The organism is Methylobacterium sp. CB376 (assembly GCF_029714205.1).
GTDB lineage: Bacteria > Pseudomonadota > Alphaproteobacteria > Rhizobiales > Beijerinckiaceae > Methylobacterium.
On the sequence record NZ_CP121648.1, the window covers coordinates 7,301,778 to 7,413,706 of the forward strand.

The 111,929-nt window shown below is 70.5% G+C and carries 101 protein-coding genes, 1 tRNA gene, 5 pseudogenes and 1 other annotated feature (2 of these 108 cut by a window edge); of the genes and pseudogenes, 52 read left to right on the forward strand and 55 right to left on the reverse strand.

The genetic code is table 11. From position 1 onward, the window contains the following. On the reverse strand, positions 1 to 514 hold the start of the coding sequence (locus tag QA634_RS33625) for a carboxylate-amine ligase (protein ID WP_012336287.1). It extends 629 nt beyond the left edge of the window; the window shows 514 of its 1,143 coding nt (coding positions 1–514); the start codon lies at positions 512 to 514; its stop codon lies beyond the left edge, outside the window. A gap of 20 nt (positions 515 to 534) precedes the next feature. Then, entirely contained in the window at positions 535 to 963 is a 429-nt protein-coding gene (locus tag QA634_RS33630) for an RNA polymerase sigma factor region1.1 domain-containing protein (protein WP_012336288.1), read from the reverse strand. A gap of 332 nt (positions 964 to 1,295) precedes the next feature. On the opposite strand from QA634_RS33630, the gene QA634_RS33635 reads away from it, so the two are divergent. The 5 genes from QA634_RS33635 to QA634_RS33655 all read left to right on the forward strand — a co-directional run bounded on the left by QA634_RS33635 (position 1,296) and on the right by QA634_RS33655 (position 6,733). Next, positions 1,296 to 2,687, forward strand: coding sequence for a cytochrome P450 (locus tag QA634_RS33635; protein ID WP_012336289.1), 1,392 nt, complete (start codon positions 1,296 to 1,298; stop codon positions 2,685 to 2,687). Positions 2,688 to 2,823: 136 nt separating this feature from the next. Next, positions 2,824 to 3,690: a carbohydrate ABC transporter permease gene (locus QA634_RS33640; RefSeq protein WP_012336290.1), complete on the forward strand. Its 867-nt coding sequence runs from the start codon at positions 2,824 to 2,826 to the stop codon at positions 3,688 to 3,690. After that, a complete protein-coding gene (locus tag QA634_RS33645) occupies positions 3,687 to 4,511 on the forward strand; it encodes a carbohydrate ABC transporter permease (protein WP_012336291.1) in 825 nt (274 codons plus the stop codon). The genes QA634_RS33640 and QA634_RS33645 overlap by 4 nt, the downstream gene beginning before the upstream one ends. A 31-nt stretch (positions 4,512 to 4,542) precedes the next feature. Then, positions 4,543 to 5,901: an ABC transporter substrate-binding protein gene (locus tag QA634_RS33650; protein WP_012336292.1), complete on the forward strand. Its 1,359-nt coding sequence runs from the start codon at positions 4,543 to 4,545 to the stop codon at positions 5,899 to 5,901. 4 nt (positions 5,902 to 5,905) lie between these two features. Beyond that, on the forward strand, positions 5,906 to 6,733 hold the full coding sequence (locus QA634_RS33655; RefSeq protein ID WP_012336293.1) for a phosphodiesterase: 828 nt from the start codon (positions 5,906 to 5,908) through the stop codon (positions 6,731 to 6,733). 272 nt (positions 6,734 to 7,005) lie between these two features. On the opposite strand, the gene QA634_RS33660 is transcribed toward QA634_RS33655, so the two are convergent. Then, positions 7,006 to 9,525 (reverse strand): tetratricopeptide repeat protein, encoded by a 2,520-nt coding sequence (locus QA634_RS33660; protein WP_012336294.1) that lies wholly within the window; start codon positions 9,523 to 9,525, stop codon positions 7,006 to 7,008. 251 nt (positions 9,526 to 9,776) lie between these two features. Between QA634_RS33660 and QA634_RS33665 the strand changes: the two genes are divergently transcribed. Both QA634_RS33665 and QA634_RS33670 read left to right on the forward strand, forming a co-directional pair. Continuing rightward, the gene (locus tag QA634_RS33665) at positions 9,777 to 11,543 is read left to right on the forward strand and encodes an autotransporter outer membrane beta-barrel domain-containing protein (RefSeq protein WP_012336295.1); all 1,767 of its coding nucleotides are present in this window, start codon (positions 9,777 to 9,779) and stop codon (positions 11,541 to 11,543) included. Continuing rightward, entirely contained in the window at positions 11,537 to 12,559 is a 1,023-nt protein-coding gene (locus tag QA634_RS33670; protein WP_012336296.1) for a TraB/GumN family protein, read from the forward strand. The genes QA634_RS33665 and QA634_RS33670 overlap by 7 nt, the downstream gene beginning before the upstream one ends. A gap of 34 nt (positions 12,560 to 12,593) precedes the next feature. Here the strand turns inward: QA634_RS33670 and QA634_RS33675 are convergent, their stop codons facing one another. From QA634_RS33675 to QA634_RS33695, 5 genes and pseudogenes are all read right to left on the reverse strand, one after another. Beyond that, a complete protein-coding gene (locus tag QA634_RS33675; protein WP_012336297.1) occupies positions 12,594 to 13,994 on the reverse strand; it encodes an HlyD family type I secretion periplasmic adaptor subunit in 1,401 nt (466 codons plus the stop codon). Continuing rightward, positions 13,987 to 15,654: a type I secretion system permease/ATPase gene (locus QA634_RS33680; protein WP_265576481.1), complete on the reverse strand. Its 1,668-nt coding sequence runs from the start codon at positions 15,652 to 15,654 to the stop codon at positions 13,987 to 13,989. Before QA634_RS33680 ends, QA634_RS33675 begins: the two co-directional genes overlap by 8 nt. A 224-nt stretch (positions 15,655 to 15,878) precedes the next feature. Then, positions 15,879 to 16,265: pseudogene (locus tag QA634_RS33685) on the reverse strand (cysteine peptidase family C39 domain-containing protein); the annotation flags it as partial. Between the two features lie 99 nt (positions 16,266 to 16,364). After that, complete coding sequence (locus QA634_RS33690) at positions 16,365 to 18,731, reverse strand: beta strand repeat-containing protein (protein ID WP_043701877.1); 2,367 nt, start codon at positions 18,729 to 18,731, stop codon at positions 16,365 to 16,367. Positions 18,732 to 19,201: 470 nt separating this feature from the next. Next, entirely contained in the window at positions 19,202 to 19,699 is a 498-nt protein-coding gene (locus QA634_RS33695) for a hypothetical protein (protein WP_150108778.1), read from the reverse strand. 657 nt (positions 19,700 to 20,356) lie between these two features. On the opposite strand from QA634_RS33695, the gene rnr reads away from it, so the two are divergent. The 6 genes from rnr (at position 20,357) to rpmG (ending at position 27,568) form a co-directional block, all read left to right on the forward strand. Further along, positions 20,357 to 22,645 carry a ribonuclease R gene (gene rnr, locus QA634_RS33700; RefSeq protein ID WP_012336299.1) on the forward strand — a complete coding sequence of 763 codons (2,289 nt, stop codon included), beginning with the start codon at positions 20,357 to 20,359 and terminating at the stop codon, positions 22,643 to 22,645. Next, positions 22,642 to 23,154: a DUF983 domain-containing protein gene (locus tag QA634_RS33705; RefSeq protein ID WP_012336300.1), complete on the forward strand. Its 513-nt coding sequence runs from the start codon at positions 22,642 to 22,644 to the stop codon at positions 23,152 to 23,154. The genes rnr and QA634_RS33705 overlap by 4 nt, the downstream gene beginning before the upstream one ends. Next, complete coding sequence (locus QA634_RS33710) at positions 23,090 to 23,845, forward strand: NUDIX hydrolase (RefSeq protein WP_012336301.1); 756 nt, start codon at positions 23,090 to 23,092, stop codon at positions 23,843 to 23,845. Before QA634_RS33705 ends, QA634_RS33710 begins: the two co-directional genes overlap by 65 nt. A gap of 451 nt (positions 23,846 to 24,296) precedes the next feature. Further along, positions 24,297 to 25,982, forward strand: coding sequence for a methyl-accepting chemotaxis protein (locus QA634_RS33715; protein ID WP_012336302.1), 1,686 nt, complete (start codon positions 24,297 to 24,299; stop codon positions 25,980 to 25,982). A 105-nt stretch (positions 25,983 to 26,087) separates the two neighbouring features. After that, on the forward strand, positions 26,088 to 27,254 hold the full coding sequence (locus QA634_RS33720) for an MFS transporter (RefSeq protein WP_012336303.1): 1,167 nt from the start codon (positions 26,088 to 26,090) through the stop codon (positions 27,252 to 27,254). Positions 27,255 to 27,400: 146 nt separating this feature from the next. Then, positions 27,401 to 27,568, forward strand: a complete 168-nt coding sequence (rpmG, locus tag QA634_RS33725) for a 50S ribosomal protein L33 (RefSeq protein ID WP_012336304.1) — start codon at positions 27,401 to 27,403, stop codon at positions 27,566 to 27,568. Positions 27,569 to 27,668: 100 nt separating this feature from the next. Here the strand turns inward: rpmG and QA634_RS33730 are convergent, their stop codons facing one another. From QA634_RS33730 to QA634_RS33740, 3 genes are all read right to left on the reverse strand, one after another. Further along, entirely contained in the window at positions 27,669 to 28,133 is a 465-nt protein-coding gene (locus QA634_RS33730; protein WP_012336305.1) for a hypothetical protein, read from the reverse strand. Between the two features lie 252 nt (positions 28,134 to 28,385). Beyond that, positions 28,386 to 29,759, reverse strand: coding sequence for a PleD family two-component system response regulator (locus QA634_RS33735; protein WP_012336306.1), 1,374 nt, complete (start codon positions 29,757 to 29,759; stop codon positions 28,386 to 28,388). A gap of 12 nt (positions 29,760 to 29,771) precedes the next feature. Continuing rightward, a complete protein-coding gene (locus QA634_RS33740; RefSeq protein ID WP_012336307.1) occupies positions 29,772 to 30,152 on the reverse strand; it encodes a response regulator in 381 nt (126 codons plus the stop codon). Positions 30,153 to 30,232: 80 nt separating this feature from the next. On the opposite strand from QA634_RS33740, the gene QA634_RS33745 reads away from it, so the two are divergent. Together QA634_RS33745 and QA634_RS33750 are read left to right on the forward strand one after the other, a co-directional pair. Further along, a complete protein-coding gene (locus QA634_RS33745) occupies positions 30,233 to 30,613 on the forward strand; it encodes a DUF3572 domain-containing protein (protein ID WP_012336308.1) in 381 nt (126 codons plus the stop codon). Next, positions 30,610 to 31,917, forward strand: coding sequence for a DNA polymerase IV (locus tag QA634_RS33750; protein WP_012336309.1), 1,308 nt, complete (start codon positions 30,610 to 30,612; stop codon positions 31,915 to 31,917). Before QA634_RS33745 ends, QA634_RS33750 begins: the two co-directional genes overlap by 4 nt. Positions 31,918 to 32,070: 153 nt before the next feature. On the opposite strand, the gene QA634_RS33755 is transcribed toward QA634_RS33750, so the two are convergent. Further along, entirely contained in the window at positions 32,071 to 32,928 is an 858-nt protein-coding gene (locus QA634_RS33755; protein ID WP_012336310.1) for a cell envelope integrity EipB family protein, read from the reverse strand. 517 nt (positions 32,929 to 33,445) lie between these two features. Between QA634_RS33755 and QA634_RS33760 the strand changes: the two genes are divergently transcribed. After that, positions 33,446 to 33,973 carry a GcrA family cell cycle regulator gene (locus tag QA634_RS33760; RefSeq protein WP_012336311.1) on the forward strand — a complete coding sequence of 176 codons (528 nt, stop codon included), beginning with the start codon at positions 33,446 to 33,448 and terminating at the stop codon, positions 33,971 to 33,973. Positions 33,974 to 34,186: 213 nt separating this feature from the next. Here the strand turns inward: QA634_RS33760 and phoB are convergent, their stop codons facing one another. The 6 genes from phoB to pstS form a co-directional block, all read right to left on the reverse strand. After that, positions 34,187 to 34,891 carry a phosphate regulon transcriptional regulator PhoB gene (gene phoB / locus QA634_RS33765; protein WP_012336312.1) on the reverse strand — a complete coding sequence of 235 codons (705 nt, stop codon included), beginning with the start codon at positions 34,889 to 34,891 and terminating at the stop codon, positions 34,187 to 34,189. Positions 34,892 to 34,915: 24 nt separating this feature from the next. Next, positions 34,916 to 35,638, reverse strand: coding sequence for a phosphate signaling complex protein PhoU (phoU, locus tag QA634_RS33770; protein ID WP_012336313.1), 723 nt, complete (start codon positions 35,636 to 35,638; stop codon positions 34,916 to 34,918). A gap of 29 nt (positions 35,639 to 35,667) precedes the next feature. Continuing rightward, complete coding sequence (pstB, locus tag QA634_RS33775) at positions 35,668 to 36,480, reverse strand: phosphate ABC transporter ATP-binding protein PstB (protein WP_012336314.1); 813 nt, start codon at positions 36,478 to 36,480, stop codon at positions 35,668 to 35,670. Between the two features lie 41 nt (positions 36,481 to 36,521). Continuing rightward, positions 36,522 to 37,436 carry a phosphate ABC transporter permease PstA gene (pstA, locus tag QA634_RS33780; RefSeq protein WP_012336315.1) on the reverse strand — a complete coding sequence of 305 codons (915 nt, stop codon included), beginning with the start codon at positions 37,434 to 37,436 and terminating at the stop codon, positions 36,522 to 36,524. Between the two features lie 25 nt (positions 37,437 to 37,461). Beyond that, a complete protein-coding gene (gene pstC / locus QA634_RS33785) occupies positions 37,462 to 38,436 on the reverse strand; it encodes a phosphate ABC transporter permease subunit PstC (protein ID WP_012336316.1) in 975 nt (324 codons plus the stop codon). Between the two features lie 109 nt (positions 38,437 to 38,545). Beyond that, positions 38,546 to 39,586 carry a phosphate ABC transporter substrate-binding protein PstS gene (gene pstS, locus QA634_RS33790; protein ID WP_012336317.1) on the reverse strand — a complete coding sequence of 347 codons (1,041 nt, stop codon included), beginning with the start codon at positions 39,584 to 39,586 and terminating at the stop codon, positions 38,546 to 38,548. Between the two features lie 236 nt (positions 39,587 to 39,822). Here pstS and QA634_RS33795 point away from each other — a divergent pair, with 236 nt between their 5' ends. Continuing rightward, entirely contained in the window at positions 39,823 to 40,080 is a 258-nt protein-coding gene (locus tag QA634_RS33795; protein WP_012336318.1) for a hypothetical protein, read from the forward strand. Between the two features lie 307 nt (positions 40,081 to 40,387). Next, entirely contained in the window at positions 40,388 to 41,110 is a 723-nt protein-coding gene (locus tag QA634_RS33800) for a sigma-70 family RNA polymerase sigma factor (protein WP_012336319.1), read from the forward strand. Between the two features lie 234 nt (positions 41,111 to 41,344). On the opposite strand, the gene QA634_RS33805 is transcribed toward QA634_RS33800, so the two are convergent. The 9 genes from QA634_RS33805 to QA634_RS33845 form a co-directional block, all read right to left on the reverse strand. Then, positions 41,345 to 41,545, reverse strand: coding sequence for a hypothetical protein (locus QA634_RS33805; protein WP_012336320.1), 201 nt, complete (start codon positions 41,543 to 41,545; stop codon positions 41,345 to 41,347). 201 nt (positions 41,546 to 41,746) lie between these two features. After that, positions 41,747 to 43,420 carry a DNA repair protein RecN gene (recN, locus tag QA634_RS33810; protein WP_012336321.1) on the reverse strand — a complete coding sequence of 558 codons (1,674 nt, stop codon included), beginning with the start codon at positions 43,418 to 43,420 and terminating at the stop codon, positions 41,747 to 41,749. A gap of 181 nt (positions 43,421 to 43,601) precedes the next feature. Beyond that, on the reverse strand, positions 43,602 to 44,498 hold the full coding sequence (locus tag QA634_RS33815; RefSeq protein WP_012336322.1) for an outer membrane protein assembly factor BamD: 897 nt from the start codon (positions 44,496 to 44,498) through the stop codon (positions 43,602 to 43,604). Between the two features lie 247 nt (positions 44,499 to 44,745). Beyond that, the gene (gene lpxC, locus QA634_RS33820) at positions 44,746 to 45,693 is read right to left on the reverse strand and encodes a UDP-3-O-acyl-N-acetylglucosamine deacetylase (RefSeq protein WP_012336323.1); all 948 of its coding nucleotides are present in this window, start codon (positions 45,691 to 45,693) and stop codon (positions 44,746 to 44,748) included. 404 nt (positions 45,694 to 46,097) lie between these two features. Next, on the reverse strand, positions 46,098 to 47,948 hold the full coding sequence (gene ftsZ / locus QA634_RS33825) for a cell division protein FtsZ (protein WP_012336324.1): 1,851 nt from the start codon (positions 47,946 to 47,948) through the stop codon (positions 46,098 to 46,100). A 101-nt stretch (positions 47,949 to 48,049) separates the two neighbouring features. Beyond that, positions 48,050 to 49,375, reverse strand: a complete 1,326-nt coding sequence (gene ftsA, locus QA634_RS33830) for a cell division protein FtsA (protein ID WP_012336325.1) — start codon at positions 49,373 to 49,375, stop codon at positions 48,050 to 48,052. A 52-nt stretch (positions 49,376 to 49,427) separates the two neighbouring features. Beyond that, the gene (locus tag QA634_RS33835) at positions 49,428 to 50,402 is read right to left on the reverse strand and encodes a cell division protein FtsQ/DivIB (protein WP_012336326.1); all 975 of its coding nucleotides are present in this window, start codon (positions 50,400 to 50,402) and stop codon (positions 49,428 to 49,430) included. A 303-nt stretch (positions 50,403 to 50,705) separates the two neighbouring features. Next, positions 50,706 to 51,620: a UDP-N-acetylmuramate dehydrogenase gene (murB, locus tag QA634_RS33840; protein ID WP_012336327.1), complete on the reverse strand. Its 915-nt coding sequence runs from the start codon at positions 51,618 to 51,620 to the stop codon at positions 50,706 to 50,708. Positions 51,621 to 51,657: 37 nt separating this feature from the next. Beyond that, a complete protein-coding gene (locus tag QA634_RS33845; protein ID WP_043701887.1) occupies positions 51,658 to 51,948 on the reverse strand; it encodes a hypothetical protein in 291 nt (96 codons plus the stop codon). Here QA634_RS33845 and QA634_RS33850 point away from each other — a divergent pair. Next, complete coding sequence (locus QA634_RS33850; protein WP_012336328.1) at positions 51,947 to 52,213, forward strand: hypothetical protein; 267 nt, start codon at positions 51,947 to 51,949, stop codon at positions 52,211 to 52,213. The genes QA634_RS33845 and QA634_RS33850 overlap by 2 nt on opposite strands. 70 nt (positions 52,214 to 52,283) lie before the next feature. On the opposite strand, the gene murC is transcribed toward QA634_RS33850, so the two are convergent. The 3 genes and pseudogenes from murC to QA634_RS33865 all read right to left on the reverse strand — a co-directional run bounded on the left by murC (position 52,284) and on the right by QA634_RS33865 (position 56,086). Then, the gene (gene murC, locus QA634_RS33855; protein ID WP_012336329.1) at positions 52,284 to 53,699 is read right to left on the reverse strand and encodes a UDP-N-acetylmuramate--L-alanine ligase; all 1,416 of its coding nucleotides are present in this window, start codon (positions 53,697 to 53,699) and stop codon (positions 52,284 to 52,286) included. Positions 53,700 to 53,723: 24 nt separating this feature from the next. Next, the gene (gene murG, locus QA634_RS33860; protein ID WP_012336330.1) at positions 53,724 to 54,842 is read right to left on the reverse strand and encodes an undecaprenyldiphospho-muramoylpentapeptide beta-N-acetylglucosaminyltransferase; all 1,119 of its coding nucleotides are present in this window, start codon (positions 54,840 to 54,842) and stop codon (positions 53,724 to 53,726) included. A gap of 105 nt (positions 54,843 to 54,947) precedes the next feature. After that, positions 54,948 to 56,086, reverse strand: a pseudogene (locus QA634_RS33865) (FtsW/RodA/SpoVE family cell cycle protein). A 253-nt stretch (positions 56,087 to 56,339) separates the two neighbouring features. Between QA634_RS33865 and QA634_RS33870 the strand changes: the two are divergent. The 9 genes from QA634_RS33870 (at position 56,340) to ccoS (ending at position 67,577) form a co-directional block, all read left to right on the forward strand. Then, on the forward strand, positions 56,340 to 59,162 hold the full coding sequence (locus tag QA634_RS33870; protein WP_012336332.1) for a bifunctional transaldolase/phosoglucose isomerase: 2,823 nt from the start codon (positions 56,340 to 56,342) through the stop codon (positions 59,160 to 59,162). A 53-nt stretch (positions 59,163 to 59,215) separates the two neighbouring features. Beyond that, positions 59,216 to 60,190, forward strand: coding sequence for a phosphogluconate dehydrogenase (NAD(+)-dependent, decarboxylating) (gene gnd / locus QA634_RS33875; protein ID WP_012336333.1), 975 nt, complete (start codon positions 59,216 to 59,218; stop codon positions 60,188 to 60,190). A 127-nt stretch (positions 60,191 to 60,317) separates the two neighbouring features. After that, complete coding sequence (gene zwf, locus QA634_RS33880) at positions 60,318 to 61,841, forward strand: glucose-6-phosphate dehydrogenase (protein WP_012336334.1); 1,524 nt, start codon at positions 60,318 to 60,320, stop codon at positions 61,839 to 61,841. A gap of 1 nt (position 61,842) precedes the next feature. Further along, positions 61,843 to 62,562, forward strand: coding sequence for a 6-phosphogluconolactonase (pgl, locus tag QA634_RS33885; protein WP_012336335.1), 720 nt, complete (start codon positions 61,843 to 61,845; stop codon positions 62,560 to 62,562). 114 nt (positions 62,563 to 62,676) lie between these two features. Then, positions 62,677 to 62,859, forward strand: a complete 183-nt coding sequence (locus QA634_RS33890) for a hypothetical protein (RefSeq protein ID WP_018263161.1) — start codon at positions 62,677 to 62,679, stop codon at positions 62,857 to 62,859. A 299-nt stretch (positions 62,860 to 63,158) separates the two neighbouring features. After that, on the forward strand, positions 63,159 to 64,649 hold the full coding sequence (gene ccoG / locus QA634_RS33895) for a cytochrome c oxidase accessory protein CcoG (protein ID WP_012336337.1): 1,491 nt from the start codon (positions 63,159 to 63,161) through the stop codon (positions 64,647 to 64,649). Between the two features lie 14 nt (positions 64,650 to 64,663). Then, on the forward strand, positions 64,664 to 65,152 hold the full coding sequence (locus tag QA634_RS33900) for a FixH family protein (RefSeq protein ID WP_265576483.1): 489 nt from the start codon (positions 64,664 to 64,666) through the stop codon (positions 65,150 to 65,152). 14 nt (positions 65,153 to 65,166) lie between these two features. Continuing rightward, entirely contained in the window at positions 65,167 to 67,443 is a 2,277-nt protein-coding gene (locus QA634_RS33905) for a heavy metal translocating P-type ATPase (RefSeq protein WP_012336339.1), read from the forward strand. After that, positions 67,440 to 67,577: a cbb3-type cytochrome oxidase assembly protein CcoS gene (ccoS, locus tag QA634_RS33910; protein ID WP_012336340.1), complete on the forward strand. Its 138-nt coding sequence runs from the start codon at positions 67,440 to 67,442 to the stop codon at positions 67,575 to 67,577. The genes QA634_RS33905 and ccoS overlap by 4 nt, the downstream gene beginning before the upstream one ends. 33 nt (positions 67,578 to 67,610) lie before the next feature. Here the strand turns inward: ccoS and QA634_RS33915 are convergent, their stop codons facing one another. The 5 genes from QA634_RS33915 to QA634_RS33935 form a co-directional block, all read right to left on the reverse strand. Next, positions 67,611 to 68,687 (reverse strand): HD-GYP domain-containing protein, encoded by a 1,077-nt coding sequence (locus QA634_RS33915; protein WP_012336341.1) that lies wholly within the window; start codon positions 68,685 to 68,687, stop codon positions 67,611 to 67,613. Between the two features lie 462 nt (positions 68,688 to 69,149). Then, the gene (gene lexA / locus QA634_RS33920) at positions 69,150 to 69,869 is read right to left on the reverse strand and encodes a transcriptional repressor LexA (RefSeq protein ID WP_012336342.1); all 720 of its coding nucleotides are present in this window, start codon (positions 69,867 to 69,869) and stop codon (positions 69,150 to 69,152) included. Positions 69,870 to 69,996: 127 nt separating this feature from the next. After that, positions 69,997 to 70,314 carry a hypothetical protein gene (locus QA634_RS33925; protein WP_012336343.1) on the reverse strand — a complete coding sequence of 106 codons (318 nt, stop codon included), beginning with the start codon at positions 70,312 to 70,314 and terminating at the stop codon, positions 69,997 to 69,999. Positions 70,315 to 70,393: 79 nt separating this feature from the next. Beyond that, positions 70,394 to 70,909 (reverse strand): hypothetical protein, encoded by a 516-nt coding sequence (locus tag QA634_RS33930; protein ID WP_012336344.1) that lies wholly within the window; start codon positions 70,907 to 70,909, stop codon positions 70,394 to 70,396. Between the two features lie 201 nt (positions 70,910 to 71,110). Continuing rightward, entirely contained in the window at positions 71,111 to 71,332 is a 222-nt protein-coding gene (locus QA634_RS33935) for a hypothetical protein (protein WP_012336345.1), read from the reverse strand. Positions 71,333 to 71,572: 240 nt separating this feature from the next. Between QA634_RS33935 and QA634_RS33940 the strand changes: the two genes are divergently transcribed. From QA634_RS33940 to QA634_RS33980, 9 genes are all read left to right on the forward strand, one after another. After that, complete coding sequence (locus tag QA634_RS33940) at positions 71,573 to 71,872, forward strand: hypothetical protein (protein ID WP_012336346.1); 300 nt, start codon at positions 71,573 to 71,575, stop codon at positions 71,870 to 71,872. A 517-nt stretch (positions 71,873 to 72,389) separates the two neighbouring features. Beyond that, positions 72,390 to 73,310, forward strand: coding sequence for an ABC transporter substrate-binding protein (locus QA634_RS33945; RefSeq protein ID WP_150108779.1), 921 nt, complete (start codon positions 72,390 to 72,392; stop codon positions 73,308 to 73,310). Between the two features lie 294 nt (positions 73,311 to 73,604). Beyond that, positions 73,605 to 74,858 carry a tyrosine-type recombinase/integrase gene (locus QA634_RS33950; RefSeq protein ID WP_043701891.1) on the forward strand — a complete coding sequence of 418 codons (1,254 nt, stop codon included), beginning with the start codon at positions 73,605 to 73,607 and terminating at the stop codon, positions 74,856 to 74,858. Then, the gene (locus QA634_RS33955) at positions 74,855 to 75,418 is read left to right on the forward strand and encodes a hypothetical protein (protein WP_150108781.1); all 564 of its coding nucleotides are present in this window, start codon (positions 74,855 to 74,857) and stop codon (positions 75,416 to 75,418) included. Before QA634_RS33950 ends, QA634_RS33955 begins: the two co-directional genes overlap by 4 nt. A 106-nt stretch (positions 75,419 to 75,524) precedes the next feature. Beyond that, a complete protein-coding gene (locus tag QA634_RS33960; RefSeq protein WP_012336349.1) occupies positions 75,525 to 75,740 on the forward strand; it encodes a helix-turn-helix transcriptional regulator in 216 nt (71 codons plus the stop codon). 3 nt (positions 75,741 to 75,743) lie between these two features. Next, positions 75,744 to 76,196: a hypothetical protein gene (locus tag QA634_RS33965; RefSeq protein ID WP_012336350.1), complete on the forward strand. Its 453-nt coding sequence runs from the start codon at positions 75,744 to 75,746 to the stop codon at positions 76,194 to 76,196. A 175-nt stretch (positions 76,197 to 76,371) separates the two neighbouring features. Beyond that, positions 76,372 to 78,651, forward strand: a complete 2,280-nt coding sequence (locus QA634_RS33970; protein WP_012336351.1) for an AAA family ATPase — start codon at positions 76,372 to 76,374, stop codon at positions 78,649 to 78,651. Between the two features lie 525 nt (positions 78,652 to 79,176). Next, a complete protein-coding gene (locus tag QA634_RS33975) occupies positions 79,177 to 79,512 on the forward strand; it encodes a hypothetical protein (RefSeq protein WP_012336353.1) in 336 nt (111 codons plus the stop codon). 107 nt (positions 79,513 to 79,619) lie between these two features. Next, a complete protein-coding gene (locus QA634_RS33980; RefSeq protein WP_012336354.1) occupies positions 79,620 to 80,054 on the forward strand; it encodes a DUF5681 domain-containing protein in 435 nt (144 codons plus the stop codon). Between the two features lie 55 nt (positions 80,055 to 80,109). Here QA634_RS33980 and QA634_RS33985 read toward each other — a convergent pair whose 3' ends face one another. The 6 genes and pseudogenes from QA634_RS33985 to QA634_RS36030 all read right to left on the reverse strand — a co-directional run bounded on the left by QA634_RS33985 (position 80,110) and on the right by QA634_RS36030 (position 84,937). After that, positions 80,110 to 80,937 carry a hypothetical protein gene (locus QA634_RS33985; protein ID WP_012336355.1) on the reverse strand — a complete coding sequence of 276 codons (828 nt, stop codon included), beginning with the start codon at positions 80,935 to 80,937 and terminating at the stop codon, positions 80,110 to 80,112. A gap of 1 nt (position 80,938) precedes the next feature. Next, positions 80,939 to 81,202, reverse strand: coding sequence for a hypothetical protein (locus QA634_RS33990; protein WP_012336356.1), 264 nt, complete (start codon positions 81,200 to 81,202; stop codon positions 80,939 to 80,941). Positions 81,203 to 81,533: 331 nt separating this feature from the next. Continuing rightward, positions 81,534 to 81,833: pseudogene (locus QA634_RS33995) on the reverse strand (integrase core domain-containing protein); the annotation flags it as partial. A 7-nt stretch (positions 81,834 to 81,840) separates the two neighbouring features. Then, on the reverse strand, positions 81,841 to 83,241 hold the full coding sequence (locus QA634_RS34000; protein WP_012330561.1) for an IS30-like element ISMtsp4 family transposase: 1,401 nt from the start codon (positions 83,239 to 83,241) through the stop codon (positions 81,841 to 81,843). Between the two features lie 43 nt (positions 83,242 to 83,284). Beyond that, positions 83,285 to 83,934 (reverse strand): annotated as a pseudogene (locus QA634_RS34005) (IS3 family transposase); the annotation flags it as partial. After that, positions 83,537 to 83,653, reverse strand: a sequence feature (AL1L pseudoknot). (Overlaps the previous pseudogene by 117 nt.) After that, positions 83,903 to 84,937: an ISL3 family transposase gene (locus QA634_RS36030; RefSeq protein ID WP_012336358.1), complete on the reverse strand. Its 1,035-nt coding sequence runs from the start codon at positions 84,935 to 84,937 to the stop codon at positions 83,903 to 83,905. The pseudogene QA634_RS34005 and the gene QA634_RS36030, both read right to left, overlap by 32 nt. A gap of 442 nt (positions 84,938 to 85,379) precedes the next feature. Between QA634_RS36030 and QA634_RS34015 the strand changes: the two genes are divergently transcribed. Then, on the forward strand, positions 85,380 to 85,952 hold the full coding sequence (locus QA634_RS34015) for a class I SAM-dependent methyltransferase (protein WP_012336359.1): 573 nt from the start codon (positions 85,380 to 85,382) through the stop codon (positions 85,950 to 85,952). Positions 85,953 to 86,224: 272 nt separating this feature from the next. Then, complete coding sequence (locus QA634_RS34020; RefSeq protein WP_012336360.1) at positions 86,225 to 86,977, forward strand: IS6 family transposase; 753 nt, start codon at positions 86,225 to 86,227, stop codon at positions 86,975 to 86,977. 118 nt (positions 86,978 to 87,095) lie between these two features. Here QA634_RS34020 and QA634_RS34025 read toward each other — a convergent pair whose 3' ends face one another. The 5 genes from QA634_RS34025 to QA634_RS34045 form a co-directional block, all read right to left on the reverse strand. Continuing rightward, positions 87,096 to 87,539 (reverse strand): CHRD domain-containing protein, encoded by a 444-nt coding sequence (locus tag QA634_RS34025; RefSeq protein WP_012336361.1) that lies wholly within the window; start codon positions 87,537 to 87,539, stop codon positions 87,096 to 87,098. A gap of 51 nt (positions 87,540 to 87,590) precedes the next feature. Then, positions 87,591 to 88,007 carry a hypothetical protein gene (locus tag QA634_RS34030; protein ID WP_012336362.1) on the reverse strand — a complete coding sequence of 139 codons (417 nt, stop codon included), beginning with the start codon at positions 88,005 to 88,007 and terminating at the stop codon, positions 87,591 to 87,593. Positions 88,008 to 88,272: 265 nt separating this feature from the next. Next, the gene (locus QA634_RS34035) at positions 88,273 to 88,767 is read right to left on the reverse strand and encodes a MucR family transcriptional regulator (RefSeq protein WP_012336363.1); all 495 of its coding nucleotides are present in this window, start codon (positions 88,765 to 88,767) and stop codon (positions 88,273 to 88,275) included. 1,422 nt (positions 88,768 to 90,189) lie between these two features. Continuing rightward, positions 90,190 to 90,621 carry a MucR family transcriptional regulator gene (locus QA634_RS34040; RefSeq protein ID WP_012336366.1) on the reverse strand — a complete coding sequence of 144 codons (432 nt, stop codon included), beginning with the start codon at positions 90,619 to 90,621 and terminating at the stop codon, positions 90,190 to 90,192. A 240-nt stretch (positions 90,622 to 90,861) separates the two neighbouring features. Next, positions 90,862 to 91,332, reverse strand: coding sequence for a MucR family transcriptional regulator (locus QA634_RS34045; RefSeq protein WP_012336367.1), 471 nt, complete (start codon positions 91,330 to 91,332; stop codon positions 90,862 to 90,864). Between the two features lie 162 nt (positions 91,333 to 91,494). On the opposite strand from QA634_RS34045, the gene QA634_RS34050 reads away from it, so the two are divergent. Next, positions 91,495 to 91,812, forward strand: a complete 318-nt coding sequence (locus QA634_RS34050) for a hypothetical protein (RefSeq protein WP_168169122.1) — start codon at positions 91,495 to 91,497, stop codon at positions 91,810 to 91,812. Positions 91,813 to 91,947: 135 nt separating this feature from the next. Here the strand turns inward: QA634_RS34050 and QA634_RS34055 are convergent, their stop codons facing one another. The 4 genes from QA634_RS34055 to QA634_RS34070 all read right to left on the reverse strand — a co-directional run bounded on the left by QA634_RS34055 (position 91,948) and on the right by QA634_RS34070 (position 93,980). After that, complete coding sequence (locus tag QA634_RS34055; protein WP_168169183.1) at positions 91,948 to 92,466, reverse strand: TSUP family transporter; 519 nt, start codon at positions 92,464 to 92,466, stop codon at positions 91,948 to 91,950. Further along, positions 92,414 to 92,743, reverse strand: a complete 330-nt coding sequence (locus QA634_RS34060) for a hypothetical protein (RefSeq protein WP_043701906.1) — start codon at positions 92,741 to 92,743, stop codon at positions 92,414 to 92,416. The genes QA634_RS34055 and QA634_RS34060 overlap by 53 nt, the downstream gene beginning before the upstream one ends. A 320-nt stretch (positions 92,744 to 93,063) precedes the next feature. Next, positions 93,064 to 93,549 carry a hypothetical protein gene (locus tag QA634_RS34065; RefSeq protein ID WP_150108782.1) on the reverse strand — a complete coding sequence of 162 codons (486 nt, stop codon included), beginning with the start codon at positions 93,547 to 93,549 and terminating at the stop codon, positions 93,064 to 93,066. Between the two features lie 80 nt (positions 93,550 to 93,629). After that, positions 93,630 to 93,980 (reverse strand): hypothetical protein, encoded by a 351-nt coding sequence (locus QA634_RS34070; protein WP_012336368.1) that lies wholly within the window; start codon positions 93,978 to 93,980, stop codon positions 93,630 to 93,632. A gap of 149 nt (positions 93,981 to 94,129) precedes the next feature. On the opposite strand from QA634_RS34070, the gene QA634_RS34075 reads away from it, so the two are divergent. The 6 genes from QA634_RS34075 (at position 94,130) to QA634_RS34100 (ending at position 100,832) form a co-directional block, all read left to right on the forward strand. Then, complete coding sequence (locus QA634_RS34075) at positions 94,130 to 95,074, forward strand: ABC transporter substrate-binding protein (protein WP_265576485.1); 945 nt, start codon at positions 94,130 to 94,132, stop codon at positions 95,072 to 95,074. Between the two features lie 186 nt (positions 95,075 to 95,260). After that, entirely contained in the window at positions 95,261 to 95,866 is a 606-nt protein-coding gene (locus QA634_RS34080) for a recombinase family protein (protein WP_012336370.1), read from the forward strand. Between the two features lie 485 nt (positions 95,867 to 96,351). Next, complete coding sequence (locus tag QA634_RS34085) at positions 96,352 to 96,639, forward strand: hypothetical protein (protein ID WP_012336371.1); 288 nt, start codon at positions 96,352 to 96,354, stop codon at positions 96,637 to 96,639. 199 nt (positions 96,640 to 96,838) lie between these two features. After that, complete coding sequence (locus QA634_RS34090; RefSeq protein WP_012336372.1) at positions 96,839 to 97,762, forward strand: formylglycine-generating enzyme family protein; 924 nt, start codon at positions 96,839 to 96,841, stop codon at positions 97,760 to 97,762. Next, the gene (locus QA634_RS34095; protein WP_012336373.1) at positions 97,759 to 99,468 is read left to right on the forward strand and encodes an arylsulfatase; all 1,710 of its coding nucleotides are present in this window, start codon (positions 97,759 to 97,761) and stop codon (positions 99,466 to 99,468) included. The genes QA634_RS34090 and QA634_RS34095 overlap by 4 nt, the downstream gene beginning before the upstream one ends. 482 nt (positions 99,469 to 99,950) lie before the next feature. Continuing rightward, positions 99,951 to 100,832 carry a SphA family protein gene (locus QA634_RS34100; RefSeq protein ID WP_265576486.1) on the forward strand — a complete coding sequence of 294 codons (882 nt, stop codon included), beginning with the start codon at positions 99,951 to 99,953 and terminating at the stop codon, positions 100,830 to 100,832. 38 nt (positions 100,833 to 100,870) lie between these two features. Here QA634_RS34100 and QA634_RS34105 read toward each other — a convergent pair whose 3' ends face one another. After that, a complete protein-coding gene (locus QA634_RS34105) occupies positions 100,871 to 102,319 on the reverse strand; it encodes a DUF1254 domain-containing protein (protein WP_012336375.1) in 1,449 nt (482 codons plus the stop codon). Between the two features lie 2,185 nt (positions 102,320 to 104,504). Between QA634_RS34105 and QA634_RS34115 the strand changes: the two genes are divergently transcribed. Continuing rightward, a complete protein-coding gene (locus QA634_RS34115; RefSeq protein WP_012330183.1) occupies positions 104,505 to 105,704 on the forward strand; it encodes an IS256-like element ISMtsp13 family transposase in 1,200 nt (399 codons plus the stop codon). Between the two features lie 389 nt (positions 105,705 to 106,093). Here QA634_RS34115 and QA634_RS36035 read toward each other — a convergent pair. From QA634_RS36035 to QA634_RS34135, 4 genes and pseudogenes are all read right to left on the reverse strand, one after another. After that, a pseudogene (locus QA634_RS36035) lies at positions 106,094 to 106,318 on the reverse strand (IS66 family transposase); the annotation flags it as partial. Beyond that, positions 106,289 to 106,375: transfer RNA gene (locus QA634_RS34125), tRNA-Leu, on the reverse strand. The gene QA634_RS34125 and the pseudogene QA634_RS36035, both read right to left, overlap by 30 nt. Before the next feature lie 34 nt (positions 106,376 to 106,409). Beyond that, positions 106,410 to 107,630, reverse strand: coding sequence for an FAD-dependent oxidoreductase (locus QA634_RS34130; protein ID WP_012336377.1), 1,221 nt, complete (start codon positions 107,628 to 107,630; stop codon positions 106,410 to 106,412). Then, positions 107,617 to 107,874 (reverse strand): zinc-finger domain-containing protein, encoded by a 258-nt coding sequence (locus tag QA634_RS34135; RefSeq protein ID WP_012336378.1) that lies wholly within the window; start codon positions 107,872 to 107,874, stop codon positions 107,617 to 107,619. Before QA634_RS34135 ends, QA634_RS34130 begins: the two co-directional genes overlap by 14 nt. Before the next feature lie 152 nt (positions 107,875 to 108,026). On the opposite strand from QA634_RS34135, the gene QA634_RS34140 reads away from it, so the two are divergent. From QA634_RS34140 to QA634_RS34160, 5 genes are all read left to right on the forward strand, one after another. Next, positions 108,027 to 108,326 carry a hypothetical protein gene (locus QA634_RS34140; protein ID WP_012336379.1) on the forward strand — a complete coding sequence of 100 codons (300 nt, stop codon included), beginning with the start codon at positions 108,027 to 108,029 and terminating at the stop codon, positions 108,324 to 108,326. Between the two features lie 143 nt (positions 108,327 to 108,469). Then, the gene (map, locus tag QA634_RS34145; RefSeq protein WP_012336380.1) at positions 108,470 to 109,294 is read left to right on the forward strand and encodes a type I methionyl aminopeptidase; all 825 of its coding nucleotides are present in this window, start codon (positions 108,470 to 108,472) and stop codon (positions 109,292 to 109,294) included. A gap of 8 nt (positions 109,295 to 109,302) precedes the next feature. Then, positions 109,303 to 110,046: a RadC family protein gene (radC, locus tag QA634_RS34150; RefSeq protein ID WP_012336381.1), complete on the forward strand. Its 744-nt coding sequence runs from the start codon at positions 109,303 to 109,305 to the stop codon at positions 110,044 to 110,046. Positions 110,047 to 110,289: 243 nt separating this feature from the next. Next, positions 110,290 to 111,729: a circularly permuted type 2 ATP-grasp protein gene (locus tag QA634_RS34155; RefSeq protein ID WP_012336382.1), complete on the forward strand. Its 1,440-nt coding sequence runs from the start codon at positions 110,290 to 110,292 to the stop codon at positions 111,727 to 111,729. A 50-nt stretch (positions 111,730 to 111,779) separates the two neighbouring features. Further along, positions 111,780 to 111,929, forward strand: the 5' portion of a protein-coding gene (locus QA634_RS34160; RefSeq protein ID WP_012336383.1) for an alpha-E domain-containing protein. Its footprint extends 795 nt past the window's final position; 150 of the gene's 945 nt are visible here — the first part of the coding sequence; its start codon is at positions 111,780 to 111,782; the stop codon falls past the right edge of the window.

Consider the following 111,929-nt stretch of genomic DNA (forward strand, 5'->3'; position numbering starts at 1 on the left):
CGAGGCCGGTCGGACGGCCCTGCCAGAAGGGCGAGGAGACCGAGAGCCCGAGGAGCAGGGGCAGGAAGGGCGTCAGCCGGGTCAGCAGGTCGATGCGGGCCGCCGGATCCGCCACCTCCACGTGGACGTGCAGCCCGCTCACCACGCTGCGCCGCCCGACCATCCGCACCGCGTCGAGGATCGTCCGGTAGCGGGCGCCGTCCGTCGGCCGCTGCCGCTCCCAGGCGGCGGTCGGGTGGGTGCCGGCGGCGAGGACCAGGAGCCCGTGCACCCGCCCGATCTCGGCGAGGCCCCGGCGCAGGCCGGCGAGGGAGGCGCGGGCCGCCGCGGCCTCGGTCGCGGGCGGCGAGGCGATCTCGACCTGGCTCTCCAGCAACTCGCGCTCGGCGGCGGGCAGGAGCGCGCGGGCGGCGGCGTGGAAGCCCGCCACGCCCTCGCCGGGCGTGCCGCGGGTCGCCGCGTCGGCGAGGAAGAACTCCTCCTCGATGCCGAACGGGTAGGCGTGGTCGCGCATCGCAGCCTCGTGTCGAGCCGTCAATGGGAGAGCGCGGCGGCGATGAGCAGCCCGAGGACGATCGCGCCGAACCCGGCGAGCGCGATCGCCCGATCCTCCCGGGCGGCGGGCCGGGCCGGCCCCGGCCGGGGTGCGGCGGCGGGGGGGGAGGCCGCGCCGGCGTGCGCCGCCGGGCCGGGCGGGGCCGCCCGCGGCACCTCGCGCCCCGCCGGCAGCTCGGCGGCCGGCGGCGGCGCGGCGGAGAATCCCCGCCCCGGCGCGAGCAGGTCCTCCTCCAGCTCGACCGGCACGCCGGCCTCCTCGAGTTCGATCAGCACCAGGGCGATCGCGTCCGGGCTCATCCCCGAGATCGGAAGCGCGGCGCGCAGGTCCGCGCTGGTGAGTTCGCCCCGCTCCCTGCCTCGGGCGATCAGCCGGTCGAGGGTCGCGCGGTCGATGGCGGGCTGCATGGAATCCTCCTCGCGGCGACGGTCCGTCCCGGGCAGGGTCTCCCGTCCCGGGCGGTCCTGAGTGAACCGCGGGCGGGCGCCTCCCCGCGCGCCCGGCCGCCGCGGCGCGGAGCATCAACGTGGCGCGCGCCCGGGCGTTGCGTCCGCGCGGCCACGCTGCCGCCCAGGTCTGCCCGCAAGGACGGGGCTCGGTCGCCCGGGGCCTTGATGCCGGCCCACCGGGTGACGAGGTTCAGGAGCGCGCCGCGACCCGGGGCGCGGGGCGCCCTCGCGGGCGCCGGAGCGCCGCTGGGCGCGCAGGCGCCGCTTCGGGCGCGGAGGACGGCCGAGCCATGACCGCGCAACCGACGCTCCCGCTGGACTGGCCGACGACGGCCCGCCTCGACCCGCCCGAGGCCCCGCTCGCGCCCCTGCGCTACATCCGCACCGTGGTGCGCAACCCGGTCGAGACCTGGCCGCGCGCGGTCTACCGCGACCGCGTCTACCAATCGACCTTCCTGGGCCGCGCGACCCTGTTCGTGATGGATCCGGGCCTCGTGCGGACGGTGCTGGTCGATCGGGCCGAGTCCTTCGAGAAGTCGGAGGTGCTGCGCCGCTCCCTCTCGCCGGCCCTCGGCGACGCGATCCTGACCGCGGACGGGGCGCGCTGGCGCTGGCAGCGGCGGGCGGCGGCGCCGATCTTCCGCAACGAGCGCATCCTGGGCTTCCTGCCGGCCATGATCGCCGCCGCCGAGCGCACCCGCGAGGCGCTAAAGGGCCTGCCGCCCGGCACCGAGGCCGACCTCGCCCAGGTGATGATGCGCACCACCTTCGACATCATCGCCGCCACCATGCTCTCCAGCCACGGCCGCATCGACGTGGCGCGGGTCGAGCGCGGCATCACCGACTACCTCGAATCGACCAGCTGGATCTTCGCCCTGACCCTGCTGCGGGCGCCGGCCTGGATGCCCTTCCCGGGCCGGCGGCGCTCCGAGGCGGCGCGGACCTACCTGCGGGACGAGCTCCTGCGCCTCGTGGCCGAGGGCCGGGCCGGCGGCGTCGAGGGCCGGGACGACCTGCTCAGCCTGCTCGTCGCCGCCCGCGATCCGGAATCCGGCCGGGCGATGGACGACCGCGACGTCGCCGACAACCTGCTCACCTTCGTCACCGCCGGGCACGAGACCACGGCGCTCGCCCTCGCCTGGACCCTCTACCTCCTGGCCCTGCATCCCGCGATCGAGGCGCGGGTCGTGGCGGAGGTCGAGGCGGTGACGGGCGGCGGGCCCCTGGCGCCGCACCACGTCGAGGCGCTCGGCTTCACGCGCCAGGCCATCCAGGAGGCGATGCGCCTCTACCCCCCCGCCCCCGTCCTGGTGCGGGCGGCGCTGGAGGAGGTCGATGTCGGCGGCCACCGGATCGGCCCCGGCACCCCGGTGACCGTGCCGATCTACGCCATCCACCGCCACGCCCTGCTCTGGGACGAGCCCGACCGCTTCGACCCGGACCGCTTCGCCCCCGAGGCCGCCAAGGCCCGCGACCGCTACGCCTACCTGCCCTTCGGGGCGGGGCCGCGCATCTGCATCGGCATGAGCTTCGCGCTCATGGAGGCGGTGGCGATCCTGGCGGTGCTGATCCGCGACCTGCGCTTCGCCCTGCGCCCGGGCTTCGTGCCGACGCTCAAGCAGCGCATCACCCTGCGGCCGGCCGAGGGCATGCCGATGCGGGTGGCGCCGCGGGCGGGGTGACGCCTCGGGCGCGGCGCCTTCATTCCCCTGTCATCGAAGCCCCCGATGACGGCGCCGTCGACGGTTTCGGCGGATCCCGGTGTCGCAGGCGCTCGAACAGACGCGGACCAGTGCTCCGGCGGCTCCCCCGCCGCGGATGCGGCCGTCGCTCCGCCCGCTCCTGCCCTACGGGCTCCTGCTCCCCTCGCTGATCTTCCTCGCCCTCTTCACCTACTGGCCGGTCGCCGAGGTGCTGTGGGACGCCACCCACGCGGTCTCGCGCCGGACCACCCGCTTCGTCGGGCTCGACAATTTCGCGGCGCTGTTCGCCGATCCCTCGTTCCGGACCTCGCTCCTCCAGACCGGGCTCTACGCCCTCCTGACAGTGGTCCCGAGCCTCGTCCTGGCGGTCGCCCTCGCCCTCGCCCTCGACGGCGGCGGGCGCCTGCGGGCGCTCCTGCGCGCCGCGTTCTTCCTGCCGGTGATGATCCCGCTCGTCGGCGCGGCGGCCCTGTTCCTGTTCCTGCCCGGCACCGGGCTGATCGACTACCATCTCGCCAAGCTCGGCCTCTCGGGCGCCAACTGGCTCGGCGACCCGGACCTCGCGCTCCTGTCGATCGCCGCCCTGACGGTGTGGAAGAACGCCGGCTACTACATGCTCTTCGTCCTGGCGGGCCTGCAGGCGATCCCGGCGGAGCTGCGCGAGGCCGCGCTCCTCGACGGGGCGGGGCCCTGGCAGCGCCTGCGCTTCGTCATCCTGCCCGCCCTGCGGCCGACGCTCGCCTTCGTCCTCGTCATCGCCCTCCTCAACGTGGTGACGCAGGTCGACCACGTCTTCGTGCTCACCAGGGGCGGGCCCTCGGACGCCACCAAGCTCTTCCTGTTGTACATCTACGAGCAGGCCGTGGAGCGCTACGACGGCGGCCGGGCCGCCGCCGCGACCGTTGTGATGCTGGCGATCCTGATCGCGCTCACCGCCGCCTCCCTGCGCCGGGTCGAGCGCCGGTCGGAGGAGGCGCCGTGACCCGGGAGCGCCTCCCCGCCCTCGGGCGCGCCGCGACGGGGCTCCTCGCCCTCGTCTGGGTGATCCCCTTCCTGTGGATGGGGGTCGCGACCCTGCGCCCGCCCGGGGCCGCGGGCGCCGCGGCCTCCCTGGTGCCGGGTGGGGCGCCCAGCCTCGCCAACCTCGCGGAGGCCTGGGCCTCGGCGCCCTTCCCGCTCTACGCCCTCAACACGCTGCTGATGTGCGCCGGCATCTTGGCGCTGCAGCTCGTCACCGCCTCGCTCGCCGCCTACGCGTTCGCGCGCCTCGACTTTCCCGGCCGCACGGCCCTGTTCTACGCCTTCCTGGTCCAGCTGATGCTGGTTCCGGTGGTGCTGATCGTCCCCAACCTGAAGACGGTGGCGATGCTCGGCCTCTACGACACGCTGCTGGGCGTGATGGCGCCCTACTGCGCCACCGCCTTCGGGACCTTCCTGCTGCGCCAGAGCTTCCGCGAGGTGCCGCGCGAACTCGAGGACGCCGCCCGCATCGACGGGGCCGGCCTCCTCCAGCGCATCCGCCACGTCTACCTGCCGCTGACCAAGCCGACCCTGATCGCCTTCTCGATCGTCTCGGTGACGACCCACTGGAACGAGTTCGTCTGGCCGCTGATGGTCGTCACCTCCCCCGACCGGCGGCCGCTCACCCTCGGCCTCGCCACCTTCACGCTCAGCGCCGAGGGCACCCAGGCCTGGGGCGTGATCGCGGCCGGGACGCTCCTCGTCAGCACGCCGCTCCTCGTCGCCTTCCTGCTGTTCCAGCGCCGCTTCGTGAACAGCTTCCTCGCCTCCGGCCTCAAGTGATGAGGAGGGCAAGTCATGAAGAGGAAAAGTCATGAAGAGGGCAAATGATCGCGCGCAAGCGCGTGCCGCGACCTCCTGGTGGAGGGCCGCGCGCCTCGCGGCCGCACTCCTCCTCGGCGGCGCGGCCGGCGCGGCGGCGGCGGACCTCGACCTGTTCTTCCCGGTGCCGGTCGACGGGGCCCTGGCCAGGACCATGACGGGGCTGGTCAAGGAGTTCAACGAGGCCCATCCCGGCACCCGGGTGACGCCCGTCTTCACGGGCTCCTACGACGACACGCTGCTGAAGACCCGGGCGGCGATCAAGGCCGGCAAGCCGCCGGGCGCCGTCATCATGTCGGCGAACTTCCTCACCGACCTCGCCATCGAGCGCGAGATCGCGCCCTTCGACGACCTGATCGCGGCCGAGGGCGGGACCCCGGACGCCTTCATGGACCAGTTCTTCCCGGCGCTGAAGGGCAACGCCGTCGTCGAGCGCAAGGTCTACGGGGTGCCGTTCCACAACTCGACCCCCCTGCTCTACTACAATGTCGAGCAGTTCCGCGAGGCCGGCCTCGACCCCGACGCGCCGCCGCGGACCTGGGACGCGCTCGCCGCCGCCGCCCGCAAGCTCACGCGGCGCGAGGGCGGCCGGGTCACCCGCTGGGGGATCATGATGCCGTCCAACTACGATTACGGCGGCTGGATCCTGCAGGCGCTCACCCTGTCGAATGGCGGGCGCTGGTACAACGAGGAGTATGGCGGCGAGGTCTACTACGACACGCCGACGGTGCTGGGCGCCCTGAGCTTCTGGGCCGACCTCGTGCACAGGGCCAAGGTGCATCCGGCCGGCGAGATCAAGGGCCCGGCGGTCACGGCCGCGTTCCTGTCGGGCCAGGCCGCGATGATGATCATCTCGACCGGTTCCCTCACCTTCATCCGCGACAGCGCCAAGTTCCCGTTCCGGGTCGCCTTCGTGCCGATGAACGTGCGCCCGGCGGTGCCGATCGGCGGCGCCTCCCTGGTCCAGCCGACCGGCCTCGACCCCGAGACCCGCAAGGCCGGCTGGACCCTGATCCGATGGCTGACCTCGCCGGCGATCTCGGGCCGCTGGAGCCGGGCGACCGGCTACTTCGCGCCGAACCGGGCCGCCTACGACCTGCCCGAGATGCGGGCCTTCCTCGCCGGGAACCCGGACGCGAAGATCGCCGTCGACCAGCTCGCCAACGCCAAGCCCTGGTTTGCCACCTACCGCACGGTGCCGGTGCGCAAGGCGATCGAGGACGAGCTGCAGGCGGTGCTCGCCGGCAAGCGCCAGCCGAAGGAGGCCCTCGCCGCCGCCCAGACGAGCGCCGACGCGATCCTGCGCCCCTACGTCGAGGACACGGCGCTGCGGCTGCCGGGCGCGGAGTGAGCCGATGCTGATCGCCCAGATCACCGACCTGCACCTGCGCCCCCGCGGGCGCCCGGCCTACCGGGTGGCCGAGACCAACATGCTGGTCGAGCGCGCGGTCGACGCGCTCGCCAGCCTCCAGCCCCGCCCGGACGTGGTCCTGGTCACCGGCGACCTCACCGATTGCGGGCTGCCGGAGGAGTACGCGCTGCTGCGCGGCCTGCTCGGGCGGCTGCCGCTCCCGGTCTTCGTGGTGCCGGGCAACCACGACCGCCGCGAGGCGCTGCGCGCCGCGCTCCCGGCGGCCTGGCTGCCCGGCGCGATGGAGGAGTTCGTCCAGTACGTCGTGGACGACTGGCCGGTGCGTCTGATCGGCCTCGACACGCTGGTCGCGGGGGCGAGCCACGGGGCGCTCTGCGCGCGCCGCCTCGCCTTCCTGGAGGAGGCGCTGGCGGCGGGCGGCGACCGGCCGACGCTCGTGTTCCTGCACCACCCGCCCTTCGCGTGCGGGATGGAGGGCATGGACCGCATCCGCCTCCTCGACGGGGAGCCGCGCTTGCGCGCCCTGATCGAGGCGCATCCCAACGTCGAGCGGATCCTCTGCGGCCACCATCACCGGCCGATCCAGGTGCGCTACGCCGGGACCATCGCGCAGGTGGCGCCGGGCGTGGCGCATCAGGTCGCCCTCGACCTGAATCCGGGCCGGGAGAGCGGCCTCGTGCTGGAGCCGCCGGCCTTCCAGCTCCACCGCTACGCGCCCGAGACCGGGATCGTCTCCCACATGGTCTACGTGGAGCGCTATCCGGGGCCGTTCCCCTTCGTGCTGGACCCGGACTATCCGGGCCAGGCCTGATCCGGGATCCGGGTGATCGCAGCGGATCCCGGATCACGAGCCCGCGCGGCGCCTGAGCGAGGCCGACATGCCAAGCCCGCGCGGCGCTTGAGCGAGGCCGACATGCCAAGCCCGCGCGGCGCTTGAGCGAGGCCGAGATCCGCATGGCCGAAATCGGAGATGGCGAAGCCATCAACCGGATGCCGGATGACGGGCGGGAGCGCCGCGCTCGTCCGCGGCGCGCGCCCGTCGGCCTCGGCTCGCCCCGCGGGGCCGGCGGGGTCACCGCCGGCTCAGCGCGGACGGAAGTAGAAGGCCTCGCCGGGGAGCGACCCGTAGGTGAAGGGCTCCTGCGCGCGGTTGGTGGCGGCGTAGACCTCGTCGCGCACGCGGCGGAACAGCATGTTGATCTCCAGCCCCGGCTCCATGACGTTCTTGACGAACGAGGCCGCGAAGGGGCTGTTGCTGCCGGTGCCGTCCTGCGCCACCTGCCCGTCGCGGGCCGCGAAGGCGACCAGGGTGCCGCCCTCCGGCTCGATCTTGGCGAGACCCCGCCCGATCGCGCGCGTCGCCACTTGGCGGCGCATCCGCGAGATGAAGGGGTTGTCCCGGCAGGCATCGAGCACGATCAGCCGCAATTTGCGCGCCCGCTCGGTGGCGGTGAGGATGCGCTCCACCGTCACGGCCTCGTCCTGCACGTCGCGGTCGGCCTTGAGGGAGGCGTCGACCGGGATGACGTAGTTCATGCCCCCGACCTCGAGCCCGTGGCCGGCGTAGTAGATCACCGCCCAGTCGGCGGTCTCCACCTCGTCCTCGAAGGCGCGCAGGGCCTTGATGAAGCCGGCCCGGTCGAGGTCGCTGTGGGCCATCACGGTCTGGAAGCCGAGGCGCCGGAACGCCTCGGCGACCGCCTGGGAATCCCGCCGCGGGTTGATGAGGGGCGAGAAATCCCGGTAGGCGGCGTTGCCGACCACCAGCGCCACCCGCCGGCCCGGATCCGCGGGAGCGGGCGGCGGCGGCGCCTCGGCCAGCTTGCTCTTGAGCTTCTGGAGCACCTTGCGGGCCTCCGCCTCGGCCGCGCGGGCGCGGTTCTCGGCGGCGTCGGCGCTGCGGCGGGCGGCCTCCTCGGCGAGCCGGGCGCGCTCGGCCTCCGCGCGGGCGCCGGCGAGCGCGGTGTTCGAGGCCGCGATCTGCGCCAGCAGGTCGGCCCGGGCCGCGGCCTCGCGCTCGGCCTTGCGCCTCACCTCCTCCTCGGCGGCGATGCGCGCCCGCGTGGCGGCCTGCACCGCCTCGGCGGCGGCGGCCCGGGCCTGCGCCGCCTCGGCGAGCGCCGTCTTGCGGTCCTGGTCGGCCGACCGGATCCGGGCCAGGGCCTCGGCCCGCGCCTCGGCCTTCGCCCTGGCCTCGAACTCGGCCCGGGCCCGGCTCTCCGCCTCGCTGCGGGCCTGCGCCTCGGCCTCCGCGCGCAGGCGGGCGTCGCGGGCATCCTCGGCCGCCTGCGTGGCGGAGGCGCGCTTGGCCGATTCCTCGGCGATCCGCGACTCGGCGGCCCGCGTGGCGCCGCGCGCCCGCTCGGCCTGGAGGCTCGCCAGCGCGGCGATGCGCTCGTGGGCCAGCGCCTGGGCGGGCCGCGCCAGGGCGGCGTCGCGGTCCGGCGAGAGGCCCATCGCCCGCTCGAAATCCGCGCGGGCGAGGGAGGCCTCGCCGCGCTGCTCGCGGGCGAGGCCGCGCCCCGCAAAGGCCGCCACGAAGTCCGGCACGGCCCGCAGCGCCTCGTCGTAATCGGCGATGGCCCGGTCGGGCTGGCCCGCCTGCCGGTAGGCGTCGCCGCGGAAGGTCAGGGCGACGGGCGATTTCGGGTTGAGGGCGATCGCCCGGGTCAGGTCGTCGATCGCCCGGCCGACCTCGCCGCGCAGGCGCAGGATCTCGCCCCGGTTGGCCAGCGCCAGCGCGAAGCGCGGATTGTGCAGCAGCGCCTCGTCGCAATCGGCCAGCGCCCTGTCGAGCTGCCCCGTCTGTTTGAGCACCAGCGCGCGGTTGGTGTAGGCCTCCGGGGTCCGGCCGAGCTCCACCGCCCGGTCGTGGTCCGCCAGCGCCCGCTGCACCTCGCCCTTGAGCCGCCACGCCTCGCCCCGCTGGCTATAGGCCTGCCAGTTGCGCGGGCGCAGGCGGATCGCCGTGTTGTAATCGGCGATCGCCCCGTCGAACTCGCCCCGGTCGATCAGCAGGGCGGCGCGGTTCTCGTACCCGATCGGCTCGTTGGGCTGCAGCCTGATCAGGGCGTTGAAGTCGTCGAGGGCCCGGTCGAGCTGGCGCTTGGCGAGGTGCGCGAGGCCGCGATTGGCGAAGGCACGGAAGAAGCCGGGCTCGCGGGCGATGGCGGCCGTGAAGTCGGTGATGGCGCGGTCGTACTCCTCCTTGCTGAGGAGGGCGGCGCCGCGGGCGTTGAGCGTCGCGGCCGAGCGCGGGTCGAGCCGCAGCGCCTGGGTGAGGTCCGCGACCGCCCGGTCGTAATCCCCCAGCATCTGCCACGCGATGCCGCGGTTGCGCAGGGCGTCGAGGAAGCCGGGCTTGCGGTCGAGGGCGCGGGTGAAGTCCTCCACCGCGCCGCGCTGGTCGCCCGCCTGCACCTTCGCGACGCCGCGGTTGTTGTAGAGCCCCGGAACGACCTCCGGATTGCGCTCCTGGTCCAGCAGCCGGGTGCAGGCCGGGATGCCGGCATTCGGGTCCGCCATCGACCGGTTGCAGCTCTCCCGGTCCCCCGCGGCCGCGGGGCCGGCGAGGCTCCCGGCCAGCCCCGCGAGGAGCAGCACCCAGCAAGTCAACCGGCGGTTAAGAGACATGCTCTACCCCTTCAGACTCGATTTACCATAGCACGGCGGCGCAGGCCGCGACCTTGCTTCGCACCGCGCGCCCTGCCCGGACGTGCCGTCCCGCACTTGTGCTGCGGGCCGGTCCGTGCCGCGCGCGGGCGTCCGGCCGCACGCCGTCGCCGCGAGTTGCCAAGCCGTCACAGCCAAGGTTCGGCGCAGCATCTACGGTCCTGGCTCGGTGGGGAAAACGCATGATTCGGCCAGCTCATCCACTTGTCGGCTCCGCGCTGCTCGGCGCGACGGCGCTTCTGCTGGTGCAGGCGGCGCCCGCGCAGGCCCAGCGGGCCTTCTGCCCGACCGTGGTGGCGGGCACGGCCGGCACGCCGGACCAGGCCGGCTTCGCCCTCGACAACGGCGCCTGCACCAACGGCACGATCGGCGCCTTCTCGGGCGCGGCGCTCGGCAGCCAGGCGCTCAGCAACCTGTCGCAGACCTCGACCCAGGAGACCTCCCGGGCCACCACGGACGCGATCGGCGCCCGGCGCAACGCCGAGGCGCAGCGCGACCGCTCGCCCGCCGCCCGCCAGGGCAGCCGCGAGCCGGATTCGTCGCAGCGCGCCGCGGAGCGCGGCCAGCGCGAGGGCGGCCGCGACCGGACCACCGCGGAGCGCGGCGAGCGCTCGCCCGCGACGCGCGGGCGCGAGCGGGACGCGGCGCGCAGCCCATCCTCCCGCCGCGGCGCGGCGGCCGGCCCGCGCGCCCGGGCCGACGGGAGCGCCGAGCCTCGCGCGCGCGGGCCGGCCGCCGCCGAGCGCGAGGAGGCGGCGCCGTCCCGCCGCGCCGAGCGGCGGCCGCCGCCCCGCCGGGCCGGCGCGCCGGCGCGCGCGGAGACCGATGCGCAGATCCTGGAGCGGCGCGGGGCGCCCCGCCGGCCCGCGCCGGAGCCGCGGCAGGAGCCCGTCTTCGCCGAGCCGGCTCCCCGCCCCGCCCGGGTCGTGAAGGGCTACGACGCGCCCCTGCCGGTCGAGGCCGTGCCCCTGCCGGAGGGACCGCGCTACGCGGCCTGGGCCCTCGGCTTCGGCGATTACGAGGAGCGGTCCGGCCGGGGCCAGAACAACATCAATTGCTGCACCAATGCGGCGCCCGGCGGCTTCCCGACCCCGCTCTTCATCTCGATCGAGAGCCGCACCACCAGCGCGGGCTTCGTCGGCGGCGTCGACGTGACGCTGCGCGACGTCGGGCGCTCCGGCGACGGCGTCATCCTCGGCCTCCTCACCGGCTACACCTCGGCCTCGGTCGACATCACCAGCCGCGCCCTCTCCTCCAATACCGGGCAGGTGCCGAACGGCGCGGGCTCCCTGCGGGCGAACCTCGCCGGCCCCTCGGTCGGCGCCTTCGCGACCTACTTCGACGGCCCCTTCTCGGCCGACCTGACCGTCAAGGCCGACCTCTACGCCCTCGACGAGCGCTTCCTCGACCAGCTCGGCTTCTCGGCCAACATCATCGGCGGCGTGCTGCGCCCGCCGAGCGTGGTGCCCTTCGCGGGCAGCGCCTCCACGGGCCTGACCAACACCTCGGTGATCGCCAACGCCAATTACCGCATCCCGGTCGGCGTCGACATCTGGCTCGAGCCGACCGTGGGCCTGCGCTACACGGCCTCGGTCTACGACCGGAACGCCCTGGCGCTCGGCCTCGACGACGGCCACCTGCTGCGCGTGCAGGGCGGCCTGCGCCTCGGCACCGACATCCTGTTCGGGCCGACCACCCGGCTCACGACCACGCTCACCGGGCTCGCCTACTCGGACGTGATCGTCACCGGCGGGTTCATCCCGGGCGCGGGCTTCGTGGCCGCCGACATCCTGGCGCGCTCCGACGAGGGCAAGCTGCGCGGCCAGGGCATCCTCGCGGCCGATCTCGACTTCGGCAACGGCGTCTCGACCTTCCTGCAGGGCGAGGTGCGCGGCGGCGAGAACCTGTTCGGCGTCGGCGGCAAGGGCGGCGTCCGCGTCCGGTGGTGAGGGCGGCGCGGGCCGCCGCCGCGATGGGGCGGGCGGCCCGCCTCGCCCTCGTGGCGCTCGCCCTGACGGGGGTGGGGGGCGCCGAGGCGGCCTGCGGCGGACGCGACCTCTTTCCCCGCATCCGCGCCGAGGCGCCCGGGCTCTGGGCGACGATCGAGGCCGGGCGCGGCCTGCCCCACGCGGGCGGCCTCCTGTTCCGGCTCAGCCGGCCCGGCCGGGCGCCCTCCTACCTGCTCGGAACCCTTCACCTCAACGATCCGCGGGCCGTCGCCGTCCCGCCGGCCCTCGCCGGGATCTGGCCGGGCCTGCGCCGGGTGGCGCTCGAACTCGCCGAGACGCCGGCCGCCCTGCGCGCGCGCCGCGCCGCCCGCGTCCCGGCGGCGTTCGCGGCGCCAGCCGGCCACCGGGCCGCCCGGCTCCTGCCGCGGGCCGACCTCGCCCGCCTGCGCCGCCTCGTGGCCGAGCGGGGCTTCCCGGTCGAGACCGCCCTGGCGCTGCGCCCGGCGGTGCTGGCCCTGATGCTCGACCTTCCCGCCTGCGCGCGGCCGGCCGCGGACGGGAGCGGCGCCTACGCGGAGCAGGTCCTGGCCGCGCAGGCCGGGCGGGCCGGGATCGCGGTGGTGGGGCTCGAGACCCTGGAGGAGCAGGTCGGCGCGGTCGCCCGGCTGCCCGTGCCGGTCGAGCGGGCCCTGCTGCGCGCCGTGCTGCGGCAAGCCCCCGCCGCCGAGGACATCGTGGAGACGACGCTCGCCCGCTACGCCGCGCGCGACACCGGGGCGCTGCTCGCCTGGATGCGCGCGCCCGCGCTCCTGCCGGGCGATCCCGCGACCCGGCTGCCGCCCGCCTTCCTCGACCGGCTCCTCGACGGGCGCAGCCGCCGCATGCACCGGCGGCTGCGGCCCCTCCTCGACCAGGGCGGGATCCTGGCGGCGGTCGGCGCCGCGCATCTGCCCGGGCCCGCGGGCCTGCTCCGGCTCCTGGAGCAGGACGGCACGCTGGTCGAGCGCATCGAGTGAGGCCGGCGGCGGGCGAGGGGCGCGGTCGCCCGCGTCAGCGCTCGTGCCCGAATTCCTTCCAGCCGGCCAGGACCGGATCGACGAGGAACGCGATCACCCGGCGACGGCCGGTCATGATGTCGGCCTGGACCGCCATGCCGGAGCGCAGGGCGACGGCACCGCCCTCCGTCGGGACGCTCGCCCGGTCGAGGCTGACGCGCACCCGATAGGCGCTCTCCTCACCCGCGCCGCTCCCCCGCGGCTCCTCCCCCGGGCGCGTCGGCATCGCCCCGCCCTGCGCGCTCGCCTCGCGGCCCACGAGGCGCACCGTGCCCCCCACCGTCCCGTAGCGGGTGAACGGGAAGGCTTCGAGCTTCACCTCCGCCCGCTGACCCTCCCGCACGAAGCCCATCTCGCGATGGGCCACCGATGCCTCCACCTCCAGCGGCATGTCGTCCGGGACGAGGGTCAACAGGGTCTCGGCGGCGCTCACGACTCCGCCCAGCGTGTGCACTTTCAGGTCCTGGATCGTGCCGGACACGGGTGCCGTCAGGTGCCGCTCCGCTTCGCGCTCGCGCTCCTTGCGCAGGGTCTGGTCGGCCACCGCCACCTTCCGCAACGCCGTCACCCGCTGCTCCGCCGCCTCCTTCAGGAAATCCGCCCGCGCCTGTGCCAGCTTCTGCTCCAGCCCGGCGATCTCCGCCTGCAGCTGGCGGGCCTGCTCCGGCAGCGCGCGCGCGTCCGCGCGCTTGTCGATCAGGTCGACCTCGGCCTGAAGAAGGGTCAGCTTCGACGTGTTGCCCCGCGCGAACAGATCCTTCTGGGTCGCGAAGCGGTCCTCGGCGAGCGGCACGAGCTCCGCGTTCCGGCTCTCCTCCACCCGCTTCGACGCCAGCGCCGCCTGCTTGTCGGCGATCTCGCTGCGCAGCGCGCCCATGGTCGCGCGGTGCGCCGCCACCTGCAGGCGGAGCTGGACCTGCGTCGCCCCCTGCAGCGCCTCGTCCACCTCGGGCAGGCGCGGGATCACCGGATCCTCCGCCTCGCTCAGGAGGAGCCGCGCCGCCTCCGCGTCGAGCAGGGCCTGCATGCGCTCGGTGCGCGTCGCTTCGAGATCGGCGGAGACTTCCGTCGGGTCGAGGTCGATCAGCCTCTGGCCGGCCGCCACGTGGTCCCCCTCCGCGACGTGGATGCCCCTGACCACGCTCGTCTCCAGGGGCTGTACCACCTTCACCTCGCCCACCGGGACGAGGCGGCCGGGCGCGGTCGCGACGATCTCGATCTCGCTCCCGCAGGCCCAGGCGACCGTTCCCGCCACCAGCGCGATCAGCGTCCAGGCCGTCGCCCGCAGGGTCGGCGAGGGCGGCGTCTCCAGCAATTCGAGCTCGGCCGGCAGGAAGGCCCGGTCCAGGCTCCTGCCCCGGGGCGCCGCCGGGGCGAGCGCGGTCACCTCAGCCATGGCCGTTCGCCCCCCGGACCAGCGCCGCGTAGAGCCCGTCGGGAAGACCCGCGAGGTCCTGGTGCCGGCCCTCCTCGGCGATGAGGCCGCGGTCCATCACCAGGATCCGGTCGGCGCCCCGCACCGTCGAGAGGCGGTGGGCCACGATCACGACCGTGCGGCCTCGGCAGATCGCCCGCATGTTGGCCTGGATCGCCCGCTCCGACTCGTAGTCGAGCGCGCTCGTCGCCTCGTCCAGGATGAGGATGCGCGGGTTCGTCGCGAGCGCGCGGGCCAGGGCGATGCGCTGGCGCTGCCCGCCCGACAGGTTGGCGCCCCGCTCCTCCAGCACGGTGTCGTAGCCCTGCGGCAGGTCGAGGATGAAATCGTGCGCGCCGGCGAGGCGCGCCACCGCGATCACCCGCTCCAGCGGCAGGGACGGGTCGGCGAGCGCGATGTTCTCGCGCACGGAGCGGGCGAAGAGCACGTTCTCCTGCAGCACCACGCCGACCTGCCGGCGCAGCCAGGCCGGTTCGATCAGGGCGAGGTCGATCCCGTCCACCAGCACCTTGCCGCGCTCCGGGACGTGGAGCCGCTGGATCAGGCGGGTCAGCGTCGACTTGCCGGAGCCCGAGCGCCCGACCACGCCCACCACCTCGCCGGGCCGGATCGCGAGATCGATGCCGCGCAGGATCTCGGGGCCGTCCGGCCGATAGCGGAAGCGGACGCCCTCGAATCGGATCGCGCCCGCGAGCGCCGGCAGGTCGAGGCGGGGTGCGGCGAGCGCCGTCTCGGCGGGGGTGTTCAGGATGTCGCCGAGCCGCTCGACCGAGAGGCGGAACTGCTGGAAATCCTGCCAGAGCTGGGCGAGCCGCAGCACCGGCTGGTTGACCTGGCCGGCCAGCATGGTGAAGGCGACCAGTGCCCCGATCGAGAGGCCGCCCTCCATGACCGTCCGCGCGCCGAACCAGAGCACGGCGGCGGCGGTGAGCTTGGCCACGAGCTGGATCGCCTGGCTGCCGGCGGCGGCGAGCGCGACCACCCGGAACGAGGCGGCGATGTAGCCGGCCAAGCCCTCGTCGAAGCGGCGGCGCGCCTGCGGCTCGACCGCCATGGCCTTGAGGGTCTCGATGCCCGCGAGGGTCTCGACGAGGAAGGATTGCTGCGCCGCGCCGTAGCGGAACTTCGCGTCGACCCGCGCGCGCAGCAGGGGCGTGAGCGTCAGGCTCAGGCCGACATAGAGCGGCAGCCCGAGCGCCACGATCAGCGTGAGGGACGGGCTGTAGGCGAGCATCGCCGCCAGGAACAGGCCCGAGAAGACGAGGTCGACCGTCAGCGTCATGGCCGAGCTGGTCAGGAATTGGCGGATCGTCTCCAGCTCGCGTAGGCGGGCGACGGTCTGGCCGGTCGGCCGCGCTCCGAAATAGGCGATCGGGAGCGCCAGCAAGTGCCGGAAGACCTGCGTGCCGAGGAGGGAATCGAGCCGGCTGGTCGTGTGCGCGAACAGGATCGTGCGCAGGTAACCGAGCAGCGCCTCGCACGTGGTGACGGCGACCAGGGCCAGCACGAGGACGTCGAGGGTGGTGAGGCCCCTGTGGACCAGCACCTTGTCGACGACGACCTGGAAGAACAGGGGCGTGACGAGACCGAGGACCTGGAGGACGACGGAGATGACCAGCACCTCGCCGAAGAGCCCCTTGAAGCGGGCCGCGCTGGGCAGGAACCACGCGGGACCTGGAGGACGACGGAGATGACCAGCACCTCGCCGAAGAGCCCCTTGAAGCGGGCCGCGCTGGGCAGGAACCACGCGAGGCCGAACCGGCGTCCCTCGGTCCCGGGCGCGGCGTCGCGCGGGGTCAGGAGGATGAGGTCGCCGGTCCAGGCATCGGCCAGTTCCGCCTCGCCCCACACGCCGGGCGCCTGACCGGGCCGCTGGATCAGCGTGCGGCCGGGCTGGTGCCGGGCGAGGACGAAGAAGCGTCCCTCGCGGTCGCGGCCGATGGCCGGCAGGGGCAGCCTGAGCAGGCGGGCGGGCCCGACGCGCACGGCGCGGGCGCGAAAGCCGGCGCGGCGCGCGGCGAGCACCAGTTCGTCGCGCGAGAGCGGCTCACCCGGGCGCCCGTTCTCGTGGGCGATGCGGGCCCCGTCCACGGCGCGCTGGCACAGGGCGGCGATCAGGACGAGGGAGGCGACCCCGGTATCCAGGGCCTGCGGGGGCTCGGTGCCGTCGCCGGCGGGGCCGTGCGGGGGAGTGGCGGAGGGGTGCAAGGCAGGCTCGCGCGGGAGTGGCATGGGCCGTCGCGCCGGCGCGGCCGGGTGGGGCCGTCGCCTCGCACGGGGTGGCGCGGCCGGCCCTGCCGGAAGGCGGGCCGGCCGGTCGCGAGGCGCGGCTCAGGCCGCGAGGCGCATCGGCGGGTGCAGGGTGGGATCCACGGCCAGGGAAGGCGCCGGCGGCGGGACCGAGGCGGCCGGGCTCGTCGCGCCCGCTGCGCCCGCCCCGAAGCCCGCCATCGCGGCGGCCAGCCGCGACACGTGGCCGGCGAGGGAGGACGGGGACGCGTCCGCGGTGCCCTGAGACGAGACCTCCGGGGCGATGCGCAGGGCGACCCCCGCGAGGCTGCCGGCTTTGCCGTCGCGCCAGTGGAACTGGCTGTCGTCCAGGATCAGGTTGCCCTGGTCGACCCGGCGGTTCGGGGTGGCGTTGACGTCCAGCGAGGCGATGCCGAGGTCGGAGAGCGAGACGAGTTGGCCCTGTCCGGGATCGGCGTGGCCGGTCGGGTCGATCCAGACCTTCAGCTCGGCATAGGCCGGGTCGTGCGCGTCGACGCGTCCGTCGCCGTTGGCGTCGAGGCGGCGCAGGGCCATGAAGCTGGGGACGAGGTCGGCGTCCTGGGTCACGGCCTGCTTGCCCGGGGCGAGGTGGACGAGGTAGCCCTCGCCGGGAGTCCCCCAGCCGAGCGCGACCTTGCGGCCGTCGTCGCGCGCGTCGAATCGGGCGCCGGCCTGCGCGGCGGCGACGGTGCGCACGGGTTGGCCGCTCAGGTTGAGCACGATGGGATCGTCCCAGCCGCCGCCCTCGTCCCAGCCGCCGTCGTCCCCTTCGCCGTCCCATTCGCCGTTGTCGCCGGAGCCGCCGATGTAGCGCCCGTCCTCGAAGACGGAATCGTCGTCGCCCCAGAAGCGGTCGCCGTAGGTCGGTCCGTCGATCTCGATGTCGCCGTTGCTGATGTTGATGGTCTCGTTGTGGCCGGCGAAGGTGATGACGTTCTGACCCTGGACTCCGGTGATGGTGTCGAAGGAGCCGCGAACGCTGCCCCTGTCGGCCTGGGCGAAGTTGATGGTGCCGTCGTCGCCCGCGACGGTCTCACCGGCCTGGCCGGGGAGCATGTCGGTGGTGAAGCCGCCATCGGTGAGGGTGAGAGTCTGGTTGCTGTCGCAGAGGCCGACATAGCCTCCGCCGGACACCGTGGCCGAGGTGCCGTTGCCGCCGAGGTTGACGGTGTCGTTTCCGGTGTCGCCGGTGACGGTCTGGTTCTGTCCGTAGACGCCGGCATAGTCGCCCGCGTTGGGGTTGAGGTGGATGGCGTCGCCGTTGCCGCGGATGTTGGCGCTGGCATTCGCCCCGTAGCCGATCGTGGAGTTGCTGGCGGTGACGCTCTCGCCGGTGACGTTCGCGGCGGTCTGGGCGGTGGAGCCCCAATCGGCGAGGGTGAGGGTCTGGCTGCTGCCGCAGAGGCCGACATAGCCTCCGCCGTAAACCGTGGCGGAGGTGCCGTCGCCGCCGAGGTTGATGGAGTTGTTGCCGCTGTCTCCGGTGACAGTCTGGTTCTGGCCGAAGACGCCGGCGTAGTCGCCCGCGTTGGGGTCGAGGTGGATGCCGTCGCCGGCGCCGCGGATGTTGGCAGTGGCGTTGGCACCGAAATTGACGGTGGAGTTCGTCGCCGTGACGTCCTCGTCCGTCACGCCCGCGGCGGTCTGGGCGGTGGAGCCCCAATCGGCGAGGGTGAGGATCTGATGGCTGCCGCAGAGGCCGACATAGCCTCCGCCGGACACCGTGGCGGAGGTGCCGTCGCCGCCGAGGTTGATGGAGTTGTTGCCGCTGTCTCCGGTGACAGTCTGGTTCTGGCCGAAGACGCCGGCGTAGTCGCCCGCGTTGGGGTCGAGGTGGATGCCGTCGCCGTTGCCGCGGATGTTGGCGCTGGCATTCGCGCCCAGAGTGAGATCGGCTCCGCCGGCGGAGATGGTCTCGCCTGTGAAGCCTTCATAGACAGTGACGCGGTTTCCGGTGTTCTCGAAGGTGAGATACTGGTTGGAGCCGTAGAGGCCGACGCTGACATCTCCGTTGACAGTGGCAGAGGAGCCATTTCCATTGATATTGACGAGATTTGAGGCGTCGTCGTTGCCGATAGCCTCCCCGGTGCCCTGAATGCCGACAAAACTCCCGGAACCGAGGAAACCAATCGAGTCGTTGGATCCAGCGACATTCAAGCGCCCGCCTGATCCGATACTGAAGACATCCCTGTTGCCACAAATTGAACCAGAATAATTGTCAGTAATAGCTATCTTTGAATCATTGTCGCTCAGATTTAGATTCTTTCCACTCGCGACGTCGGTATAAGAACCGTCGGCGTTTTCTTCGAATGAGAGGGCATGATACATAATGCCGTTTTTTTTCAGTTCTTCAAGGAGGTCCTGTGTGGAGCGGTAATCAGCAAGATAATTTGGGTCGAGTAGATCCTTATCAATGGCGGGTGCCAAATAGATATCATCCTTAGCAGCTTGAGGTATGGAAAATCCGTCCGCTTTCAATATTGTTCCAATTACCGAATTACTATTGCGCACAAACCGAGAATAGCTCAAGTGTTCGCTTTCGATTTGGTCAAGTCTCGCGTAATACTGTTGTAGTATGCTTTTAACGTCATCAATATTTCCGTTAAACAGTGTATAACCTCGGTCGTCTCCATCAAACACGTGCGGGTTATAATCTCTGGTGCCGTTTTTGTACTCACCATGATCCGTTACAATGTATCAAAATACTCCTGGACCTGTGGGCGGACCTGTCCTCGCCGCCTCCGGGCCGCCGCGCGAGTACCCAATAACATGTCCATCGTCGTCGCGGTATACGATATATGCATGACTAGCGAGACCGACACCGTTGCCGGCACCAGCGCTCGACGATGTTGCTGCTTTGAAGTGAAGCTCAATGCTTGCCATATTATCGTCTCCGCTTAGAGTCCTGATCCGTTTACAAGAGCTACACCGATTCGAGTCAGATTAGTCTTTTCTCTATTAGAATATTCGAAATAAAATACAAGCTTGTCCTCATAACCGAATTTATTGCTATAACATTTGAGCGCTAAACCACTAACAAACGCTGCGTGATTGTATACAACAGTTGTCATGTTATTTACGAGTGCGCCAGTTACTCTATTGTCTCGACCAATCATATATAGCCTGTCATTAATATATTTTTCAAAATCGGCGATGCTGCCAGGCAAGTATATCGGTGCAAAGTACTCGCTGAAATCAAGATCGTACGGATTATATTTGCTATTATAAGTTTCTGCAATAGACATTATTGCCTGATCGAACAGTTTATCTTTGTCCGGATACGTAGTTGCTTTGATTGTTGTTGCAGCAGTGTAGCAGGAGAGAGCCTTCAGTAGTATGGTGACCGAATATGCTACGGTAAGAAATAGCAGAGCGCCGGTTAGAAACCGCTTCATGATTTGTGGCCCTCTGATCCGGTGATGCACTATCTACATAGACATCCTGTCTCTAGTCTATCTGGCATAAATCGTCTTCTCGATACGTTAGCTCTGATCGCCACGTTGTTGGCGCGCACGTATCGGCGTTCGCAACGAGGAACATAGATTTTCATCGTAATATGACGAAAGAAGAGCAATATCTGCTCTTTCAAGTCTACTGACTCACTCGTGTTTTACTTGAATTCATCGGCACAACGTCGAGCCGGCAACGCTTTACCCAGTTCAATCTATGTATTCCATGAGAGGTAAATCCCAAAGATCTGCGCTCTCCTCAACATCGCTAGATGACGTTAGGTCATTCCGACACTTGCGGTCAAGTGAACGGACGAACCAAAAGTGTTTCCAGAGTGTCTCTCTGCCGTGTCTGAACAACCGCTGCTTGGTCCGGGACGGCCATGACGCGGCCACGTCGATCCCTCCGACCCGCGCGACGTGGAGCGGGCGGTCTGCCTCACCCCGCCTCCGCCCGCGCCCATCGCGCCGCCCGGCGCGGTTGCCCGCGCGCGGCCGCGATCCCATATCGGACGAGAGGGTGAGACCCGCGCGGGGCCGGAGGGTGTCGCCGAGCCGGTCGTCGCTCGCCCGTCCCGCCGCCCCATTCCCCGGGTCTCCCCCTTGGCCAAACGCTCCTCCCCGCCCTCCGACCACGCCGCCCTGCCCTCCCGCGAGGCGGTGCTGGCCTTCATCGCGGAGGCGACCACCAAGGTCGGCAAGCGCGAGATCGCCAAGGCCTTCGGCCTCAAGGGCGCCGACAAGGTCGAACTCAAGCGGATGCTCGCCGAGCTGAAGGACGAGGGCGCGGTCGAGAAGGACCGGGCGGGCCTGCGCAAGGCCGGCCGCCTGCCGCCGGTCCTCGTCGCCGAAATCGACGCCCGCGACCGCGACGGCGAGCTCCTCGCCCGCCCCGCCCAGTGGGACCCGGAAGCCGGCCCGGCCCCGAAGATCCTCGTGATGGCGCCGCGCGGCCGGCGGACCGGCAGCCTGCCCGCGCCCGGGATCGGCGACCGGGCGCTCCTGCGCGTCGAGCCCGACCGCGAGGCGCCGGGCCGCTATCTCGGCCGCGTCGTCAAGGTGATCGGCCGCAACAAGGCGGAGATGCTCGGGATCTACCGCGCCCTGGAGAAGGGCGGCGGGCGCGTCCTCCCGGTCGAGAAGCGCGCCCAGGGCCGCGAGATCGAGATCCCGCCCGGCGAGGAGGGCGAGGCCCGCGACGGCGACCTCGTCAGCGTCGCCCTCACCCGCGACAGCCGCCTCGGCCTGCCCCGGGGGCGGGTCAAGGAGCGCCTCGGCGCCGTCGCCTCCGAGAAGGCCGTGAGCCTGATCGCCCTCCACGCCCACGGCATCCCGCACGTCTTCCCCCCCGCGGTGCTGGACGAGGCCGCGCGGGCGCGGCCGGCCGGGATGGAGGACCGCGAGGATTGGCGCGACGCCCCCCTCCTCACCATCGACCCGCCCGACGCCAAGGACCACGACGACGCCGTGATGGCGCTGCCCGACCCGGACCCCGCCAACGCGGGCGGCTTCGTGGTCACGGTCGCGATCGCGGACGTCGCCGCCTATGTCCGGCCCGGCAGCGCCCTCGACCGCGAGGCGCTGCTGCGCGGCAACTCGGTCTACTTCCCCGACCGGGTCGTGCCGATGCTGCCCGAGCGCATCTCGAACGACCTCTGCTCCCTGCGCCCCGGCGAGGACCGCCCGGCCCTCGCCATCCGCCTCGTCATCGGCGCGGACGGCCGCAAGAGGCGCCACAGCGTCCACCGGGTGATGATGCGCTCGGCCGCCAAGCTCGCCTACGCGCAGGCCCAGGCCGCGATCGACGGGCAGCCGGACGCCGTCACGCAGCCCCTCCTCGACCCCGTCCTGCGCCCGCTCTGGGCGGCCTACCGGGTGCTCGCCGCGGCCCGGGACGCCCGCGGCCCCCTCGCCCTCGACCTGCCCGAGCGCAAGGTCGTCCTCGACGCCGAGGGTCGGGTCGACCGGGTGGTGGTGCCCGAGCGCCTGGAGGCGCACCGCCTGATCGAGGAATTCATGATCCAGGCGAACGTCGCCGCCGCCGAGACCCTGGAGGAGAAGGCGCAGGCCCTGATCTACCGGGTCCACGACGAGCCCTCGCTCGACAAGATGCGGGCGCTCGGCGAGGTGCTGGCCTCGATCGGCATCAAGCTGCCGAAGGAGGGCGTGCTCCGGCCCTCCCTGTTCAACCGCATCCTCGGCATGGTCCAGGGCACCGAGCACCAGACCTTCCTGCACGAGGTGATCCTGCGCGCGCAGGCCCAGGCGGTCTACGCGCCGGAGAATGCCGGGCATTTCGGGCTCGCCCTGCGCCGCTACGCGCATTTCACCTCGCCGATCCGGCGCTACGCCGACCTCGTCGTCCACCGCGCCCTGATCCGGGCGCTGCGGCTCGGGCCGGACGGGCTGCCCGACATGGGCGCGGCCGAGCTCGCCGAGATCGGCCAGCAGATCTCCAACGCCGAGCGCCGGGCCATGGCGGCCGAGCGCGAGACCATCGACCGGCTCATCGCCCAGCACCTCGCGGACCGGGTCGGCGCCAGCTTCGCGGGCCAGATCTCGGGCGTGACCAAGTCGGGGCTGTTCGTGAAGCTCACCGAGACCGGGGCGGACGGCTTCGTGCCGGTCTCGACGCTCGGGGCCGACTATTTCCGCTACGAGGAGGGCCGCCACGCCCTGGTGGGCGAGCGCAGCGGCGAGACCTTCCGGCTCGGCGACCGCGTCACCGTGCGCCTGGTCGAGGCCGCGCCCGTGGCGGGCGCCCTGCGCTTCGACGTGGTATCGGAGGGGACGCGGTCGAGCCCGGCGCCGCGGCGCGGCGGCCCGCGCAAGGGCCGCCCGGCGGCCGAGCGCCGCGAGGGCCTCACCAAGCGGAGGGGGAAGCGGGCGTGATCGAGATCGACGGGCGGGACGCCCCCGCGCAGCCCCCAGCCGAGGTGCCCTGGCACCTCGCGATGCTGCGGGGCTTTCGCAACCGCTGCCCCCATTGCGGCGAGGGCCGCCTGTTCGGGCGCTTCCTGAAGGTGCGCGAGGCCTGCGAGGCCTGCGGCACCGAACTCCACCATCACCGGGCCGACGACCTGCCGCCCTACCTGGTGATCTTCATCGTCGGCCACGTGGTCGGGCTCGCCATCCTGGAGAGCCAGATGCGCCTCGACGAATTGCCGCTCTGGTTCGAGCTGACCTTCTGGCCCGCCGTGACCCTGATCATGGCGCTCGCCCTGCTGCAGCCCGTGAAGGGCGCGGTCGTCGGGCTGCAATACGCCCTTGGCATGCACGGCTTCTCCGCGATACGCCGCGCACGCACCGGGACCGGACAGGGCGGGGAGGCACGGGATGGCGCGCGCGACGGCGGGGACGATCGAGAGCGGGGCCGCGCCCCCGGCCTCCGCGGCGCCTGAGCGCAGACCCGCGCTGAGGCCGCGGAACGCCGCGACCCTGATCATCCTCGACCATGCCGGCCGGACCCCGAAGGTGCTGATGGGCCGCCGCCACGACGGCCACACCTTCATGCCGGGCAAGTACGTCTTCCCGGGCGGCCGCATCGAGCTCGCGGACCGGCACATGCCCGTCGCCGGCACCCTGAACGACCGCGCCGAGGCCGCGCTCGCGGCGCGCGTCTCCCGGCCGCCCCACCATCTCGGCCGGGCGCTCGCCCTCGCGGCGATCCGCGAGACCTACGAGGAGACCGGCCTGATGATCGGGACCCGGGATTACGGGCCGCCCGAGACCGCCCCCGACGGGCCATGGGCCGCCTTCCGCGAGGCCGGCGTGATGCCCGACCTGGAGGCCGTGCAGTTCATCGCCCGGGCCATCACGCCCCCCGCCCGGCCCAAGCGCTTCGACACCCGCTTCTTCGCGGTGACCCGCGACGCCGTCGCGGGCGAGACGCCAGGCATGGTCGGGCCGGAGGCGGAACTCACCGAACTCGCCTGGGTGAGCCTCGCCGAGGCGCGCCGGCTCGACCTCCCCCGCATCACCCACATCGTCCTCGACGAACTGGAAACCCGCCTCGCGGCCGGCTTCAGCCCCTTCCTGCCGGTGCCGTTCTTCCGCGAGATCCGCGGCCGGCACACCCGCGAGGAGATCTGATCCGGGATCGGCTCGATCGCAGCGGATCCCGGATCACCAGCCCGCGCGGCGCCTGAGCGACGCCGACATCCGCATGGCCGAAATGCGAGATGGCGAAGCCATCACCCGGATGGCGCATGAGCCGCCGCGCCCGCGGGCAAACGCCGGTCCGGCGGCGAAGATCGGGCGCGGCCGAGGGCCTAGATAAACTCGCCGAAACAAGTTCCGCCCGCGCTCACGTCGCGGTCAAGCGGATTAGGCCACCCGAGATCGGCCAATAGAACAGCATAACATATGTTTATCCGAGGTCTCTAAGTCGGGAAGATAGCCGTCAGAACTGTGATGTACTCACGGATTTCGACGAAAGCGGTGAGAAACAGGAAAGAACCGGATGTCAGAACGGCGGTGATCAGACGTGGGCGGCCGGGCGCAGCGGCGCGCACGTGCTTCGCCCGCCTGCGCCGGATCCGCCATGCGCCCCACGCTCAAGTCCATCCTGGTCGGCCTGTTCGCGCTGACCGCCGCGATCTCGGCCGTGCAGGGCACCATCGGCCTCGTCAAGCTCGCGACGATCCGCGCCGAGATCGACCAGATGGCGACGAACTGGCTGCCCTCGGTCGACCTCGTCCACCAGCTCAACACGGCCTCGCGGGAGTACCGCGTGCGGGTCTACCGGCTGATCGTCGCCTCGGACGGGCCGGCCGCCCTGGCGGAGAACAAGGCCGCCCTGGCGGCGGTGAGCGAGACGATCGGGCGGCTGCGCCGGAGCTACGAGCCCCTGATCTCGCCCGGCGCGGAGCGCGCCGCCTACGACGCCTACGCCTCCGTCTGGGAGAGGTACATCGCCGCGCAGGCGCCGCTCCTGGCGGCGGTGGAGGCCGGCCGCCGGGACGAGGCCCTCGCCCTGGTGGCGCGGCCCGGCATCGCCGAACTCGGCGGGGAGATCTCCCGGCAGCTCCAGTCCCTGGCGGAGTTCAACAAGCGGGAAGCGTCCGAGGGCGCCGAGACCGGGCGGCGCAGCGCCGAGGCCGCGACCGAGACCGCGTGGCTGGCGATGGCCGCCTCGCTGGTCACCTCGGTCGGCGCCATGCTGTTCGGGCTGTTCGGCATCTCCCGTCCGCTCGCCGCGACGGCCGGCGCCATGCGGCGGCTCGCGGAGGGCGACGCCGCGGCCCCGGTGCCGGGGCTCGGGCGCCGCGACGAGATCGGCGCGATGGCGGCGGCCCTGGAGGTGTTCAAGGCCAACCTCCTGCGCAGCCGCGACCTCGAGGCCCAGGCCGAGGCCGCCCGCGCCGAGACCGAGACCCGGCGCCGGGCCCTGCTGCGCGAGATGGCGGCGGGCTTCGAGCGGGCGGTCGGCGGCATCGTCGGCACGGTCTCGTCCGCCGCCACCGAGTTGCAGACGACCGCGCAGACCATGAGCGGCGTGGCGGGCGAGGCCGCGCAGCGGTCGCGGGGGGCGGCGAACGGCGCGGCGCAGGCCGCCGCCAATGTCGGGATGGTCGCCGCCGCCGCGGAGGAGCTCGGCACCTCCGTGCGCGAGATCGGCCGGCAGGTCGACGGCTCGGCGGAGCTCGCCCGGGCCGCGGCCGAGGAGGCCGTCGAGAGCGCCGCGCTCGTCGGACAGCTCAACGACGCGGCCGCGCGGATCGGCGACGTGGTCGGGCTCATCGCCTCGATCGCGAGCCAGACCAATCTCCTGGCGCTCAACGCGACGATCGAGGCGGCGCGGGCCGGCGAGGCGGGCCGCGGCTTCGCGGTGGTCGCCGCCGAGGTCAAGGAACTCGCCAACCAGACCGCCAAGGCGACGGGCGAGATCGGCGCCCAGATCGACCGCATGCGCGGCTCGACCGACCGGGCCGTGACGGCGATCGGGACCATCACCGGGCGCATCCAGGAGATGAGCGGCGTGGCGACCTGCATCGCCGCGGCGGTGGAGCAGCAGGCGGCGGCGACCCAGGAGATCGTCCGCAACGTGACCGAGGCCGCCGACGGCACCACGCAGGTGAACGGCCACATCGCGGGCGTCGCCTCCGCCACCGAGGAGACGGGCGCGGCCGCCGCGCAGGTGCTGGCCTCGGCCTCCGACCTCTCGCGCCAGGCCGAGCAGCTGCGGGCGGAGGTGGAGCGCTTCCTCTCCGGCGTCCGGGCCGCCTGACTTCGGCGGGCGCGCCCCTCGGGTGCGCCCGCCGCGGCCGCGCCCTGGCCCCGGCGGTCCCGACGCGCCATATCGGGGCGCCCGACGGCAGCCGGCAGGGACAGGATGGACGCGGTCACGACGGAGTTCGGCAGGAGCGAGGTCGCCTCGATCGGGGCGGCCATCACCTGTGTGGCGGTGGTGGGGATCGGCCTCAGCCTGTCGATCCCGCTCCTCTCCCTGGAGATGGAGCGGATGGGCGTCTCCAACACGATGATCGGCGTCAACACCGCCGTGGCCGGGGTGGCCAGCATCGCGGTGGTGCCCTTCGTGCCTCGGATCGCCGCCCGGCTCGGCGTCCTGCCGCTCCTGCTCGCGGCGATCGCGGTCGGGGCCGTCTCGCTCCTCGGCTTCAAGCTCCTGTTCGATCTCGCCTGGTGGTTCCCCCTGCGCTTCACCTTCTCGGCGGCGCTCGGGGTGCTGTTCGTGCTCTCGGAATTCTGGATCAACCAGGCGGCGCCGCCGGCCCGGCGGGGCCTCGTGATGGGCGTCTACGCGACGATCCTGGCCCTCGGCTTCGCGGTCGGCCCGGCGCTGCTCGGCCTCCTCGGCACCGCCGGCTGGCTCCCCTACCTCGCCGGGGCGACCCTGTTCGGGGCGGCCAGCATCCCGCTCCTCCTCGCCCGCGGCCTGTCGCCGGAGATCCCCCGCAAGGGCGGGCGGGGCTTCCTCGGCTACCTGCGGGTCGCGCCCTCCGCGACTCTCGCGGCCCTGGTCTACGGCGCCGTCGAGACCGGGGGCTTCGCCATCCTGCCGATCTACGGCCTGCGGCTCGGCCTCACGCCCGAGGCGGCGGCGGGCCTCGTGAGCCTCGCGGCCCTCGGCAACGTCCTGTTCCAGATCCCGGTCGGCCTGCTCTCGGACCATGTCGACCGGCGCAAGGTGCTGCTCGCGGCCGGCGCCGGCGGGGCGCTCGGCGCCCTGCTGCTCCCCGCCGGGGCGGGGCAGCCCTGGCTGCTCGGCACGATCCTGTTCGTCTGGGGCGGGATCGCCGGCACGCTCTACACGGTCGGGCTCGCCCATCTCGGTGCGCGCTTCGAGGGGGCGGCGCTCGCCGGGGCGAACGCGGCCTTCCTGGTGCTCTACAATGTCGGCCTCGTCCTCGGCCCGCCCCTCGTCGGCGGCGGCATGGACCTCGCCTCCCCGCACGGCTTCGCCTGGGCCCTGGCGGGGCTCTTCCTCGCCTACCTGGCGGTGGTCGGGGCCCGGGTGATCCGCCCCTCCCCGGCCTGACCGGTCCCGCCCGGCCTGACCGGTCCCGCCCGGCTTGACGCCGCCCACGCCTTCGGGCAGGAAGGCGGCGCGTTTCGGCCGGGGTCATCCCGGCCCTTTTGCGTTTCGGTCACCCGGACGCATCCCCAGCCCAACGAGGTCGCGTCATGGCCAAGGCCGTCACCGTCAAGATCAAGCTCGTCTCGACCGCCGACACCGGCTACTTCTACGTCACGAAGAAGAACTCGCGCACGCAGACCGACAAGCTGTCGTTCAAGAAGTACGACCCCGTGGCGCGCAAGCACGTCGAGTTCAAGGAAGCCAAGATCAAGTGAGCGGCGCGGCGGCCCGCGGCCGCCGGCCGGTTCTGCGGGCGGCCGAGGGCCGCCGGAAGGCCGCCCCCGGGGCGGCCTTCGTCGTCTCGGCCGAGTCGTCTCACCCCAGCAGGTACAGGAGCCCCGGCAGGGCCGCGACCCCGGCCGCGCAGCCATAGGCCAACCACAGGCCCGGGCGCTTGGCCGCGAGGCGGCGCAGGCGGCGGGCGGTGGCGGAGCCGGTGACGCTGCGGCCGTTCACGCAGGAGCAGAGCAGGTGGTGGGCCTCCCCGGTGCTCAGCTCGAAGAAGCGGCGCGCCTCCCCGAACGTGTCGCCCGCGAGCCCGCTCGCCCGCAGCACCGGGTCCGCGTAGGCGTAGGCGAGCGGGGAGTTGTCGGCCCGGATCGCCGCCCGCATCCGGCGCGGCACGAACTCGATCTCCTCGAGCGTGGTGAAGGCCCGGGTCGGTTCGCGGTCGAGGATCTCGGCCCAGCGTTCGAGCCGGGCGCGCCGGCCTTCGAGCAGGCCCGGGACCGGCTCGACGTCGGCGATGTCGCGGAGGTGACGGAGCGGCTGATGTTCCATGCTGAGCATCCTGTCGATGCGCGGCTCTTTTCTCGCGCGCTGCGATCGAAGCAGGATGCAACAGACTTCGCGACGATGCATTCGCGAAGATCGACGCCGATTTACGCGGTTTGACTGCCAAGGTTGGCGGATCATCGGCGCCAAGACATGGCCGAAATCAACGGCCTGCAGCCTGGCCGCGGGCCTGTCGGCCGAGCGCCGGGACCGCTCCCGGCTCGTTCTGCGTCATTCTGCCGCAGCTCTCGGCCGGGTTCAGGCCGCGGCCGCGACGACCCGGTTGCGCCCCTCCTGCTTGGCCCGGTAGAGCGCCACGTCGGCGCGCTTGAGGAGGTCGGCGGGGAGTGCGTCGTCCGGGTGGCGCACCGCCAGGCCGATCGAGACCGTGACGTCGATTCCCCGCGTGCCCCCGTGCACCAGGAAGGGCGTCGCCTCGATCCGTTCGCGGATGCGCTCGGCGACCTGGCCGGCGCCGTCGAGCCCGGTATCCGGGACCACGACGACGATCTCCTCGCCGCCGAAGCGGGCGACGATGTCGATGCCCCGGGTATGGGCGCGGATCCGGTCGGCGAACTGGCGCAGCACCTCGTCGCCCGCGTCGTGGCCGAAACTGTCGTTGATCGCCTTGAAGCGGTCGATGTCGAGGAGGAGCAGGGCGAGCGGCCGCCCGCGCAGGGAGGTCTCGCGGAACAGCCCGGCGAGGTGGCTGTCGAAGTAGCGGCGATTGTGCAGGCCGGTGAGCCCGTCCGTGACGGCGAGCTCCATCGAGGCCTGGACGGATTCGCGCAGGGAATGCGCGAAGCGCCGGCGCCGCACCTGGGTGCGCACCCGGGCGACGAGCTCGTTGCGGTCGATCGGGCGCACCAGGTAGTCGTGCACGCCGAGGTCGAGCCCGCGCATGATCCGGGCGCGGTCGCCCGCGTCGGCGAGCATCACCACCTGCATGCCGCGCGTCCGGTCGAGGGAGCGCAGCTGGCTGCACAGGCGCAGCCCGTCGAACCCGTCGAAGTCGAGGCTGACCAGCGCCACGTCGAAATTGCCCTCGGTCGCGGTCTCCAGCGCCCGGTGCGGATCGGCCACCACCTCGACGCAATGGGACTGGCTCAGCGCCGCGGCCATGCGCTCGGCCGAGGCGCGGCGGTCATCGGCGATCAGCAGGTGGGCGTTGAGCCCGGTCTCGGCGGCCGCCGCCGCGAGCGGGTCCGCGAAGCCGAGGTCCCGCGAGGCGAGTGCGCGGTTGCGCAGCTCGTCGGTCATCGCCTTCAGCCGCACGAGGCTGCGCACCCGCGCGAGCAGGGCCGTGTCGTCGATCGGCTTGGTCAGGAAATCGTCGGCCCCGGCGTCGAGGCCGCGCAGGCGGTCGCTCGGCTGGTCGAGGGCGGTCACCATCACCACCGGCAGATGCGCCGTGGTCGGCGTCGTCTTCAGCCGCCGGCACACCTCGAACCCGTCCATGCCCGGCATCATCACGTCGAGGAGGACGATGTCGCACAGGCCCTGCTCGCAGATCGCGATCGCGTCCGGCCCGTTCATGGCCGAGATCACGTCGAAATACTCCAGCGACAGCTTGGTCTCGAGGAGCTTGAGGTTCGGGAAGAGGTCGTCGACGATGAGCACGCGTGCCGACATGGAGGGGGGCCCTCAGCTCTGGCGCTCGTCGCCGAGATAGGTCCTGACGGTGGCGAGGAACTTCGCCACCGAAATGGGCTTCGACAGATAGGCCTCGCAGCCGCCCTCCCGGATGCGCTCCTCGTCCCCCTTCATGGCGAAGGCGGTGATCGCGATCACCGGAATGCTCTTGAGTTCGTCGTCCTCCTTGATCCACTTGGTGACCTCGAGTCCCGACACTTCCGGGAGCTGGATGTCCATGAGGATCAGGTCGGGGCGGTGCCGGCGCGCGAGCTCGATCGCCTCGATCCCGTTGGCGGTCTTCAGGGTCGCGTAGCCATGCGCCTCCAACAGGTCGTTGAAGAGCTTCATGTTGAGCTCGTTGTCCTCGACGATGAGCACGGTCTTCGTCATGGCTCACTGTCTCCGGCGCCGACGAGACGCATCCGAACCTCCGACGACGCCTGCCCGTCCCGTTTAAGCGGCACAAGTTGATGAAACGCAAATCGCCGAGTTTTACCAGAGGGAAGCCTCCCCAGCGAGGATTACCGAGTCGCAGCGAGGCCGAGGGGATCGCCGCCGCGGTCTTCGCCTTCGTGACGGCCGATCCGGGGCGCCTGATGCGCTTCATGGAGGGGGCGGGCCTGAGCCCGTCCGCCCTGCGGGAGGCGGCCGAATCGCCCGAGCTGATGCTCGGCCTCCTCGACCACGTGGTGTCGGACGAGGATCTCCTCCTCGCCTGCGCCCGGGCGGTCGGGGAGCCGCCCGAGCGGATCACGCTGGCGTGGCGCCGCCTCGGTCCCCCGGATCCGGATTCCTTCGGCGCGGATCCCTTCGGCGCGGATCCCTTCGACGCGGATCCCTTCGACGCATGAGCGCGGGCGCCCCGGCGCTCTGCCGCGACTGCGCCCGGCTCACCGGCGGGGGCGCCGCCCGCCCGGGCGGCCCGAGGCGCTGCGCCGCCTGCGGCTCGCCCCGCCTCGTCGCGCACCCCGAGCGCGACGCGCTCAGCATCGCGCACGTGGATTGCGACGCCTTCTACGCGGCGATCGAGAAGCGGGACGATCCCTCCCTGCGCGACCGCCCCGTCATCGTCGGCGGGGGGCGGCGCGGCGTGGTCGCGACCGCCTGCTACCTCGCCCGGACCCGCGGGGTGCACTCGGCCATGCCGATGTTCAAGGCCCTGCGGGCCTGCCCGGACGCCGTGGTGATCCGGCCCGACATGGAGAAGTACGCCCGGGTCGGGCGCGAGGTGCGGGCGATGATGCGCGCGCTCACCCCGCTCGTCGAGCCGGTCTCGATCGACGAGGCCTTCCTCGACCTCTCCGGCACCGAGCGCCTGCACGGGGCGAGCCCCGCCGTGACGCTGGCGCGCTTCGCGCGGGCCGTGGAGGCGCAGCTCGGCATCACGGTCTCGATCGGGCTCGCGCCGAACAAGTTCCTGGCCAAGATCGCCTCGGACCTGGAGAAGCCGCGCGGCTTCTCGGTGATCGGCCGGGAGGAGGCGCGGGCCTTCCTGGCGCCGCGGCCGGTCGGCATCCTGCCGGGGGTCGGGCAGGCGGCCGCCGGGCGGCTCGCCGAGATCGGGATCCGCCGCGTCGGCGACCTCGCGCGGGCGGATCCGGCCCGGCTCCGGGCCGCCCTCGGCCGCGACGCGGCCCGGCTCGCGCGCCTTGCCGGCGGCGAGGATCCGCGCCCGGTCGAGCCGCACCGCGCGGCCAAGAGCGTCTCGGGCGAGACCACCTTCGCGGAGGACCTGCGGGATTTCGCGGCCCTGCGCCCGATCCTGTGGCGGCTGTGCGAGACGGTGGCGCGGCGCCTCGTGCGGGCCGAGCTCGCGGCGGCGAGCGTGACCCTGAAGCTGAAGGATGCCGGGTTCCGCCTGCGCACCCGCACCCGGTCGGGCCTCGCGCCGACGCAGCTCGCCGAGCGCCTGTTCCGCCCCGCCGAGGCGATGCTGCGCGAGGCCTGCGACGGCACCGCCTACCGGCTGATCGGGGTCGGGGCCGGCGACCTCTGCGCCTCCCTCCACGCGGATCGCGGCGACCTCGCCGACCAGGGCGCGCGGCGCGAGGCGAGCCGGGCCGCGGCGGTCGACGCCCTGCGCGCCCGCTTCGGCGAGGCCGCGATCCAGCGCGGCCTCGCCTTCACGCCGGCGGACAAGGACGCGAAGGGGTGATCCGGGATCCGGTCGATCCAAGCGGATCCCGGATCACGCGCCCGCGCGGCGCCTGAGCGAAGCTCTCATCCGCCATCCCGAAGGGATCGATCGGATCTGGGATGAGACCCGACCGGCGCCCGCGGGGGCGGCTCGTCCGCCCGGGGGCACGGCTCAGGGCTTGCACTCCTTGCTCTCGCTGCCGAGGTCGATCCGCGACAGGTCGCCCTTGAGGGTGAAGTCCCCGTAATCGAGGCGCAGAGCCCCGCTCACCCCGTTCTCGTAGAGGTCGAAGGACAGCACGTAGATCGGCGTGCGCTCCCCCTCGCCGGTGGAGAAGTAGCTGAGCGTCACCGGCCAGCGCGGCATCGCCGCCATCGCCCCCTCCTGCAGCGGGGGCTCGGCCCGGGGCGCCCCGTCCTTGCCGGCCTCGGCGCTCGCCGGGACCGCCTTGCGCGGGCCGATCACCGCGAGCGTGTCGTAGATCTTGCGGCCGTCGTCGGACCCGTCGAACACCTTCACCGAGACGGTGTGCTCGCCCGCCTGCGCCGCCTCGATCAGGCGGCGCATGTGCGCGGCCGGGAACAGCACCTCGCCCGGCGCGCTCACCCGGGCCCGCTGCGGCTGCTTGAGGGTGACGGCGAGGCCCTTCTCGTCGCGCTCGGCATCGCCCGCCACCGCCGGCTGCTCGCTGCCGTTCAGGTCGGATTGCGTGCGGAAATGGAAGGCCTTGCCGTCGCCGCTCTCGAAGGTGTTGTTGCGCAGGTCCGAGGTGCGCGCGCCGCTCTCGGCGCTCTCCAGCACCGTCACCTGACGGTACTGGAGCGCCCAGCCCTTGCAGGGATCCCCGGAGAAATCGAAGACGATGCGCCCGCGCGCGCTCTCGACCGCGCGGGCGCCGGTGCTGCGCAGGAGCGAGAGGTCGTAGACCGCCCGGTGCGGGGCGAGGCGGATCCCCCCGGCCGGCTCCGCCGCGAGACCGGTGGGCAGGAGAACGACGAGCGGCAGCAGGGACGCGAGGAGTGTCCGCATGGAATTTCCCGTGTCGGGCACGCGCGGCCCGGGGCGGAACCATAGGTGCAGGGCGCCGCCCGGGCAACGCGACCTCTCGCACGGGATGCAGCGTGGCGCGGATGCCACTCTGTCCCGCTCGCCCTCGCCCGGGGCGGGCCCTCCGGGGCCGCCCGCGGAGTGCGCGGCGGCCGCCTCGGGGCGCCGGCGCGCGCCCGCCCCGGCGCGTGACAAGCTGTTGATACGCTGTGGATTTCCTGGCCTCGCCGCCCCCCCGGAGGGGACCCCGCCGGGCGCCTCTCCCCCCAGTCCGCGGCCCTGCGCGAACCCGGCCCGGCGCGGGGAAAACGGGTCCGGCGGGGCCGTGGGACTCTTGCGCGGAGAACGGCCGCTCCTGTAGGTTCACCCCCGTCGCAAGCGCTGTCACGAAGCGGCGATCATCAGCAGCAGAGAGGCACTGGACGCGCGGTCGCACGGCCGAACGCAGACGGCTGCGTGCGTCCTTGCCGCTGATGGGTGGGGGAATTCGGAGGCGGCGATGACGGATGCGGGCCCGAGCTGGACGAAGGAACGGGTCGAACTCCTGAAGCGGCTGTGGGGAGAGGGGCGCAGCGCGAGCCAGATCGCGGCCGAGATCGGCGGCGTCTCGCGCAATGCGGTGATCGGAAAGGTGCATCGGCTCGGCTTGGCCGGCCGGGTGCTGAAGTCGAACGGGGCGCCCGCGCCGGTGCCGCGCAGCCGCGCGCCGAGCGAGGAGGAGCGCCCGCCCGCCCAGGCGCCGGTCCCGACCATGGTGGCGCCCGCGCCGGCCTCGCTGGCGCTGGTGCGCGCCGAGCCCCCGCCGTCGGCGGAGGCGGCGCTGCCGCTCTCGGAGCGGGTGACGATCATGGAGCTGCGCGAGTTCATGTGCCGCTGGCCCATGGGCGACCCGGCCTCGCCCGATTTCCGCTTCTGCGGCGCCCGCTCGATCACGGGCCTGCCCTACTGCACCCACCACGCGCGCATCGCCTACCAGCCGGCGACCGAGCGCAAGCGCAGCGACCGGCGGGTCGTGGCCTTCCGCTGAGCCCCGTTCGCCGAACCCGTCACCGGTTCGGCGGCGACGACCCGGCGGCGAGGCCCCGGCGGGCCTGCGCGGCGCGATCCTGCCGGGATCGCGTCCTGGGAGGGTCGTCCTGGGAGGGTCAAGCGTGCCGTCGCCGCGCGCAGGGCGGACCCTCGCGGCCGACGCCGCCGCGATGCCGTCCGCCGATGCCGGGCCTCGATGCGGCCGGGGCGCTCAGGAGGCGCCGTTCGCGAACATCTCGTCGAAGGAGTAGCCCGAGCCGCGCACGGTGCGGATCGGGTCGGGGCGGCGCGGCCGGTTGATCGCCTTGCGCAGCCGGCCGATATGCACGTCGACCGTGCGCTCGTCGATGTAGACGTCGTGGCCCCAGACGCCGTCGAGGAGCTGCTCGCGGGAGAAGACCCGGCCCGGGCTCTGCATCAGGAATTCGAGCAGCTTGAACTCGGTCGGGCCGAGATGCAGCTCCCGCCCCTCGCGCCGCACCCGGTGGCTGACCCGGTCGAGCTCGATGTCGCCCGCCACCAGGAGATGCGCCACGTGGGCCGGCTTGGCGCGGCGCAGCAGCGCCCGCACCCGCGCCAGCAGCTCCGGCACCGAGAAGGGCTTCACGATGTAGTCGTCGGCGCCGGTGGCGAGGCCGCGCACCCGGTCGCCCTCCTCGCCGCGGGCGGTGAGCATGATGACCGGCAGCCGCTCGGTCTCCCGGCGCGCCCGGATCCGGCGGCAGAGCTCGATGCCCGACAGCCCCGGCACCATCCAGTCGAGGAGGACGAGGTCCGGCACCTGCTCGCGCAGGCGGATATCCGCCTCGTCGCCGCGGGCCACGGCATCCACCGTGAAGCCCTCGGCTTCGAGGTTGTAGCGGAGCAGGAGCGTCAGCGGCTCCTCATCCTCGACGATCAGGATCCTCGTGCTCATCGACAATGCGGGTCTCCGGTCCGGTCACGCCTCCGGCGCCGGCGGCGCCACCGTGGCGAAGCTCGACCGGTCGTTCTTCGGGCGCTCGGTCGGCAGCGTCTCGCCGCTGACGAGGTAGTGGATCGTCTCGGCGATGTTGGTGGTGTGGTCGCCGATCCGCTCCACGTTCTTGGCGCAGAACAGGAGGTGCGTGCAGAAGCTGATGTTGCGCGGATCCTCCATCATGTAGGTGAGGAGCTCGCGGAACAGGGACGTGTAGAGCGCGTCGATGCCGCCGTCGCGCGCCCAGACGTCGAGGGCCACGGCGACGTCCTGGGTCGCGTAGGCGTCGAGCACGTCCTTGAGCTGCTCCTGCACGAGGTCGCTCATGTGCTGGACGCCGACCACCACCTTCTGGAGCTGGGGCTGATCGCTGATCGCCACCACCCGCTTGGCGATGTTCTTGGCGAGGTCGCCGATCCGCTCGAGGTCGCCGGAGACGCGGATCGCCGAGATCGTCTCGCGCAGGTCGATCGCCATCGGCTGGCGCTTGGCGATGAGCAGGATCGCCCGCTCCTCGATCTCGCGCTGGAGCCCGTCGAGGCGGGCATCCGCCGCGATCACGCTCTGGGCCAGGGTGCCGTCGCGGCGCACCAGGGCGGTCGCCGCATCCGCCATCATCTTCTCGGCGATCCCGCCCATCTCGGCGATGCTGCGGCGCAGGTTCTGCAGGTCCGCGTCGTAGGAACTGACGATGTGATCCGACATGGCGCTCGTCCTGCTCGCAAGGGGGAGGGTCAGCCGAACCGGCCGGTGATGTAGTCCTGGGTCTGGCGCTTGGTCGGAGTCATGAACAGCCGGTTCGTCGGCCCGAACTCGATCAGCTCGCCGAGATACATGAAGGCCGTGAACTGCGAGATGCGGGCCGCCTGCTGCATGTTGTGGGTGACGATCGCGATGGTGAATTCCCCGCGCAGCTGCTCCAGCAGCTCCTCGATGCGGCCGGTCGAGATCGGGTCGAGGGCCGAGGTCGGCTCGTCGAACAGGATCACCTCGGGCTTTTGGGCGACCGTGCGGGCGATGCAGAGGCGCTGCTGCTGGCCGCCCGACAGGCCCATGCCGGATTGCTTGAGCTTATCCTTGACCTCGTCCCAGAGGGCGGCCTTGCGCAGGGCCTCCTCGACGCGCTGGTCGAGGTCGGCCCTGCCGAGCCGCTCGTAGAGCCGGATGCCGAAGGCGATGTTGTCGTAGATCGACATCGGGAAGGGCGTCGGCTTCTGGAACACCATGCCGACGCGGGCGCGCAGCTCGTTCAGGTCGATCGCCGGGTCGAGGATGTTGCGCCCGTCGAGCAGGATCTCGCCCTCCGCCCGCTGGTCGGGATAGAGCGAGTAGATCCGGTTGAAGGTGCGCAGCAGCGTGGACTTGCCGCAGCCCGACGGCCCGATCAGCGCGGTGACCTGCCGGTCGTGGAAGTCGAGGTTGATGTTCTTCAGGCCCTGGAAGGTCCCGTAGTAGAAGTTGAGGTTCTTGACCGCGAGGCGGACCGGGGCGGTCTCGTCGGCCGCGCCGGATTTGACGACCGGTGCGGCGGTGGCGGAGGCGCTCATCGGGGTTCTCCGGAGGATCGTCGGCGGGGGGCGGCGCGGTCTCAGCGGCCCCTGCCGCCGCGCAGGAACAGGCGGGCCGCGATCGACAGGCCCAGGATGGTCACGGTGATCAGCAGGGCGCCCGCCCAGGCGAGTTGGCGCCAGTTCTCGTAGGGCGAGAGGGCGAATTGGTAGATCATCACCGGGAGGTTGGCGACGCCGCCCATCAGGTTGGGGCTGAACCAGGAATTGTTGTTGAGCGCCGTGAAAAGGAGCGGCGCCGTCTCGCCCGCGATGCGCGCCAGGGCGAGCAGGATGCCGGTGACGATGCCGGCCTGCGCGGCCTTCCAGGTGACGGCGCGGATCACGATCGAGGGCGGCGCGCCCAGGGCCGCGCCGGCCTCGCGCAGGGAGCCCGGCACGAGGCGCAGCATGTCCTCGGTGGTGCGCACGATCACCGGCGTCGCGATGATGGCGAGCGCCACGCCGCCGGCCCAGCCCGAGTAGCCGCCCATGGTGCGCACCATCACCGTGTAGACGAAGAGGCCGATCAGGATCGAGGGCGCCGAGAGCAGGATGTCGTTCAGGAACCGGATCGCGTCGGCGAGCTTGGCCGTGCGCCCGTACTCGGCGAGGTAGGTGCCGGCGAGCACCCCGACCGGGGTCGCCACCACGATGCCGATCAGCGTCATGACCAGGCTGCCGAGGATGGCGTTGGCGATCCCGCCCCCCTCCGAGCCGGGACCCGGCGTCACCTCGGTGAACAGGGTCGGCGAGAGGCCGCGCAGGCCCTCGACGATCAGCATCAGCAGGATCGAGCCCAGCACGATCGCGCCGAGCGCCGTCGCCGCCGTGCAGAGGATGATCAGCAGCCGGTCGGCGGTGCGCCGGCCGGCGCGGACGCGGCCCCAGGCTTGGCGCGCCGGTTCGGCGGTCGCGGCCTGGCCTGCCGTGGCGAGGGTGGTCCGGGCGTCCATGGCATCAGAGCTCCGTCGGGCGGGATCAGGCGACCTTCACGCGGCGCACGAGCAGCCGGGCCACGATGAGGACGATGAAGGTGACGACGAACAGGATGCAGCCGAGCGCCAGCAGGGCGTGCAGCTGCATCCCGTCCGCCTCGTTGAACTCGTTGGCGATGCGCGACGCGATGGTCGAGCCCGGGTCGAAGATCGAGGGCGACAGGCGGTTCGCGTTGCCGATCACGAAGGTCACCGCCATGGTCTCGCCGAGCGCCCGGCCGAGCCCGAGCATGATCGCGCCGATGATCGAGACCGAGGCCTGCGGGACCAGCACGTGGCGCACGACCTCCCAGGTGGTGCAGCCGATGCCGTAGGCGCTTTCGCGCAGGACGGTCGGGATCTGGTCGAGCATGTCGCGGGTGATCGAGGCCACGAAGGGCACGATCATGATGGCCAGGATGATGCCGGCGGTCAGGATGCCGACCCCCGAGGGCACCTGCGCGTAGAGCAGCGTGCCGACGACAGGCAGGCCCTCGACGAGGTTCGAGACCGGCACCTGCACGAAGCGGGCGAAGAGCGGGGCGAACACGAACAGGCCCCACATGCCGTAGATGATGCTCGGCACCGAGGCGAGCAGCTCGATCGTCATCGCCACGGGCTTGCGCGCCCAGCCGGGGCAGAGCTGGGTGAGGTAGATGGCGATGCCGAGGGAGATCGGGACGCCGATCACCAGGGCCAGGAAGGCCGAGACCAGGGTGCCGATGATGGCGACGAGGGCTCCGTACTCCTCGCGCCCGACATTCCAGGCGCTCGAGGTGATGAAGCCGGGCCCGAAGGCCTGGAAGGCCGGCCAGCCGCCGTAGACGATCGAGGCGAGGATGCCGGCGAGCACCAGCAGCACCAGCAGCGCCGAGCCGAAGGCGGCGGCCTGGAAGAGGCGGTCCGCCAGGGGGCTCGGCGCGCCGCGCGCGGCCTTGGGGGCGGTGGCGAGAGCGAGGTGTTCGGACAACGCGACCATCCGGATTTCCCTTCAGTGAGCCGCCTGTAGCGCGCGGAGCCGCCCGACGCGAGCCGTCGATGGGGCGCCCCCTCCGGCGCGAGGGCCGGAGGGGGCGCCGGGTTGCGGCTCACATGCCGAGGACCGGCTTGCCGTCCTTGCCGGTGACCTTCTTCCACTCGTCCTGGATCAGGCCGACGACGGCGTCGGGCAGCGGCACGTAGTCGAGGTCGCTGGCGAGCTTGTCGCCGTTCTTGTAGGCCCAGGAGAAGAACTTCAGCACCTCGGCGGCGCGGGCCGGGTCGCTGGGGCTCTTGGGCACCAGGATGAAGGTGGCGGCGGTGATCGGCCACGCCTTCTCGCCGGCCTGGTTGGTCAGCGCGATGCCGAAGCCCGGGGCGGACTTCCAGTCGGCGTTGGCGGCGGCGGCCTGGAAGGCCTCGTCGCTCGGCTCGGGGAACTTGCCGGCCTTGTTCTGGAGCAGCGCCACCGGCAGCTTGTTCTGCTTGGCGTAGGCGTACTCGACGTAGCCGATCGCGTTCGGCACCTGCTTCACGACGGCGGTGACGCCCTCGTTGCCCTTGCCGCCCTGGCCGGCCGGCCAGCTGATCGTCGTCGAGGCGCCGAACTCCTTCTTCCAATCGGCCGACACGTCCGACAGGTAGGTCGTGAAGATGCTCGTCGTGCCGGACGCGTCGGAGCGGTAGACCGGCGTGATCACCGCGTCGGGGAGCTTCACGCTCTCGTTCAGCTTGGCGATCCTGGGGTCTGACCACTTCTTGATCTTGCCGGCGTAGATCTCGGCGAGGAGCTCGCCGGTGAGCTTCACCTCACCCGACTTCACGCCCTGGATGTTCACGACCGGGACGACGCCGCCCATCACGGTCGGGAACTGCACGAGCCCGTCCTTCTCGAGGGCCTCGCCCTTCAGGGGCGCGTCGGTGGCGCCGAAATCGACCGTGCGGGCCTGGATCTGCTTGATGCCGCCGCCGGAGCCGATCGACTGGTAGTTCAGGCCGACGCTGGCCTCCTTGCGGTAGGCCTCGGCCCACTTCGAGTAGACCGGGAACGGGAAGGTGGCGCCGGCGCCGGTGATGTCGGCCGCGAGGGCGGCGGTGGCGATCTGGGCGGTCGCGAGCCCGATGGCGAGCGCGGTGGCGAATCGTTTCACGAAAGCTCTCCGTGTTCCGTCAATCTGACGCGCGGTCTGGGTCTCGCCTCGGGGCGAGAGGCTGTCCATCGCGGCGCGAGCGGTAGCCCCGCACGACGCCGCCCCTATGACGGTTGCATGACGGTTGCATGACATCGCCCTCGCCCTCCGCTCGAAGTCGCCGGGAGCATGGGACGGTCCGGGGGGCTCGCGCGTTATCCTGCCATGGCAAGCTGGGAGCAGGTGAGGACCCCGCCGTGCAGGAGGCATCGACGACCGGGAGCGGGAACGGGCACGATTCGGAGCGCGCGGCGCTGCTCGCGCTGCATGCGGAGCGGGAGGGGCTGGAGCGCCGGCTCGCCCTCGCGCGCCAGCAGCGGCTCTACCTGTCCGATCCGGAGGCGATCGCGGCGGCCGAGGCGGAGGAGCGGGACCTCCTGGTGGACCTCGACCGGCTCCTGACGCGGATCCGGGCGGCGGAGTACCGGCGCCGGCCCGGCGGCCGGCCCTGGTAGGAGCGCCTCGGGGGATCCGGCCCGGCAACGAGCCCGGCTCGGGCGAGAGTCCGGCTCGGGAACCTTGGCCGTGCTTCGGCCGTTGCCCCGGCGCGAGGCCAGGTTGCGGCCTCGCGCGTCACACGGGGTAGAGGAGGAGCCGATGGCGATCGAGCAGGCGGGAGGCGCGGCGAGGGGCGGGCCCGGGGGGACCGCGCCGGAGACCGCTCGCGGCGGCGACCGGCGCCCCGGGCGCGCCTGACCTCCCCGCCCCCTCGTCCCCGGGCGGAACCGTCCGCCCCCGCCCCTCCCAGCGAAGAGTCCCCCCATGCTCTACCCGAATGCCGCCACCCTCGCCCCGGCCGAGCCCAAGCCCTCCCTGCCCTCCACGGTGCAGCAGCACCTCGGGCGGCAGCTGCGGGAGGCCTACGCGGCGATCGAGACCGCCACCCCGGACACGGTCCTGGCGCTGATCGAGCGGCTCGAAGCCGCGCTCGCCGCCCAGGGGCGCAGCGTCGAGCCGGAGTTCCGCGACGGGCTCCTCTCCGCCCTGCCCTCGCTGCGGGCCTTCGCGCTCTCGCTCACCAACAATTCCGCCCGGGCGGACGACCTCGTGCAGGACACGATCCTGCGCGCCTGGCAGAACCAGCACCGCTTCCAGCCGGGCACGAACCTCAACGCGTGGCTGTTCACCATCCTGCGCAACGCCTTCTACTCGGAGCAGCGCAAGCGCATGCGCGAGGTGCAGGACGAGGACGGGACCTACGCGGCGCGGCTGTTCTCGGCCCCCGACCAGGGCCACCGCCTGGACGTGCAGGACCTGCGCGCCGGCCTCGCCAAGCTGCCGCCGGACCAGCGCGAGGCGCTGATCCTGGTCGGGGCCGAGGGCCTGTCCTACGAGGAGGTCGCCCGGATCTGCGGCGTGGCGATCGGGACCATCAAGAGCCGCGTCAACCGCGCCCGCAACCGGCTCGCCGACCTCCTCGGCTACACGGAGGACGACCTCAACGGCGACCGGATGATCCAGTCCGCCATGGGCGAGGGCGCCTGACGCCGCGCCCGAGGGGTGCCGCGCCCGAGGAGTGCCGCGCCCGAAGAGCGCCACGGCCGCGAAGCCCCTCCGTCCCGGCCGGGACGGAGGGGCTTCGTCGTATCATCCGAAATCCGACGAATTGCGTCGCAATGCGGATTTCGGCTTCGCTCAAGCGCCGCGCGGGCTCGTGATCCGACGAATTGCGTCGCAATGCGGATTTCGGCTTCCCTCAAGCCCGCGCGGCGGGGTGCCTCACCGCGTGCGCTGCAACTCGCGCTCGCGGTGCCGCAGGTGCAGCAGCAGCTGGATCTGGTCGGCGGGCAGCGGCAGCCCGTCCGTCGTCTTCTCGTAGAAGGCCCGCAGAACTTGACCGAGCCGTTTCTGAATCTCGGCACCCAGTCGAGGCAGCCGGCGGTCGGGCGTCATGTCCGGCGTCACGGCGTCCTGCTCCATCGCGATCCCCCTGCGCGCTCAGGGGCCCCGGCAACGGGGCGCCCCGCGAGCCGAGAGGATCGGCCCCCATGGTTAAGGAAAGGTTAACTTTCAGACTTCGTTCACCATGCCGGCGCCCGGAAGCGGGGCGGCGCGACTCCGCTCACCCGAGCTTAACCATCGCCGCCGGGCTGTCCAGGGCGGGAGCCCGGCGAGCCCGCCTCAGGCCTCGGCGGCCTGGAGCAGCCGCGCCGCGGCGGCGCGGGCCTCCTCGGTGACGGTGGCGCCCGCGAGCATGCGGGCGATCTCCTCGCGGCGGGGCGCCTCGGCGAGGCGCGTCACCCGGGTGGCGACGCGGTCGGAGCCCTTCACGGCCTCCTTGGCGATCAGGAAGTGGCTGGCGGCGCGGGCGGCGACCTGCGGCGCGTGGGTGACGGCCACGACCTGAACCCGGTCGGAGAGCCGGGCGAGCCGAGCCCCGATCGCGTCCGCCACCGCGCCGCCGACCCCGGTATCGATCTCGTCGAAGATCAGGGTCGGGGCGGAGCCCTTGTCGGCCAGCACGACCTTGAGGGCGAGCATGAACCGCGACAGCTCGCCGCCCGAGGCGACCCTCATCATCGGCCCGGGGCGGGTCCCGGGATTGGTCTGGGCCCAGAACTCGACCCGGTCGAGGCCGGCGGGATCGCGGCTCGCCTCGTCGGTGGCGATCTCGGTGAGGAAGCGGGCGCGCTCGAGCTTGAGCGGCGGCAGTTCCGCCTGCACGGCCTTGTCGAGCTTGCCCGCCGCCCTGCGCCGCCCCTCGCTGAGGGCGCGGGCGGCCTTCAGGTAGGCCGCCTCGGCGGCGGCGAGGTCGGCCTCAAGCCGCCCCAGGGTCTCCTCCCCGGCATCGATCGCCGCCACGTCCGCGGCGTAGCGCTCGCGCAGGGCCGCGAGGTCGTCCGCCGCCACGTCGTACTTGCGGGCGGCCGCCCGCAGGGCGAACAGGCGCTCCTCCACCCGCTCGAGCTCGCGGGGATCGAATTCCGCCGCCTGCAGGGCGTGTTCGAGGGCGTCGCGGGCCTCGTCGAGGGCGACCAGGGCGGCGTCGAGGGCGGTCACGCAGGGATCGACCAGGGCCGGCGCCTGCGCGGCCCGGCGCTCCAGCTTGCGCAGGGCCGCCGAGAGGTGGGCGGCGGGGGAGCCCTGGCCGCCGACCGCGTCGAGGGCCTCGTTGAGGTCGCGGGCCACCTTCTCGCCCTGCTGCATGGCGGTGCGGCGCTCGGCGAGGTCGGCCTCCTCGCCGGGCTTCGGCGCGAGCGCGCCGAGCTCCTCCACGGCGTGGCGCAGGAAATCCGATTCCTTGCGGGCGGCCTCGACCCGGACGCGGTGCTCGGCGAGGCGCGCGCGCGCCTGCCGCACGCCCCTCGACGCCTCCGCCACCGCCGCCTGCCGCTCCTGCAGGTTGCCGAAGGCGTCCAGTATGGCGCGGTGGGTGGTCGGGTCGGCGAGCGCCCGGTCGTCGTGCTGGCCGTGGATCTCGACGAGGGCCGCCCCGATGGCGCGCAGCACCTGCACGCCCACCGGCTGGTCGTTGACGAAGGCGCGGGTGCGCCCGTCCGCGACCTGGACCCGGCGCAGCACGAGGTCGCCCTCGGTGTCGAGGTCGGACGCGGCCGCGATGGCGCGGGCCGGGTGGTCGAGGGGCACGTCGAAGACGGCGGTGACCTGCCCCTGCGCCTCGCCGTGGCGCACGAGCCGGCCGTCGCCGCGCCCGCCCAGGGCGAGCGTGAAGGCGTCGAGCAGGATCGACTTGCCGGCCCCCGTCTCGCCGGTCAGCACGCTGAGGCCGTCGCGGAAATTCAGCTCGAGCTTGTCGATCAGGACGATGTCGCGGATGGCGAGCTGAACCAGCATGCCGCCTGGCCGGGTCTCTCTGAGTGCGGAACCGCGCGTCTCTACAGGAGGACGGGCCGCGGCGCGAGGGGGACGCGCGGCCGCACGCGCGGCCATTCGCCCGAGCGCCGGGCGCGAGCGGCGGTGGGCCGGCCCGGGATCCGGGACCCGCCGGCGGCGCGCCGCCGGCGGTCGCTTCCGCCTACTGCGCCTCGGCGGTCTCGATCCCCACGATGCCGCGGAAGGCCTTGCTGATCCACGAGGACTTCTCCTCGCGGGGCTCGACGCCGCCCGATTGCAGCAGCGCGTAGGCGTCCTTGTACCAGGGCGAGTCGGGGAAGTTGTGGGCGAGCACGGCGGCGGCGGTCTGGGCCTCGGCCACGATGCCGAGCGCCATGTAGGCCTCCGCCAGGCGCTCCAGCGCCTCCTCGGCGTGGCGGGTCGTCTGGTACTTGCTCACCACCTCGCGGAAGCGGTTGATCGCGGCCGGGAAGTTGCGCCGATCCAGGTAGTAGCGGCCGACCGTCATCTCCTTGCCGGCCAGCTGGTCGCGGGTGATCTGGATCTTGGCCTTGGCGTCCGCCGCGTATTCCGAGGTCGGGTACTTCTGCACCAGCTCCTGCAGGGCGGCGAGCGCGCGCTCCGAGCGCTCCTGGTCGCGGGTCACGTCCGGGATCTGCTTGTAGTGCGACATCGCCAGGATGTACTGGGCGTAGGCCGCGTCCTTGCTGCCCGGATGGCGCTGCAGGTAGCGCTTCGCCGCCGTGATCGCGTCCTCGTACTTGGCGCCCTCGTAGTTCGCGTAGGCCGTCATCAGCACGGCTTTGCGCGACCAATCCGAGTAGGCGTATTCCTTGTCGAGGTTCTGGAACCGCTTGACCGCCTCGTCGTAGTCGTGGTCCTCGAGCTTGGCGAGGCCCTCGCTGTAGATCTTGTCGGCCGGGCGGCGCTCGATCACCTCCGGCTTGTACTTCTCCGGTCCGAACGGATTGATCGAGTCGAGCGCGTCGCAGGCGCTCAGGCCGGCGCCGCAGGCCGCGAGCAGCGCGACGCGAAGAACGGCACCCTTCGCACCGCGAAGCGAGGAGGCGAGAGGCATACGGTTCATCCTCAGGCAGGCGGCCCGCGCGGGCGCCGCGTTTGTCGATCCACTCCGCCCGCGGGTCCTTGACGGTCCGAGGCGCGGCGTCGACCTGTGCGGGGTGATTTGGGCGCGAAAACGGCGCGGTCCCCGCAGGGAAGGCCGGTCGGCAGGGCGGCGCGGGGTCAGGTCCGGCGGAAAGCTGCGCGCTGTGGCTTCGGTGCCACCTTCGGCCGCCAGGGCCGGTTGCGCGGAAGGGGCTGCCTCAGAGATCGGGGGCGTAGGCTGCCGCGCCGAGGCCGACGCCGAATTCGGCGAGGACGGGCTCGCGGCGGCTGCCGGCCGCCTCGACCACCGCGTAATTGGCGCGGTCCGCGAAGAGGGCGTCGAGGACGGCGACGTTGAGCCCGTGGCCGCCGCAATAGGATTGGTAGGCGCCGAGGATCGGCAGGCCGGCGAGGGCGAGGTCGCCCACCGCGTCGAGGAGCTTGTGGCGGACGAACTCGTCCGGGTAGCGCAGGCCCTCGGGATTGACGACGCCGCCGTCGCCGACCGCGACGGTGTTCTCCAGAGAGGCGCCCAGCGCGAACCCGGCTTTCCAGTAGCGCTCCACGTCGCGCATCATCCCGAAGGTGCGGGCGCGGGCGATCTCGCGGCGATAGGCGGCCGGGGTGAGGTCGAGGGCCTTGCGGCTGCGGCCGATCACCGGGCTCTCGAAGTCGATCTCGACGTCGAGGCGGAAGCCGCGCTCGTAGGGACGAAGCTCCGCGAAGGCGCGGCCCTTCTCGGCCCGTACCGGTTTCAGGACCTTGATGAAGCGGCGCGGGGCGCCGCAGGAGACGAGGCCGACCGAGTCGATGGCGGTGACGAAGGGGGCGCTCGACCCGTCGAGGATCGGCATCTCGGGCCCGTCGATCTCGACGAGGGCGTTGTCGACCCCGAGCCCGCGCAGGGCGGACATCAGGTGCTCGATCGTGGCGACCGCGCCGCTGTGGCGGTCGCCGATCACGGTGCAGAGCTCGGTGGCGGAGACTTGGCTGTGGTGGGCCTTGATGATGCGGTCGAGGCCGGTCGGCATCCCGGTCCGGAGGAACTCGATGCCCTCGTGGGACTCGCGGGGGTGGAGCGTGACGGTGACGGGGTTGCCGGAATGGACGCCGATGCCGGAAAGGCTCACGGCTGAGCGGAGGGTCGTCTGCTGACTCGATCTCATTCTTCAGCCCCCGGACGCGATCCACCGTCGCGTCCCGCTTGGGAGACACGCTCGAGTGAGACCCATCCGCTGTTCGAAGCCCCTTGGGCGCTTCGGCCCGTCTGCGGCCCGCGCCCCTGCTTTGCTGTTGGGACACCTATAGTCGCGCTCGAAAGCGCGGCCAAATCACGGTTTCTTACGCTCTGTAACAACGCGGCGGCCCCGTTTCGGTCCCTGATTCGCTTTATATCACAGTGCTTTAGACAAGCGCCTAAGCCCCGGGACAGCGGGTCCCGGGGTGTGTCCGAAACACCTCAATGGCGGGTCGGGATGGCGTCCGTGCGGCGCCATCGCGGCCCTCCCGGGGCGCGTTCGTCCCGGTGCGGAACGGCCCCGTCCCGTTCCGGGACGGGGCGCGTCGGGGCTCAGTTCGCCTGCCGGCGCAGGAAGGCCGGGATCTCGAGCTGATCGTCGTCCATCATGCGCGGGGCGGGCGCGGCCCGGCCCTGCGGGTCGAGGTTGCCCTGGGCCGGCCGGTAGCCCTGCGGCTGCGCCGCGTAGCTCTGCGGCGCGGGGGCGCGCGGCGCCGGCGGAGCGAGCGGGGCCTGCGGGGCGCGGGCGACCGGCGGCTGCGGCGCAGGCGCGTGCAGGCCTTGAGCGTGCAGGCCTTGAGCGTGCATGCCTTGGGCGTTCAGACCTTGGGCGTGGTGCATCGCCGGGGCCTGCATGGCCGGTGCCTGGGGCGCCGCGGCCGGTGCCTCGTCGGCGCGCAGGCCTCCGAAGCCGACCGTGGCGAGGCGGCGCAGCAGCGAGGTGCGCTTGGCGTCCGGGGCGGCCTGCTGGGGCGCGGGCTCCTCGCCACGGCTGGCGCGGATCTGGGCCTGGGCCGGCAGCGGCAGGTCCTGGACCCGCGGCATCCGCGGCGCCCGCACCACCGCCGGGGACGGCGGGATGAAGGGGGCGGAGGCCGAGACCATCGGCTGCTCGACCTGGGGCGCCGGGGCCGGCGGCTCGTAGGCCGGCATCGCCCGCGGCTGGGCCGGGGTGATCTGCACCTCGTCGTGGATCAGGGCCGGCGCCATCTCGGCGCGGGGCGCCTCGGCCATCGGGGCCGCCATCGGGGCGACCGGCTCCGGCGCCGGAGCCGGGCGCGCGGGCGCCGGCTCGGCCGCCCGGTAGGCGCCGGCCGCGGGGGCCTGAGTCTGGTTGGCGCGGGCGCGGGCCTCGGCGCGCAGCCGGTCGGCGACTTCCGCGATGCGCTGCTCGGTCTGGGCGAGGTCGGGGGCGTTCACCGCGTGGGCGGTGATCAGGGCCGGCTCGATGCCGGTCGCCACCACCGAGACCCGGATGATGCCGTCGAGGCTCTCGTCGAAGGTGGCGCCCAGGATGATGTTGGCGTCCGGATCGACCTCCTCGCGGATGCGGGTCGCGGCCTCGTCGAGTTCGTAGAGGGTGAGGTCGTTGCCGCCGGTGATCGAGATCAGCAGGCCGCGGGCGCCCTTCATCGAGACGTCGTCGAGGAGCGGGTTGGCGATCGCGGCCTCGGCGGCGCGGTTGGCGCGCTTCTCGCCCGACGCCTCGCCGGTGCCCATCATCGCCTTGCCCATGCCGCGCATGATCGCCCGCACGTCGGCGAAGTCGAGGTTGATCAGGCCTTCCTTCACCATCAGGTCGGTGATGCAGGCGACGCCCGAGTAGAGCACCTGGTCGGCCATCGCGAAGGCGTCCGCGAAGGTCGTCTTCTCGTTCGCCACCCGGAACAGGTTCTGGTTGGGGATGACGATCAGCGTGTCGACGGCGGCCTGGAGCTCGGAGATGCCCGCCTCGGCGGTGCGCATCCGGCGCACGCCCTCGAACTGGAAGGGCTTCGTCACCACGCCGACCGTCAGGATGCCCATGTCGCGGGCGGCCCGGGCGATCACGGGCGCCGCGCCCGTGCCGGTGCCGCCGCCCATGCCGGCGGTGATGAAGCACATGTGGGCGCCCGAGAGCTGGTCGCGGATCTCGTCGATCACCTCCTCGGCGGCGGCGCGGCCGACCTCCGGCTGCGAGCCGGCGCCCAGGCCCTGGGTGACGCCGATGCCCATCTGGATCACGCGCTCGGCCTTGGAGGAGGTCAGCGCCTGCGCGTCCGTGTTGGCGACCACGAACTCGCAGCCGAGCAGCCCCGACTCGATCATGTTGTTGACGGCGTTGCCGCCGGCCCCGCCCACGCCGAAGACCGTGATGCGCGGCTTGAGTTCCCGGATGTCCGGCGCTTGGAGACTGATGGCCATGATGCGCGTGCCCCTTGTGGTGTCGTGAGCGCCGACCGGCGCCGGTGTGTCGTCCCGCTCGCCCCCGGGGCCTGTTCGAGCCCGGCCGGGCGCTCGATTGCTCAGAAGCTCTCCCGAATCCAGCGCCCGACGCGCTCGATGTAGGTCGAGTCCGTGTGTCCCTTGCTCCCGTGGTGCCCCTTCGGCTCGAAATGCTCGACGTGGGAGACCTGCGGGTAGACGAGGAGCCCCACCGCCGCCGAGAAGGCCGGCCCCTTGGCGGCCTCCGGCAGACCCTTGATGCCGAGCGGCCGGCCGATGCGGACCTGCCCCTGCAGGATGCGGCGGGCGACCTCCGGCAGGCCGACGAGCTGGCTCGCCCCGCCCGTGAGCACCACCCGGCGGCCGGCCTGGGCGGCGAAGCCCGCATTGCGCAGCCGGTCGCGCACCAGCTCCAGCACCTCCTCGACCCGCGGCCGGATGATGCGCACGAGCTGCGATTTCGGGATGTGATGCGGCAGGTCGCGCTCGTCCTCGTCGACGCCGTGGACCGCGATCATGTCGCGCTCGTCCGAGGCGGTGGCCATGGCGGCGCCGTAGAGCGTCTTCAGCCGCTCGGCGGCCGCCACCCGGGTCGAGAGGCCGCGGGCGATGTCCATGGTGACGTGGTGGCCGCCGACCGCGACCGCGTCCACGTGGACGAGGTGGCCGCCCGAGAAGACGCCGACGCTGGTCGTGCCCCCGCCCATGTCGACCACCGCGACGCCCATCTCGGCCTCGTCGTCGACCAGGGCCGAGAGGCCCGAGGCGTAGGGCGTGGCGATCACCGCCTCGACCCCGAGATGGCAGTTCTCGACCGCCAGCATCAGGTTGCGCGCGGTGGCGATCTCCGAGGTGACGACGTGCAGGTCGACCCCGAGGGTCTCGCCGATCATCCCCGAGGGATCGACCACGGCGCTCTGCTGATCGAGGGAGTAGCCGGTCGGCAGGGCGTGCAGGACGGCGCGGCCGGGACTGACGCTGTGCGTGCTCGCCGCCTCCAGCACCCGCTGCACGTCCGAGCCGGTGACCGGGCCGGTGCGCACCGGCACCCGCGCCTCGAAGTGCTGCGAGCCGAGCCGCCCGCCCGACAGGTTCACGATGACGGATTGCACCTCGCACTTGGCCATGCGCTCGGCGGCGTGGACCGCGTGCCGGATGGCGTTCTCGGCGGCTTCGAGATCCACCACTGCCCCGCCCTTCAGGCCGAGGGAGCGCTGGTGCCCGATGCCGATGATGCGCGCGAGGTGCGTGCGGCCGCGCAGGGTCGACAGGGTCTCGACCGGCAGGAGCTCGGCCACGAGGCAGACGACCTTGCTGGTGCCGACGTCGAGCACCGACAGGGTCGCGCTGCGCCGCGCGGAGAGCGGCTTCAGGCGGGGCGTGAGGCCGTGCTGGAGGAGACTCATGACGCAACGCCCGCGCGGACAGCTGGGATGGGGAGGGAGGGGGCGGAGCGCGTCATGTCTCGGTCCCCTTCGCCTTCGGCTTCTTCCTCATCGCCTCCTGGCGGGCGGCGGCGCCCTCCTCGGTCAGGCGCACCACGACCCGGTCGGGCATCCGCAGGTCGACCGCGATGATGTCCTTCTCCAGGAGGCGCGACTCCGCCTCGATCCGCACGAGGCGGGCCATCGCCTCCCGGGCGCCGCTCTCCGGCAGGCGCACGTCGATGCCGTCGAGCTTGAGCGTCCAGCGCCGGCCCGAGACCAGGGTCCCGGCGCGGATGCGCTCCCGCAGCGGGCCGGCCGCGTCGAGGAGGTCGAGGTATTCCTTGGTGCGCAGGTTCGCCTCGTCCCCGACCACCAGGGGCAGGGTCGCGAAGCGCCCGTCGCGCATGCGGTCGATCACGGTGCCGTCCGCCGAGATCACCGAGATCTCGCCGTTGCGCTGCCACAGGGCGCTCGGCTCGCGCTCGGCGAGCGTGACCACCAGTTCGTGCGGGTAGATCTTGCGCACCGAGACCGAGCCGATCAGCGGCACCTCGGCCAAGCGGTCGCGCACCGCCACCACGTTGAGGAAGGGCAGCGAGTTGCGCCGGTCGATGCCCGCGGCGTGCAGGATCTCGGCCGGCTGCAGCTGCACGAGCCCGGCGATCGTGACCTTGTCGAGGCCGAACCCGGCCGCGCGGGCGACGATGTCGAGGGGCGTGCCGGAGCGCGCCACCATCTCGGCATAGGCGCCGCTCGCGACGAAGCCCGCCGCGCCGACGAGGCCGAAGAAGCCGAAGACGAGGCTCGTCCCGACGAGATGCGGCAGGCGCTGCTCGGCCGGGATCGCCACCGAGGCGCGACGCGGCCGCAGGAAGCGCGGCAGGTAGCGGCTCAGATCCCCGGGCAGCCCCCTTCCGGCCGGAGCCGCGGCGGGGGCGCTGCCGGCCGCGCCGCCGGCGGGGCCGGCGGCGATCGGCGGTTCAGGAAAGCGTCCTCCACCATCCATGGGGCGAGTTCACCGAAACTGGACCCGACGCGGGCGATCTGATCCGACGCGGACGGCCCCCGGTCCCCTGGATCCGGCGTGCCGGCGGCTCCACCTCCCGCCTCGCGCCGGGGCGTGAACCCCGACGGTCGCGGATCGCTGGAGGCCGGCACGCCGCTGCCCGGGCAGCCGAGTGCTTGATGCGCCGTTAACGCCGACTCTCGAACCAGCTGGTAAATTTTCGGTTTAATTTCGCCGGCAGACGAGGTGGCGATCCACTGGTCGCGCCGGCCGTCGCGCCCGCGCAACGCCCCGCCCCGGAGCCTAGGCCGGAACACCGATCCGTTTGATTTCCCAGTGCAATTCGACGCCCGACTGCGCCCTCACCCGCGCCCGGACCTCCTCGCCCAGCCCCTCGATCTCGGCCGCGCTGGCGCCGCCCGTATTGATTAAGAAGTTGCAGTGCATCTCCGAGACCTGGGCGCCGCCGCGGCGCAGGCCGCGGCAGCCGGCCGCGTCGATCAGCTGCCAGGCCTTGCGGCCTTCCGGGTTCTTGAAGGTCGAGCCGCCGGTGCGCTCCCGGATCGGCTGGGCCGCCTCGCGGGCCGCCGTCACCCGGTCCATCTCGGCGAGGATCGCCGCCCTGTCGCCCGGCCGGCCGCGGAAGAGCGCGCCCGTGAAGACCACGCTCTCCGGCACCGCGGCGTGGCGGTAGGAGAAGCCCATCTCGGCATGGCCGAAGCGGCGGATCTCGCCCTCCCGGGTGACGCCGCGCGCCTCGACCAGCACGTCGGTCGTCTCGCCGCCATGGGCGCCGGCATTCATGCGCAGCGCCCCCCCGACCGAGCCCGGGATGCCCCGGTAGAAGGCCATGCCGTCGAGTCCGGCCTCGGCCGCGGCGCGGGCGAGCCGCACGTCCGGCACGGCGGCGCCGGCGCGGACCGTGTCGCCTTCGATCTCAATGCTCCCGAAGGCGCGGCCGCCGAGGCGGATCACCAGCCCCCGCACGCCGCCGTCGCGCACGATCAGGTTCGAGCCGAGCCCGATCACGGTGACCGGCACCTCGGCCGGCAGCGCCCGCAGCGCGGCCGCGAGATCCTCCTCGTCGGCGGGGGTGAAGAGGAGGTCGGCGGGGCCCCCGACGCGGAACCACGTCAGGTCGGCGAGCGGGTGGTCGGGCAGGAGGCGTCCGCGCAGGCCGGCGGGCGCGAGGAGCGCGAGGAGGTCGTGGGAGGTCATGGATCCATCCGCGCTCGACACGGGGTGCCGAGCGGTCTCAAGTGTGATTGACGCGGCGTCGGTGGGTCGGACCGTGGTCTTCTCGCGCGCCGCCGCCCGCGCGCTCGGCCGCTTGCCGGGCAACGTCGAGGCCCTCATCCGGGAGAAGCTCGACCCCCTCGCGGCGGAGCCGCACGCGCTGACCGACAACGTCGCCGCGCTGCGGGGACAGGCCGGCGACCGGCTCCGGGTCGGGCCTTGGCGGATCCTCTTCACGGCGGAGGGCGATCGCATCATCGTCCACGCGGTCGGGCCGCGCGGCTCGGTCGACGAGTCGGATCCGGCGCATGACCATCGTCCGCACCAAGCCCCCGGCCGGCGAGCCCCTCGCGATCCTGTCCGAGGAGGCGTTCGAGCGGCTGCGCAGCCTGCCCGAGGAGACGGAGGACGGCCGCGTCGTCGCGGCCTCCAGGGCGCGGCTCGAGGCCGGGATCCCGGCGCGCCGGCCGGCCGCGATCGAGCGGGATGAAGCCGTCGCCGACATCGAGGTGGATGCTAGGCTGGCGCGGGCGCCGCGGATCGACGTCGAGGATCTCGTCCGGCAAGCCGGATGAGCCCGCGCGCGGTCGCGGGCGGGCACCGCGCCGGTTGGCGCCCGGGGCCGCGCAGGCCTCGCGGGGCCGCTCACGCCGCCTTCTCGCCGAGCGCCGAGAGCTCGCCCGGCAGCGCGTAGGCCCATTGCGTGATGTTGCCGGCGCCCAGGCACACGACGTAGTCGCCGGGGCCGACGAGCCCGTTGACCAGGCCGGCGAGATCCTCGCTGCGCTCCAGCGCCACCGCGTTGCGGTGGCCGCGCGACTTCAGGCCCGCCACCAGCGTGTCGCGGTCGAAGCCCTCGATCGGCGCCTCGCCGGCCGCGTAGACCGGGGCCACGATCACCGTGTCGGCGTCGTTGAAGCAGGTGCAGAAATCGTCGAACAGCGAGGCGAGCCGCGTGTAGCGGTGCGGTTGCACCACCGCCACCACATTGCCCTCGGTCGAGGCGCGGGCGGCCTTCAGCACCGCCTTGATCTCCACCGGGTGGTGCCCGTAATCGTCGAAGATCTGCGCGCCGTTCCACTCGCCCGTGCGGGTGAAGCGGCGCTTCACCCCGCCGAAGCCGGCGAGCGCCCGGCGGATCGCCTCGGGCGCGACGCCGAGCTCGTGCGCCACCGCGAGGGCCGCGGTGGCGTTGAGCGCGTTGTGCTTGCCCGGCATCGGCAGGACGAGATCCTCCATCTCCAGGCGGAAGCCCGGCCGGCGGTCGCGGATCATCACCCGGAAGCGGCTCTGGCCCCCCCTCAGGTCGACGTCGATCAGGCGGACATCCGCCTGCGGGTTCTCGCCGTAGGTGATGATGCGGCGGTCCTCGATGCGCCCGACGAGGTCCTGCACGGTCGGGTGATCGATGCACATCACCGCGAAGCCGTAGAACGGGATGTTGTCGATGAAGGCCCGGAACGCGTCCTTGATGGCGTCGAAGGAGCCGAAATGGTCGAGGTGCTCCGGGTCGATGTTGGTCACGATGGCGATGTCGGCGGGCAGCTTGAGGAAGGTGCCGTCCGATTCGTCGGCCTCCACCACCATCCACTCGCCCTCGCCCATGCGGGCATTCGTGCCGTAGGCGTTGATGATGCCGCCGTTGATCACCGTCGGGTCGAGCCCGCCGGCGTCGAGCAGCGTGGCCACCAGCGAGGTCGTGGTGGTCTTGCCGTGCGTCCCCGCCACCGCCACGCAGGACTTGAAGCGCATCAGCTCGGCCAGCATCTCGGCCCGGCGCACCACCGGCAACCGGCGCTCGCGGGCCATCGCCAGTTCCGGGTTGTCGCGGCGGATCGCCGTCGAGACCACGACGAGCTCGGCCTCCGCGAGGTTCTCCGCCCGGTGGCCGACGAAGGTGCGGATGCCCTTCTCGGCAAGGCGCTTGACGTTGTAGTTGTCGGCCGCGTCCGAGCCCTGCACCGTGTAGCCGAGATTGTGCATCACCTCGGCGATGCCGGACATGCCGATGCCGCCGATGCCGATGAAGTGGATGGGTCCGAGCTTGTTCGGCAGCTTCATGGGTCGGGTGTCCTTGGCGAACGGTCAGCGGGTCGAGGCCGCGATCGCGGTCTCGACCACCAGGGCGGCGAGGCGCTCGGCGGCGTCGGGGATCCCGGTCCTGCGGGCGGCGGCCGCGGCGGCGGCGAGCCGCTCGGGCGCGCCGAACAGGGCCTCGAGATCGGCCGCGAGCCGCTCAGGAATGAAGTCCGTTTGTGGTCGGGGAAAGGCAGCGCCCGCCGCGCCGAGCACGGCCGCGTTGGCCGCCTGGTCCTGGTCGAGGGAGCCCGGCAGCGGCACCAGGATGGCGGGCCGGCCGATCACCGCGAGTTCCGCCACCGTCGAGGCGCCCGAGCGCGCCACCACCAGGTGGGCGGCGGCCATCCGGGCCGGCAGGTCCTTGAAGAAGGGCGCGACCGAGGCCGAGGCGAGCCCGGCGCGGCCGTAGATGGCCTCGGCCCGGGCGAGGTCCTCGGCCCGGGCCTGCTGCACCACGTGCAGCCGGGCGCGCAGGGGGGCTGGCAGGCGGGCGACCGCCTCGGGCACGACCTCGCTCATCACCCGGGCGCCCTGGCTGCCGCCGAAGGCCAGGAGGTTGAGCGGGCCGTCCGGCGACAGTGCCGGGTACGGCGTGTCCGCCGCCGCCAGCACCGCCGGGCGCACCGGGTTGCCGGTGTGGACGCGCCGCGCGCCCGCCCGCGCGGGCACGCCGCGCACCTCGGAGAACCCGGTCGCGATCACCGAGGCGCCGCGGGCGAGGAAGCCGTTCGCGCGGCCCATGACGGCGTTCTGCTCGTGCAGGAGGGTGGGCACCCTCAGCATCTGGGCGGCGAGGAGCGGCGGCACGGTCGGGTAGCCGCCGAAGCCCACTACCACCGCAGGGTTGAGCCGCCGCACCGCCCGGATCGCCGCCGCGAAGCCGCGGCCGAGCGTCAGGAAGGCCGCCCCGCGGGCGAGCGGCGAGCGCCCCGAGGGGGTGGCCGAGGGGATCGACACGATCTCGGAGGCCGGGAAGCCGCCCGAGAGCGCCTCGACCCGGCCGTCGCTGGCGAGCACCACCCGGATGCCGCGGTCGCGCAGGCGCAGCGCCAGGGCCTCCGCCGGGAAAAGGTGCCCGCCGGTGCCGCCGGCGGCGAGGAGGACGAGGGGTTGCGCGACCGTCATGGCGGGCCTTCCATCTCCGATGCCGGCCGCTCTTTAGGCAGGTTCGGCCGCAAGATCACCCCCGGGTTGCGTCCCTTCGGGGGCGCGCGCGCCGGCGGGCCTGCCTCACCGCGCAAGGCCCTCGTCGCGGTTGAGGAGGGCGGTGCGCGGGCGGCGCCGGGTGAGCGCGACCAGGAACCCCATCCCGAGGGCGAGCGAGATCAGCGACGAGCCGCCGGAGGAGATGAAGGGCAGCGTCATGCCCTTGGCCGGCATCAGGCGGACATTCACCAGCATGTTGATGCAGGCCTGCAGTCCGAACAGCGTCGTCAGGCCCGTGATGGCGAGCCGGCAGAAGATGTCCTCGCTGCGCCGCGCCAGCGTCAGCCCGCGCATCACGATGAAGGCGAAGAGCAGGACGACGCCGATGCAGGCCAGGGTGCCGAACTCCTCGCCCGCCACCGAGAAGATGAAGTCGGTATGCGCGTCCGGCAGGTGGCGCTTGGCCACCCCCTCCCCCGGGCCGGTGCCGAACCAGCCCCCCATCAGGAAGGATTCCTTCGACCAGAAGCCCTGGAAGTTCTCGGTCGGCTCCTTCTCGAGGAAGCGGTGGATGCGGTCGCGCACGTGCGGCAGGAACTGGTAGGCGGCCCCGACGCCGAGCAGGCCCGCCCCGCCGAGGCCCCCACCCAGATCCAGTGCAGGCCGGCCACGAACACCATGCAGCACCACACCATGGTGAGCAGCATGGTCTGGCCGAAATCGGGCTGCAGGATCAGCGGCACGATGGTCATCGGCAGCAGCATCACCGCGAGCGTGCCGCCCGGCATGTCCCGGCGCCGCGCTCCCTCGGCGAAGGCCCAGGCGGCCAGCACCACGAAGGCCGGCTTCACGAATTCGGAGGGCTGGACGCCGATCGAGCCGAACTGGATCCAGCGATGCGCGCCCTTGATCTCCGGCCCGTACTTGGTGGCGACCACGCAGAGCACGATCCCGATCAGGTAGGTGACGAGGGCGAGCCGGCGCACGTGGCGCAGCGACAGGAACGACACCGCCAGGATCAGCCCGATCGAGGGCACCAGGAACATCACCTGGCGGTTCAGGAAGTGGAAGGTCGGCAGGCCGAGGCGCTCGGCCACGGGCGGGCCGCCCGCCATCAGGAAGACGAGGCCGATCGTCATCAGCGTGCCGAGGCCGGCGAGCAGGGCCCGGTCGACGGTCCACCACCAGTCGCCGAGATGCGAGCGTTCCGCGCGGGAGATCATGGGGTCGGGGATCCTCGCTGGCGGGCGGGCGGCCGCCCGCCGGGCCGCCGCCTGCCGGGCGTCCGCGGCCTGCGCCGCCACGGCGGGCCGAGCCGCGGGCGGCCTCTCCATCCCCTGAGGATCGGGCCGAATGGTAAACCGCGCGTTTCCGCGCCGCCCGGAACGGCCATCCTCGGCGCGAGGGGGCGATTTCCCCCTGGACAGCGGCTCCCCGCTCGCCACATTCCGGCGTGACGGAATCAGGGAGACCGGCATGAATCCGCTGAAGGCGCTGCATGCGGAGCAGGGTCAGGCCGTGTGGCTCGACTTCGTGGCGCGCGGCTTCGTCGCCGGGGGCGACCTGCAGCGCCTCGTCGCCGAGGACGGTCTGCGCGGCGTCACCTCCAACCCGGCGATCTTCGAGAAGGCGATCGGCCACTCGGACGCCTACGACGCGGCCCTGCGCGAGGCCGGCGACGGGGCGGTGATCGAGCTCTACGAGGGGCTCGCCATCGCCGACATCCGGGCGGCGGCGGACGTGCTGCGGCCGGTCTACGACGCCTCCGGCGGGCAGGACGGCTTCGTGAGCCTCGAAGTCTCGCCCTACCTGGCGATGAACACCGCCGAGACCCTCGAGGAGGCGCGCCGCCTCTGGGCCGCCGTCGGCCGCGACAACCTGATGATCAAGGTGCCGGCGACCCCCGAGGGGCTGCCGGCGATCCGGGCCCTCACCGCCGAGGGCATCAACGTCAACGTCACCCTCCTGTTCTCGCAGGAGGTCTACGAGGAGGTGGCGACGGCCTACATCGCGGGCCTGGAGGAGCTCGCCGCCAGGGGTGGGCCGGTCGGCCGGGTGGCGAGCGTCGCGAGCTTCTTCGTCAGCCGCATCGACTCGGCGGTCGACGCGAAGCTCGACGCGCGGATCGCGCGGGCGGGCGGCGACGAGAGGGCCGCCCTGGAGGGGCTGAAGGGCAAGGTCGCGATCGCCAACGCCAAGCTCGCCTTCCAGCGCTTCCGGCGGCTCTTCGCCGGGCCGCGCTGGGCGGCGCTGGCGGCCAAGGGCGCGCATCCCCAGCGCCTGCTCTGGGCCTCCACCGGCACCAAGAACAAGGCCTACTCGGACGTGCTCTACGTCGAGGAACTGATCGGGCCGGACACGGTCAACACCATCCCGCCCGCCACGATGGACGCGTTCCGCGATCACGGCCGGGTGCGGGCGAGCCTGGAGGAGGATGTCGGCGGGGCCGAGCGGGTGCTCGCCGACCTCGCGCGCGCCGGCATCGGCCTCGACGCGGTGGCCCGGGACCTCGTCCGCGAGGGCGTGCAGCTCTTCGTCGACGCCGCCGACAAGCTCCTCGGCGCGGTGGCGGCCAAGCGGGCGCAGATCCTGGGCGACCGCCTCGACCGCCAGGCCCTGTCGCTCGGCGCCCTGCGAGAGGGCGTCGACAGGGAAGCCGAGCGCTGGCGCGCCGAGGGGCTGGTGCGCCGCCTGTGGCAGCGCGACGCCTCGGTCTGGACCGGGGCCGACGAGGCGCGCTGGCTCGGCTGGCTCGACATCGTCGCGGACCAGACCGCCCGGGCCGGCGACTACGCCGCCTTCGCCGAGGAGATCCGCTCCGAGGGGTTCACGGACGCGGTGGTGCTCGGCATGGGCGGCTCCAGCCTCGGGCCCGAGGTGCTGGCCGAGACCTACGGCCGGCGGCCCGGCTTCCCGCGCCTGCGCATCCTCGACTCGACCGACCCGGCGGAGGTGAAGGCCGTCGAGGCGGCGGTCGACCTGCCCCGCACCCTGTTCATCGTGGCGTCGAAATCCGGCTCGACGCTCGAGCCGAACGTCTTCCGGGACTACTTCCTCGCCCGCATGCGCGAGGTCGTGGGCGAAGCGGCCGGGCGCCACTTCGTCGCCGTGACCGATCCGGGCTCGGCCATGGAGAAGGCCGCCACCGCCGACGGTTTCCGGCGGATCTTCCACGGCGTGCCGGAGATCGGCGGCCGCTACTCGGTCCTCTCGGCCTTCGGGCTGGTGCCGGCGGCGGCGAGCGGCATCGACGCGGCGGCCTTCCTGGAGGGCGCGCGCCGCATGGTGCGGGCCTGCGGCCGGGACGTGCCCCCGGCGGTCAATCCCGGGGTCCAGCTCGGCCTCGCCCTCGGGATCGCCGCGCGGGAGGCGGGCCGCGACAAGGTCACGCTCGTGGCCTCGCCCGGCATCGCGACCTTCGGGGCCTGGGCCGAGCAGCTCATCGCCGAGTCGACCGGCAAGGAGGGCAAGGGCCTGATCCCGATCGACAACGAGCCCCTCGGGGCGCCCGAGGTCTATGGCGGCGACCGGTTCTTCGTCTACCTGCGCCTCGACGACGGCGCCGACGCGGCCCAGGATGCGGGCGTGGCGGCGCTCGAAGCCGCCGGCCACCCGGTGGCGCGGATCGCGCTCGCCTCCCGCGAGGGCTTGCCGCAGGAGTTCTTCCGGTTCGAGATCGCCACGGCGGTCGCCGGGGCGGTCCTCGGCATCAACCCGTTCGACCAGCCCGACGTCGAGGCGAGCAAGATCAAGACGCGGGAGCTGACGGAGGCGGCCGAGCGGGACGGCGCGCTGCCCCCGGAGACGCCGCTGGCGCAGGATGCGGGCCTCGCCCTCTACACGGACGCGGCCAATGCGCAGGCGCTGCGCGAGGCCGGGGCCGCGGACCCGGAAGGCCTGATCCGCGCGCTGATCGGGCGGGCGGGCGCGGGCGACTACGTCGCGCTCCTCGCCTACGTGGCGCGCAACGCGGAGAACCTCGCCCCCCTGCAGGCGGCGCGCCTCGCCCTGCGCGACGGAAAGCGGGTGGCGACCTGCGTCGAGTTCGGGCCGCGCTTCCTGCACTCGACGGGCCAGGCCTACAAGGGCGGGCCCGACAGCGGCGTCTTCCTGCAGATCACCGCCGAGGGGCCGGACCTGCCGATCCCCGGCCGCGCGGTCGGCTTCGGCACGGTCCTTGCGGCGCAGGCGCGGGGCGATTTCGGGGTCCTGTCGGAGCGCGGGCGGCGGGCGCTGCGCGTCCACGTCAAGGGGGACCTCACGGCGGGGCTCGATCGAATCCGCCGGGCCCTGACCTAACTGGTGGCGGGTGCGCGGCCGCCTCGGCCCCGCACGGGACGCGGAGGGGCGCGATGCAGCTCGGGATGGTCGGTCTGGGGCGGATGGGCGGCAACATCGTGCGGCGGCTCATCCGGGCCGGCCACGGCGCGGTCGTCTACGACCGCTCGCCCGAGGCCGTGGCGGCCCTGGTCGAGGCGGGCGCGGCCGGTGCCGCGACCCTGGAGGAGTTCGTCGCCAAGCTCGGCCGGCCGCGGGCGGCCTGGGTGATGCTGCCGGCCGGTGCCCCGACCGAGGAGACGGTCGCGCGCCTCGCCGAGCTGATGGAGCCGGACGACGTCGTCATCGACGGCGGCAATTCCTTCTACAAGGACGACATCCGGCGGGCGGCGCGGCTGCGCGAGAAGGGGCTGCACTACGTCGACGTCGGCACCTCGGGCGGCGTCTGGGGGCTGGAGCGGGGCTACTGCATGATGATCGGCGGCGCCAAGGAGGCGGTCGACCGGCTCGACCCGATCTTCGCCGCCCTGGCGCCGGGCCTCGGCGAGGTGCCGCGCACCCCGGGCCGCGAGGGCCGCGATCCCCGCGCCGAGCAGGGCTACATCCATGCCGGCCCGAGCGGGGCGGGCCACTTCGTCAAGATGATCCATAACGGGATCGAGTACGGCCTGATGCAGGCCTACGCGGAGGGCTTCGACATCCTGCGCCACGCCAATTCGGAGGAATTGCCGGAGGCGCAGCGCTTCGACCTCGACCTCGGCGACATCGCGGAGGTGTGGCGGCGGGGCAGCGTGGTGTCGTCCTGGCTCCTCGACCTGACGGCGGCGGCGCTGGCGCGGGACGAGCACCTCGACGCGTTCTCGGGCTTCGTGGTCGATTCGGGCGAGGGGCGCTGGACCCTCAACGCCGCGATCGAGGAGGCGGTGCCGGCGAACGTGCTGGCGGCCGCCCTCTACGCCCGCTTCCGCTCGCGGGAGACCGCCTCCTTCGCCGACAAGCTGCTCTCGGCCATGCGCAAGGGCTTCGGCGGCCACCAGGAACCCCGGTAGCGCGTTGTCCGACGAAGCGGCCGCCCCTTCTTCGTCGCGGAACACGCGTCCGCAGCAAGGACCGAGAGCAGGACCCGGCGGCGGCGTGATCGGATCCTGCTCTCGTGGCACGACCCCCGGAGCCCCCATGACCGAACGGATCGGCCGCACGAGCGCCCCGCCCGCCCCCGCCTGCACCCTGGTGATCTTCGGGGCGACCGGCGACCTGACGCACCGGCTCCTGATGCCGGCCCTCTACCACCTCGCGCGCTGGAACCTCCTGCCGGAGCGCTTCGCGATCGTCGGGGTGAGCCGCAGCGAGATGTCCTCGGAGGCCTATCGCGACGACCTCACCGGGAAGGTGCGGGGCTTCGTGACCGCCAAGGGCGGCGAGGCGGGCGGCGGCTCCTTCGACGAGGCGGTCTGGAACCGCCTCGCGCGGCGGATCACCTACCTGTCGGGCGACCTCGCCGAGGCCGGGACCTTCGCGCGCCTGAAGGCCCGCCTCGCCGAGGTGGCGGGGGCGCCGGAGGGCGGCAGCGCCCTGTTCTACCTCGCGGTGGCGGCGAGCCTGTTCGGACCGACGGTGACGCGGCTCGGGCAGGCGGGGCTCACCCGGGCGCCGGAGGGCGCGTGGCGGCGGGTGATCATCGAGAAGCCCTTCGGCCACGACCTCGCCTCGGCCCAGGCCCTCAACCGCGAGATCCGCGAGGTGCTCGCGGAGGAGCAGATCTTCCGCATCGACCATTTCCTCGGCAAGGAGACGGTCCAGAACATCATGACCTTCCGGTTCGGGAACGGGCTGTTCGAGCCGCTCTGGAACCGCGACCACATCGACCACGTGCAGATCACCGTGGCGGAGACCGTGGGCGTCGAGGGCCGCGGGCGCTTCTACGAGGCGACGGGCGCGCTCCGGGACATGGTGCCGAACCACCTGTTCCAGCTCTACACCCTGGTCGCCATGGAGCCGCCGATCTCCTTCGCGCCCGAGGCGGTGCGCGACAAGAAGGAGGAGGTGCTGCTCGCCACCCCCTCGGCCGCCGTCGAGGCGGCGGTGCGCGGGCAGTATGCGGCGGGCCGGGTGCAGGATCGCCGCGTGCCCGATTACCGGCGCGAGCCCGACGTCGCCGCGGACAGCCGCACCGAGACGTTCGTGGCGCTCAAGCTCGGGATCGACAATTGGCGCTGGGCCGGGGTGCCGTTCTACCTGCGCACCGGCAAGGCGATGGCGCGGCGCGACACCGAGATCGCGATCCGCTTCAAGCAGGCGCCCCTCGCCCTGTTCCGCGGGACCGGCGTCGACGCGGCAGTCGAGAACTGGCTGATGCTGCAATTGCAGCCCGACGAGGGCATCTCGCTGCAATTCGGCGCCAAGGTGCCGGGGCCGAGCGTGCGGCTCGACACCGTGGAGATGCGCTTCTGCTACCGGGACTTCTTCCAGGTCGAGGCGAGCACCGGCTACGAGACGCTGATCTACGACGCGATGACGGGCGATTCGACCCTGTTCCAGCGGGCCGACATGATCGAGGCGGGCTGGCGCATCGTGCAGCCGATCCTCGATGCGCCCGCGCGCGAGCCCGCCCCCTACCCCGCCGGGAGCGCCGGCCCGGCCGAGGCGGACGACCTCCTGGCGCGCGACGGGCGGGCGTGGCGCCCGCTGGGAACGCACTGACATGGCGATCCTGCCTCCCGGAACCGAGGTGCTGCCCGACGCGGAGGCGGTCGCCCGGGCGGCGGCCGAGCGGCTGGTGGCGCTCGCCGCGGCACCCGGGACCTGCCGGGTCGCGCTGGCGGGCGGTTCGACGCCCAGGCGCCTCTACGGGCTGCTCGCCGGCCCGGACTTCCGCACGCGGCTGCCCTGGGGGCGGATCCACTGGTTCTTCGGGGACGAGCGCGTCGGCCCCGCGCCGGAGGCCGGCAGCAACCGGCGCATGGTCGAGGAGGCCTTCGGTCCCGATTCGCCGCTGCCGCCGGGCCACCTCCACCCGATCCCGACCGGGCCGAGCCCGGAGGCCGCGGCGGAGGCCTACGCGGACCGGCTGCGGGCCGCCTACGGGGGCGCGGTCCTCGACCCGGCCCGGCCCCTGTTCGACCTCGTGCTGCTCGGCCTCGGCGAGGACGGGCACACGGCCTCGCTGTTCCCGGGCAAGCCGGAACTCGCGGCGGAAGCCTGGGTCGTCGCCGTCCCGGAGGCCGGGCTCGCGCCCTTCGTGCCGCGGGTGAGCCTGACCTTCCCGGCCCTGGCCTCGGCGCGGCTGGTGCTCGTCCTCGTCACCGGCGAGGGCAAGCGCGCGCCGCTGGCGCGCCTCGCCGCGGGGGAGGACCTGCCGGCCGGCCGCGTCCGGTCCGCGGGCGACCTCGTCTGGCTGCTCGACGCGGCCGCGGCCGGCTGACGCGATCCCCGCCGCCTCCCGCGCGGCCGCGGTTCATTTGCCGCGACGCGCCCGGTTTCCACGCTGTCGGAAAGCGCCCAGGATCGCCGGAACCGCGACGAGGTGGAGACGCCGATGTACGCCGAGGGAGGATGGAAGCCGTTCTGGGAGCCGCCCCCCCGCCGGCCTCGGCTGACCCGGCGCCAGGAGCAGCTGCTCCTGTGGCTGGTCGTCGTGAACGCCCTGCTCCTGCTGATCGCGCCGATCGGCGGCGCGACCCTGATCCACGCGGTCCTGGCGATGCTGGGGCACGGCTGAGCGGACCTGCCTCGGCAGGCCGGCGGGTCATCCGCCGGGCGCCCGATGGGCCGTGGAGGCTCGTGGCGGAACCGGAGCGGAGAGCGGGCGTGCGCCGGGCTCGGCGCGCCCGGCGGCCAGCGCCGCCCGTCCCGCGTCACGCGCGGTGACCCGCGCGATCAACCCGACCGCGCCCTCCGCCACGCTCCGCAACCGCCGCCCCGCACGCGTCCGGTTTGCGCCAGATCAAGGCGCGCGGCCCCCGCCCGCGCGACGGAGACCGGCAGCGCCCGCCCTCCCGGCGGGCAGGATCTCGCCGGATGGACGCTCTCGACACCGCCCCCAGGGCGGGGACCACCACCCTCCTCGTCGGGCGCGAGCGCGTCGTCCCGGGCGTCGTGCCCGAGGAGACGGGCCAGCTCTACGCGGCGCGCCGGAAGATCCACCCGCAGGGCGTGCGTGGCACCTTCCGCACCATCCGCTGGTGCGTGCTCGCCGTCACGCTGGCGATCTACTACCTCGTGCCCTTCCTGCGCTGGGACCGCGGCCCGCACGAGCCGTCCCAGGCGGTGCTGATCGACCTCGACCGCGGCCGCCTCTACTTCTTCTCGATCGAGCTGTGGCCGCAGGAGGTCACCTACGTGATGGGGCTGCTGATCCTGGCGGCCTTCACGCTGTTCTTCATGAACGCGGTGGCGGGCCGGGTCTGGTGCGGCTATCTCTGCCCGCAGACGGTCTGGACCGACCTCTTCCTCGGCATCGAGCGCCTGATCGAGGGCGACCGGCGCGCCCGCATGCGCCTCGACGCCGCGCCCTGGTCGCTCGAGAAGCTGAGCGCCCGGATCCTCAAGCACGCGATCTGGATCGGCATCGCGTGGTGGACCGGCGGCGCCTGGGTCCTCTACTTCGCGGACGCGCCGACCCTGGTGCACCAGCTCGCCACCTTCCAGGCCCCGCCCGCCGCCTACGCGGCGATCCTGACCCTGACCTTCACCACCTACACCCTCGCCGGCCACATGCGCGAGCAGGTCTGCACCTACATGTGCCCCTGGCCGCGCATCCAGGGCGCGCTCACCGACGACGATTCCCTCGCCATCACCTACCGGTACGACCGCGGCGAGCCCCGCACCGCCGCCAAGCGGGCCCAGGCCCTGCGCCGCGCCGGCGAGCCCGCGGGGGACTGCGTCGATTGCCGCCAATGCGTCGTCGTGTGCCCGACCGGGGTCGACATCCGCGACGGGCTGCAGATGCCCTGCATCCAGTGCGGCCTCTGCGCGGATGCCTGCGACGCGGTGATGACCAAGCTCGGCCGGCCGCGCGGCCTCATCGCCTACGACACGGAGGCGAATTGCGAGCGGCGGCGGCGCGGCGAGGCCCCGGTGACCCGCCTCGTGCGGCCGCGCACGGTGCTGTACGGCCTGCTCGTCGCGGCGGTCGGGGGCACCATGCTGGTCGGGCTCGCCACGCGCAGCTTCACCAGCCTCAGCGTCCTGCACGACCGCAACCCGCTCTTCGTCACCCTGGCGGACGGCACCATCCGCAACGGCCTGACCCTGCGCATCGTCAACAAGCGTCCGGAGGTCCGCCGCTTCGCCCTCGCCGTCGAGGGCGTGCCGGACCTGCGGGTCGAGGTGCTGGGCGCGCCGGACGGCCGCCTCGCGGTCGGCCCGGACGCCACGCAGGAATTCCGGGCCCTCGCCTTCGCGCCGGCCGGCGCCGGCCGCGACAAGTCCACCCCCCTCACCCTGCGCGTCACCGATCTCGACTCGGGCGAGACCGCCACCGCGCAGGATCACTTCAAGGCCCCCTGACCATGGCGAGCACGATGTCCCCCCCCGGCGCGCCCCTCACCGGCCGCCGCGTCCTGATGATCGGCCTCCTCTTCTTCGGGACGGTCGCCGCCGCGAACGCGTTCCTGGTCACGTCGGCCCTGCGCACCTGGTCGGGCCTCGACGAGAAGTCGCCCTACCATGCCGGGCAGGTCTACAACGCGGAGATCCGCCTCGCCCGCGCCCAGGCCGAGCGCGGCTGGCACTTCGCCGCCGAGGTCGCGCGCGCCGGGGCGGGGGTCGCCGTCACGGCCCGCCTGAGCGACCGCGCCGAGGCGCCGCTCCCGGGGCTGCGGGTCGAGGCGCGGCTCGAGCGCCCGACCGACAAGCGCCAGGACGTCGTGCTCCCCCTCTCCGAGGCGCGGCCCGGCACCTATGCGGGGCGGGCCGAGGCGGTGCCGCCCGGCCAGTGGGACCTCGTGGTCGACGCCGCCGACGCGACCGGCCGGGTCTTCCGCCGCCGCAGCCGCCTCGTCCTCGACTGAGTGGGAGACACCGCATGTGCTGCACCGATGCGGCGCTCGCCTACGTGGAGGCGCACGCCGCCTGGAGCGCGGCGAACACCCGGTCCTCGCTGCCGCGGGACTACGCGGCCTTCCTGGCCGAGGAGCCGGACGGGGCAAGCCGCGCCGTCTTCGCGGTCGAGGGCGTGCGCTGCGCGGCCTGCCTCGGCACGATCGAGGGCGGGATCGGCCTGCTCCCGGGCGTCCGGGCCGCGCGCCTGAACGTCACCGACCGGCGCCTCTCGGTGACCTGGGCGCCCGGCGCGCCGGCCGAGATCGGGGAGGTGCTCGCCGCGCTCACCCGCCTGGGCTATCGCGGCCACCCGTTCGACCCGCACCGGCGCGGCGACGCGGTGGCGGCGCGCGAGACCGAGCGGCTGATCCGCGCCCTCGCGGTGGCGGGTTTCGCGTCCATGAACGTGATGCTGCTGGCGGTCTCGGTCTGGGCCGGCAACGTCTCCGACATGACGCCCGAGAACCGCGACCTCTTCCACTGGATCCAGGCGCTGGTGGCGCTGCCGGCGGCGGCCTATGCGGGGCGGCCCTTCTACGAGGGCGCGCTGCGCGGCCTGCGCGCCGGCCGCATCACGATGGACTTCCCGATCACCCTCGGGGTCGTGCTGACCCTCGCGATGTCGGTGGTCGAGACGGCGATGAGCGCGCCGCACGCCTATTTCGACGGCGCCATCATGCTGCTGTTCTTCCTCCTGATCGGGCGGGTGCTCGATCAGGTGATGCGCCGCCGCACCCTGGCGCTCGCCGAGAACCTCGCGGCGTTGCGCGCCGAGACGGCCGCCCGGGTCGGGGCGGATGGGGCGGTGCGCGACGTGCCGGTGGCCGATCTCTCCCCCGGCGACACGGTGCTGGTGCGGCCCGGCGAGCGGGTGCCCGTCGACGGCGTCGTGGCGCAGGGCCGGTCGGAACTCGACCGCAGCCTCGTCACGGGCGAGACCGCTCCGGTGACGGCCGGGCCGGGGGACATGGTCCATGCCGGCTCCCTCAACGCCAGCGGGGCGCTCACCGTGCGGGTCACGGCCGCGACGCGGGGCACCCTGCTCGACCAGGTCGAGGCGCTGATGCGCCGGGCGCTGGAGGCGAAGTCCCGCGCCCTGGTCCTCGCCGACCGGGCGACGCGCCTCTACATGCCGGTGGTCCACGCGGCCGCGCTCCTCACCCTCGCGGGCTGGCTGGCCGCGGGGGCCGGGTTCCACGCGGCCCTCCTCACCGCCGTGGCGGTGCTGATCGTCACCTGCCCCTGCGCCCTCGGCCTCGCCATCCCGGCCGTGCAGGTCGTCGCCGCCGGGGCGCTGTTCCGCGAGGGCGTCCTCCTCAACAGCGGCGAGGCGCTGGAGCGCTTCGCGGCGATCGACACGGTCGCCTTCGACAAGACCGGCACCCTGACCCTGCCGGAGCCGGTCCTGGCCGGGCGCTACGAGTCCGAGGCCCTGGCCCTCGCCGCGCGGCTCGCCCTGTCGAGCCGGCACCCGATGGCGGCCGCCCTGGCGACGGCGGTGCCGGAGGCCCGGGCGCTGCCCGATGCCGAGGAGGCCGCCGGGCTCGGCGTGCGGGCCGTGGTCGAGGGGCGCCTCGTGCGGCTCGGCGCGCCGCGCTTCTGCGAGGCGGAGGCCGAGGCGGAGCGGGCCCTCGCGCAGGATCCCGGCTCTTCGGCGATCTGCCTCAAGGACGGCGACGCTCCGCCGGTCGTGTTCCGGGTGCGCCAAGCCCTGCGCCCCGACGCGGAGCGGGTGCTCGGCAGCCTGCGGGCGGAGGGGTACCGGGTGCTGATCCTCTCTGGCGACCGGCCGGAGGCGGTGGCCGCCGCGGCCGGCGCCCTCGGCGTCGCCGAGTGGGAGGGCGGGCTCGCGCCGCAGGACAAGATCCGCCGCATCGAGGCCCTCGGCGCGCAGGGCCGCCGGGTGCTGATGGTCGGCGACGGGCTCAACGACGCGCCCGCCCTCGCGGCCGCCCACGCCTCGCTCTCCCCGGTCACCGCGGCGCATGTCAGCCAGGCGGCGGCCGACGCGCTCTTCCTCGGCCGCGACCTCGCGCCGGTCCTGGCGGTGCTGCGGATCGGCCGGGCGGCGCGGCGGCTCATGCTGGAGAACCTGTGGGTCTCGGCCGCCTACAACGTCGCGGCGATCCCGCTCGCCGCCGCGGGCCTGCTCACGCCGCTCATCGCCGCCCTCGCCATGTCCGGCTCGTCCGTCATCGTCACGCTCAACGCCCTGCGGGCGCGCCGGACGCCCCGCCGGCCGGAGATTGCTCAGCCATGAACGTGCTCATCCTGATGATCCCGATCGCCCTCTTCCTCGGCGGGATGGGCCTCTGCGCCTTCCTGTGGGCGCTGCGCTCGGGCCAGTACGAGGACATCGACGGCGCCGAGTACCGCGTGCTGGCGGACGATTGAGGCTCCCCGCGGGAGCCGGGCCGGCGCCCCGCCTCAGGCCGCGCGGGCGACGGCGCCCGCCTGCGCCACCGGGCGGAAGGCGGCGAGGAGCGCCGCGTCGAGCTTCGGCCCCATCCGCTCCATCACCGCCCAGGCCTCCTCGGCCGCCATCGGGGCACGGTAGGGCCGCCGCTCGGTCAGCGCCGAGAAGATGTCGCAGATCGTCACGAGGCGCACGAGGTCGCCGATCGCGCGGCCCGACAGGCCGTCCGGGTAGCCCGACCCGTCCAGCATCTCGTGGTGGTGGCGCACCACGTCGAGGGTCTCCGCGTCGAAGCCCGGCTGGCGGGCCAGGAGCTGCGCCCCGATCACCGGATGGGTGCGCATCACCGCCATCTCCTCCTCCGTGAGGCTGCTCGGCTTGTCCAGGATGGCGTGGGGGATGCGCGCCTTGCCGACGTCGTGCAGCAGGGCGGCCCGCACGAGGCGCATCTGGTCCTGGTGCCGGAAGCCGAGCCGCCCCGCCAGGGCCGCCGCGTAGCCGGCCACCCCCAGCGAGTGCTGGTAGACGCTGATCGCGTGGGCCTGGATCACGTCGAGCCACGCCCGGATCCCGGCCTCGCTCATCGCGTCGAGCACGATCTCGGTGCCGAGGTCGATGTCCTCGCGGCTGATCGCCCCGCCCGCGGTGGCGGCGTGAAACGCCTGGGTGACGAGCGTGCTCGCCTCGGCGGCGCGGATGCGGGTCTGCCAGAGCGGCTCCCGCGCCCGCGCGGCGGCCTCGCCGGCGATCGCGTCCGCGATCTCGCGCGCGATCACGTGCGAGGGTGCATGCGCGTTGAGGACCGTTGCCGCCCCGCGCGCCCGCGCGAGCGCGGCGGCCGGCGCGTCGCGGGCGAGGCCGAGGCAGGGGACACCCCGGGCGCGCAGGCCGCTGATCGAGCGCCGCAGGCCGGTGCCGAGCGCGACCTCGGCCGGACCCAGATCGAGCACCACGGCGGCGTGCGGACCGGGCGGCGGCGGATCCTCCGGCCGCATGGCGATGCAGGGCATCAGGCGGGCGAGTTCGTGCGCGAGCCCGAGAGCCGGCGCGGAACCGTCCGCGATCAACAGGATGGAGCCATCCGGCATGTCGTGCCCCGCACTGGCCTCTCCGACGCAGGAGCGGCTCCTCCGTCCCTCGGACCGGCTTCGAGGTATCGGATGGCTCGGTTAAGCTTCCCCTACGCCAGCGCAGATCCGCCGCGCAACCAGCAGTTCCGCAAGGTGGAGACATGCCACAGGAGCGCATCTCCCACCACACGCAAACTGTCGCCGCGGGCGCGAGGCCGGCCATCACCCTGCTCTACGCTGCGCGCGCCTGCCTGATCGCGACGCGGCCCGGCGTCACCATGCGTCAGCTGCGGGAAGGAAGGTGTTCGCGCCGGACCACGCGTCGTCGGCGCTTCCCCTCGACCGGGATCAACCAGGCGTCGTCCCGATCTGCGGGGCCGAGAGGGGCTCGCGCGCGGCGGATGATGGCCGTCCGCGCGAGGGTTACGGGTCGAACCGGAGCCGGGGACGGCTCAGTACTTGCCTCAGGAGGTAATTGCCTCAGTACTTGCGGATGAGGCTGACGAGGCGGCCCTGGATGCGGACCCGGTCGGGCCCAAGGACCCGGGTCTCGTAGGCCGGGTTGGCGGCTTCGAGGGCGATCGACGAGCCGCGGCGGCGCAGGCGCTTGAGGGTCGCCTCCTCGTCGTCGATCAGCGCTACCACGATGTCGCCCGTATTGGCGGTGTCCTGGCGGCGGATCACCACCAAGTCCCCGTCCAGGATGCCGGCCTCGATCATCGAGTCGCCGCGCACCTCCAGGGCGTAGTGCTCGCCGCCGGCGAGGAAGTCCGGCGACATCGCGACGCTGCGGCTCTGGCTCTGGATGGCCGAGATCGGCGTGCCGGCGGCGATCCGGCCCATGACCGGGATGCTGACCGCGTGCCCGGATTCGTCGGAGACCAGGGCGGTCGGCAGCGGGGCGGGCTTGACCGGGGCCGAGGAGCGCCCCCCCTCGACGACGCTCGGCGTGAAGCGCACCACCTCCGCGGGGCCGCTCGCCACCGCCTCGGGGATGCGGATGACCTCGATCGCGCGGGCCCGGTTCGGCAGCCGGCGGAGGAAGCCGCGCTCCTCCAGGGCCGTGATGAGACGGTGGATGCCGGACTTGGACTTGAGGTCGAGGGCGTCCTTCATCTCGTCGAAGGAGGGCGGGACGCCGGTCTCGCGCATCCGCTGCTGGATGAAGCGGAGCAGGTCCAACTGCTTACGGGTGAGCATGGGTCACTCTCATCGCCTGCGCCGACGCGCGACATGGTACAAATCGCGAACAGGTTAAGCGTTCTTCAAGTGTTCCGCAAGCCGTTGCGGCGCAGGTCGACTTGCGTCGGGCCGGAGTCGGGCGGGCTCAGGATCCGGCGCCGTCCCGCGTCACCTGGGTCCGCGCCCGGAGGCGGGCCTCGGCGTCCTCGTCGTACGCGGCGGCCCTGGCGAGGATCTCGTCCGCGCGGTCCGCGCCTGCCGGGCCTCTCAGCCCCTGAAGGGTCCACTGCTCGCAGCGCAGCACCGTCAGGGCGTCGATGGCGGCCCAGAGCCGCTGCTCCACCTCGCCGGCCTCGAGACCGAGGCTGGCGAGCTCCGCCACCCGCGCGGCGAGGGCCGTCGACCGCAGCTCGATCTCGACGATCCGGCGGCTGATCTCGCGGAGAAGCGCGTCGACATCCATCGCGACGTCCCGCCCGTGCGGCTCCCGCGGGGGAGCCTAGCACGTGCCGCTGCGTCCGGTCACGCGACGGCGGCAGGCGTCATCCGGCGAGGTCGGCGCCGGCCTCCCCGTCGGGCGCCGCCTCGTCGGGCTCGTCGGACAGGGCGGCCTCCGCGGGGCGAACGCCCCGGTAGAATTCCCCGGCACGGACGGCCTCGCCGCCCGCGACCATGACGCTGAGATAGGTGTTGAGGGTCCCAGGCGCGACGTCCGGCAGCTGGCGGGCGATCTGCGCGCTGGTCAGGCCCTGCGGTCCGGCGCCCTCCAGCAGCGCCTTGAGGCGCCCCTTGGCCGAGTTCGCCCGCGGCCCGCGGCTGCCGCGCCCGACCGTCCTCGCCGCCTCGGCCGGCCGGCCGGCTCCCGCGAGCGGCAGGCCGGCGGTCCCCGCCAGTCCGGCGAGCGGCAGGTCGGTGTCGTCGACGATCGCCCGCAGCGCGTTCTCGGCGAGGCGGAGCTTCGCCAGCTCGCTGCCGATGCGCTCGTACTCGGCTTCCAGCGCGGCCCGCCGCTGGCTCACGTCGGCGAGCGCCTGCGCCAGGGTGTCGCTCTCAGACATCCTCTTCCCCTCGGTCCCGGCGGGCTGGTTCCACAGATCGACGGGCGGGTCAACGCGGTCCGGCCCTGCGCCGGGGCGCACAGGGAGAGCGCCGGACGGGGACGCCGCGACGGCCCGCACCGGTGCCCGGATCACTTGCGAGGGGCGCAGGCGCGGCACCGGGCTCGCCGCCGCCCGATCCGGGCGAGGCGCGGCCGGCCCTCACTCCGTGCGTCGCGCCGCGGCCGCCTCGTCCTTGCGGTGATCGGCGGTGCGCGACCGCTTCTTGGCCGTGACGGGAGCCTGGATCGGGGCTGAGCGGGTCAGCTGCTCCAGACTGATCCCGGCCGGGCCCGCGACGGCCGCCCTCACCAGCGCGGTCGCCGTCATCATCGCGACCCAGATCGCCGCGATCCTGAGTCCCGTTCCGTGTCCGCGCCGCATTCCCTGCCTCGTGCGTCATCCCCGACGAGCATGGCAACGCCGCGCCTCGCGAACGGTTCAGCCAGAAAGCCGAGGCGCACGGGGCGGGCCTCGCGGCACCGGGCGCGCGGGCCGCGGTGCCGAACCCGGGCTCCTCGTCCCGGGGACGCGGTGCGGGTGGCGGCCAACTTGCCGCATTGCGGGATCGCCGTCAGGCTTCGTGCGTTGAGTGGGCGACCTCCAACAGCACGGGGCGGTGCGGTGCAGGCGCTTCATGATCATGACCTCTCCGACCAGGGGCTCGCGGGCGCTCGGGCGCCGATCGAGAGCCTGACGGCCAAGCAGCGCGCGGCCTGGGCGAGCGCCGGCGAAGCCCTCCTCGCCGGCTGCCTGAGTCACCTCAGCGCCGAGGAGCGGGAGGCGTTCTGGATCGCCGTCCGGCTCTGCTACAATCGCCCCTACAACGCGCCGGACGCGGCGCCGCGCGCGCCCGTCCTGGTGCCGCCGCCCGAGGCCGGTGCGCCCCGGGCCGTGCCGGGGATTCCCCTGCCGGCGGCCTGATTGCGGCGTCGCGGCCGGCGCGGCCCCTCCGATGCGGGGTCTCGCCTGGGCCCTGCGCGGCGTCCATGGAGGCTGCGTCCTCCCGGTCCTGGCGCCCGTCCTCTACCGTGGCCGCGCGCGGGGCGGTGCGGACCCTCCGCTCCCGACGGCGGACGGGGTCCGGTGCCCGCTCGCGACCGGAGCGGCCGCGTTCCCCGAGGCGCGAGGCAGGTCTCCTCCCCGCGGCTGCTGACGCCGGTCCGGCCCGGCTGCGCGCCGGCGCGCTTGGCCCGCGCGTTCGGCCTCGCGGCGGTTCGCCCGCGCCGATCCGGCCGAACCCGAAGCAGAGCAGCGCTTGGCCGTGGGACCAACCGGCACTTGGCTCGCGGAGCGAGGAACCAACCCGGTATCGGCAGTCTTGCTGGTGCGGACCGACTGTACGGACCAAGTGCGGAGTGGAGCCCCAGACCCGGGCGGTGCGAAGATGAAACGGCGTCAGTTTCTGGCGACTTTGGGCGCCGCCTCTGTGAGCCGCCCCATGCTGGCGCGATCCCAGCCGGTGCTGCCGCGAATCGGCTTCCTGGGCGCGGCCACGCCGAATGGCTACGCGCGGCAGGTCGAGTCCCTGAAGCTCGGATTGCGGGAATTGGGGTACGAGGACGGCAGGGACGTCCTTCTCGATTTTCGGTGGGCGCTCGGCGATTACGCGCGGCTCGCCGCGCTTGCGCGCGAATTGGTCGATAGCCGGCCCAACGTCATCGTCACGCACGGCTACCCCGCGACGGCCGCGCTCAAGCAGGCCTCGCGCGACGTGCCGATCGTGGTGGCGACGACCAGCGACATCGCGATGACCGGTTTGGTGGACAGCCTCGCGCATCCCGGCGGCACCATCACCGGCTTGAGCTTCTTCGCGCCTCAGATCTCCGCGAAACGCCTGGAGATCCTCAAGGAGTGCATCCCCGGGCTGACCAGCCTCGCGACCGTGTTCAACGTCGCCAACCCCGTCGCCCAGCCCGATCTGCGGGCGCTCGGATCCACCGCCCGCTCCCTCGGCGTGGAACTCAGGCCCGTCGCAATCCAGTCCCCGCAGGAATTCGAGGCGGCCTTCGCCACGATCGCGAGCAGCCGCGTCGGTGCGGTGTCGCTGATCCACGACGCCTTGCTCACGGACAACGTGCGGACGTTGGCGAACCTCTGCCTGAAGCACAGGTTGGCGTCGATCGGAGAGGGGCCGTACGTGAAAGCCGGTGGCTTGGTCGGGTACGGTCCTGACTTCTACGACATGTTCCGGCGCTCGGCCTCCTACGTCGCGAAGATCCTGCGCGGCTCTCATCCGCGAGACCTGCCGATCGAGCAACCGATCAAGTTCGATTACGTCTTCAATCTGAGGACGGCCGATTACCTCGGCCTTGAGGTGCCTCCCTCCGCGCTCGCCCGGGCGAGCGAACTGGTCGAGTGAGCGTCGGGCGGGACGCCGCCGGCAGGCTGGCGGAGCGGGCCGGCGGTGCCGGGCGAGGATGCGGCCCGAGGCTGGTGCGGACGGCGGGACTCGAACCCGCACGGCCTTGCGGCCGCAAGATTTTAAGAACTGGGCAGGTGCCTAACAGAGCCTAACAGTTTGCTGGATCATATGGACGCAAACGGCTCATCGGGCTTGGCTTTCTTGTCGGGGAGCGTCACCAAGGGAAACACGGTCGAACACGCCTTAACGGCCGTTCTGGCATCCCCCGTGGTTACCCGTGGAGCGCATCTCGTGGCAACGAAAGTGCTCACCGTGCAGAGCGTGGAACGCTACAAGCCGAACCCGGAGCGGCGGCTTGAGATCCCGGACGCGACCCTCCCCGGGCTCTACCTGATCGTGCAGCCGAGCGGGAAGAAGTCGTGGGCGATCCGGTACCGGATCAACCGGCAGCCCCGGAAGTTCACGATCGGCCCCTACCCTCTCTTCGACCTCTCTGCCGCCCGCGAGCGGGCACGCCAGGCGCTGCAGATGGCGGCGCGGGGACTGGACCCCTACCGCGAGAAGAAGGCCGCAGAAGCGGCCGCGATTGAGGCCAAGGATCAGGTCTCTCGCGTCGTCGCCACCTACGTCGAGCGGCACCTGAAGGTGAAGGGCAAGCCGGGCTACGCCGAGCAGGCCGAGGGGCTGCTGCGCAATCACGTGCTGCCGCATTGGGGCCATCGCCGGATCGGCGACATCGGCCGAGCTGACGTCATCGCGCTCGTGGACGGTCTCACCGATCGCGGCATGACGACGGGGGCGAACCGCGTGTTCGCCACCACCCGCGCGCTGTTCAACTTCGCGCTCGGCCGCGACCTGATAACCTCGACGCCCTTCCTCGGCCTCAAGCCGCCGCTCCCCAACCCGAGCCGCGACAGGGTGCTAAGCGACGCCGAGGTGCGGTGGGCATGGCTGTGTGCGGAGCGCATCGGCTTCCCGTTCGGGCCCATGGTGCAGCTCCTGCTGCTTACCGGCACGCGCCGGAACGAGACCGGCGAGATGGTGTGGTCCGAGCTGGACGGCACGGTCTGGACCATCCCGGGTGCACGCACGAAGAACTCGCTGGAGCACGTCGTGCCGCTGCCGCCCGCGGCCATCGAGATCCTGGCGGCAGTGCCGCGCATCGCCGGCAGGCCGGGCTACGTCTTCACCCGGAACGGCTCGACCCCGGCCTCTGATCTGTCAGCCGGCAAGCGGCGCTTAGAAGCCGCCATGCTGACGGTTGCGCAGTCCGAGGCGGCACGGCGCGGAGAAGATCCGAAGGCCGTCACGATCCCGCGCTGGACGCTCCACGATCTGCGCCGCACCGCGGCCTCCGGCATGGCCCGGCTCGGCACCGATCCGCACGTGGTCGAGGCGGTGCTGAACCACCGCTCCGGCACGATCAGCGGCGTGGCCGCGGTCTACAACCGGTACGCCTACCTCAACGAGAAACGGGCGGCGCTTGAAACGTGGGGTAAGCATGTGACCAGCCTCGCAAATGACCACACAAGGGAGCAGCCATGATCGCAAATAGATGGTCGCTTCAGGAAGCTGCTGACTATATCAAACTGGTGACTGGCGCTTCGGATCCGATGAAACAGCTCGTGGAGGCGCTGAAAAACGCTGATCTAAAATCTTTCTACGATGCTGTAGGCGAAAAGAACAACCCTCAGCCGTTGCACGGTCAGGAGCCACCATACATCTTATCGAACCCAGATTATTGGCGTTTCTTGAAGATAGAAGATGCTCAATTGGGCTTATTGAGCATGATTAGGGGTTCAATTCCCGGATTTTTTTCTTTCGACACTAGTTACGGGATTATTGACTATTTTCACGGTGTGCATGTACGAAAATCTGACGTGACGCGGATCTGGAACAGCGCCACCACAAGATCATCCTCATTAGCACGCGCCGCCAAGCGAAATCCACTGCCCCGAGGTCCAAAGCCAGTCGTTATGGCAAGAGTTATGGAGGAAATGCGTAAGATTGACTCTAACAGCCTCCTCAAAATGAAAGAAACGGAGATGGAGGCGAATTTCAGAGCGTCGCGCGACACCTGTCGAAGAGCGAGAGCGTTTGTTTAGTCGGAATTTGTCGGTGAATGAAACTCCGACAAATAGCGACCATCGACAATTAGCGACATTTGATCGGATGCTTCAGCATTAGCGTGCTCTAACAAGGGTCCACGCGATGCCCCTTTCTGTTCCAAAGTCCAGCGACGACCTGCTGCCGGCTGCGCAGGTGCGCGCCCGCTACGGCGTCTCCGACATGACGATCTACCGGTGGTTGACCAACAAGCGTCTCAGCTTTCCCAAGCCAATCCGGATCAACGGCCGCCGGTACTGGCGTGTTGCCGAGCTTCAAGCGTTCGAGGTCTGGCAGGCCCGCAAGCAGGAGGCAGCTTGAGCGATGAGGAAGCCCGCGCATCGCGGTGCGACGGCGGATCTCTCGATTGCAGCTGTGGCGGCCTGTATCGCGACATGTGTGCCGACTGAAGCGTCCCGGCAATCCCTCCGGCTAGCACTCGACCGGGTGCTCGCCGGCACGTCGACGCGACCGGCGGTGCGGTTGGTGCCGACGATGGTCGAGGCGACCGAGGTCGCTGAGCTACGTCAGGCCGGGTTGGGCGACGCAGCCGCTGCGCTCTTGGCGGTCCCGGTGTTCGGTGTCCAGATGCTCGCGCAGCTGAACGACCGCACGCCCTTTGGAGTGCCGCCGAGCCACCCGTCCGTGCCAATCCTCGCCGACGACTTCGCCCGTTCCTCCGGATGCCGCGGCCCGCGCAGCTTCCACAAATATTCACCGCCCGAAGTCATCAAATCAGTACGAACAGTGATTTTAGCGTTCAGAACCCCGACGTAATAAATTTCATTTGAATAAGCCTTCCTGACTGGCGCACGCAGCGCATTCGCCTGTCTTGAATTTCTTTTCACTCTACAATTAATGAACGAATTGATGCTGACCCGGTCAACGTCATCAAGAATTCGGCACAAGGTACTCCGATTGTTCACACGATGCAGAGCGAAGGAGCAGTTCAGTGAACGCGTACGCGCGTCCAGAGAAGCCCGTTCCGTTCGTGCCGTTCACCGGGCTGCCCGACAACGCTGCCATGAGGCAGATCAAACTTACGAGCAATTGGGTTGTCTGGAAGTACATTTGGGATCAGAAACCGAACAAAACTGAAGGAAAGTGGGATAAACCTCCGATCAACGCGAGAACGGGCGGGAACGCTTCAAGCTCAGACCCCGAGACTTGGAGCGATTATCGCACCGCTGAGAACAGAGCTCTGAGCGGCGGCTATGACGGGGTCGGTTTCGTCCTGCCTCCGGACGGCAGCATCAGCGGCATCGATCTCGACAAGTGCAGAGATCCCGAAACGGGCAAGATCGCCGCGTGGGCGCAGGTCGCAATTGATTTCGGCGAGACGTACTGCGAGATCTCGCCCTCGGGCAAAGGGCTCCGCTTCTTCGTCAAGGGCGCGGTCGAGGGCCGAAAAGTCGATGCGGCCCATGTTGAGATTTACAGCGAGGGTGGGCGCTACCTGACCGTTACGGGGCAGCACCTCCCTGGCACGCCAGCCGAGATCCGCGAAGCACCACGGACGATCGCGTACCTTCAGGAGCGCGCAGACGAGATCAAGGCCGCGCAGCGGGAGGCACTCGATCGAGCTCGGCAACTGACCGAGAAGAAGGCCGGGAAGGCCACGGATAAGGCTCGGGACGGCAATCGGCGAGCCACGGGCAACAACCCCTTCCTCGACTACGCCGCGGCTACCCGCAAGCGCGGAAGCGCCTTCTTCCGGACCATCAATGAGCTGGCACTCGAGAACCTCGACTGTTGGGTTCCGACCCTGTTCCCGACCGCGAAGTGGCAGCCTGGGACGGAAGCGTATCGCGTGACGTCGGCAGACCTCGGGCGCGATCTGGAAGAGGACCTGTCGATCGCCGCGAATGGGATCACGGACTTCGGCGTTCATGACCTCGGCGACCCGCAGGACGGCAAGCGAACGGCGATCGACATCGTGCTGGAGCACGGCAGTGCGGCCGACGCGGTCGCGGCAGCCCTGTGGCTGTGCGAACAACTCGCCGTCGATCCGGCCGAGATTGGCTGGAAGGGCCACCAGGGCGAGGCCGACCGGCGCACCGGGCCGAGGGGTGACCCTCCCGCACCTCCCGTGCTGCACTGGCACCGGGACGCCGCCACGGCCGCACCCCGCGAGTGGCTGGTGCGCGACCTGATCCCGGTTGCCGGCAAGGGGCTGTTGTCGGGGCAGTGGGGCACCGGCAAGTCCTTCATCGGCCTGGACCTCGCCGGCAGCGTGATGACCGGCGAGCCCTTCGCCGGCCGCAAGGTGCTCCGGCGCGGCGGCGTGCTGTTCCTCGCGCCCGAAGGTGCCTCCGAGCTCCCGATCCGCCTCAAGGGCCTCGTGCAGGCACGGTTGGCAGGGGCCGCCGAAAGCGGCATTGACCCGACAGACCTGCCGTTCTGCTGGGTCGAGGAGTGCCCACGGCTCTCCGAGACGGAGGCGGTGGAGCGGCTGAAGGCGGTGATCGACACCGCGGTCTCCCAGCTTCGCGAGCGCTACGACCTGCCGCTCGCGCTCATCGTCCTCGACACGGTGGCGGCCGGCGCCGGGTTCGACGACGAGAACAGCGCGGCCGAGACGCAGCGGGTGATGAACGCCCTGGAAGCCCTCAGCCGGCACGCTGGCGCCTTCGTGCTCGGCATCGACCACTTCGGCAAGGCCACCGAGACCGGCACGCGCGGCAGTTCCGCCAAGGAAGCCGCGGCCGACACGGTGCTGGCGGCCCTCGGCAACCGCGACGAGGCCGGCACCGTCTCGAACCTCCGGCTCGCCGTCCGGAAGATCCGCGGTGCCCCAACCGGGGCCGAGACGCCCTACACGCTGGAGGTGGTCGGCATCGGCGAGGATAGCGAGGGCGAGCCGGTCACGACCTGCGCCGTCCGGTGGACGATCAATCGGATCAGCAGGCAAGCCACGGTCGGCTCCCGGGAGCGGTGGCCGAACTCGCTGAAGGTTCTCCGGGAAGCACTGACCACAGCGCTGGAGGAGCACGGGAAGCGGGCATGGCCGTTCGGAGCCAATAGCCCCGAGCACCGAGCGGTGCCGATCGCCGCGGTCAGGAAGGAGTTCCTCGCCAAGTACCCTGTGGACGGCGACGACGCGGCCAAGCGCGCAGATGCGAAACGGAAAGCCTTCGACCGCGCCGTGAAGCTCGCACTGGAACGCGGACTCGTCGGCTCGATCGAGCTTGGCGGTTTAGACCATCTCTGGATCAAGCCACCGACAGCCTGAGAGTGGTCCTCGGTCGGACGGACGGGATGCCTCTAGGTATCCCGTCCAGTCCGTCCGGTTTTGGACGCGGATTTTCCGGACGTTCGTCCGGTTCGTCCAATTCGTCCGCCCATGGGCGGAGGTCACTCGCGAGGCTCCGGGACGGCAAGGAGTGGCGTGGCTCGCCCACGGATAGTACGACCTCGGGCGAGCCATTGATGCTCAGCCGAGCCGCCGAAAGGTGCTCCCCGAGACGATGCTCTCATGTCCGTTGTCAACGCAGCGGCCGAGCGCGACCACCCGCCCTGGCGGGCAGTGAGGCTGCGATGAGCGCGTTCGGGCGGGTGCTCGAAGCCGAACGGGCCGGCCTGAAGCGAACCGACACGGACGTTTACGGCGTCCTCGTCGAGTGCGCGGGCAGCGCCAGCCGCAGCGTGAGGCTGAAGACTCGCAGTGCTTCTCTCTCCGCAACCAGCTAATATCTCGGGTGGAGAGCGGTGCAACGGCGCTGAATATGTGACGTCCACTACAATGATCGAGGCAGCCATGAGCAATTTTCGCAATAGGATCCGGCGGCTTGAGGACGCTCGCCCGACCGTATCGCCCGGGAAGTACCTCACTTTCACGATCGAGGGTCCCTGCAACCTGCCCGAAGGAGCTGCTGTCGAGTTCCTGCGCCGGTGCGGCCACCTCATACTCGACGATGATGTGGTATTCGTTTGCGTGATCCGCGGCATGAATAACGACGGCGTCTTCGACTTGCCGCTCAGGGACATTACAGGCCACCTCGTGACGGAGGAGTTCCGGGAGACCGCGCCACCTGCACCCATCCTCGACCGAGTGCCGACGCGCCTCCGGTTCACGTTCAAGATCGGCGCCTGAAGTGATCCCCGTAATCTACTTGCAGGCTAGTTGTAGAAAACTACTGCGCGCCAGGAACAAGTCGGAACCATCTCCTGTTATTCCCCTGTAGTTTCTGGAGTGTCAGGGTGTCTAAGCCAGGAACATTTACGAAGGGCAAAAGCGGCAACCCGGCAGGTCGCCCGAAGGGCGCTCGCCACAAAACAACCTTGGCGATGGAAGCCCTGTTAGCCGGCGAGGCCGAAGGGCTGACCCGCAGGGCCGTGGAGCTGGCTCACGGAGGCGACACGGTCGCGCTGCGCCTGTGCCTGGATCGCCTGTTGCCGGTCCGCAAGGACCGCCCGGTGTCCTTCGCGCTCCCGCCAATCGAGGGCGGCGGCGAACTGACCAGGGCAACCGCGGCGCTCATTGAGGCGGTGGCGCGTGGCGATCTTACGCCTTCGGAAGCCGCGGAATTCGGCAAGCTCATCGAGCTGCACGTGAAGGCGATGGAGACCTACGATTTTGCGGCTCGCCTTGAGGCCCTAGAGGCGGGCATGGCGCGGACAGTCACCCGCAGATGAGAGAGCCGTATTGCTGCCCACACGCGACCGTCTCGGCGCGAGAGTTAAGATGCCCTCAATGCGGTGCCGACGTCGGTCCCTCCGACATGTTGTAGTCGTCCAGGGAGGGGGTCGCGGGGCGCTCGCCGTTCTCGACCGCACGGAGCCTGAGACTGAGCTTCTCACGGAGTTGGAAGTGCCCACCCTCCCGTAAGAGATCCACAATCTCGCGAATCGTGTCTGGAGGCAATGTCGCGAGAAGGTGAACCAGCTTCGTATCGGCCTCCTCCCGCCTACGCAGGTTCTCCTTCCACTGTCGAGATTGGGCGTCGCGTTTCTCGGCCGAGATGCGGGCGCTTCGCTCACGCCCCTTCTTCCGAGCCGTCTCACGCTTCAGCTCCTCCGGGCTGAGCGCCGCGACGCGGGCCGCTTCCTTCTCCGCCTTAGCCTGGTCCCGGGCAGCCTTGCGGGCCTCCGCCACCATCGCGTCGACCGCAGCCGGCCTGAGGCGTTCACCCGCCACTAGGCGCTTCACGACCTTCTGGCGGAGCGGCTCGGGCGTGCTCGGCGCGGCCAGCTTGCAGATGGTGGTGGCAGGCGAAACCGAAATGATTTCGCGTTTGTCGTCCTCGGCGAACACCCGTGCCGCCTGCATGAAGTTCTCCGCATGCCGGAGCGACATGCCCATCTCGGCCTCAACCCATTGTGTAAACAGGCCGTGGTCTAAGCCATCTTTGACCGACAGCAGCCCGTGGCCGGTTTCAACGACGTAGAGCCCAGTCCGCCTGCGATACGCCTTCACGACGTCTTTCGCCTGCTTCTGCATCAGCGGGGACATCGCCGAGTAGTCGAAGGGCAGCGGCTCGGGGAGCTGATTCCCGTTCAATGCCGACGACAAATCCATCTCACGCCTCCACCTTCCTGAGCTTTACACCCGGCTCACCGCCGTCGAGGAACACGATTGCGGTGCGCTCGAACGCGGTCTTATGCTGAGTGGCGAAGTCGAGGAAGTCAGAGCCTCCGCGCTCCCCTTCCGCCGTCGCCACCAAATAGTGGAGACGCCTTGCAACAGCGTAGCGGCCGTGCAGTTCACGCGGGAGCATACAGTTGGACAGCGCACTGTGCGCAGTGCTGCTCTTCGGAAGAATGGCTCTTGCTTTCCTCGGCATCGATTTTATCACGCCACGAAGGTCAACGTGCCGAACCGAGATGCAAGGAAACCACTATTTCTGCGGTAGTCAAGAGTTTGCGCACGGTCCCGCGGCAATTTGCGTAGAGGGTGCTACAAAAGCTCGGCCGCTATGCAATGCCGACATGTCAATACTCCTTGGTGAATACCGCCGACGCTTGTCTTGCGCTTGAGGTGCGCCTCGGCACGGTCGAGGTCGAGGTTCGGCACAGAACGGCGGCGCTCCCGACACCACCAGCCACCCGCAGAACCCGCAGGGTTCGACCACCAACTGAACCGTCCCGGGTTTCCCGGAGGCCGTTTTGTTTGAGTCAGGCGGCCAGGGCTGGCTCCTGCGCCTGAGCATAGTAGCGCGCTTCGGCCTCGGCGGGAGGCAGGTTGCCGATCGGCTCCAACAGCCGGCGGTGATTGAACCAGTTGACCCATTCGAGGGTGGCGAACTCCACCGCCTCGACGCTGCGCCAGGGACCGCGCCGGTGGATCACCTCGGCCTTGAACAGGCCGTTGATCGTCTCGGCGAGGGCATTGTCGTAGCTGTCGCCGACACGGCCGACTGAAGGCTGCACGCCGGCCTCCGCCAGCCGGTCCGTGTACCGCAGAGCAAGGTATTGCTTGGGTTCAAGCGGTCGTCGCAACACCATCTTGCACGGCAGCCAGCACAGCGTCGAGCGCCTCTGCCGGCGTCTTCCAGTTCAGCGTCTTGCGCGGTCTGCTGTTGAGGGCTGCGGCCACAGCAGCAAGATCGTTCGCGCTGTGGGCGCTCAGATCCGTTCCTTTCGGGAAGTACTGTCGCAGTAACCCGTTCGTATTCTCGTTCGTCCCCCGCTGCCAGGGTGAGCGTGGATCGCAGAAGTAGACCTGCAGACCCGCGTCGATCCGCAAGCGCGCGTGCTCGGCCATCTCGGTACCCTGGTCCCAGGTCAACGAGCGCCGCAGCTGCTCGGGCAAGCGCGCGATCGTGCCGGCGATCGCCTCGCGCACCGCCTGGGCCCCGTGCCCCGCCAGCGCCGGGCCGTTCTTCGCACGCGGTGTCACCCCATGGCCGTCCATCGGCGGAAGATGCAGCAGCATCGTAAAGCGCGTCGTGCGCTCGACCAGGGTCCCGATCGCCGAACTCTTCAGACCCAGGATCAGATCTCCTTCCCAGTGCCCCGGCACCGCGCGGTCCTCCACCTCGGGCGGACGCTCGCTGATGAGCACCTCGGGGGTGACGAACGACCTGCCTCGGCCCAGGCTGCGGGCCCGCGGCACACGCAAAGCCCGTCCTGTGCGAAGACACGCGGTCAGCTCACGCTTCAGCGCGCCCCGGCCCTGGATGTAGAGCGCCTGATAGATCGCCTCGTGACTGATGCGCATCGTCGTATCGCCCGGAAAGTCGAGCCGTAGGCGCTCGGCGATCTGCTGCGGACTCCAGGATCGACCCCATCGCCGGCTCTGGCGTCGCCCGTGCCGCCGTCCCTTCCAGGCAACGCTAGGGCCAGGCAGAGCGCTCCCGCCCGGTGTCGCGACAGTTCCGGCGAGCCGCTCCTGCACGTACGTCCGCAGCGCTGCGTTCCCCGCCAGTTTTGCTGGCTTGGGCCGGCGTGCCGCGCGTTCAGCGTGCCACTGCGCGGTCGTGGCGCGATAGTCCAGGCCGCCACTGCGGGTCGCCGCATTGCGGCGCAATTCCCGCGAGATGGTCGACGCCGCCCGTCCCAGACGCCGAGCGACGTCCCGGACCCCGTGACCTTGCGCTTGTAGGATCGCGATCTCCTCCCGCTCAGCCAACGACAGGTAGCGCGCAGAAGGCGACTTGGATGATGGTGACAGGTGGGAAGGTGCCATTCCGCCTGCTGTCCGGAACCACCGCGAGCCGACCGGTGGCGAGATCCCGAGCTTCATCGCTGCGACCTCGCTGGAGAGACCCTGCGCGAGGAACGCCCAGAACCCCCGCCGCGTCTCGCGCAGACCGACCCCGGGACGACCCGGTGACCGCAGCTTCTCGCGAAGTGCCCGATCCGAACGCCGCCGACCTGCCATCACAACCGCCCTCCGCCAAGCCGTTGCGACGACCACTTGAATCCACCGTGGTGCGGACCGTCTGTCCTCGCACCACCCCCGCCAAGCCCATCGTCCGCATCAGCCGCGCCACCGTGCAGCGGGCGGCCACGATCCCTTCTCGGGCGAGTTGCCGCCAGACCTTCCGGACGCCGTAGACGCCGAAGTTCTCCTCGTGAACGCGCCGGATCTCGCCCATCACCGCCGCATCGGTCTTGGCCCGCGCCGGCAGCCGGCCTGGGTCGGCGCGCCGGGCGACATGGACGTGGTAGGTGGAAGGGGCGATCGGCAGCACCCTGCAGATCGGCTCGACCCCGTAGGCATCCCGATGGTCGTCGATGAACGCGATCATGTCCGCGACCGGCGGTCGAGCTCCGCCATGGCGAAATAGGCCGACGCCTTCCTCAGGATCTCGTTGGCTTGGCGCAACTCGCGGTTTTCCCGCTCCAGTGCCTTGATCCTCTCGCCCTCATCCGTGGTCGGCCCAGCGCGCAGGCCCTGATCCCGTTCGGACTGGCGCACCCAGTTGCTAAGGGTCTCGCCCGAGCAGCCGATCTTGGCGGCGATCGACTGGATCGCGGCCCATTGCGAGCCGTGCTCGCCCTGGTGCTCCCGCACCATCCGGACCGCCCGCTCGCGGACCTCAGGCGAGAAGGGGGGTGTATGCTTCCTCATGGCTCCATCCTCTCAAGAGTTGGAGCCTCCGGGAAACCCGGGGCGGTTCATCGAGCCCAAGGGCTCGGGCCATGCCCGAGACCGAGGCGCCGCCCTGGGCCAGGCGCTTGAGCTCAGCGTGTCGCGCCTGACGCGGCGCATGTGTCGCCCGCTTCCTGATCTCGCTCGCCGTCAGCGTACGCGCGGCCCTGCTTCTGGTCTGCGCCGCCTCAACCTCCTGATCGAGGAGCGCGCGACCGGCCGCGCGAATGACGGCGTGATGATCGACCGCGATCGCCCGCAGGGCCGCGCTGAGGTTGCGCAGCAGGTGGAAGCGATCGAGGACCTGGCGGGCTTGCGGGGCGCCACCTCGCGTGCCCTCGGCGAACACCTCGGCGCGGTCACGAGCGACGACGGCGACGCCGGGATGAGCACGCAGCCAAGCCGCGACGCTCTCGACGGCGCGCTCGGGCAGAAGATCGAGAACGGTGTGCCGCTCCAGGTCGACGAACACGGTGCCGAAGCTGCGGCCGCGCCGCCACGCCCACTCATCGACGCCGGCCACGCGCGGTTCGGGATGGGTCGGCAAGGCTCCGGTACGAACGAGGCGCAGGAGCGTGTCGGCACTCACGGGCATGGCCAGACGCTGTGCCAGCCGGGCTGCCGGCTCGCCACCGAGTGCGAGACCGAGGTGGCGCTGGAGGTCGTGCAGGCGCACCGAGCGGCGGGCGTGTTTCTGGACGACATCCGCACTTTGCTCGCTGAAGGTACGCTGTGGGCAGGCCGGGTTGGTGCAGCGGAAGCGTCGCACTCTGAGGCGTAGGGAGACCGGCCGGCCTTGCCAGGGCAGATCAGCTGAGGTGCGTTGGTAGGAGCCGTGCGGACGGCACTCGTGCCCTCGACAGCCAGGGCAGCACGTCGGCCTCGGGCGCAACCTGACGTGGATCACGAGGCGATCGGGTGTGGGTTCGATGCCGACCACGCTGAGCCGGGGCGGCACGAGGGGCAGAAGGCGGCGGGGCATCGCGCTCTCCGAGGCGAGCCCCGGAGATATGAAGCCCCCACCGGCGACCGCCCCCGCGCCACACGAAGTGCGGAAGAACCAAGGTTCGAAGCCCGTTGACAAAGGGGAACAAGCGTACGGCTTCTATACTTGCGGCGGCCATGATAGCGTCTATTGTTCCGGGCTGCAGCGCAGAGACGGAGTGAAATTTCTCAAGCTATCCAGTCATAGGCCGAAATAACCCACTTCCACCAGGGCAAAAACAGAGCCTGTGCAAATGGAGTTATTAAAGATGTACAACCACATGAAGACAATAAAATCCTTGCTTCGCCATATCGTTCTTCGAACGTTTTTATAAGATTTACGTGCGAAACTACTCCTGAGGAAGGGCATCAGAGCTAATCATCTCCATCTTCAGAACCCAGAAGATGTGTTTTCGGAAATATATAAATCCGGTCTTTGGATGGAGAAGGGTGGACAGGATAGTTTATCCGGCTTGGGATCATCATCTGATACTACAATATTACTAAAATCAGAGCTCTCATCTGTTTTGAGTGAAATTGGCTGCAGCAGACTCATTGATGTTGGATGCGGTGATTTTAATTGGATGAAAGAAGTTAGAGGGGATTGGCACTATATAGGGATCGATGTCGCAAAAGCTGTCATAGAAAGAAATAACGAACTTTACAGGAACGAGAATAGAACGTTTGAATTTGTCAATGCTGTTGTGGGCCCAATACCCAAAGGCGATGTAGTTTTGTGTAGGGAAGTTCTTTTTCACCTCTCGTTTGACATGGCAATTTCATTAATAAAAAATGTTGCCTCTTCTGGAGCTAAATTTCTATTAGCGACATCGGATTCGTCAGTATGGTTTAATTCAGATATAAGGACAGGGGATTACAGGCGGTTAAACCTTATGAAATCTCCGTTCAGATTCCCAAAGCCAATTAGAGAGATAGACGAAAGCAAGGTGTGTGAGGGGAGAGTGCTTGGACTATGGCCGATGGAACAAGTGCAACAGCTGATATTGAAATAAAACTAACTGCTAACCTCTAATATAGGCCAGGCTTGTTGGGGTGGAGTTGGAGCGGCGATCAGTCAGCTTGGACCTGCAGTACGCCAAGGACTGACACCTGAGATGCGACCTCGCCATCCTGCTCCAGTCCGCGCCCGCCGTCCTCAGACAAAGAGGAAGCCGGTGAGCGGCCGACTTTTACCAGAAGTGCCTGCCGCAAATGCGAACGGGCCCCGTTCACGGCCCCTTAGCCATACCCACCCAGCGTGCCGCCTCCGCCTCGGAGCCGGCCCATGATCCTGAATGCCCTCGCCCTCAAGCTGAAGCGCCCAGCCGGCGGAGATTTCCGGGGCCGGCACTTCGAGGCCACCCTGATCGTGCAGGCCGTGTCCTGGTACTTGCGCTACGCCCTGAGCTACCGCGACATCGAGGAGATGCTCCTGGAGCGCGGGATGGTGGTCGATCACTCCACCATCAACCGCTGGGTGCTGTCCTACGCGCCGACCATCGAGCGCCGCCTGCGCCGGTTCCGCAAACCGCACTGCGGCTCCGTGCGCGTGGATGAGACCTACATCCGGGTCCGGGGTCAGTGGCGCTACCTGTACCGCGCCATCGACAAGCATGGCGAGGCGGTCGACTTCCGGCTCACCGCCAACCGCGATCTGGATGCGGCCAAGCGCTTCTTCCGCAAGATGCTGCAGGATCAGCCGCTGCTCGCCCCGGACCGGATCGGCACCGATGGCGCGGGCCCGTACCCGCCGGCGATCGCCGAGAGCCGCAAGGAGGGTCTGCTGCCACGCACGCCCATCCACCACGTCACCAAGCACCTGCAGCAGGGGATCGAGAGCGACCACTTCCGGGTGAAGCGCCCCATGCCGCGGGTCGGCGGCTTCCAGTCCTTCACCACGGCCCGGCGCACGATCCGGGGCTTCGAGGCCATGCTGTGGCTGCGCAAGGGCTTCGGGTTCTCGGGCGCGTGGACCGTGCGCGAACAGAACCAACTGCTCGCCTGTTGCTTTGGACTTCCCGTCGCGAACAAAGCGTGAAAGCCGGGGCGGGCATCCCCTTCTGCGGCTTGAACCCGAGTTTGCGACAGGCCCCACGCGCGGCCCCGCGGAACACCAATGAGCTGGCCCTCAACCAGCACCCGCCGCGCTCAGCTCCTCACGGTGCCCGCTCCACCTGCCCGCGGATCTCGCCCTTCGGGTTCTCGGCCGTGTGAATGTTGAAGTAGAGCTTGCCCGCCAGCAGGTCCGCCGCCTTCGCCTCGTCCAGCGCCGCCGAGCCCTCGAACGGGCTCGTAGCAGCCGGAGCCGGGATCAGCACGCCCGCGTTCTGGCCCGGCGCAGCCGGGCCGTGGAAGTGAGCGGCCGTCACCGACCCTGTCAGGCCGCTGTAACTGCCTCTCCAGTTCAGCGTCTTCGTTTCCGGATCGTAGGTCGCGGTGACCTCCCCGCTGCCCTTGGTCTGGTTGGGCGGCACCTCGCTCGTCCCGTTCAGGGTGGCCCTGAAGGTCTGCTTCTCGCCCGCCGCGTCAGCCGAACCGGCGAGACCGAACGGCAGAGACAGAACCAGGGCGGCAACGCTGCGGCGAATGGTCGGGATCATGCTCGCCTCCTCAACAAGACGGTAAGCCTACCATTATCTCGGAAGGACGGGTCAGCCCTTGAGGCGCTTGTTGCACGCGGACCCGTAGCCGCCGCCCTTCTCGATCCAGGTCATGCCGGCGTTGCCGGCGCCGCCCGCGGCCTTGTTGGCGTTGTACTGGTCCACGCAGGTCTTCTGGCGCGCCTTGCCGGCCGGCTCGCTGGCGTACTTGGGCGAGATCGCGGTTGGGAACAGCGCCCCGGCGGGCGCGACAGCAGCTGGCTTCTGGGCGGGGGCCGCAGGCTTCTGGGCCGGCGCGGGGGTGGTCTTGCCAGCGGGAGCCGGGGCCGCCGGCCTCGTAGCCGGGGCGGCGCCCTGGGCGAAGGGGTTCTGCGTCGGCGTCGTGCGCCCTCCAGGATCCGTTGTCTGGGCCAGCACCGGGCTAGCGAGGAGGGCGATGAGCGGGAGGGTCAGGGTGATCAGGCGCATGCTTGCGGGCCTCGGTGAGCGCCGAAAGCCTAATCACGACCGGATGAACGACGGACGAAGAAGGCCCCGCCGCGGGGCGAGGCCTTCGCGATGTCGCTGTCTCTGTAGGCCGGGACGTTGCCCGGCCGCCTCGGGTTCTGCCTCCCAGCCCCGAAGTCATGAGGGCAGAGTAGGAGGCAACCTTGAACCCTCAGCTAAGGAGCGCGGTGAATGGCAGGGCAAGGAAGCTTGCCGAAGGCTTGCTAATCCCCTGCCTGCCCCATCCTTACGCGTCAGCCTTCTTCGGCCGTGCCCGGCCCCCCTTCGGCTCGGCCGGCGCGCTCACCTTGGCGTCAGCGGCAGCACGCTTCTCGGCCGCAGCCCTCTGACGGTTCTGTCCAAGCCCGATCTGCTTGGCGAGTTCGGACCGAGCAGCGGCGTAATTGGCGGCCACCATGGGGTAGTCCGGCGGCAAGCCCCACTTCTCCCGGTACTGCTGAGGCGTGAGTCCCCGCCCCGTCAGGTGGCGCTTGAGCGACTTGTAGGGCTTGCCGTCCTCTAGCGAGATGATGGCATCCGGCGTCACGCTCTTCCTGATCGGCACGGCCGGTGTGAGCTTCACCAGCTCCGGCTCGGCCGGCTTCCCGAGGCTGCCCAGGCTCTCGTAGACGCCCCGGATCAGGTTCGGCAGCTCGACTGCCGGGACGTTGTTGTGCGACACGAAGGCTGAGACGATGTCGCTGACCAGCTGAATATGGTCAGAGGCGGCTTGTTCACTCATCGAGAGTTCCTACGCGAGAAACGCGCGCAAGCTGAAGCTTTATGTTTGGCTTGTCAATTCATCTGACCGAGAAGCATCAAAAACTCTCGCCGGCATCAGCTCGGCGTCTGCTAGGTACGACGCGCTCGTGTACGGCTGACAGATGGGGAATGAGCCCCCAGGCGAAGCCCTCTCTGCCCGAGCATGGCCGCGAACCACTGAGCGAGCCGCCAGCGGCGTTTGCCGATCTTGGTGTCGATGCTGGGGACAAAAGCACCGCTCCGCGGTTTGCGCGGATGGGCGCCGTTGGTTGGGCCGAATAGCACAGCTTGCATGAGATGCGGGCCTGACCGGCAGCCCTGATCACGCTCGACCGGTGAGGGGAAATCGGGCCCGCGCCTCACCTCTTCATTACGAGCCCGCCCATGCCGGCCGAGCTGCCTATCACCTATGCCGTCCCGGGACACGGGCAGTCCCGCGCCTGGGCGCTGCCCTGTGCGGAGGCACAGGCTGCAGTCACGCCAAGCTGTCAAGGTCGATCCGCGCGTGCTTTCGGGAAACCAGGGCGCCTCTAAACCATCCTGGCATCGGTAAAGTCTTGCGCTCAGCAGCCCATATTTCCTCAATAGCCTCCTGAACACGAGCAAGATCTTTGGAGAAGAACTCGAAAGACTGAGGTCCGGGAACCGCCTCTCGCGCGGTGAAAATTCCATTTTCCTGGCGAATGCGGTGTGCGCAATAGATTAACTCGCGTCTCATCCCATCTTCCTCTCGTTATGTTGGCAGCGGCTTATGCCGGCTGAGCGCTTGTTAAAGCGTTAAGGATACTGGCCGCAAGTGCGGCGAGTATCACGATTTCAAAGGCGACCGGACTGCAGTAAGCCAGAGGTCGCCGCTTGCCCTTCCAGCGAACGGTGTAAACCAGCGCTGGCGCTGATGCTCAGGGTGGTCGTGGGTCCGCATAACTCATTTGAGCGAAGCGTTTCGGCCAAGCGCAACTAGATTGCATCCACGCATCGGCTTGCCTCTCACTCAGGGCGGTGCGGTAGGCGACCGAGACCCCGGCCGCCCAGTTGCCCTGTGGGACCGGTGCGCGGTGTTGTTGGGATGCCTACAGGGTACCACTGCGAACTTCACGACCTCTTGCGGCAGGCTTGGTTGAGGAAGGCCGCGGAGCAGGAACGGCGCGCCGAGGAACTGAGGAGCGTCGCGGCCCGGTTCAGGGAGCTTGGTCTCGTGCAGAATGCTGAGGAGTTCGAGGCCGCGGTGCGCCAAGCTGAGAGCGAAACGCTCGCGTGGCTGACCCGGGCCAGCAATCCCGCCACCACGTAGGAGGTTATGCGCCCGCGTCGGTTCTCGATGGGTAGACCTCTCGCAGACCGAGGTCGCGGTGACGGACCCCGAGGCGGGCCGCGACCCCACTGACGAGTAGGCGGGTCCCGCCTACTTGCCTTTCTGGCCCGCGGCGCGGCGGGACTGGCCGAGGCCGCTCGCCTTGGCGAGTTCCGACCGCTGCGCGGCGTAGTTCGCCGCCACCATCGGGTAGTCCGGCGGCAGGCCCCACTTCTGCCGGTACTGCTCGGGCGTCAGCCCCCGGGTCGAGAGGTGACGCTTCAGCGACTTGTACTGGCGCCCGTCCTCCAGGCTGATCAGGAAGTCCGGAGTGATCGTCTTCTTGATCGGCACGGGCGGGACGAGGGGCGCGGGCTCGGCGGCCGGCGGCTTGGAGAGCTGGATTAGCGCGTCGTGCACCGAGGCGATCACCCCCGGCAGATCGCCCACCGGGATGGCGTTCTTCGACACGTAAGCGGCGGTGATCGCGGCTGTCAGTTCGATCGTGTCAATCTCAGGAGCGTTTTCTCTCATCTCGGCCATATTTTGCCATCTTTGTTGAAGCTTCGAACGCTATGAAGTCGCGCTGGATCGGCAATTAAGCTGGCAAAGTCAAGCGGCACTGGCAATCTTTGCCGCGTGATTACGGTATGTAGCCGCTATGTTCTATCCCTATCTTTGGACTTGTTTTGGTATGGGGAGAGAGGGGGCGGCCAGCACTCGGCCGCCTGCCCCTCCCGTGCTCACGCGGGTGGGAGGGGGCAGCGTGTCGCGGTGCGTAAGCTACTTGGACTTGCCCCTTGCGCCTCCTCGACGGTTGGCCCCAAGCCCTAATTGCTTCGCGAGTTCCGACCGCTGAGCCGCGTAGTTGGGCGCGACCGTCGGGTAGTCCCTAGGTAAGCCATATCTCTGCCTGTACTCGTCTGGCGTGAGACCGTTCTTGGTGAGGTGCCGCTTCATCGACTTGTACGGCTTCGCGTCGATGAAGCTGATCAGAGCGTCCGGCGTGATCGATTTCCGGATCTGGGCCGGGGTGGCTTTTGGCGTTTCTTCGGCCGGAGGCGCGGCGGGCTTTCCGAGGTCACCGAGAGTGGCACCTACGGATGCGATTAGGTTCGGCAGGTCGTCTGGCCGAACCGAGTTGTTAGACACGTAAGCGGCTACAATATCAACAACTAATCTTGTAGATCCTGTGATTTTATTATTTACAAGATCGACATTGACGTTCGTAATATTATCTTGAATTGTTTCCACTGCTTTCCTCCGTTTTGCATTTCCACTCTGGTATAGTTCTATATATAGCAAATTCAACAACCTGCGCAAGCTCATGCGCAAGACGTTAGTCTAAGATGCTGCCTCAATCGTCATATAGGTAATTAGACGATGGCCGATGAAAGTTTACGCTTCAGGATCGGCGTGGACGACCAGCTCTCGGCGCCGCTCGCGAAGCTCCAGGGAGCCTTTCAGCGCGTCGCCAAGGATGACGGCGTCAAGTCGTTCCAGAAGGATTGGACCGAGGCCGGTCGCGCCGTCGAGAAGATCGGCGTCCCGGGGCCGACGGGGGGCGGAGGTCGCGGCGGCTCTGCGCCGGCCCTGGGCGGCACTCTCCCACAGTTCCCGGGCAACGCTGGCATTGGCGGCGGTGGACGGCGGAGCGGCGGCAATACGCGGTCGACGTGCTCTGGCGAAGGCGGCGCCTCGGAGCTGCGTGCGAAGGCCCTGGTGGCGCGCTGATCGGCCGCGGAGGCCGGCGGCGGCCTCACCTCGGTGAACTCGCGCTCGGGGGCGTTCGGGATCGCGCAGTTCAGGTCCAAGTCGGGCGGCTACTCGCGGCTGCGCGATCACATGGACGACATATTCAAGGACGTCTCATCGTCCCAGCGAGGCGTCCCAGAGCGGCAGGCTAACGAGGGCGCCGGCCAGGATCACCACGTAGGCGGCGCGCCGGAAGCTGGCCTCCGAGGCCAGACGGAAGGCGTGCGCGCCCGCCCAGAGGCCGACACCGTAGATCGCGAGTAGCGGCAGGGCCATCAGTAGGACGTCGCCGGCGAGGATGCCTTTCCACCACAGGAGCGTGCCGCTGACGAGCGCTGAAGCACCGACAAAGACCCGGAGGTTGGTGCGGGTCCGGTGCCGGTTGGAGCGCTGCGCACCCAACCAGAACACCGCCAGTGGCAGGCCGCCGATCGAGGCCATGCCATTGAACAGCCCCGAGCAGGCACCGACACCAAGCGAGAGGCGGAGGGTCGGGCGTCCCTGGTAACGCCAACCCGAGGCCATGACAGCCACGGCCGCGACAACCAGCACGGCTAAAACCCAGCGCATCGTCTCGCGGTCAAGCCAAGTCAGTAGCCAAATGCCGGCGGGCAGGAACAGCGTCGCCGCCACGAGCAGCGGCAGGATCTCGTCCCACGCCGCGCGCTTGGCCGCGCGCAGCGATCGGCAGCGCAAAGGGCAAGTCGATGAACCAGATCAGCCCCAGCGCCTTGACCGCTCCTAGGACGACCGAGGCGAGGGGCATGAACACCATCGCGAAGCCAAAGCCGGTGAACCCGCGCACGAGGCCGCCGAGCAGGCTCGCAGCCAGGAGGACGGCGGCACCGTCGGCAGAAAGGCCCGGCGGGAGCCAAGCGGCCAGCCCCACGGCGTCGTTCGAGAAGTCCATTCCTGCTCTTGTGCATATCGGGGCGCCGCTGTCATGGCACGACCGACCTCACCCTACTGGCTCAGTACAGGGTCGTCGTCGAGGGCAGCCCGATGCCGCTGTCCGAGACCGCCAGACCCGGTCAGTGAAGGTCGATCAGAATGCCGGCAAGCGGATCTACTCCATGCCTGTGTTGGGTCGGTTTCGGTCGTAGGCCCCCAGGCGGGCGGCGCCTGATCGCCCCGGGCGTGCGGGTGCACGATGCTCTCGATCATGTGGGGATGTCTTCGGCCCGCCCGGCTCCGGCTGCGGCGGGCCTTTTTGCTTCGTATACGTACGCCCTACTTCGTAGGCAGCTTCCAATTTGATCTATGGGGGACGATTACCATATTTCGTGCGTTTTCAGGGCTTTTAAGTGGATTGTAGTTAAATTCTGCAGTCCCTGAAATGCCAGTGTATTTGCCCGTTCCTCCAATAAAAGTGTGAATTCCATTTGGTCCTTTCGACTCGTACGTCGTGAAAATCTGATCGCCCTCTTTATCCATGTCGATGCAACTGCCGCGATTTAGGACTACCCCATCCACAACCTCGCGCATACCAAGACAGCGTGTGGCCATGTCATTGAACATTGGTCCGCCACTGTCGTTGCGCGTAACGCCGTTGCTCTCATATATCGAAACGGTACGCTCGCCGAGTTTTATAAGATTCGAGTACATATTCACATAATTCGTAGTATAACTATCATTCCCTTGCCTTGGAAGTTCGGCAGCAAGAGCGTTGCTTGCAAGTAGAAATCCAGCTAGAACACTGACGGTCCTGAGCACCATCTTAATCCTCCCCTGCAACCCTTCGCCTTTGCGGGTCTGTGTCAGAGTGAGGCTTTCCGTTAGTTTTGTCTATCGTGTGATCAGATGGCTGCAACAAATCCCGCTCGATAGCGCCATACCGCCTCGGCAGCGGGCCTGATCAGGTCATGCCCCAGCCGGTGCGCTCGCGCGGGCGAGCGTAGATCCCGACGACGTCGCGCATGACGCCGACCTCCTTCGACCCGCACGCAGCGCAGGGACAGGGCGATGTCCGGGAACGGCATCTCGGCGGGGAACTGGTCCGTGCTGATCGTCGCCTCGTAGCCGCAGCCGGTGGCGTTGCAGTGGACGAAGGCGGTGCGGTCGCCCTCGGCGCGGAGGTCCGCCAGCGTGGGCGGCGGGATCTCGCCGCCGTTCTCGTCGTACGCTCTGCGCGGGTTGCGGCGGCTCATAGGCGATCTTGGTATCATACGAGGTAGGTTTTCTCAGCATCATTGCATTCAACCTATGCGCTGAGCACTATACCTCTCACAATCGGCATTTACCGCGAATGGGGCACACAACCATGATAAAGCTAATCCTGATCCAGATTTTATTACTAATGATCAGCTCACGTATTGCTGTTGGTGAGGAGCGCTTCATAGAGAAAAGAATCTCAGTAATAACTAACTTTTCTGAAAAAGATGCGATAGCGAAAATTTTGTTAAAGAAGTTCTCGGATACATTGAACGGCGATGCGCCCAAAGATATGGTTATAAAATATGATTATTACTGGTCAGAGGGCAGTCCCGAAACTGCAAAGATTCACGCCAAGAAAATCGTTTCTAGCAAGCCTGACGTGATTTTTGCCGCAACCACACCCGTAGTACGCGCCCTGTTGCAGGAAACCAAAACCATACCTATTGTTTTTGCAACTGTAGCTGATCCAGTTGGCAGTGGGTTCGTAGAAAGTCTGGCCATTCCAGGGAAAAACGTGACAGGATTTGTAAATTCAGAGGGCACTATTGCTGGTAAATGGGTACAATTTCTTAAGGAATTAGTTCCGGAAATGTCGTGCGTATCGATGATTTATAATCCTAACACGGCACCATACTATAAGTACTACGTCGGACCCTTTAATGAAACATCAAAGTCTCTTAATGTTCTACCTATACTATCTCCCGTTCTCAGCGATCAAGAAATAGAAAATCTAATTTATTCACTTTCAGAAAATAAATGCGGATTGGTGTTGATGAATGATAGCTTTAATTTTGTTTATCGTCAGAAAATAAACACTATTTCTGAGAAATACGGCGTTCCGGTAGCAGCTTATAACAAAGCTACAACGCTAAACGAGGCACTCGTAGCTTACGGCCCTGAGGAATCAGATGCCTATAAAAATGCAGCCAAATACGTTAAGAAAATAATCGATGGAGCTCAAGTTAATAAACTTCCTGTCCAGCTCAATACAAAATTCTATTTATCTATTAATCTTCAGAAAGCTAAAAAACTCGGGATTAAAATTCCGGCCTCGTTCCTCTCTCGTGTTGATGACGAGGTTGAGTAAGTCCACGCGGCTCTTGAATGGTCAAGCTGATTGAGAGCGCCCAATCGGCCGGGTTGAGGCGCTCCCTGGCCCGGTCCGGGAAACGCTGGTTTGGCGGAACGGCCCGGAATGTCCGCCAATCAAGCTTGACAATGAGAAAGCGGACAGATTGATTGCCGGACGAGTTGGCGGAACACCGAGGCACCCGTGACCCTGATCGGCTACGCCCGCGTCTCCACCCAGGACCAGAAACCCGAGCTGCAGCTCGACGCGCTCGGGGCGGCCGGGTGCTCGCGGGTGTTCGAGGACCGCGGCGTCTCCGGCGCCAAGGCCGAGCGGCCCGGCCTCGCCCAGGCCCTCGCCTACCTGCGCGAGGGCGACACCCTGGTGATCTGGAAGCTCGACCGCCTGGGCCGCTCAATGAGCCACCTGCTCGAGACGGTGCAGCGGCTGGAGGCACAAGGGATCGGGCTGCGCTCGCTCACCGAGCAGATCGACACCACCACCCCGAACGGGCGGCTGATCTTCCACCTCTTCGGCGCGCTGGGGCAGTTCGAGCGCGACCTGATCCGGGAGAGAACCCGCGCGGGTCTGAGCGCGGCGGCCGCTCGCGGTCGGAAGGGCGGCCGCAAGCCGGTGGTGACGCCCGAGGTGCTGCGCAAGGCTCAGGCGCTGATCGGGCAGGGGCTGACGGTGCGCGAGGCGGGCGTGCGGCTGAAGGTGGGCAAGACGGCGCTGTACGAGGCCCTTGCCACGACCGCATCATCGTCCGCGTCCGCGACCACGCATCTCTCTGCCCAGCAGATAACCTGACAGGTTTGTCTGACATCCTCAGCTGCACGGGCTGCTCGCGTCAGGCGCATCAGCTGAAGCGCTTTCCGACCTTGTCAGGAAAACGGTCGTTTTCCATACAGATCGGCTTGCAACTACCGCCCGTAACGTCTCACCGCAGCCACTGCCCATGAGTGAGAGTAGTCGCGAAAACCCCGCTCTCTTGGAAGGAGGAGGTTCTCCACGGGAGAGCGACCGAGCGTAGGCTCACCGAGGTCCGTACAGCCATCTAGGCGACTGAGAACCTTCAGAGACGGTGAGCGGAAAACACCCGGGATCACGTTCGGCTGCAGCGCATGCGTGTTGTCTTGTCTCATTGGATCAAGCGCTGCCCCGCAGCGGAATTACTGTCCTGTCGCTGAGGTGCCATTGGATTGCCGTGCCGGGCTGACGACCAGACCAAGGCAGCTTGGATTAGGCGCAGTTGAGTCCCGATGCGCTCGGCTAACGCATTAGGAGCCAACCCCATGTTCCGCTCAGCAGGCCTGGTATTCATCGTCCTGACCACCTCGGCCGCCTTGGGCGGTGAGTTTCCGCGCTATGACATCGAGGCGACCTGCCGCGCGGCGCCTGCCCTCGCAGGAGGAACTGGCAACGTCGACCGGAACTGCCTCAGGGACGAAGCACAGGCACGGACGCAAGTCGAGCAGCAATGGGCCGGCTTCCAGACACGACGCCGCGACAACTGCGTCCAGGAGACAAGCATCGGGGGGCCGCCGAGCTACGTCGCCCTGCTCACGTGCTTGCAGATGTAGGCCGACGACAATGCCTAGGCCATCGCGAACTCCTCCGCGCCGAGGCGCAGCCCAGCGCCCGGTCAGGAGCGCGCTTGCTGCACCATCGCGCGTCAACGACACCGGAAGTGTCGATGCCCTGAACCGAGGCGAGACGCGCAGGTCGACCACCCTCGCCGACGAGACCAGCCCCGCGACGCAATCTGAGGCTCGCCCGGGCATGCGCTGGATCCCCGGCGGGACCTTCCGCATGGGGTCGGACCGGCACTACCCCGAGGAGGCGCCTGCTCATCGCGTGGCGGTCAGGAGCTTCTGGATGGACGAGACACCGGTGACCAACCGGCAGTTCCGCGAGTTCGTGCGCGCGACCGGCCACGTCACCTTCGCCGAGAGGCGGCCCGACCCGAAGGACTACCCGGGCGCCCTCCCCAATCTGCTGTACGCCGGCTCTATCGTCTTCACGCCGCCAGACCACCCCGTCGACCTGCGGCTGTGGGGCGTGTGGTGGACCCTGCTCGAGGGAGCCGATTGGCGCCACCCCTACGGCCCGAGGAGCACCCTGCACGGCCTCGACAACCATCCCGTCGTGCACGTGACCTACGCCGACGCGCTCGCCTACGCGCGGTGGGCCGGCAAGGACCTGCCCACGGAAGCCGAGTGGGAGTTCGCCGCCCGCGGCGGGCTCGAAGGGGCCGAGTTCGCCTGGGGCGACGCCTTCACTCCGGCCGGGCGGCACATGGCCAACACCTGGCAGGGCCAGTTCCCCTGGCAGAACCTCGCGCAGGACGGCTTCGCACGCACCTCGCCCGCCAAGGCCTTCCCGCCGAACGGCTACGGCCTGCACGACATGATCGGCAACGTCTGGGAGTGGACGAGCGACTACTTCGCGGACCGGCACCCGGCCGACGCACCGAAGGCCTGCTGCATCCCCCGGGACCCGCGCGGCGGCACGGAGGAGCGCAGCTACGACCCGCGCCTGCCCGAGATCCGGATCGCCCGCCGGGTCCTGAAGGGCGGATCGCACCTGTGCGCGCCCAACTTCTGCAGCCGCTACCGACCGGCGGCACGTCTGCCCCAGCCGGTCGACACCTCGACGAGCCACGTCGGCTTCCGCTGCGTCGTCAGGGAAAGGAGCGTCTCATGACCCATGATCGTGCATTCACCCCGGGTCCGTCGGGCCGGAGCCGCCCGCGCTCCACGAGGGCGGCGCTGATCGGGGCGACGGCCCTGGTCGCGGCGACGCCGGCCGTGCCGAGCTTCGCCCAGGCGCCGCAGCAGCAGAAGCCCAACATCCTCTTCATCGTCTCCGACGACACCGGCTACGGCGACCTCGGGCCCTACGGCGGCGGGGAGGGACGGGGCATGCCCACGCCCAACATCGACCGCCTCGCCGAGGACGGGATGACCTTCTTCTCGTTCTACGCCCAGCCCAGCTGCACCCCGGGCCGGGCCGCGATGCAGACGGGGCGGATCCCGAACCGCAGCGGGATGACGACGGTAGCGTTCCAGGGCCAGGGCGGCGGCTTGCCGGCCGCCGAGTGGACGTTGGGCTCGGTGCTGAAGCAGGGCGGCTACAAGACCTACTTCACGGGGAAATGGCACCTCGGCGAGGCCGACTACGCGCTGCCCAACGCCCAGGGCTACGACGTCATGCAGTATTGCGGCCTCTATCACCTCAACGCCTACACCTACGCCGACCCGACCTGGTTCCCCGACATGGACCCCGAGCTCAGGGCCATGTTCCAGAGGGTCACCAGGGGAGCCCTGTCCGGCAAGGCTGGCGAGAAGGCCGTCGAGGATTTCAAAGTCAACGGTCAGTACGTGAACACCCCCGTCGTCGACGGCAAGGCCGGCGTGGTCGGCATCCCATTCTTCGACAGCTACGTCGAGAAAGCCGCGCTCGGCTTCCTCGACGACGCCGCGAAGGCGGGCAGCCCTTTCTACATCAACGTCAACTTCATGAAGGTGCACCAACCGAACATGCCGGCCCCCGAGTTCGAGCACAAATCGCTCTCCAAGAGTAAGTACGCCGACTCGGTCGTCGAGCTCGATGCCCGGATCGGGCGGATCATGGACAAGCTGCGCTCGCTCGGGCTCGATAAGAACACGCTCGTCTTCTACACGACTGACAACGGCGCGTGGCAGGACGTCTACCCCGACGCGGGCTACACCCCCTTCCGGGGCACGAAGGGCACCGTGCGCGAAGGCGGCAACAGGGTGCCGGCAATGGCGGTCTGGCCGGGCAAGATCAAGCCCGGCACGAAGAACCACGACATCGTTGGGGGCCTCGACTTGATGGCCACCTTCGCCTCGGTCGCGGGCCTCACGCTGCCGGACAAAGACCGCGACGGCCAGCCGATGATCTTCGACAGCTACGACATGTCGCCGGTGCTACTCGGGACGGGTAAGTCCGCGCGTAAATCGTGGTTCTACTTCACCGAGGACGAGCTGAGCCCGGGCGCGGTCCGCGTCGGCAACTACAAGGCGGTGTTCAACCTGCGCGGCGACGACGGCGCCGCCACTGGCGCCCTCGCGGTCGACACCAATCTGGGCTGGAAGGGATCCAGCAAGTACGTCGCGACGGTTCCGCAGATTTTCGATCTCTGGCAGGACCCGCAGGAGCGCTACGACGTCTTCATGAACAACTACACCGAGCGGACGTGGACGCTCGTGACAATGAGCGCGGCAGTGAAGAACTTGATGAAGACGTACGTGCAGTACCCACCGCGTAAGCTGCAGAGCGAGGTCTACACAGGTCCTATCACGATCTCGCAGTACGAGCGGCTGCAATCCGTCCGTGACGCGCTCGCGAAGGAGGGGATCACCCTTCCGATGCCCACGGGCCAGTAGCGGCAGCCGTGAGGCTTAAGGCGGACGCCTCTCCAAAGGCGCCCGCCCCGGATGACGTGCGCCGCGCGAGCGGGCCCTGGATGGCGCCTTCACGGCCGCGCGCTACCAAGTGTGGTGCGCCCTCGACGACATATGCCCGCTTGGGTATGCCCATACGGATCTGACAGCCTCTCGGCCATGCGAATTGGAGCGGCGTATGGGATCAGTGCAGTCCGTGCGCCGTACTGGTGTACCTCGGCCACAACCCCGGCGAACAAGCCGACGTAGTGGCTAAATCGAACATACAGCCTTGACGACCTACACGGCTCATGAAAGCTTGACCGCATCTCGGTTAGTTGGAAGACGTGTTCATGTCGCGAGCTCGGCAAGCGCTGCTGACGACACTCCTGTGCGCGGCCGGGCTGCAACCTGCGTCAGACGCACAGGCCGCCGAGTCGGCCCAAGGCGTGTATCTGCTCGGGTTTCGCGGCCCCCTTGCGGGTGTGACGCCTCCGCCGGGCTTCTACTTCGAGAACGACGCCTTCTTCTACCAGGGGGACCTGGCGGCGGGCCGCGTCTTCCAGAGCGGCGGTGTGGTCGCGTCCCAGGTCAAGCTCGATACTTACCTTGGCGTGGCGAATCCGATCTGGGTCACGCCGGTGGAACTGTTCGGCGGCTCACTCGGCTTCCAGGTGCTGATCCCATACGGCACCCCGGCCGTGAACGCCGGAGCCGTCCTGTTCTCGCCGCGCATCGACCGCATCATTGCCGGCCGCGAGAGTGACGCCGTCTTCAACCTCGGCGACATCTACGCCTCGTCCTTCATCGGGTGGCACTCGGGCAACTTCCACTGGAACCTGACCCTCACGGGGGTCATCCCGTCCGGCACCTACCAGACCGGCCAGCTGTCCAACATCTCGCTGAACCGCCCGGCGCTCGACCTCTCCGGAGCCATGACCTACCTCGACCCGGTCCTCGGCTACGAGCTCTCGGTGGTCCCAGGCTTCACCTTCAACTGGATCAACCCGGCCACCCAGTACCTGACCGGCACCGAGTTCCACGTCGAGTGGTCGGCCTCGAAGTACCTGACCAAGGAACTGACCGTCGGGCTCGTCGGCTACTTCTACGATCAGCTCACTGGCGACAGCGGCCGCGGCGACCGGGTCGGACCCTTCAAGGGGCGGGTGACCGCGCTCGGCGGCTCGATCGGCTACACGTTCAAGCTCGGAGAGATCCCGGTCTCGACGAGCGTGCGGGTGCTGCGCGAGTTCGACACGCGCAACCGCTTCGAGGGCACCGCGACTTGGCTGACCGTCGCGGCACCGCTCTGGGTTGCGCCGCCCAGGCCCGCGCCAGAGCCCAAGGCGGTCGTCGCCAAATACTGAGACCCGTCGGCGGACCCGGCCGTTTCAGGCCGGGCGGCTCAGAGCGACGCGCCCGTGCTGCGCGTGACGGGCGGCGGGGCCCAGGAGCCGTTCAGCACCGCGTGCTTCGGCCAGTAGGTTCGCATCATCAGCACGAACGGTCCTTTCGGCGCCGGCAGCCAGTTCGACTCGTGCTGGGATCCGGGGCTCTCGTTCTGGATGAACAGGTCGACCGAGCCGTCCGCGTTGGCCTTGAGGTCGTTGCGCGGGCTGACGGTGTAGCGGTTGATCGAGTTCTCGACGAAGAAGTAGTCCGCGTCGTACATTGTCAGCGACCAGAACCCGTCGACCGGCGGCAATTCGCCGGCCGGGAAGCGCATCACGTATTTCGAGGCGCCATCCAGCCGCCGGCCTGCAGCATCGACTGTCGTCAGCGGGTAGACCGCGTCCTGCGGCAGGTTGCAGCCGAGCCCGACCGCCGTCACTAACGCGCGCTGCAGGTAGTCCTTGCCATAGTCGCCGCCGTTGGTCGTGAAGGTCCAACCGTTGACGTGCTGGCCCGTCGTCTTCAGGTGCCCCATGATGCGAGGGATGGCTTCCTTTGGCGCCCTCTCAATCGCTTCTCGGACGGCAGACGACTGGCTTGCCGGATCAAAGGGCCGACCAGGCACAATGCCGAGCGAGGCCATCTTGGCGACCGGAACCCCGTCCGCGAGCGCCGGCGGGTTGTCCTCCATCAGGGCAGCCAGTAGGTTGAAGTAGGTCGCCGCGTCCATGCGGTTGACCTGCTCGCGCACAGCCGTCTTGGTGTCGACGCTCGGATCAACCCGGCCGGCAGGAGGCGTGTAGGGCTTCCCGATCATGTTCGCGGGAACGAGCTTGTACTGATCCTGCAGCGCGTGCACGGCCTTGTAGTCCTCCGGCGTGCCCGTGCAGTAGGTCCGACCGAGGATCCAGATCAGGCTGGTGGGGGCCAGGATGAGCTTGGCGCCGGACGGTACGTCGCCGCTCCAGCTGGGTCCGGCAATGAAGTAGGTCTGCGGGCCGGTGCCCGTCGTGCGCTTGCCCGGCACCGCGAAGACGTTCGTCCAGGCGCTCAGCATCGGCATGAGGAAGTAGCGCCCGTCCTCGTCCGGAATGCTGAGGAGGTAAGGCTCCTTTCCGACATCAACGAAGGCACTGGAGTAGAGCGTGTCCGCGTTGGGAGCGGTGACGGCCCGAAACTTGGCATCTGGGTACTCCCGCAGGTTGGCGAACTGGCCCATGGGGGCGTTCTTGCCTTCGGGCGCAGCCACGTTGGTCAGGACACGCCGAGTCATTTCCATGGTGACGAGCGGGTAGCCGTAGATGTAGGCGTCCGTCGCCAGCTCGAGCGGGTCCGCCGCGGCGGACTTGCCGATGAGGAGAGCGTCCTGAGCCGAAGTCTGCGCCCAGGCGCGCGGCAGGGCCGGTCCGGCGAACGGCGCTATGGCGGCCCCGGCAGTGAAGATCCGTCTGGTGACAGGCATGGTCGCTTCCTCGTGAAAGACCTGGGTGGATCCGGGCTGGTTCAGGAAGATCACCGATCCGTCGCGCCCGCCGACGGGCTGCCGCGCGCCGGTCGCGTCGCCTCACAGACGATCGATCACCGTGTTCGCTCGCGTGATGTCGAACCGCGTCATCGCGATCTCCTGCATGACGTCGGGAAGCGGCTCACACCCAAGATCGCAGGCGCACGCGACTACCCCTCCCCATGCCGCAGAAGGGGATTGTGGTTGGTCTGGCATGCTGCGGTATGCGCAGCTTGATCCGAGGGGACTCAGTCCACGCACCTCGACAACGAGCAGCGGCCCGGCGCAAGAGCCGCACGGTCCAGATGATCAAGATCCAGGACGCTATCAGCTACGCGCGGAGAGCCGCGCGCTTGTCCAGAAGCGGGGAACGCAGACGAGGACGCGTGCCGGAGGTCTACTCCCCACCGAAACGCACCCTGCTGCAGGCTTCTCCCGAGAGCCGGAGGCTCTGGTTCCATACGCCGCGCTTACGCGAACGGGCTGCCTGCGTGTGCGAAGGGCGGTACAGCCCTAACCCAGCCGCTCGCAACCTGGGAACGTGCTGGTCTGCCTGCATGGCGATCAATCAGGCTGGAGCATACACGGTCGGGATGCTTGAGGATGTTCGTCTATTGGCCATGCATGAAATGCAGGCATGCTGTCCAGAATTCACACTTTCATGTTGTTGCAATGCAGCATAAACAACATCCGTGAGGCCGCGATGGCGTCGTGGCCTCGCAGCCCTCCATGGGCGTTTCCTCCCTAGACTTCAGGCCGCCCTATGTGGGCGGCCTCTTTTCTAGAACACCAAAGCACAATTACCGTCTGGCTTCAAATGGCAGCGCTACCAGTCAGTTCTGCCTATCAGGCCGTTACGTTCAAGGGTCGTGGCCAAGGCTCCTCCCTGGGCGGCCGGATCCTCTTGCACGTCTGCCCCCTCTGCTCACAGCGCAATGCGCCGGTAGCGGAGCAGAACGGTCAGTGTGCTTGGTGCGCCTACATCCCGGATCCGGCCGACGTCGAGCTGGTCCCGCCAAGTTCACCGGCTTCTCGGTGACCTCATAAAGTCGCCTCTGCCCCAGCCGCTCCAGAGCCAACCGATGTCGCCATCTGCACACTGCCAACCCGTGTTGCTGAACACCGCCAGCCCCGATCACCAGGGTTGCCTCCTCTTCGTGGACGAGCGGCTGGTCGCGGTGGTGACCCGCCTCAAGGAGGGTGAAGGCAGGCAGCCTGAGCACCGGGGTCGCTGGTTTCTGGAGGCCGGCTTCGGCCCGTGCCAACGCGGGGCCGACGCTCCGTGCTTTGCATCGTGTGACGAGGCCCTGAGCTGGGCGCGTCAGCAGGTGGAGCAGCGCGTCCGCAAGGCGCTACTCCAGTAGGGCGCTGGGACGAGCCGGGGTCCGTCCGGCGTTCCTGGCCCATAATCGCCACGGTTCCGTCCGGACCTTGCTTTTGGGCGAGTTAGGCGAACGGCCTTAGGCGACGCGACGTTGGCCCCTGGCGGGGCGAATGGCTGTAGCTGGTAGATGTTCCCCCACGGGCCGCGGGCAGGTGCTGGGCCGCCATCCACTTATCACGTGGGCGGGCAGAACGCGCCGCGACGGATCAGGGCTCTGAGACGACGAGGCCCGCCCGGTAGGCCGCCGGGCGGGCTTTGACGCGAGACGGATGGCGGGTTGCCACTGGGTTAACGGTGGCCCGAAATGGTTAACGACCGATCGCATAGCACCCTGGCCCGGGTGGCCCTTCACGTTCGGCTAAGCGGACGCTCGCGGCCCGTTGCATGACGGCCACGCATGAGCTTCCGGCCCTGCCGCGCCCCGCTTCCGCGAATCCTGACCCGCACCTCTAGGTGGCGCTGACGGCCCTGCGACCCTGCCCCCCGGCAGCCCGACCCGGGTTCTGCTGCCCTGGATTTACAGGTCTATCCCTATCAGTAAGCGTGTCCTGCACAGATCTGCACCCACCCCCCACGAGCGAGGCGGCAGACCTGCGGGGGTCGTGTCCCTGGTGGTGGTGTAGCTCGACGGGAGCGAGAGAGCCCGCCTGCGCGCCCTCCACAGCGCCGAAGCAGGCGGGATCTCTCGCGGGGTGGTCATCGGCGGTTGCCGGGTAGGGTCGGGGTGCGAGCACCAACCTCGAACCCGAGAGACCTCCGATGACCGACGAGATGATGAGCCTGCGCGGGCTGCTGGAGAAGAGCGCCGACGCCGACCTGCTGCGCGAGATGATCGGCTTTGCGGCCGAGCGGCTGATGGAACTGGAGGTGGGCGGCCTGACCGGGGCGGCCCACGGCGAGAAGAGCGCCGAGCGGCTGGTCCAGCGCAACGGCTATCGTGACCGGGATTGGCAGACGCGGGCCGGCACGGTCGAGCTGCGCATCCCCAAGCTGCGCAAGGGCTCGTACTTCCCGGCTTTCCTGGAGCCGCGCCGGATGGCCGAGAAGGCACTCACGGCGGTGATCCAGGAGGCCTACATCCAGGGCATCTCGACCCGCTCGGTGGATGACCTCGTCCAAGCCATGGGCGGCACGGGCGTGTCCAAGAGCCAGGTCAGCCGGCTCTGCCAGGAGATCGACGAGCGCGTGGGCGCGTTCCTCGACCGGCCGCTCGAGGGCGAGTGGTCCTATCTCTGGATCGATGCGACCTCCGTGAAGGTGCGCCAAGCCGGGCGCATCGTCTCCGTCGCCGTGATCGTGGCGGTCGGTGTGAACAGCGACGGCCGCAGGGAAGCGCTCGGCATGGACATTGGCCCCTCCGAGGCTGAGACGTTCTGGACCGGGTTCCTGCGCAAGCTGGCGCGCCGCGGCCTGCGCGGTGTGAAGCTGGTGATTTCGGACGCCCACACGGGCCTCAAGGCGTCGGTCGCCAAGGTGATGAACGCGACTTGGCAGCGGTGCCGCGTCCACTTCATGAGGACCGTGCTCGCCCACGCTGGCCGCAGCGGGCGGCGCGTCGTGTCCGCCTTCATCGCCACCGCCTTCGCCCAGGACGACGCGGAGGCCGCCCGTCAGCAATGGCGACGCGTGGCCGACCAACTCCGACCCAAGGTGCCCAAGCTCGCAGCCCTGATGCATGAGGCGGAACCCGACGTGCTGGCCTACATGGGCTTCCCGGCCGCCCACCGGGTCAAGCTTCACAGCACGAACCCGCTGGAGCGCCTCAACGGCGAGATCAAGCGGCGCACCGAGGTGGTCGGCATCTTCCCCAATGAGGCGGCCATCACCCGCTTGGTCGGCGCGCTCCTGCTCGAACAGAACGACGAGTGGGCCGTCCAGCGCGCCCGCTACCTGACCCTGGAAAGCATCGCCCCGATCAGCGATGATCCTCTTGTCAGCCTGCCCACCCTGGCAGCCTGATCGTCCCGGCCCCGCCCGGTGACTGTGGTGGCCACGCCGCAGCTACACCACGCCTGGGGACACGACCCCTGCGGGCGCCCTGGTTGAGGGGCCATCGGGGCGTCGGGGCAGGTGTCTGCCGGCCCTCGGCGAGGCGCAGCCAGGAGCACCACTCCTCGGACACGAGGCGCACCACGTTCGTGTCATTCCGCCAGCCGGTGATGGCGCGCCCCTAGACGGTCACCAAGCCGAGGTGGGCAGCCTCGCGCAGGGCGTTCCTCACCAGGGTCTCGCACGCCCCCGCGAGCGCCGCGATGTGGCCCACGGCCAAGCGGCAGTCCCCACGCCGGCAGCACACCGTGGAAGCGGGCGAGGTGCGCAATGGGCCGCCTGGCCGTGCGATCGGCCGCGTAGACGTAGGCCACCCCGGGCGGGTCGAGCCCGCCCCAGGGCCGGTCGACAAGGGTATGCGCCCAAAGCTGGCCCGTCTTCGTGCGACCGCGTCTGGGATCGAGCACCGGCGCGGTGGTCTTGTCCGCGAACAGCTTGCCCGAGGCCCTCAGCTGCTCCAGCAGCCGCGCGTGCACCGGGCGGAGCAGGAGTGCTGGTGCGGACGGCGGGACTCGAACCCGCACGGCCTTGCGGCCGCAAGATTTTAAGTCTCGTGCGTCTACCGATTCCGCCACGTCCGCGCCCGCCCCGGTTACCCCGGCGCCGGGGCGCAGATCAAGCGCCGGTCGGCTCGGCCGGCCTCCAGCCGTACAGCCAGGCGTAGCGCTCGGTCATGCGGGCGGGGCCGAGCCGGGCCATCACGGCGTCGCGCGCCGCCGCCACCAGCCCGCCCGCGTGGTAGACGCGCCCGTTGCGGCGCGCCTGATGCTGAACCTGGCGCGCCCGCGGGCGGCGCGCGGCCGCGTAGGCCGCGAGGGCCTGCGGCACCGGGGCGCCCGCCAAGCAGGCGGCGAGCACGGCCGCGTCCTCGATCGCCAGCGCCGCCCCCTGGGCCAGGAAGGGCAGCACCGGATGGGCCGCGTCGCCGAGGAGCGCGAGCCGCCCGCGGGCCATCGGCCGGGCCGCCGGCCGGTCCGCCAGGGTCCAGACCAGCCAGTCCCGCGGCTGCGCCAGCAGCTCGGCGAGCGGGGCCGCGGCGTCCGCGAACCCCGCGCGCAGCCGGGCCGGATCGCCCGGCGCGCTCCAATCCGCCTCGTCGCGCCGGTCCGGCAGGACCGCCACGACGTTGATCCGCTCGCCGCCGGCGATCGGGTAATGCACCACGTGCCGGCCGCGGCCGAGCCAGAGGCCGGTCTCGTCCCCCTGCAGGGCGCCCGGCGCTTGGCCGCGCGGCAGCGTCGCGCGCCAGGCCGCCGCCCCGACCGGCCGCAGCGCGCCGCCGTCGAGGCGCGCCCGCAGGGCCGAGCGGATCCCGTCCGCCGCGACGACGAGGTCGGCCTCGAGGGTCTCGGCCCGGCCGCCCGCGCTCTCCACCGTCAGGCTCGCGCCCGAGGCCGTCTCGCGGAACCCCGTCGCGGCGCGCCCGACGAGGAGCCGGATGCCGGGCCGGCCGCGCACCGCGTCGAGCAGGATCGTCTGCAGGTCCGCCCGGTGGATCACCAGGTAGGGCGCCCCGAAGCGCTCGCGCATTGCCGCGCCGAGCGCGACCTCGCCGATCGTCCGCCCGCTCGCCAGGCCGCGGATCCGCACCCGGGCGGGCTCGCCCGCCACCCGGCGCAGGGCCGGCCCGAGGCCGAGATCGGTCAGGAGCCGGCTCGCATTGGGCGAGAGCTGCAGCCCCGCCCCGACCTCGCTGAAGGCGGTGCGGCGCTCGACGAGGGTGACCGTGTGGCCGCGCGCCGCGAGCGCCAGGGCGGCGGTCAGCCCGCCGATCCCCGCCCCGGCGATCGCGATCCGGAGGCCCGGCCCGTCCGGGAGCGGCTTATTCGGCGGCAAGGCGGGCGCGATCGTCCCAGACCGCCGAGGCCGGGTCGGCCGTGCCCGGCTTCAGGTCGCCGCGGTAGCGGTACAGCGTCGAGCAGTACTGGCAGATGATCTCGCTCTCCGCCCCCATGTCGAGGAACACGTGCGGGTGGTCGAAGGGCGGCAGCGCCCCGATGCACATGAACTCCTTCGAACCGACGTGGATGACGCGGGCGCCGTCCTGGTTGTGGAAGTGGGGTACGGCCTTGTCTGCCATCGCGGGGATCCTGCCTGGAGCTTGGCTCTCGGCGTCCCTCTAGCCCCTCCCGCCCGGGGCGCCTAGGGGGCGGCGCGTCGCCGGTCCTGCTTTCGACACGATCCCCTGCGACGGCTCCGCCATCGACAGGCGCGAGGACGAGGGGGACCCGCATGAGGCGCTGGATCATCGCGGGGGCCGCCGCGGCCGCGCTCCTGGTGCCGCGGCCGGGCCTCGCCCAGAGCAGCACGGCGATCGGGGCCGGCGCCGGGGTCGTGGCCGGGGCCGTCGTGGCCGGGCCGATCGGCGCCGTGGTCGGCGGGCTGGTGGGCGCCGCCTGGGGCGAGACCGCCAAGCCCCGCCGGCACCTGCGCCGCCGCGCCGCGCGGGTGCGGACGGCGCGGCCCGCGCGGGCCGCCCCGCCGGCCCGGGTCGCCCGGGCCGCGCCGGCGCCCTGGGTCGATCCCCGCTGAGCGCGGGCCCGCGGCGCGGGGCGCCGCGCGCGGGGGAGACATGCGGCGGTGCGCGCCGCGGCGCGCTTGGCTTCCGTGCCGGAAGAGCCTACATCCACCGCACGCCCGCAGCCCGCGCACCCCGTCAAGCCGGATCCGGTTCCATGAGTCGTGACGAGCAGAGGACGGCCGAGACCGGCCGCCGCCAGGAGCCGCCGATCCACGGGGCGGAGGCCTTCGAGGCAATGCGCAAGGCCGGCCGGCTCACCGCCGAGGCCCTCGACCTGCTCATGGAGGCGGTGGCGCCCGGCGTCACCACCGAGGCCCTCGACCAACTCGCCTACACCTTCGCGATGGACCACGGCGCCTATCCGGCCTCGCTGTTCTACCGCGGCTACCCGAAATCGATCTGCACCTCGATCAACCACGTCGTCTGCCACGGCATCCCGAACGACAAGCCCCTGCGCGAGGGCGACATCGTCAACCTCGACATCTGCCTGATCGTCGACGGCTGGCACGGCGATTCCAGCCGCATGGCCTATGTGGGCGAGGTGCCGCGGCGGGCCGCGCGCCTGTGCGAGATCACCCACGAGGCGATGATGCGCGGCATCGCGGCGATCAAGCCCGGCGCCACCACCAACGACATCGGCGCGGCGATCCAGGCCTACGCGGAGGCCGAGCGCTGCTCGGTGGTGCGCGACTTCTGCGGCCACGGCCTCGGGCGCAGCTACCACGACGCGCCGACCATCCTGCACTACGTCGAGCCGAGCTACAGCGTGGTGCTGCGCCCCGGCCAGTTCTTCACCGTCGAGCCGATGATCAATCTCGGCCGGCCCCACGTGAAGGTGCTCTCCGACGGCTGGACCGCCGTCACCCGCGACCGCTCGCTCTCGGCCCAGTTCGAGCACACGGTGGCGGTGACGGAGACGGGGGTCGAGATCTTCACCCTGTCGCCCAAGGGCCTCGACCTGCCGCGCCCGCCCGCCTGAGCGGGGCCATGCGCCGCGGCAGGCCGCCGGAGCGGCCAGGCAGGCCGCCGGAGCGGCCCGGGGGCCTGGCAGAGGCTCCCGGCGAGGCGCCCCACTACCACGGGCACCGCGAGCGGCTGCGGGCGCGCTTCGCGCAGGGCGACACGCTGCCCGACTACGAGTTCCTCGAACTCGTCCTGTTCCGCTCGATCCCGCGCCGCGACGTCAAGCCGATCGCCAAGGCGCTGATCGCCCGCTTCGGCAGCTTCGCCGAGGTGATCACCGCCCCGGCCGAGCGCCTCGCCGAGATCGACGGCATCGGGCCCGCGGTCGTCGCGGATCTCAAGATCCTGGAGGCGGCGGGACGGCGGCTCGCCCGCGGCGCCGTCGCCGACCGCCCGCTCCTCTCCTCCTGGAGCGCGGTCCTCGACTATTGCCGGGCCGCCATGGCCTTCGCGCCGCGCGAGGAGTTCCGCATCCTCTTCCTCGACAAGCGCAACCGCCTGATCGCCGACGAGGTGCAGGGGCGCGGCACCGTCGACCACACCCCGGTCTATCCCCGCGAGGTGGTCCGCCGCGCCCTCGAACTCTCCGCCACCGCCCTCATCCTGGTGCACAACCACCCCTCGGGCGACCCGAGCCCGTCGCAGGCGGACATCCGCATGACCCGGGACATCGTGGGGGCCGCCGAACCCCTCGGCATCGTCGTGCACGACCACATCATCGTCGGGCGGGACGGCCACGCGAGCTTCAAGGGCCTCAAGCTGATCTGACGGCGCGGCCCGGCCGGTCCCGACGGGTCACGGGGCCGGACTTGCCTAGGGCCGGACTTGCCCAGGGCCGGACTTGCCTATGACCGGACCTGCCCACGGATTGGGCAGGGGGCGGCTCGCATTTGATCGCAAGATTCGGCCCCGCCAACCCCGATCCCCGCGAACCCCATGCCCCAACGGCGCATTTCCTTTGCCTTGGCCCCCGTCTTGCGTCTAGCTTCCGGGCCAACCAGAGGGACGCCCATGCCGCTCAGCGCGTTCGACGAGATGAACGGAATCCCCGGGAGCGGACGCGACCAATCCTCAGTCCGCGGCGCCTACGCGGCCCTGAAGACTTGGCTCGACTCGACGCCGCCCGAACACTTCAACACGCGCCGCAGCCAGGCCGAGCTGTTCTTCCGGCGCATCGGCATCACCTTCGCGGTTTACGGGGACAATGAATCGACCGAGCGATTGATCCCGTTCGACATCATTCCGCGGGTGCTCACCAAGCCCGAATGGGGCTTCCTGGAGCGCGGATTGAAGCAGCGCGTGACGGCGCTGAACGCCTTCCTGGCCGACATCTACGGGCCGCAGGAATGCATCAAGGCCGGAATCATCCCCGGGGATCTCGTCTACCGCAACCCGCATTACCGGCTGGAGATGCGGGATTTCGAGGTGCCGCACGGCAAGTACGTCCACATCGCCGGCATCGACATCGTGCGCACCGGCGAGGACCAGTTCTACGTGCTGGAGGACAACGCCCGCACCCCGTCCGGCGTCTCCTACATGCTGGAGAACCGGGAGGTGATGCTGCGCCTCTTCCCCGAACTGTTCTCGAAGCACCGGGTCTCGCCGGTCGAGGCCTATCCGGACGCGCTGCTCGCCACCTTGCGCAGCCTCGCCCCCAAGAGCGCCGCCCGCGACCCGACGGTCGTGCTGCTCACGCCCGGCCGCTTCAACTCGGCCTTCTACGAGCACTCCTTCCTGGCCGACAAGCTCGGGGTGGAACTGGTCGAGGCCTCCGACCTCTTCACCAGGGACGACGTGGTCTACATGCGGACCACCGAGGGGCCGCGGCGCGTCGACGTGATCTACCGGCGCATCGACGACGACTTCCTCGACCCGCTGGTGTTCCGGCCCGATTCGGTGCTGGGCGTGCCCGGGCTGATGAGCGCCTACCAGAGCGGCAGCGTGACGCTCGCCAACGCGGTCGGCACCGGCATCGCGGACGACAAGGCGGTCTACAGCTACATGCCGGAGATCGTGCGCTTCTTCACCGGCGAGGATCCGATCCTGCACAACGTGCCGACCTGGCGCTGCCGCGAGAAGGACGCCCTCGCCCACGTGCTGGCCAATCTCGGCGACCTCGTCGTCAAGGAGGTCAACGGCTCGGGCGGGTACGGCATGCTGGTGGGGCCGCACGCGACGAAGCGCGAGATCGAGGAGTTCTCCCGCAAGCTGCGCCACGCGCCGGACGGCTTCATCGCCCAGCCGACGCTCGCCCTCTCCACCTGCCCGACCTTCGTGGCCTCCGGGGTCGCCCCCCGCCACGTCGACCTGCGGCCCTTCGTGCTGACCGGGGCCGACGAGATCCGGATCGTGCCGGGCGGCCTCACCCGGGTCGCGCTCAAGGAGGGATCGCTGGTGGTGAATTCGAGCCAGGGCGGGGGCACCAAGGACACCTGGGTCCTCGACGCGTGACGGCGCGCCCCGCCCCGGTCCCCCGCCCATCCTCTTCCGAAGCGCGCCCCATGCTCTCCCGCACCGCCGACAACCTCTACTGGCTCTCCCGCTACAGCGAGCGGGCGGATTTCATCGCCCGCATCCTCGACGCCGCCCTCCGCCTCACCGCGCTGCCGGCGAGCTACGGCGGCGGCGAGAGCAACGAATGGGCCTCGGCC

What these genes read in the sequence shown, in the direction of transcription:
- QA634_RS34015 (WP_012336359.1), top strand. Translation starts at nt 85,380, where the DNA reads ATGGAGAAGGGTGGACAGGATAGTTTATCCGGCTTGGGATCATCATCT.
- QA634_RS33915 (WP_012336341.1), bottom strand. Translation starts at nt 68,687, where the DNA reads ATGCCGGATGGCTCCATCCTGTTGATCGCGGACGGTTCCGCGCCGGCT.
- QA634_RS33800 (WP_012336319.1), top strand. Translation starts at nt 40,388, where the DNA reads ATGCTCTACCCGAATGCCGCCACCCTCGCCCCGGCCGAGCCCAAGCCC.
- ccoS (WP_012336340.1), top strand. Translation starts at nt 67,440, where the DNA reads ATGAACGTGCTCATCCTGATGATCCCGATCGCCCTCTTCCTCGGCGGG.
- QA634_RS33945 (WP_150108779.1), top strand. Translation starts at nt 72,390, where the DNA reads ATGCTGGCGCGATCCCAGCCGGTGCTGCCGCGAATCGGCTTCCTGGGC.
- QA634_RS33805 (WP_012336320.1), bottom strand. Translation starts at nt 41,545, where the DNA reads ATGGAGCAGGACGCCGTGACGCCGGACATGACGCCCGACCGCCGGCTG.
- QA634_RS34070 (WP_012336368.1), bottom strand. Translation starts at nt 93,980, where the DNA reads ATGAGCCGCCGCAACCCGCGCAGAGCGTACGACGAGAACGGCGGCGAG.
- QA634_RS33850 (WP_012336328.1), top strand. Translation starts at nt 51,947, where the DNA reads ATGACCATCGTCCGCACCAAGCCCCCGGCCGGCGAGCCCCTCGCGATC.
- QA634_RS33735 (WP_012336306.1), bottom strand. Translation starts at nt 29,759, where the DNA reads ATGTCGGCACGCGTGCTCATCGTCGACGACCTCTTCCCGAACCTCAAG.
- QA634_RS33750 (WP_012336309.1), top strand. Translation starts at nt 30,610, where the DNA reads ATGAGCGCGGGCGCCCCGGCGCTCTGCCGCGACTGCGCCCGGCTCACC.
- QA634_RS33960 (WP_012336349.1), top strand. Translation starts at nt 75,525, where the DNA reads ATGCCCCTTTCTGTTCCAAAGTCCAGCGACGACCTGCTGCCGGCTGCG.
- ftsA (WP_012336325.1), bottom strand. Translation starts at nt 49,375, where the DNA reads ATGAGTCTCCTCCAGCACGGCCTCACGCCCCGCCTGAAGCCGCTCTCC.
- QA634_RS34105 (WP_012336375.1), bottom strand. Translation starts at nt 102,319, where the DNA reads ATGCCTGTCACCAGACGGATCTTCACTGCCGGGGCCGCCATAGCGCCG.
- QA634_RS33815 (WP_012336322.1), bottom strand. Translation starts at nt 44,498, where the DNA reads ATGCCTCTCGCCTCCTCGCTTCGCGGTGCGAAGGGTGCCGTTCTTCGC.
- ftsZ (WP_012336324.1), bottom strand. Translation starts at nt 47,948, where the DNA reads ATGGCCATCAGTCTCCAAGCGCCGGACATCCGGGAACTCAAGCCGCGC.
- QA634_RS34000 (WP_012330561.1), bottom strand. Translation starts at nt 83,241, where the DNA reads ATGGCAGGTCGGCGGCGTTCGGATCGGGCACTTCGCGAGAAGCTGCGG.
- QA634_RS33730 (WP_012336305.1), bottom strand. Translation starts at nt 28,133, where the DNA reads ATGGAACATCAGCCGCTCCGTCACCTCCGCGACATCGCCGACGTCGAG.
- QA634_RS34155 (WP_012336382.1), top strand. Translation starts at nt 110,290, where the DNA reads ATGCCGCTCAGCGCGTTCGACGAGATGAACGGAATCCCCGGGAGCGGA.
- QA634_RS33975 (WP_012336353.1), top strand. Translation starts at nt 79,177, where the DNA reads ATGAGCAATTTTCGCAATAGGATCCGGCGGCTTGAGGACGCTCGCCCG.
- murC (WP_012336329.1), bottom strand. Translation starts at nt 53,699, where the DNA reads ATGAAGCTGCCGAACAAGCTCGGACCCATCCACTTCATCGGCATCGGC.
- zwf (WP_012336334.1), top strand. Translation starts at nt 60,318, where the DNA reads ATGACCGAACGGATCGGCCGCACGAGCGCCCCGCCCGCCCCCGCCTGC.
- murB (WP_012336327.1), bottom strand. Translation starts at nt 51,620, where the DNA reads ATGACCTCCCACGACCTCCTCGCGCTCCTCGCGCCCGCCGGCCTGCGC.
- QA634_RS34030 (WP_012336362.1), bottom strand. Translation starts at nt 88,007, where the DNA reads ATGCGCCTGATCACCCTGACCCTCCCGCTCATCGCCCTCCTCGCTAGC.
- QA634_RS33740 (WP_012336307.1), bottom strand. Translation starts at nt 30,152, where the DNA reads ATGACGAAGACCGTGCTCATCGTCGAGGACAACGAGCTCAACATGAAG.
- QA634_RS34075 (WP_265576485.1), top strand. Translation starts at nt 94,130, where the DNA reads ATGATCAGCTCACGTATTGCTGTTGGTGAGGAGCGCTTCATAGAGAAA.
- QA634_RS34035 (WP_012336363.1), bottom strand. Translation starts at nt 88,767, where the DNA reads ATGAGTGAACAAGCCGCCTCTGACCATATTCAGCTGGTCAGCGACATC.
- QA634_RS33760 (WP_012336311.1), top strand. Translation starts at nt 33,446, where the DNA reads ATGACGGATGCGGGCCCGAGCTGGACGAAGGAACGGGTCGAACTCCTG.
- QA634_RS34065 (WP_150108782.1), bottom strand. Translation starts at nt 93,549, where the DNA reads ATGGTGCTCAGGACCGTCAGTGTTCTAGCTGGATTTCTACTTGCAAGC.
- QA634_RS33635 (WP_012336289.1), top strand. Translation starts at nt 1,296, where the DNA reads ATGACCGCGCAACCGACGCTCCCGCTGGACTGGCCGACGACGGCCCGC.
- lpxC (WP_012336323.1), bottom strand. Translation starts at nt 45,693, where the DNA reads ATGAGATCGAGTCAGCAGACGACCCTCCGCTCAGCCGTGAGCCTTTCC.
- QA634_RS34020 (WP_012336360.1), top strand. Translation starts at nt 86,225, where the DNA reads ATGATCCTGAATGCCCTCGCCCTCAAGCTGAAGCGCCCAGCCGGCGGA.
- QA634_RS33835 (WP_012336326.1), bottom strand. Translation starts at nt 50,402, where the DNA reads ATGGATGGTGGAGGACGCTTTCCTGAACCGCCGATCGCCGCCGGCCCC.
- gnd (WP_012336333.1), top strand. Translation starts at nt 59,216, where the DNA reads ATGCAGCTCGGGATGGTCGGTCTGGGGCGGATGGGCGGCAACATCGTG.
- QA634_RS33890 (WP_018263161.1), top strand. Translation starts at nt 62,677, where the DNA reads ATGTACGCCGAGGGAGGATGGAAGCCGTTCTGGGAGCCGCCCCCCCGC.
- rpmG (WP_012336304.1), top strand. Translation starts at nt 27,401, where the DNA reads ATGGCCAAGGCCGTCACCGTCAAGATCAAGCTCGTCTCGACCGCCGAC.
- QA634_RS33650 (WP_012336292.1), top strand. Translation starts at nt 4,543, where the DNA reads ATGAAGAGGGCAAATGATCGCGCGCAAGCGCGTGCCGCGACCTCCTGG.
- QA634_RS34085 (WP_012336371.1), top strand. Translation starts at nt 96,352, where the DNA reads ATGTTCCGCTCAGCAGGCCTGGTATTCATCGTCCTGACCACCTCGGCC.
- QA634_RS33870 (WP_012336332.1), top strand. Translation starts at nt 56,340, where the DNA reads ATGAATCCGCTGAAGGCGCTGCATGCGGAGCAGGGTCAGGCCGTGTGG.
- pstA (WP_012336315.1), bottom strand. Translation starts at nt 37,436, where the DNA reads ATGGACGCCCGGACCACCCTCGCCACGGCAGGCCAGGCCGCGACCGCC.
- lexA (WP_012336342.1), bottom strand. Translation starts at nt 69,869, where the DNA reads ATGCTCACCCGTAAGCAGTTGGACCTGCTCCGCTTCATCCAGCAGCGG.
- radC (WP_012336381.1), top strand. Translation starts at nt 109,303, where the DNA reads ATGCGCCGCGGCAGGCCGCCGGAGCGGCCAGGCAGGCCGCCGGAGCGG.
- QA634_RS34060 (WP_043701906.1), bottom strand. Translation starts at nt 92,743, where the DNA reads ATGGACTTCTCGAACGACGCCGTGGGGCTGGCCGCTTGGCTCCCGCCG.
- QA634_RS33665 (WP_012336295.1), top strand. Translation starts at nt 9,777, where the DNA reads ATGATTCGGCCAGCTCATCCACTTGTCGGCTCCGCGCTGCTCGGCGCG.
- recN (WP_012336321.1), bottom strand. Translation starts at nt 43,420, where the DNA reads ATGCTGGTTCAGCTCGCCATCCGCGACATCGTCCTGATCGACAAGCTC.
- QA634_RS33990 (WP_012336356.1), bottom strand. Translation starts at nt 81,202, where the DNA reads ATGCCGAGGAAAGCAAGAGCCATTCTTCCGAAGAGCAGCACTGCGCAC.
- pstB (WP_012336314.1), bottom strand. Translation starts at nt 36,480, where the DNA reads ATGAGCGCCTCCGCCACCGCCGCACCGGTCGTCAAATCCGGCGCGGCC.
- QA634_RS33630 (WP_012336288.1), bottom strand. Translation starts at nt 963, where the DNA reads ATGCAGCCCGCCATCGACCGCGCGACCCTCGACCGGCTGATCGCCCGA.
- QA634_RS33745 (WP_012336308.1), top strand. Translation starts at nt 30,233, where the DNA reads ATGAAACGCAAATCGCCGAGTTTTACCAGAGGGAAGCCTCCCCAGCGA.
- QA634_RS33640 (WP_012336290.1), top strand. Translation starts at nt 2,824, where the DNA reads ATGCGGCCGTCGCTCCGCCCGCTCCTGCCCTACGGGCTCCTGCTCCCC.
- QA634_RS33695 (WP_150108778.1), bottom strand. Translation starts at nt 19,699, where the DNA reads ATGAAGCGGTTTCTAACCGGCGCTCTGCTATTTCTTACCGTAGCATAT.
- phoB (WP_012336312.1), bottom strand. Translation starts at nt 34,891, where the DNA reads ATGAGCACGAGGATCCTGATCGTCGAGGATGAGGAGCCGCTGACGCTC.
- QA634_RS33905 (WP_012336339.1), top strand. Translation starts at nt 65,167, where the DNA reads ATGTGCTGCACCGATGCGGCGCTCGCCTACGTGGAGGCGCACGCCGCC.
- QA634_RS33985 (WP_012336355.1), bottom strand. Translation starts at nt 80,937, where the DNA reads ATGGATTTGTCGTCGGCATTGAACGGGAATCAGCTCCCCGAGCCGCTG.
- QA634_RS34090 (WP_012336372.1), top strand. Translation starts at nt 96,839, where the DNA reads ATGCGCTGGATCCCCGGCGGGACCTTCCGCATGGGGTCGGACCGGCAC.
- murG (WP_012336330.1), bottom strand. Translation starts at nt 54,842, where the DNA reads ATGACGGTCGCGCAACCCCTCGTCCTCCTCGCCGCCGGCGGCACCGGC.
- QA634_RS33715 (WP_012336302.1), top strand. Translation starts at nt 24,297, where the DNA reads ATGCGCCCCACGCTCAAGTCCATCCTGGTCGGCCTGTTCGCGCTGACC.
- ccoG (WP_012336337.1), top strand. Translation starts at nt 63,159, where the DNA reads ATGGACGCTCTCGACACCGCCCCCAGGGCGGGGACCACCACCCTCCTC.
- phoU (WP_012336313.1), bottom strand. Translation starts at nt 35,638, where the DNA reads ATGTCGGATCACATCGTCAGTTCCTACGACGCGGACCTGCAGAACCTG.
- pgl (WP_012336335.1), top strand. Translation starts at nt 61,843, where the DNA reads ATGGCGATCCTGCCTCCCGGAACCGAGGTGCTGCCCGACGCGGAGGCG.
- QA634_RS34135 (WP_012336378.1), bottom strand. Translation starts at nt 107,874, where the DNA reads ATGGCAGACAAGGCCGTACCCCACTTCCACAACCAGGACGGCGCCCGC.
- QA634_RS36030 (WP_012336358.1), bottom strand. Translation starts at nt 84,937, where the DNA reads ATGCCCCGCCGCCTTCTGCCCCTCGTGCCGCCCCGGCTCAGCGTGGTC.
- QA634_RS33925 (WP_012336343.1), bottom strand. Translation starts at nt 70,314, where the DNA reads ATGGATGTCGACGCGCTTCTCCGCGAGATCAGCCGCCGGATCGTCGAG.
- QA634_RS33900 (WP_265576483.1), top strand. Translation starts at nt 64,664, where the DNA reads ATGTCCCCCCCCGGCGCGCCCCTCACCGGCCGCCGCGTCCTGATGATC.
- QA634_RS33930 (WP_012336344.1), bottom strand. Translation starts at nt 70,909, where the DNA reads ATGTCTGAGAGCGACACCCTGGCGCAGGCGCTCGCCGACGTGAGCCAG.
- QA634_RS33720 (WP_012336303.1), top strand. Translation starts at nt 26,088, where the DNA reads ATGGACGCGGTCACGACGGAGTTCGGCAGGAGCGAGGTCGCCTCGATC.
- QA634_RS33955 (WP_150108781.1), top strand. Translation starts at nt 74,855, where the DNA reads ATGATCGCAAATAGATGGTCGCTTCAGGAAGCTGCTGACTATATCAAA.
- pstC (WP_012336316.1), bottom strand. Translation starts at nt 38,436, where the DNA reads ATGGTCGCGTTGTCCGAACACCTCGCTCTCGCCACCGCCCCCAAGGCC.
- QA634_RS34025 (WP_012336361.1), bottom strand. Translation starts at nt 87,539, where the DNA reads ATGATCCCGACCATTCGCCGCAGCGTTGCCGCCCTGGTTCTGTCTCTG.
- QA634_RS33710 (WP_012336301.1), top strand. Translation starts at nt 23,090, where the DNA reads ATGGCGCGCGCGACGGCGGGGACGATCGAGAGCGGGGCCGCGCCCCCG.
- QA634_RS34040 (WP_012336366.1), bottom strand. Translation starts at nt 90,621, where the DNA reads ATGGCCGAGATGAGAGAAAACGCTCCTGAGATTGACACGATCGAACTG.
- QA634_RS34095 (WP_012336373.1), top strand. Translation starts at nt 97,759, where the DNA reads ATGACCCATGATCGTGCATTCACCCCGGGTCCGTCGGGCCGGAGCCGC.
- QA634_RS33935 (WP_012336345.1), bottom strand. Translation starts at nt 71,332, where the DNA reads ATGCGGCGCGGACACGGAACGGGACTCAGGATCGCGGCGATCTGGGTC.
- QA634_RS33655 (WP_012336293.1), top strand. Translation starts at nt 5,906, where the DNA reads ATGCTGATCGCCCAGATCACCGACCTGCACCTGCGCCCCCGCGGGCGC.
- QA634_RS34140 (WP_012336379.1), top strand. Translation starts at nt 108,027, where the DNA reads ATGAGGCGCTGGATCATCGCGGGGGCCGCCGCGGCCGCGCTCCTGGTG.
- QA634_RS33845 (WP_043701887.1), bottom strand. Translation starts at nt 51,948, where the DNA reads ATGCGCCGGATCCGACTCGTCGACCGAGCCGCGCGGCCCGACCGCGTG.
- map (WP_012336380.1), top strand. Translation starts at nt 108,470, where the DNA reads ATGAGTCGTGACGAGCAGAGGACGGCCGAGACCGGCCGCCGCCAGGAG.
- QA634_RS33675 (WP_012336297.1), bottom strand. Translation starts at nt 13,994, where the DNA reads ATGGCTGAGGTGACCGCGCTCGCCCCGGCGGCGCCCCGGGGCAGGAGC.
- QA634_RS33965 (WP_012336350.1), top strand. Translation starts at nt 75,744, where the DNA reads ATGAGGAAGCCCGCGCATCGCGGTGCGACGGCGGATCTCTCGATTGCA.
- QA634_RS33755 (WP_012336310.1), bottom strand. Translation starts at nt 32,928, where the DNA reads ATGCGGACACTCCTCGCGTCCCTGCTGCCGCTCGTCGTTCTCCTGCCC.
- QA634_RS34115 (WP_012330183.1), top strand. Translation starts at nt 104,505, where the DNA reads ATGACCGACGAGATGATGAGCCTGCGCGGGCTGCTGGAGAAGAGCGCC.